Below are 115,343 nucleotides of genomic sequence, written 5' to 3'. Positions count from 1 at the left end.
TGTAAACATCTTACGGTGATGTTGAACCTCTACGGTTTTAATAGCTAACACCAGTTATGACTATATGGAGAAAGCGGTTAGTGTATCGGTTAGTGAAGTGTTGACTGTAATAACAAAGAAAAATGTAACGGAACCGGGAGAACACAGATTGTTTGAGTATGGGAGTTCCACAATCAAATGGGAAGCTGTAAAGCTTCTAAGGGAGCTATAGATCGGTTTGATGTTCGTGCATCTGCCGATCTTTTTTAACCCTAATAGAAATGTACTCCAAAAGTATTTTGGTATATGCTTCATTTAGACCTCTCAATTACCTCTTAGAATCTTTTATATGGTGAAATTTAGTAGGGTAATTTAAATGGAGGAGCTTTATGGAAGAAGGAAATGTAGTTCACATGACACTCAATGGTATTAAGAAAGCCGTTTTTAATTGTGGTACATTCCCTAATGATTATAAAGCGTTTTTGTTACTACATAATAGGATGGAAATGTTTGATGGTATTGAATTACTTAGCAAAGAAGGAATGATTGGTCACAATGAAGTCCAAGATTTCCCCGAGGGATACGTCCTAATTAGATATCATTTAGTATTATAAACTGGTTTCAGAATAAGAAGACTCCAAAAAGGAGTCTTCAGCTACTATTTGAGATCGTTAAGGACGATTTTTGCTGCCTCAGCGATAAGAGCATTATCATAACTAGCATCTTTCGTAAATCGGTTAGATAGGATTGCCAAAACAATAGGAGCTCTATTAGGCGGCCAAACGATAGCAATGTCGTTTCGTGTTCCGTAACTTCCGGCTCCGGATTTATCGCCGACTTCCCATCCTATAGGAGCGCCTGCCCGAATCAGTTCGTCACCAGTAGCGTTCCCCCGCATCCAATCAGTTAAGATCGTGCGCTTATCAGCCGTGAGAGTGTTATCCACAGTGAAAGCTTTAAGGTCGGTTGCTAGTGCTTTTGCGGTGCTTGTGTCACGAATATCTCCAGGAATGGCAGAGTTTAGATCTGTCTCGAATCGATTAGCTTTGGTTACATGATCCCCAATCTGTTTCAGTGACTTTTCGAAACCTTTAGGGCCGCCAAGTTGTTGCAACAATATGTTCCCAGCAGTATTATCGCTGTAACGGATAGCAGCCTCTGAAATTTCCTTCAGGCTCATGCCTGTATCTACGTGTTTTTCTGTGATTGGAGAATATGTAACTAGATCGTCTTTGCTATAGTGGATGACTTCATTAAGTTTATCAATTGGGTTTTTCTTTAGGACAGCAGCTGCGGCTAAAACTTTATAGGTTGATGCGTAAGCAAACCGTTCATTCGGCCGATAGGTGATAGTCTTGTTTGTGCCTGTGTCAATTGCATAAACGCCAAGCCTGGCATCAAATTTTTTCTCAAGCTGAACAAATTTTTTACTAGTTATACGGCTTGTCATTTTTGTGTCTCCTATGGCTTTTGCTTCAGCATGCGTTGAACCGTCAAAGGGTTTGAAACCAGTAAGGCTTAAACATAAAAGTCCAATACATAATCCAAGTTTTAATGTCGCTTTATTTTTCAAATGAATCAAGGCCCCCTAAGTTGATTTTGTATTCACCTTCTATTAATACCACAAAAATAGGAGCAAAATCGATATATTTCCAATGAATCTTAGACAAAACCGTATCATTTATCTCGTTTTCTAATGTCTAATATGTTAAGAGAACAGGGGCGATGAGGGAAAAAGGAAGGAACAAGAAAATAGATGAAAACGAATTTTAAAGGTGAACATCATGTGAAATCTTACATCACTGATAATAGGGCAGGTGTAGTAAGGGATTTTTATAATCGTTCCTATTGCCACCCATATGGCATTATTTAAAAGGATGGGCACGAATTCATCCTAATGGGCTTTATCAATTATGATTGGAGTGTTATGGATGCAAAGAAAAAACGTTTATCTTTATGTATTTCATACAATGTCAGACTGGGAATATGGATATTTAATTGCAGAACTTCATTCAGGGAGATACTTTAGAAAAGGTGTAGCACCATTAAAAGTAGTTACAGTAGGAGTTAATAAAGAAATGATTACGACGATGGGAGGGCTAAGCATAAAACCAGATATTTCTCTTGATGAGTGTACTCTTGAGAATAAAGATCTTTTGATTTTACCCGGAGGGAATACTTGGGGAGAAGAGATTCATCAACCGATCTTGAAAAAGGTAGGCGAAGCTTTAGAGCTTGGCACGATTGTAGCTGCAATTTGTGGTGCAACCGAGGGTCTCGCGAATTATGGCTATTTAGATTCGAGAAAGCATACAAGCAATGATTTAGAGTATATGAAAATGGTCTGTCCTATTTATAAAGGAGAAACATTTTACGAGATGAGACCGGCAGTATCTGATGAAAATTTGGTAACTGCATCGGGAATAGCTCCCTTGGAATTTGCGATGGAAGTACTGAAAAAACTAGATGTATTTGCACCAGATACATTGCATTTATGGTATAAGCTGAATAAGACCCATAAACCTGAATACTTCTTCGAGTTAATGAATACAATAAATTGATAGAATCATTACCATTTGCCCCTGAAATGAAGGGGCATTTTTTTGTTAAAGTCTAAATAATCTTGAATGACGGAATATGTCTATTTATTGGAAAGAAAGCGCGTAACCGAAGGGGAGTAGGGTGAAACAAAAATTTGAAACAATAACAGCATGTAGCACGTATCGATAATAAAGTTTAAATATAAGTTGCATAATTTGCTTTTTTGTTTAGGCTGATATAACTGATGGAAAGGGGTATCCACATGCAACTTCATCATACACAAAGCGGAAAACAAAACAATCATCTTAAATGGTCGGTAACTATTTTGCTCAGTTGGGGAACGTTCGTTTTTGCTTTGTTTTTTGCTACTTTAATTGGTACAATGGCCCGCCAATCAGGGGCTTCCAAGCTTTTGCAGCAAGGTATCCAAGCAGGTTTAGTAACATTAATTACTGTCCCGTTGCTCTACATTCTTCTTAAACGGTTTTCTAGTAGTTCATTCTACTCTATCGGACTTTCTGGATGGCGGGAAGCCATACCAAAAGCCATTATGGGAGCAATGTATGTAATTGTCCTATCCGGATCTGGATTTGCTATCGCCCATTTATTGGGCTGGATCAAAATTACACAATTTCACTTCTCTGGCCAATTAGTTACAGTATTGCTCTTAAACATGATGATCGCTTTCTTTTATGAAGCTTTTCCTGAGGAATTAACTTTTCGTGGGGCGGTGTACTATGCTCTAAACAGGCGATTTAATTGTTTCATAGCCTTGCTCCTACAGCCGATCTTATTTGTGCTTGCACCATTAACAGTAAGTGGTTTGCAATATATAGCAGGAATTGAATCACCTGCTATCACATTAGATTATATTGTTTTATTGTTGTTTTTTGGATTCATCCTTCAACTCCTGCGTATTGTAACAAAAAGCTTATGGACGTCTATAGCCTTTCATCTAGCCTTTCTCGGAAATTCACGGTTCTTCGTCCTGCAGGGGGATCAACGTTTTATTACCTATGAAGAAATTATTCCAGGAATAGGAGCGCTGTTTGTGATCTTTTTTATGTTGCTTATTGTCGGTACTCTACTGCTAATACCTGCAATAGTAGCTCGCTGGCAGCGTAGAAATAAGAGAAATGGCCAAGATGATTAATATCTGAATGAAACGGAAGTTTTATACACAAAAGTATAGAATTGTTTACTGTGAAAATGGTAACCTTTATGAATGAGAATATATTATGTGAAAAAGTTTTTTTCATTTGATACTGTTTACAGGACTTTCAAACATTATAAAATCGAATTATCATGCGACCATAATGGATACTGGGATTATTTTGTAATGGGTTGAATGGAAAGAGAATGCTGATTCAAGAGTAAGGGCTGAAGGGTTTATACGGGGTGTTATTCCGGAAAATATATGTAAAAATGGTTAAAGTAGATGAACGAAAAAATTTTTGAAAAGGGGTGACAGGTCATTAAAAAACTAGTTTTGCTTTCCAGCTTTATGGGAATCCTGTTATCAATCGTTGGACAATTATTTGGGATCTTATCTGATTTCTTTATTCCGGGAAATGCTCGGTTTATAGGTGTTATAGCGGGAGTTCTTATGTTACTTAGTTTGAAGGCAAGAAGTGTAGCAGTGCAATCATTTATCGTAGGATCAAGTACGGTGATAGGAATTATGGGTGCAGGAATTTTATATTTTCCAGCTGCAGTTATCAATATCCTTATTGGTTTCGAACTTAACAAAAAGATGAGAGAAGGAAACACTAAAGAGTATGTCTGAATAGATTGCTTTTTGTTTAAGAATGTAGAGAAGAATTGTGGCATAAAAGTAAAGTAATAATCGTTTTATTCAGAGTGAGGTTTATATGGAATTAAAATTTTACAGGCCACTTAGAACAAATGAAGTCGAGTTTTTTCAGGTAATACAAATAGAAACTTCAGATATTTATGGTTATATCTTAATTGTTGATTCAAAAAGAAAAGAAAAGCTGTGTGATAATCCAGTTTTAATTGGTATAGAGGATGAAAATGAATACGAGGGTTCCTCCAACTTTCTTCAGGTCATTGCATTCACTGAAGAAAGATATCTTGATGACTTTACAGCTGATACCTTTTCTTTTATAGATGGCCTGTTAAACATGAAACCAGATTGTCACTTCTTTATTAAAGAACACGTATATAAAACCAATTCTGAGTTGCTGGACTTTGATTTTCCTTTTGATATGACACCTATTATGGACTTCATTAAACCATATGCACTAGAGATAAACAAAGACATCAAGCTTAACAATATTAGCAACAGTGATTTCAATTACCTTTCACAAAAATAATTGAAAAAAATGAAGGTGAAAGATGATAATTGATTTTTACTAATTCAGAATTGCTTGGCTTTACTTTGAAGGGAGTCGAGTAAGATGGATAAGAAAAAGGATGAAATACAAAGAAAATATAGGGAACAAATGAGAGAGAAGACTGAACAAGAAAAAGAAGATAGCAGTTCACATACTTTTGAGATTGTTATTGTACTAGCCATCATTATCTTAATGTTTTTCTTTAATTCAGTATTTAAGGCTTTTTAGATAAAAAAATCCTCTTTGGTCAGCTGGAAAAATTCAAGGTGGAAAAAATTGATCATACATAAGCAATTATTATTTGAATTTTGCCGAAATATAAGCACTATACAATTGTATTACAAAAGCACCTCGGAAGTAGCTTGCTCATCAACCTAAACGCCAGCCATTAAAGCTAATGTCTCACATGCAGACATTAGCTTTTTCATTGTTTAATAGACTGCCGTCAGGATCCTAGAAGACGCATTCTTAAGCCGTCTCCTGTCATACGAGGCCAACATCGACAAGGAAAAAGTTAGCTTTAAAAATTCACACTTTCTGTCGTGAAAATCTAAATGTATTCATAAAAATGCCGCAGCATATCAGCAGTGCGCCGATGATGATGTTTACGGTGATTTGTTCGTGCAATTGCAACCATCCAAAGAATAGAGCCAAAACGGGAACGAACATTAATGCCATGGATGCTTTTGACGCTTCGATTTGATTGAGCACCCAAAACCATACGACAAATGTAAAGCCTGTAGAAAGCAAACCATTAAACAGCAATGACCAAACCGCCTGATATGACCACTTGGCTGAATGGACCGGCTCCAATATAAAGGAAAACACCAACAACATGACGGCTCCCATCAGAAGGTGCCAGGCATTCATATGAATGATATCGATATGCTTGAATTGAAGCTTGCTAAACACATTCGCAATTCCCCAGCTAAGCGCTGCCGCAAGGACGCACAGTTCTCCAAATAAAGCGCTTTGATCGACATTCAGCATTTCTTTTCCAAATATGAATAAAAGTCCGAAGAAGCCGCTTATCAGCCCGATCGTTTTATATACATTCATTTTCTCGTTTAATGTAAAATGGCTGATCACCGTAACAAATATAGGCATCGTATATACCAAAACAGAGGTTTTCCCTGAATCGACAAACTGCATTCCATACGTTAAGATCCCCATATAGCCCAGGCCCATCAGCAGGCTCATGATGATATAGCTTTTGACATATTGTTTTCCAATTGAAAGTTTTTTTCTTTGAATGAAGAGAATGAGAAATAAAGGAATCGCCCCGATGAACAGACGCAATGCAGAAAACAAAAGCGGAGGAATGTCATGAATTCCCACTTTCATCGCAACCCAAGTATAGCCCCAAATAAGTGTGACAGATATGATTCCCAGCATGACTTTTACCATTAATAAGCCGCCTTTCTTGTTTAAATATCGTGCTGGTTTCTATCATATGTTACATTTATATATAACTGAAATACATTTTTATTATCGGGGGTATAACCAAATGGTTATGAATATGAACCATCTTCACATATTTATAAAAGTCGGGGAGAAATTGAACATTACAGAAGCGGCAAAAGAATTGTTCATCTCTCAGCCGGCAGTAAGCAAAGCGATAAAAAACCTCGAAAACTCGCTCCAGCTCAAATTATTGATCAGGGATAAACATCATGGTTTAGTGCTGACTGACGTCGGAAAGGAAATTTTGCTGCTGGCGAGGCAAATGAAGGGGATTGAAAGCAAAATATATCAAGTAGCCAACAGGGAAAACAAGCTGTTAAGCGGGAAGGTGAAAATCGGTTCATTTCCTGCTGTTTCAACAAATATCATGCCGCAGGCGATTGCGGCATTCAGATCAAACTACCCGCTGATCCGCATAGAATTGGTCGAGGGGACCTCTGATCAAATCAAAGGATGGGTCGAGGATCGGACGGTTGATATTGGGATCGCGGCATCTCCATTTGAACCGTTTGACTATAAACTATTATGTAACGACTATATGGTGGCCGTCATCCCTCCGCAAGATGAGGAATTAAAACAGGAAAAGCATGTCGACCTCAATACATATCAAGATGACCTTATTTTTTGCAAAGGCGGTCATGAAATTGCAATGTCAAACACGTTTCAGCAGCACCATATTGAATTAAAGGAAAGCTTGACTGTGCAAAATGCCGAAACCTTGATCAATATGGTCAAAAATAACTTGGGCATAGGCATTATTTCAAACTTTACACTTTCATCTGTTCCGCATCAATTGATCAAAAAAGACATCATTCCCAGGATTACCCGTGATATTGGCGTCATCGCGCACTCATTTGATGAAATAACGCCGGCGGCGCATGAGTTTATCAAGGTATTGAAAGCTGTCGTCATCTGAATCCGTAGTCGTAATAAGGTGGCTCTAGTCAAGAAGAGGAGCGTAAAAACTCCTAGTTTAAGACGTTTTATAAAAAGAGTTCGAAGACTTTATTAATGTTCTTAGAGGATGGCCAAAGACGGTGAGCAAACCCTAGAGGAAAATGAATACTCATCGGTAGAGTTACAAAAAAGAAAAAAGCAACAATTCGAACGTTGCTTTTTCATTTTATTTGGTACTTTATACGCTAGGAGAACTTCAACCTAAAAAAGGTTCATCAATCTCTGTCTTTGTGGGATTCTGTTCCTTAACTTGTTTTAACGTCGCTACTATAAGAAAGCTGACAATTACTAATAAGAGCCATGAACTCACCTTTCCTAGATGAACAAGACTCCATGCCTCGGTTTGATTTGGGTATTTCCAAGCCCCAAAAAATGTTGCGATATTTTCTGCTATCCATATAAAAAATCCGATAAGCACAAAAGAAAGTGCGAGTGGCATACGGTAACGGGTTCCATTTACCTCGTATATGACCCATGTTTGCCAAAAGACAATGATGACAAGTCCAGATAACCACCAGCGAACGTCAATTGAATAATGATGGGTGAAAAAATTTAAATAAATTGCAGCAGCAAGCAGAACAACTGCAAAAAACGGCGGCCACTTAACCAATTCAACCTTAAGTCTCCTCCACGCCTGGCATAGATAACTGGCTACACTTGCGTACATGAAGCCGCTATACAAAGGGACCCCGGAAATTTTGGAATATCCTTCTTCTGGATAAGACCAGGAGCCCATGTGTACTTTGAAAAGTTCAAGAGCAAGTCCAATAAGGTGGAACAATGTAATCACCTTTAATTCATCCCGTGTTTCTAGACCGGAACGCACCATCCACCACTGCATGAGAACACAGATGATGAGCAGCCAGTCATACCGTGGCAAAAAAGGAAGAGGGATGAGTTGTGTAATAGCCAAAGAGGCAAAAATAACGACAGGAAACAAACATGAAAGTGCCTGTTCCCAACCAAAACGAACGAGTTGTTTTAAGGCTCTCATGATGTGCGATTCCTCCAAAGGGTTTTTCTGAATATATGTAAGGAACGCTTCGTATAGCAGCTAAATGGAGATAGGGTTACGTCCATAGAATCACCACCAAATCACTTTGTTTTTTTATGTGTCTTCTTCACTTTGGTATTCCAAAATATCTCCGGGCTGACATTCTAGAGCCTTACAAATTGCTTCTAAGGTTGATAATCGAATGGCCTTTGCTTTTCCGTTTTTTAGTATGGAAAGATTAGCCATTGTGATGCCGACTCTCTCCGAAAGTTCTGTTACGCTCATTTTCCTTTTAGCAAGCATTACATCAATATTGATAATAATTGCCATGTTCATCACCTCAGACTGTTAAGTCATTTTCTGATTTTATATCAATTGCTTCTTTTAAGAGTTTTTGAAGAACAGCAGCAAAGACCGCAATCACCATTGAAGCAAAAATAATGACCAATCCGATGACTATGATACCCGGGGCGTCGTCTATCTCGGCCATCAGATAAAAGACCGGCAGGCCTGCTGCAAATAAGATACTGATTGTGACCGCACAGTGTTTTATATTCCTTAAAGCTTTTACGGAAATTTTAGAGAAAGCTTTGTTCTTGTCAATATAGCTTAAAAGTTTGAAAGCTTGATAAAGAGCAAAGTAAAAGGGTATCGCCGTCATATACAAATAGATGAAAATAAGATATTTCATATAAACGATAGTAGGAAATAATTCTGCTGCATAATTGGCTATCTTAGGCACCACAAAAATGCACAAAGCCAGAATCGGAATTCCAATAAGAATAACGGAAATCTTTAAAAATAGTGTTGAGACTCGATTCATAAAAAGCACCTCACTGATTTGTTGTCATTCTGAATGTAACACGATATTTATCGTTTTACAATAAAAAAGTATTGAAATGAATTATATTATTGTTGTTATAAGGGATCTTTTTCATTTTAGGATAAGACAAAAAAAGCATTTCTCATTCCAGGGAGATGCTCTATCATGTTTAAACCTGTGCAAACGAATTGAACCATGTGCTTCAGTCAGCTCGGGGAATTGGTGTGAACTTGATCTTGAAGGGTTTTTTTATTGCTCAAAAATAAGTGAATCTACATATTCAAACAAACGATGGAAAGAAATACATCAAAGGATAAGCTGCTGTTCATACTAATGGTCGGGAGGTAAACCGACTTATGATACAAATTTGGATCACTGGTCTTTTATTATTGGCTCAACCGAGCGGGCCGCCTGACAGCTTAACGGTCACACAGCAAGGAAGGACGATTGCTACTGTTAACCGTGAAAATTTCACAATGCCTCTTCCCGGTACCCCGATGATTGACCATGAAAAGTACCGTAAATTCATCGAACAGCTGGATCGGCAAATTTACCGGGAGCCGAAAAATGCTGTGCTTAACGAACAGGGAAGCATCGTCCCGGGCAGGGTTGGTTACAAACTGTATCAACAGGCATTTATGGCAAAGTTTTATGCTTATTTCTATGGCCAAGGCCCCTCCAAGGTAGAAGTGCCGGAATTGAACATTTATCCGAAAGTGGACAGCGAAATGCTTGCTCACATCAGTACCCAGCGGCTCGGTCAGTACGTAACATATTTTAATTCGAATAATAAAAGCCGTTCACATAATATTTCTCTTTCTGCCAAAGCGATTGACAATCATGTTGTGTTCCCTAATGAGACATTTTCATTTAACCAGGTTGTCGGAATGAGAACTCGGGACAAAGGATACAAGAGTGCGCCCATTATCGTAAAAGGTGAGTTGTCTGAAGGTGTAGGCGGAGGAATTTGCCAGGTATCATCTACACTATTTAATGCAGTCGATCGCGCAGGGCTGCGAATCGTTCAGCGCTATTCTCATACAAGAAGCGTGCCGTATGTTCCGCCTGGACGTGATGCTACAGTAAGCTGGGGAGGTCCTGACTTTCGCTTTGAAAATCAATATAACCAGCCAATTCTAATCCGGGCAAAGCAGCATGGGGGAAGTATGGTTGTTACACTATACTCTTCTGATGTGGTCAATAACCAACTGAGAAAAGTTCCTAAAGCCCCATCTCAAATACCGAAAGAAATAAATGCCGAGCGGCAATAGGATACCATTATTGGACAAGTGAATGAAAAAGAAAGGAGGGATAAATGAAGTGAAGAAGGTATTATTTTTCTTATATGTAATATTATTTGCGTTTACTTTTGTTCAATCAAAAGCGCACGCCCTTACTTTTACGGTGTTGCCCATTACACAGAAAACAGAACAGTGGTCAGTAGAAGTAAGTGAAGCAAAAAATGCAAAGGAATTTGCGGCACCTAAGAAAGGGAAATATAATGTTTATTCCTTGGAAGTCAGAAATATTGGGAAAGAAGCAGCTACGGTGGATGTGCAATTGTATAGAAATGATCCTGATTCAATCACAAGGTTTTCACTTTTTGGATGCCCCGATGAAAATTGTGTAAAACATAAAGAGGATGCTAAAACGTTAGCTGAAAGTTTAAACGATGGCTCGCCGTTGAGGTTCAAGCATTTTATGCTGGCAGATAAAGCCTCTGAATTAGAAGTTGTTATTATATGGACGCAAAAGGGGCAAGAAGGACGCCATTTAAAACAGACATTTAAATTCACTGAAGATGGCGTTAATTAGGCGTTATAAATTTGCCAGTCCTAGAAATAAAATATTCATATTTCTTATATAGATGAGATGAATCACCATTAAGCATACTGCAAAGAAAGGGAAGAGGGAGAGTAAAACTGATAAGATGGGATGGTTTTGATGATTAGATCCATTACTTTGCCAGAGGAAAAAACGAAAATAACAGTTGGAAAACCAATCAAAGATGAGTCAAACGTCAAAGTTACTGCAATTTTTGACTATAGAGAAGAACCAGAAGAAGCTTTTTGGATACACTTATCTGATGGAAGTGAAATGTTTGTCGACGATCACAAAGTCTTTATTGAATACGAATAGAGAAGTATTGAATTGAACAAGCAGTTGAATCACTTCCTGCGCATTTTAGCCTGACATTGTAAAGATAAAGACTGTTACACCTTTGAAAAAGCAAAAAAAGCACCCCAGTTATTCATTAAAGCCGTTAATTTCAAAATTCTCTATGTCGAGATTTAGGTTTTTCAATTGTTTCAACAGAACTTCAAATTTTAAACAACCCCCATTTTTTAATTCTTCTAGTATATTTTCAGGATGAGCAATTTTCATCCCGGACTCAATCCATTGTTTGCGATACAATTGAAATACCGCCTCAATTAAATGATCCGGAGTGAAAATAACCTATTCTTACATCACGATCCCCATTGTAGCCAAACTCAAAATCGCAACTTCTGAAGCAATCTTGCTCATCTAAACCTCTCTGTCTCCAAATTCATCTCACAAAGATATTATCACAGTCATAGGGTATTTTTGTTAAAGAATGTAATCATTTTGAAGGTAATTGACTCAATGAAACAAAACATGCATTAAAGAGCATGTTATAAGTTTTAATCTTGTCCCTGTAACGCTTTAATTTAAGTTCTCTATCAGTAACATTTTGACCCCATTTTCCTACTAAGTATGAGGGAAGTGAGGAAAATCATGAGAAAAAAGAACAACATTAAATGGAAGTTGATAATTGCTGTATTGTTAATCATCTGCATCGTAGCAATCATTGTAATGATCTCAGGAAACAAAGTGAAATATGAGGGCAGCGGAAGAAGCGGACTGTGGGTTTCTAACCTTGAAAAATCAGACAAGACGTCAATTGGACCTAATTACTTTCTAAATTTGTATTGGCAGGGGAGTAAGAAAGACGAGAAAAGGACTGTTGTTGAAAGAATTACTCTGTATGTAGATGGCAAAAAATATCAAGATGACAACATAAATGAGTACGACTTATCAGAATACACTGGTGAAGAAATGCCAGGTGGAGGACACATGGAGGACCACATCGCTACCTCTGATTATATGCCTGAAGATGAAGTGATAGGACATGATGTATTAGTGAAAGTAGAGTGGAAGACAGGTCAGAAAAAACAGACAGAAGAAATCATATTACATAAGAAGCCATGGTATAAAAGATAGCTTATTTGCTGAATTCTAGGCACAACCATATAAGATCATGCATAGGCTGGAATAAAGTCTTGTTCATTTCTAAAGAGGTGCTTGCTATTGGAAAAACAACCAATCAATCATGAAGACAGAAACGTGCCGCAGCCTATTCGAAGTGATGGAGCTGGAGCTATTGATGCGGGTCCGCGAAATATGATGCGGGATATTCAAAATCCAAATATACTTGTTCCGCCTGTTACAGACGAAGGTATGATTCCTAATTTGAGATTTTCATTCTCAGATGCTCCCATGAAATTAGATCACGGCGGCTGGTCACGAGAAATCACCGTCAGGCAGCTTCCGATTTCAACTGCAATTGCAGGAGTAAATATGAGCTTAACTGCGGGAGGAGTACGCGAACTTCATTGGCATAAACAAGCGGAATGGGCTTATATGCTTTTGGGACGGGCTCGTATCACCGCTGTTGACCAAGAGGGGCGAAATTTCATTGCTGATGTTGGCCCTGGCGATCTATGGTACTTTCCCGCAGGAATTCCGCATTCTATTCAAGGGTTGGAACACTGCGAATTTCTCCTCGTTTTTGATGATGGAAACTTTTCTGAGTTTTCAACGTTAACCATTTCAGATTGGTTTGCACACACGCCGCTCTCTTCCTTCAGAACAAGTCTATATCTATCAAGGGAATGTGCCAGGACCAATAGACAGTGAAGACATTCAGTCACCCCACGGGAAAGTCCCCTTGCCCTTCAAATATGAGTTGTTGAATCAAACCCCCATTCAAACGCCGGGTGGGAGCGTACGAATTGTAGACTCTTCTAACTTCCCGATTTCTAAAAACATAGCGGCAGCACTTGTTCAGATTGAGCCTGGCGCGATGAGAGAGCTTCATTGGCACCCCAATAGCGATGAGTGGCAGTATTATCTGACAGGACAGGGACGCATGACAGTATTTATCGGGAATGGGACTGCCCGCACATTTGATTATAGAGCAGGCGACGTTGGATACGTGCCTTCTAATGCTGGACATTATATACAAAACACTGGTACAGAAACGTTATGGTTTTTAGAAATGTTCAAAAGTGACCGCTATGCAGATGTGTCACTTAACCAGTGGATGGCATTGACGCCTAAAGAATTAGTGCAAAGTAACTTGAATGCAGGATCAGTATTGCTCGATTCTCTGCGTAAGAAGAAGGTCCCTGTTGTCAAATATCCCGGCACGTAAAGAAGGTAACCGATCAAACAACAGCTTTCATATTATTAAGATAAAAACTGTAATAAGGAAGAATTTGGTCATGCGTATTTCATGAATACAATAAACAGTAATTTAATCCCTATGTATACGTTATGTAGGGTTTTTCTGCTTGCGTAGTATAGTGATGAGCTTTAAAATGTTTGTGTGGAAATGATAACCATTCTAGTTGGTCATTTATAGCAATTTTCAAAATTCGATTTTGCTATAACAAAAAATCTCATAGCCTATCTTTATCTATTCAATCAGTTGATTACGTAAAATGAGATTGGCTTTAATACGGGGGGCGGGAATGAAAGCACTCACTTTCATATCCAGTTTTACTGCTATTGGAACCTCAATATTGGGGCAATGGCTAGGAGTGCTGGATGATTCTTATGCTGTTGGTAATGCTTGGTTTATAGGTGTTTTAGCTGGATTGATTACACTTCTCATTTTGATTGACAGTCAAGTTATGACAAAAAGTTTCATAGTAAGCTTAAGCACAATTTCAGGCATTATGGGAGTAGGATTTTTATATCTCCCAGCTGCAATCATCAACATTTTTATAGGTATTAAACTTGAAAAGAAAAAGAAAGAAGAAGACCTTAATTGAAGGCAAAATCATAATGTATTTCTTAGGCGGTGAAGTGTATGAATTTACCCACATGGACTTATATCATATCTACAATCATAGGTGCTGCAGGCTTCATAAGTTTAATGTGTTTCAGCTCTTTTTACGATAAAACTGAAAAGTAAAGCGATTTTCATTCTAGATGTTACAAAACACTTTGCTTTTTCTGCAAAGGATTAAGATGTAATAAGAAATGTAAACCCTATCATCTGAAGGAGTTTACATTTCTTATATATAGTTTACATAATATTATTATTTTAAATCCGCCGCATAAAACGACCTAATTGATCTATGTACTAAATATTCATTATAACTAGAGTGGATTTGCACTAAGAAACAAAGCTTTTTACATAATCTTATTATAGTAGCTTCATCACTACACACGATTCTGTACATCAAGAAGCGCAGGTGAATTATTCTTAGGTGAGTTCACTAAAGGTGAAACCTGATATGCTTCCATGTCATCAGCATCATAAGGCAGCAGTAAGCTTTGCAGATCATCAGAATCTGTATTTAGAGGATTCAGCCACTCTTTTTCTTGATCATGAGTCAATATAACCGGCATTCGGTCGTGTATATCTTTCATGAGTTCATTAGGCGTAGTTGTGATGATTGTACAGGTGTAAAGAGGGTCCCCTTGATGTGTTTTCCACTTTTCATATAAGCCGGCAAACGCAAAAAGAGCGGATGATTTCAGTTTGATCCGCATCGGAATTTTGGTTTTGGGATCAAGCCGTTTCCATTCATAAAAACTGTCGGCTGGAATGATGCAGCGTTTGCTGACAAGCGGTTTCCGAAAGGCCTGTTTCTCGGTTATTGTTTCAGCTCGAGCGTTGATCATTTTATAGCCGATCTTTTCATCTTTGGCCCAGGGAGGAATAAGACCCCATCTAAGTTTGCCGAGGCGATTATTTGCTCCATCATTGATGATTGCCAGGATGTTTTGTGATGGTGCGACATTATAACTTGGATGGTATTCGTCCTTAGGCAAAAATTGATCGATGTCAAACTGGTCAATAATATCTTCAAATGTAGAGAATAAAGTAAACCTGCCGCACATGTTCATCATCCTTTTTTTGGGTTATTTGAATATTGTACAGGCTGGATACATGAAAATCAAAAATGCGAAATGGTCGATGGGAAAGAAGGAATGCGGGACGAACGTTTATTCAATAGAGTGTCAGAACAATTGTACAAATTATGTTTATTGATTTTAAGATTCTGTAAACTTGATTGAATGGATATTCCATTATTTGTATAATAACTTTATAGCATAGATTTTACAACACTAATGCGATAAGGAGGAAAGTGAAATGAAGAAAATTGGGTTTGCTGTTTTGATATCATTTTTCGTTTTTATCAGCTTAGTTCCAACAGTTGATGCTGCTGTCATTGATCATGACAAAGTAGTAGGGTTCAATGAAGTTACCCCAACCACTATTTCTCAAAAAGCCGCGAAACGGTTCCAGCCGTATTTGAAGGTTTATAGCGGCTGTGTACCCTTTCCGGCAGTAGATGCACAAGGCAATACGAGTGGCGGGTTAGAGCCGACTGGAGCGCCTGAAGGGCATTGCAGCAAACATACTGGACAAGTTTATTCACGTTCAACCTGGTACAACGATGTGTGGGCAATGATGTATGCTTGGTATTTTCCGAAGGATGAGGCTTCCCCAAGATTGGGGCATAGACATGACTGGGAAGGAATCGTAGTTTGGATCGACAATCCGGCTAATCAAAATCCTAAAGTTTTGTCAATTGCATACTCTGGACACGGAAAGTTTACAAATGTTCAACCAAATGAAAGGAATATGAAGGATACACATCCTTTAATTGCCTACGATAACACATGGCCATTAAATCATGCATTACATATTAGTGATCAAGTAGGGGGCACTCAGCCATTAATTGGGTGGGAAGACTTAACTCCGGCAGCGAGGAATGCTTTAAATACAACGGATTTCGATAAAGCGAATGTCCCTTTTAATGATCCTAATTTCATGAATCATTTAGAAAAGGCATGGTTTAGATAATTCATGAAGTATGGTGCTGGATCAGTCATTAGATTGGTTCAGCGTTATCATGACAGGATGCAGGAACTGACCCCAAAGACTTATTTATTAAAGTTTATATTGATCAAAGTTCCCAATTCCAATATATTGAAATAAAAAGGCTGGAGGAAACAAAATGAAAAAGTTTTTAATGTTAATCTTAGCTTTGTTTTTGATGACAATCCATGCAGGGAATGCTTCAGCAGCTATTGTGAAAAATGAGGAAAAAGTAAGTTTTACGATGACAGAAAATCAAAAAGAGTTCATGATGTCCGATGAGTCAAATCCAAATAGGTTTCCGTCTCAGTTCGGATATCGATTCACAATTTTTGATGCAGAAGGATGCACGCTTCATGCTAGAATATTTCGCCTGTCTCTATCAGGAAATGAAATCACGCTAAGTGAGAAAGATTTCACAGGCAACCATTTCGATTTCAGTGCAACTGATCAAGCAGAAGCGATGCCGTACAAAAATCATTATTTAGAGTTAACGAAAGGTCAGAACTGTGGAGAAGTTAAAGTTAAAGGTTTATACGGTTATCAGTTTGATAATGTATACGAATATTGATAAAAGTTTGAATGTGAAGGCCGATCAAAAACGGGGCCTTTTTTTACTGTCTAAAGATAAGAATGAAAAGGGCATTGATCAATTGTTTTTTATGCGTAGAAAACTCTGATATGGGTATCTATGGCGGGGGCAAAAAAATTTAGAGCCAAGCTTTCTTTTCTTTTGTCTCTGCAGTTTAAATGATGTAGAGAAAAGATGATTTGTTAAAATAAATATATAGTCACGATAACTCATTGCGAGAGGGGAATGTTTATGTCCAAGACAGCGATAGTTACGGGTTCTGCAGGAGGATTAGGAAGGGGCATCGCAGAGAGATTATGTAAAGATGGTTTTCGTGTAGTGCTGCATGATATCAATGAAGCAATGCTGCAGGAAACTGTTTCAGATTTCAAAAAGAAACACGTTCATGTGATTGGAGTGAAAGGTGATGTATCGAAACGTGATGACCAATTCAATTTGGTGAAAGAAGCAGTAGAGCAATTTGGTCATTTGGATGTTTTTGTAAACAATGCGGGTATTGAAGCTGTTTCACCATTTTTGGAGATAACCGAAGAACAGTTGAATAGATTATTTCAGGTTAACGTGAATGGAGTTGTCTTTGGCACTCAAGCAGCCGCTGACCAGTTTATGAAACAAAAAACTAACGGCAAAATCATTAACGCATGCAGTATAGCTGGTCACGAATCATTTGAAATGCTTGGCACATATTCAGCGACGAAGCATGCGGTAAAGTCTTTTACACATTCAGCTGCTAAAGAGCTGGCGAAGTATAAAATAACAGTGAATGCATATTGTCCCGGAGTCGCAAAAACGAAAATGTGGGACAGAATTGATGAAGAAATGGTAAAACACAGTGATGATTTACAGCCAGGGGAAGCTTTTGAAAAATTTTCTTCCGAAATAGCCCTTAAAAGATATCAAACACCTGACGATGTTGCTAATTTGGTATCATTTTTAGCTTCAGATGCCTCAGATTACATTACCGGTCAAGCGATATTAACTGATGGCGGTCTAGTTTATAGATGATAAAAACAAATGACATTCAAAAAGAAGAATCTATTTTGTTGAATGTCATATGGATTCATTTTAGTTGCGAAAAACTGGTATAATAAGAAAACAGGTTGAAAAGTTATTGTGAAAAAGAAAATACGCTTTTGGTAAGAATGATTTGACTGGCCCTTGACTTGATGGAGTATAATAAGGTCGCTTAAAAATAGCCTATAAGTATAAAAAGAGGCTCGGCGTTTTTTACGCAGGCCTCTTTTGTGTCAGTAGCCAAATACAAGAGTTGTACTTTGTGATCCGGCATATTTTGTGACAAATTCTTTTGTATACTCCGGCGTTTGGACACGGTAGCTGTAATTAGATCCGGGATTCCAGGAAGTCAGCGGAGAGGTTTGCTTGTTGAGAGACGGGTAACTGCCTATATCTTTAAAATAACCAGTGCCCTTGTCATCGAGGATTCCGCCTTTTTCACTGCCTTTCCCAAAGTAATTATATTCGGAATATATTTTTGCTTTTGTAGCAATCGTAATCGCCTGATTAAAATTGTTGCTGTAATTGTTTTTAACATGAAAGTATCCGTATCTCATGAGACCCGGGCCTCTTACATACAAGTTCTCAAAATAATTGTTGGCGATTGTCATGTGGGGATAGCCGTCATATTGATGCTGCGAATCATCTGGGTATCCTAAAATCAAACCGTATTTATGATTTGCGAATTTTGAGTTGCTGATGGTAATATAATCTGCTGCTTTTCCGATATACAGGAGTTTGTCCAAATCACTACCGCTTGCACTATAGCTGTGGCCTGAGAATGTGACGTGGTCAATCCAATAGTTGATGCCGGAATCTAAATAAAGCTGGATATCATTATTTCCATTAATCTGCGGACTGTGTTCAAATGTCAGATTTTGAAAAATGACGTTTCCAGAGGCAGATGAAGTGGTTAAATAAATATTTTTCAGCGTTTTTTTCGCGTAAGAGCCTACGAGTGTTTTATTTGAGCCAATGGTAACTGTTGTTTTCGAAGATGCGGAAAGATCATTTTGAAGCACTAAAATTTTCGGAGTGGATCCTCCTAGATGGGTTTTTAAATCATTTACGCTTTGAATGTAAACAATCTGACCGTTTTTCCCCCCAGTTGTGCTCGCTTTAGAAATGCTTTTTTCATTTTTAGCATTTCCAGCGAATCCTAAAAGGCCATTCGTTGAGGTATTTGGAAAATCGACAGCTCCAAACGCTTTACCAGGCAAGAGAACCAATAACAAACTGAACACAGCGAACCATAAACAAAATCGTTTCATTGCATGCTTCCTTTCAAATGTAATAGTTTCCTCGTAAGGATTATTATTACAGTAAATAAAAAGGAATGATAGGTTCAATCTTCCTAATTAATGCTGGATTATTTAAAATACAGATTGCGCTAAAAGACACACTAACAATCAGAAAGGGTTGATGCACCGTTGACTGCAGCAGCTTATCGAAACACCTTGCTTTCACTTCTATGTTTAACAGCTGGAATCGTGGATGTAATCGGGTATTTAAGCCTGGGACATGTGTTCACAGCGAATATGACTGGAAATATTGTATTATTTGGGTTAGCGATCGGCAAATCTCTTCAAGTCACAGTTTTTAATTCTTTGACTGCGCTAATCGGATTTATATGCGGCGTAATGATTTCAACACTGATGGTCGGAAAGGCAGAAAATACCCTTTGGCCTTCTGCTGTGACAAAAGCGCTGGCACTTGAAGCATTCATTTTGTTCGTCTTTGCTTGTCTTTCTTTTTATTCAGTTTTTGTTCCTGTATACATCCTTATTATTCTCTTGAGCATTTCCATGGGGATTCAAACAATAGCAGCCAAAAAGCTCGGGGTCGCAGGTATTTCTTCAACTGTGTTGACAGGAACATTGGCTTCTCTTTTAGAGGATTTGTCCGGCCGTTTGTTTTTTAAGAAGCAGACGAAGACATTCTTAAGAGATGCTGTGTTAAGGGCGCTGGCTATTATCTTATATTGTGTGGGGGCCATTATTGTAGCTTTAGCTGAGCCTGATTTTTATGACATCATCATTTGGGTTCCGATTGTGCTGATATTTGGCATCATGATGACAGCTAAGTTGAAACTGAGCGGGAAAAAATAAATGTCTCCTGCTTAGCTGTTACGAGGTTTATTGCGATGTGAAAAAATAGCTCAGCATAAACAAGTAATTCGGCTGATGTGCATACTCATTCATTTGTATTGGCTTTTTCATAAAAACCCTTCCTTTGATATATGAATAATAGTGAATCTGTCTTAAAATCATCTATGAATCTATTTCCTCTTTCAAACCAGATGGATTGAGTCTTACAATGATAATGATTCTCATTTGAAGTCTGGGTGAAGGAGGACATGTATGAAAAAAAATATCAGTGCAATTGTTGGTGTGGTTTTGTTGATGATCCTTTGTTTTTCCCCGCAAGCTTCGGCAGCATATGACGACCTGCATGAAGGCTATGCAACGTATACAGGGTCAGGTTATTCAGGGGGAGCTTTTCTGCTGGATCCCATACCTTCCGACATGGAGATTACGGCAATAAATCCCGCAGATCTCAATTACGGGGGAGTGAAAGCGGCACTTGCAGGCTCTTACTTGGAAGTCGAAGGGCCAAAAGGAAAAACAATTGTCTACGTTACCGATCTGTATCCTGAAGGCGCTCGGGGAGCTCTTGATCTGTCACCTAATGCCTTTCGTAAAATCGGTAATATGAAAGACGGAAAAATTAATATTAAATGGCGTGTTGTCAAAGCACCTATCGCCGGAAATTTCACGTACCGGATCAAAGAAGGCAGCAGCAGGTGGTGGGCTGCAATCCAAATCAGAAATCACAAGTATCCTGTTATGAAAATGGAATATGAAAAGGATGGTAAGTGGATTAACATGGAGAAAATGGACTATAACCATTTTGTCAGCACTAATGTAGGGACAAGCTCTCTGAAAGTCAGAATGACTGACATCCGCGGTAAAGTTGTGAAAGACACCATTCCGAAGCTTCCTGAAAGCGGAACGTCCAATGCATATACAGTGCCGGGCCATGTACAGTTTCCCGAATGAAAAATACGAAACAGCGGACCTTTTCCCGCTGTTTTTTCATTTCGTTATATGAATAGATTAGATATCAATCATTACTATCTGCATGTAAAAACGCTTTAATCATGTTCACTTGCTGCTGCTTTGGATAACTGGTGTACAGCCTGCTGGAAATCCGAATAGGATCTCCGAAAAAGTATCTTTCGTAGTGAGTTTGCCTTGTGCCGAATGAACTCATTGTTAAATCCCACGCCAAACGGAAAATTTTCACACGCTCTTCAGCGTTTGTATTAGTTGCTTGGAGGTATTGGTCAAGATCTTCCCGTATCTCTGAGTCAAACGCATTTTCTGTCGGCAGCGTCACCATTCCGCTAGCGCCAATTAATTGTATGATTTCAGTAAATCGCGGATATAGAGTAGGAATGATCGTACTGATGACTTGAAGAGGAATCAAACTGGGACGCATATAGCCGAATTCATCTAACTGAGCGTCATTTTCTGATTTGTCAATGAGTGCTTTGATTGTTTCCAATCCAACAATAATTTCAGAGAGCTTTTCTTGTATGTGCTGGTATTCAGAAACATTAATGGTGTCGACCAAAAGTTGTGCAACACCTAATAGAAATTCAATTTTAATCATTTGCCTAATGACGACCTGATGAAAGGTAAAGGCATGAAAAGAGCTTTTTGTCATGAAATCTTTTGCTGCTTCAACATTATCGTAAAAAAACACCCGATCCCATGGCACTAACACTTGATCGAAAACAACAATTGAATCCATTTCTTCATACCTTGAGCTTAAGGGATGATTAAAGGCCGACTCGCTTAATACAAATGATTCTCTAGTGATAAATTTGATGCCTTTTGTATTAGAGGGAATCGAAAAAGCAAAGGCTTCATCCGTTTCAAAGAAAAATTTAGGTGCTGAAAAAACTAAGATTTCATCCGTTAATCCGCCTTGGGTAGCTAGCAGACGCGCGCCATGTACAATTAATCCTTTTTCGGTCCTATCAATGACTTTAGCAGATATCGGTTTTTCACTGAAGCCAAAATAGGATTGTGACCGGTTCACTTGGGGGGTAATGAATGTATGGGTAAAGGAAAGATCACGCTTAGAAGCTTGCTTATACACGTCTAGTATATGTTCCGGAAAACATTTATCTCGATCTCTAAAAAGCTCTGCTGACGATGCAAAGCTCATCATCACCGTATTCATGTAATCCGGACTTCTTCCCATCATTCCATGGGTATGTTTAGCCCAATGTTCAATCATGTTCCTTCTTTTTTTCAAATCGCTCTTGGTTTTAGGTTGGAGATAGGACAGACCGATTCGATCATGATCTCCAGGAAGGCGATAAGTCAATTCATTCATTAACTCATCCTTCGTTTGCAAATCATAAAGCGAGCTTTTCGTTTTGAGTATTCCTTTAAATGCAGGATGGTCAGAAATATGACCCTGTATTTTCTCGCCATCATACCATATTTCGTTTTCTAGTTTATTCAATCGCTCAATGAATTCTTTTCCATTGATGATCCCCATTTGACATTTCGCTCCTTCGAATCATGCTGCGTATTGTTATTATATTTTCGAAAGAACAGCCTGTTCAGCCAATTTGAGATAGGAAAAGCCTTTTTTAGTATCCCATATAGAAAAAACGAAAAGGAGAATTTAAAATACAGAAGTGGAATCATCACAGGAACAGCTTAATTTAATAGAGGAAATCTCAAGAATCTCTATTCCAGTTGGCGGAAGAACTTCAAACCGCCATTCATCGTTTCAGATATTAATTAGGTTACATCACGTTAAAACCCCATCTTATTCGGTGGGGTTTTTACAACATCGTTACAGTGGTTGTTTCTAAAAATCGGAACTAACTTCTTTCAAGTTAGCTCCGTTTGAATGACTAGTCCAAATTTTGATCAATAGTCCCTTCAAAATAATCATCGCTCACCTGTTCATGAGTTTCAGCCAATCCTTTTTCCAATTGCGTGGATCCTTTATAATCTGAGGGGTCGAAATATTTTCCAGCCACATCTGTGGTGTCATTTATGTTTTCTTTATTATGATTTTGAGTTTCAGCGTTTGCATTTTCTGTCTTACCACTTTCATTTACAGTCTGCTGAAAATCATATTCCTTGTCAATTGAAGAAAATCTTTTGTAGTCATCCGGTCTGTCTGCTCCATTTTTTTGAGTCACTTTACTCACTCCAGATTATTGAAATTTAATTGTGTCATATCAAATTAAGGTAAAAAAGTTTATTTGTTTCTTTTAGGATCAGAACCATGTTTTTTAGGGTCATCTACTTTAAAAGCTGTTTCAGTCTCATGGTCATTTCTTATTTGCTCCATACTTGAATTTTGAATTCCTTTTTTACTCATTGGTGTCACCCCTTTACGAAAAGTGTTGAATATCAACTCTTCTTATTCTGTCTGTTAGGCAGGTATTCATTCGCTTTTTTTCACTGGTTCTTTCCATTAGGCAAGAGAGTAAGTTTCATGTCAGTCATATTATTTAATATGGGTAAAGGTCATTTTTGAAACCTTTTGTTAGCACACTGCGTATATCAAGAGGCTTTATAAAGGCTGAGAAAACACTGTACAAAACTTTTGGAAGAAAGCGCTTTATTCAATTGGTTATTGATTAAAAATTTAAAAATAGAGGTGTTGGGGATGAGTATTCACATTGCTGGTGCGCCTTGCTGCTGGGGTGTAGACGATCCGAAAAATCCATATCTTCCGCCATGGGAGAGAGTGCTGAAGGAAGCATCCCAAGCCGGTTATAAAGGGATCGAGCTGGGGCCGTACGGCTATATTCCGATTGATATCGAACGAGTTCAAGCTGAGCTTTCTAAGAGCAATTTGTCCATTGTTGCCGGTACCATTTTCGATGATTTAGTAACAGCGTCAAATTTGGAAGAATTGCTGCAGCAAGCAGACGATATATGTTCTTTTATGACAAACCTTCATTTCTCTTTTCAGGAAAAAAGGGGGCACTTTACACCGCCTTATTTGGTCCTGATTGATTGGGGACACGACAAAAGAGATTACAAGGCGGGGCACCCTGATCAAGCGCAACGGTTATCTAAAAAGGACTGGAACCGTATGATGTCTCATATTCGGACAATCGCGCAACGGGCATGGAAGCGATATGGTGTGCGGACCGTCATCCATCCTCATGCAGGGGGCTATATTGAGTTTGAGGATGAAATTCAGCGGATTATTAAAGGATATCCCATACGATATTGCGGGCCTTTGTCTTGATACAGGGCATTTGTATTATTCAAAGATGGATCCGGAACAATGGCTCAGAGACTGTGCGGACCGTATCGACTATATCCATTTTAAAGATATTGATGAAAATGTATATCAGCAGGTGATGGGGGAGCATATCCGCTTTTTTGATGCTTGCGCAAAAGGAGTCATGTGTCCGATTGGCCAAGGAATCATTAACTATGATTCAATTCATAAATTGCTGAAAGACATTCATTATGACGGCTACATTACGATCGAACAGGAACGTGATCCAGAAACTCTGATGCTAGTTTAAGAGATGTCAGTCAGAGTATTGCTTATTTAAAAAGTGTTGGTTACGAATGATGGGGGAACCCAGAATGAATAACGGTGAAAGACCGATAAGCTGGGCAATGGTTGGCGGTCGGGGAAGTCAGATTGAATACATTCATCGTTCAGCAGCAATTGCGTGATCATCACTTCCAATTAGTGCAGGCACATCTGATATCATTCCGGAACGGGGAAAAGAGTTCGGTCCTGAATTTACATGTTTCTACGGAACGCTGTTATTCAGATTTTCGGAACATGTTTGAAGAAGAAGCCAAACATGAAGACAGAATTGAGGCTTGAAGCGGGAGTGGAAGGTGTCCATTGGGTGGAATATTAATAACATGCTGAAAACGCTACGAAAGCATACGTTTATCAAGATCATAACGTTATCAATCAGCAGGAAAATAAAAAACAAATTGTGTGGAAAGGTCATTTTTAGCGTTTTGAGAAAAGAAAATTAATTGTGTTTTGATCGTTTTATCACCGCTTTATGGCCAAAAGTTTTGGTGGTGGTCAATCCATACAGCTAAACTGAGAAGAACGTGACAATGAATCTCGTTCTCCTCAGATTTGCTTTATTCACCCTGATGTTTCTCAACTAATGTGAATGTCCATTCTTTTAACAAATGTTTCTGTATATACCTTTTTCCGTTTATTTCTATGTAAGGAATGTCTTTCATGTCTCTGGCTAACTGTTTTGCCTCTGTTGTTGTTATTCCTAAAAAATGACCGATATAAAAGTAAATATCTCTTTCTTTTATAAGCAAGATATCACTCTGTTCATTACCTTTTGATTGGTTCATCTGCTTTAAGCCTTCTCCGATAAAATATCCAGCCAAAGCAACACCGATTCCTAAAAAAACGTCCATATGCATGCCTCCATTATGTCGATGTTATGTTATACGAGCTTGGCATACTCCGGGTTTCATTATTAACCAAAAAAACCGCCATAACGTGCTCTGGACGGCTTTTTCGTTCATGCTTTTTCAATCTTCACACGGCCAGAAAAAAAGGTGGCGCCGCCGCCCATATCGGACAAGCGATCTGGGGTAAGCGCGTTTACAAGCTGTTTTTTTCCTGGTTCATCCGCCCATAATCCTTGGCTGACTACGACACCGGGCAGCACTTGTTCTCCGACTGCAGCGGTCAGCTCGCATTCTCCCCGGCCGTTCCAAATTCGTACAGGATCCCCATCAACGATTCCATGTTCTTCAGCATCTTTTGTGTTGATAAAGAGCTTTGGCGTTTTCTCAAGCTTGATGTGCTTTGCATTGTTGGAAAACGTTGAGTTTAAGTAATTATGGTTTGGCCCCGGAACATACATAAACGGATGTTCGTCATCGCATGGAAGAGGCGTATGTGTCGGTAAAGCCGGGAAACCAGCTTGTTTCATTCTCTCTGAATATAATTCTATTTTTCCGCTTGGAGTTGGGAGTTCGCCTGGAAACAGCGGCTTTTCGCGTTGCGCTTTCATAAATGAATGCTTAGTAAGTGAATCGTAATCAATTTCCGCCAAATATGGGTTATCCGGATGGTCAAGTGCCTGGCGGATTAATTCTGCATCTGAATCTTTGAGCTCCTGGTCTGTGAATCCCATTGCTTCAGCAAGTAATCGGAACACCTCAGTGTTAGACTTGCTTTCTCCATATCTCTCAATCACCGGCAGCTGAAGCTGAATGTAATGGTGCCAGTAGGAGGTATAAAAATCAGTATTTTCAAAAGCGGATGTTGCAGGCAGTACAATGTCCGCATATGCAGCTGTTTCCGTTAAAAACAAATCATGAACCACAGTAAACAGGTCTTCCCGCAACAATCCCTGTCTGACTTTGTTCGCTTCTGGCGCGACAACGGCCGGATTCGTCCCGTAAATAAATAGAGAGCGAATTGGTGGATCTGTTTCCAAAAGCACTTTGCCCAGCTGATTCATATTAAACGATCTCGGTGTGCGCCCTTTCAGTAAGTCAGGCCGCTGCAAGGCACTTGTGTTATATTCTAAAATTCCGCTGTTATGCTTAATTGCACCGCCCCCTGTGTGCAGCCATTGGCCGGTGATCGCCGGAAGACAGGCAATCGTCCGTACAATCATCCCGCCGTTATCGTGGTGCTGGAGTCCGTTTCCGATTCTGATAAAAGAAGGGGAGGTTTCGCCGTACATTCTTGCCAGCTGATAAATATCTTCGGTACTGACACCAGTGATCAGTGATACCTTTTCCGGATCATACTGTTTCACGTGTTCACGGAGCTCTTCATAGCCGACCGTGTATTCAGACAGAAATGCTTTATCATGAAGGTTTTCTTTAAATAAGATGTGCATGATGCCAAGGGCAAGTGCGCTGTCAGTTCCGGGTTTTATGGGAATAAACCAATCTGCGAGACGTCCTGTCTGATTTTGATGAACATCAATGACGACAATTTTGGCACCTTGTTTTCGTGCTTTTTGGGCGATAGTAATTTGGTGCATATTTGTGCTGACTGCGTTGATTCCCCAAAAAATAAATAGTTTCGTATGAATGGTTTCCTCGGGATCGATTCCCGCACTTATACCCATCGTATATTTATAGCCCTCAGATCCCGCTTTGCTGCAAATCGTTCGTTCAAGCTGGCTTGAGCCCATGCGATAAAAGAATCGGCGGTCCATTCCTTCAGCTGTTAATTTGCCCATATTTCCGTAAAAACTGTATGGAAGTATGCTTTCAGCGCCCTCTTCATCAATTAGCTGTTTCCAGCGTGAGGTGATGGTATCGATCGCCTCTTCCCAAGAAATCGGTTCAAATATTGCCCGGCCTTTCGCCCCTGTCCGTTTGAGGGGTGTAGTCAGCCGCTTTTCATCATAAATGCGCTCCGTCATGTTTCGGACTTTGTTGCAAATGTTTCCGGCCGTGACTGGATGATCAGGATCACCTTGGACTTTCACAATTTTTCCGTCTTTTTTATGTATTAACAATCCGCACTGATCCGGGCAGTCAAGCGAGCAAACGGATTTAAAAATGCCGTTTTGTTGTGTGGCAAAAGATTTCATGGCCCAGTTCCTCTCTCTAGTTAGATATATTGTAAGAATTATAACATTTCGGATGATAACGTCAATTCTGAAAAAAGAGATTGACATCAATCTGAGACTTCTTTATGATAAACGTATTCTTCATTCCGAAAATTACATATTCAACGTTTTCTATCCAGAGAGGTGGAGGGACTGGCCCTATGAAACCTCGGCAACATTATTGTGCCAATTCCAGCAAGCGTCAGCTTGAAAGATAGGAAAGCAAGGTTTATACCGGCGTCTGTCAGTAAACAGGGCACGCTTATACATGAATCTCTTTCCATCTTCGGAAAGAGATTTTTTTATGAAAAAATATGATGAAAAGGATGTTTTGCACCATGACGGTTTTGGTTACAGCACCGTACAACGAAGAAGGAAGAAAAGAGCTTGAAGAATTGTTCGGCTCAGTTATTTATCATTCCTGGAAGGAACAAGGCCGGGCATACCGGGAAGATGAACTCATTCAACTACTAAAAGAATCACATGCGATAGGCTTGATTACTGAGCTTGATCAAGTAACAGACAACGTATTTGCATCTGTTTCAGGCCTTTCATTTGTGGGCGTGTGCAGAGGAATGCCCTCCAATGTGGATGTGGCTGCAGCGTCAAAAAGGGGCATACCCGTTTTCTATACACCTGGGCGGAATGCACAAGCCGTTGCTGAAATGTTTATCGGCAATGTGATTTCCTTTCTCCGCCATACCAGCACCTCTAATCAATGGCTGAAGGATGGAAAATGGGACAGCGATTACTTGCAGGCTTATGCCAAATTTAAAGGAAATGAATTAACGGGAAAAACGGTCGGCATGGTTGGGTTCGGCGCGGTAGGGCAAAGGATTGCAAAACTGCTGACAGCGTTCGGCTGTAAAATAAAGTATTACGATCCATACGTACAGGACGATCTTCCCCTATATGAAAAAGTATCTCTTAAAACGGTGTTTTCAGACAGTGATATCGTTTCTGTCCATCTGCCTCGTACCGAGGAAACACTAGGACTTATTGATCGGTCGTATTTTGATCTAATGAAAGAGAGTGCGATTTTCGTCAATACTTCGAGAGCAGTTGTGGTAAACCGTGAAGATCTTTTATCTGTATTAAAAGAACATAAAATCAGAGGGGCGATTTTAGACGTTTTTTATCATGAACCTCCAGAGGAATCAGATTACGAATTCATTTCATTGGCTAATGTTCTGGCAACACCGCACCTTGCTGGAGCAACCTTCGAAGTGGAGGATCATCACGTGACGATCTTGAACGGAGCTCTCAAAAAGTGGAAGGGTGAAAAAACTCTTAATATTCCGACATTGTATAACAAAGATGAACTAAAAACAGAAGTATAAGAAAGGAGGGTAACGCAATGAAAAAACAAAAAGGCTATCTCGTTTTTGATATCGGCACAGGGAATGCGAGAGTAGCGGTCGTGAGTGTTTCGGGAAATGTTCAAACAGTTGAACGGGAGGACATCGTGTATTCAACCGATACGCTTTACCCAGACAGCCGTTATTTTTCTCCTCAGTTGCTGTGGAAGCAAGTGATGAAACTGGCAAAACGTGCACTTTCTCGTTCTCGTGATATTGACATCATTGGTTTGACATCGACGAGTCAAAGACAGGGGATTGTGCTGATCGATCAAAACGGCGACTCTTTTCTCGGGCTGCCGAACATTGATAATCGCGGCCGTGAGTGGGAGGAGTGCATACCCAATCGAGAAGAGATATACAGCCGCACAGGCCGCCTTCCGACTGCACTTTTTTCTGCGCTCAAGCTTTATGGTTTAAAACAGCGTCAGCCTTCTTTATGGCAAAAGACTGCTAGCTTTACAAGCATCAGTGATTGGGTGACATACCAGCTGAGCGGAGTTTTGACATATGAACCTTCGCAGGCAACAGAAACCCTGCTGTTTGACGTAAAGCAAAACACTTGGTCAGAAGAGATGTGCGGCATATTCGGCTTTTCACCATCTATCCTTCCGCCTCTAGTAAGATCGGGAACAGCGGTTGGAACAATAACAAATGAGTATGCATCCGAATTAGGTCTTTCTAAAAATGCGAAGGTGATAGCAGGGGGCGGGGATACACAGCTGGCTGTGAAAAGCACCCGCGCTGCGCTTGAGGACATTGCCATCGTATCAGGGACAACAACGCCAATAACCAAAATTACTGCTGGCCATGGCGACACAAAACATAAAGCATGGCTGAATTGCCATACAGATCAAGGACATTGGCTTGTGGAAACGAACCCGGGAATTACCGGCCTGAATTATCAAAAATTAAAACAGATTTTTTATCCCAATGAATCGTACGAAGTAATGGAGGAAGAGATTTCTGCACTTGCTAAAGAAGACAATGCATGTGTGGCGGCTCTCGGTTCTTACTTATCGGCAGAAAAGAATGCGTTAACGAAAGGCGGTTTTCTTTTTGATGCCCCGCTTTCAGCAAATTTAAAGAGAGCACATTTTGTACGCGCGGCGCTGCAAGAAATCGCATTTTCGATCAAATGGAACTTTGACATATTAACAGAGGTGACTTCGTTTGAACGTGACTATGTTTGGGTGTGCGGAGGAGGATTCCAAAGCAAAGCGCTCACTCAATATACCGCGGACCTTCTTCAGAAGAAAATCTATGTCCAAGAGGGATATCATCAGGCCTCTGTCGTTGGGGCTGCAGTCATTTGCAATGAAACCTTTCAATTGACGGAAGAGATGGCAGCAAGTGTCCGGGTGATCAAACCGCAGGACTGTCAGGTCCAACTTGCTTTATATGAGGAATGGAAGCAAACACAGCGCTTTTTTTCAAGTTCAGACAAAGTGTTGATATAAGGGGGCATTTGCTGCTGTTTTGAGGAATTATCTAATTTTTGGCTTTAATGAGGTAATACGGTAATTGATGTTAGCATCTAAGGAGGAGACAGATATGTTGGATAAAATCGGAATACCAAAGCGGCTAGCTTGGGGGTTTTTAGGGGTTGTTTTGTTTATGATGGGAGACGGGCTTGAACAAGGGTGGCTCAGCCCTTTTCTGATCGAAAACGGGCTTACGGTTCAGCAATCCGCTTCAATTTTTAGTATATACGGGGTTGCACTTGCCATAGCTTCCTGGTTTTCGGGTGTATGTCTTGAAGCATTTGGCGCAAAACGGACGATGTTTATGGGGCTGTTGTTTTATGTGATCGGTACAGCTGCCTTTATCGTGTTTGGATTTGAACAGCTGAACCTTCCTGTGATGTATGTGACTTACTTCGTAAAAGGGTTAGGCTACCCGCTTTTTGCTTATTCTTTCTTGACATGGGTCATTTACAGAACACCGCAAAGCAAACTAAGCACTGCTGTCGGCTGGTTTTGGATTGCATATTGCCTGGGCATGTTTGTGTTCGGCGCTTGGTACTCAAGCTATGCGATCAAAGCGTTCGGTTATTTGAATACGCTTTGGAGCTCTATTTTCTGGGTATGTCTTGGTGCATTCTTCGCATTGTTTATCAATAAAGACCGTTTTGAAAAGAAGAAAAGAAAAAGATCAGAAACAGCCGAGGAGCTTTTAAAAGGGGTTACCATTCTTTTTACAAATCCGCGGGTGCTTACAGGCGGCATCATCAGAATCATCAACAGCATTGGTACATATGGTTTCCCAGTCTTTTTGCCGATGCACATGGCTCAGCATGGAATTTCAACCAATGTTTGGCTGCAGATATGGGGAACGATTTTTCTAGGGAACATTGTGTTCAACCTTATTTTTGGAATTGTCGGCGATAAGTTCGGCTGGAAAAATACTGTTATTTGGTTCGGGGGAGTCGGGTGCGGCATTTTCACGGTCCTATTATATTATGCACCTGTTTTCTCTGGTGGAAGTTTAGCAGTTGTCAGCGTGATCGGCTTTATTTGGGGAGGTTTGCTGGCAGGCTATGTGCCGATTGGTGCAATTGTGCCGACGGTAGCCGGAAAAGACAAAGGAGCGGCCATGTCTGTATTGAATTTGGCTGCAGGTTTATCAGCGTTTGTCGGTCCTGCGCTCGCTTGGCTGTTCATCGGTCTCATCGGTGCAGAAGGCGTTGTTTGGATCTTTGCGGTCCTTTATCTTGCGAGCGCGATCCTGACGAAATGCATTCATATACCTGAAGAAAAAGCAGTACAGGAGGAAACCTCTCCTCAATATGCATCTTAATTAGAAAGCGCCCTGTTTTAGGGTGCTTTTCATCTTTTGTCCAGTGATGTAAGGATTTCCATGCTTGCAACAGCATTCGCTATCTTTATGGCTTCTGTGATGGACCGAAACATCAGTTTGATGGCGAGCGGTATCAGTGTGGTCACTTGTGTATTGTCAGGCTGTTTTATTTCTTTTGCTCCACATCACCCATTATTGAATGCCCTTTGTGCGATACTGCCGCAAAAAGCATATATGACTTTCATTCATGGGGTAGAAATGGGGGATTCAATGTGGGAATACAAGACTCAGGTTGTCTATATTTTGATGTGGTCGGCTTTGTTTTGTTTCCTTGGGGTGTGTATTACAAGAAGAAGGACCAATAAAGGGATTTATGAATAGGGGGGAAAAGAACATGAGATGCATAGTGGTCTATGCATCTTTTTTTGTGCGTTATATGATCATAAGAGGTGAAAATCTTGAGGGAAGTGATCAAGAATCAAGATGTAATAGCTGGTGCAGGTTATGAATCTGACATTTTAAAGGGAAGGGGGATGTACGTGCAGAGCATACCGTTCATTCTCTTGATTTTAAAATAGAATATACATTTGTATCATAAGGAATTCCATCTTGATACATGTACTGTCGTAAGACGCCTTCTTTTTGGAATCCCATTTTTATGAGCAGTCGATTTGAGGCTTCATTTTGAGTAAAAACAACTGCACCAATACGCGTCAGTCCAAGAGCAGAAAATCCGTAGGATACAACCTCTGAAAGGGCTTCCAATGCAAATCCGTTTCGCCAATGCGCCGGAATGATTTCATAACCGATCTCTGCACGCCGATGCTTTTGAGCCAAAGCATGAAAGCCAATTGTTCCGATAAGTTCTTTGGTGTCTCTTCGTTCAATTCCCCACCGTATACCGCGTTTTTCTTGATAAAGGCCGGCAAACGTTTGAACCATTGAAATAGCCTTTTCTATAGATTCCATATTTTCAAGTCCGTAATAGCGTGTCATCGCATGGTCAGAAAAACAAGCAAAAATGGCTTCTGCATCTTGATCTTTGATTTGCCTAAGTGTAAGCCGATCCGTTTCTAATACAGGAAACATTCCACCACTCCCCAAGATTGTGTTTTGTTTATCATATCTCTTTCATTTCCTCTTTTCTATAGTGAAGTCAAACCTGAGGCAGCAAAGGAACGAATTTGTCTTTCTAGTTGCTCTTTATTTTTGTTGAACTGTTTCAACCGATGGCCGTTTGCGCCTGATGGGTGGGGAAAGCCGCGAAGGCAAAAAAAATTCCTGATGCAGTGATGGCTGATCAGTGTATCACACACTGTTTCGGCTGCTTTTCCTAACGGTATGAGAAGAGCCGGTCCTGTCAATTTATTAAGCTCAGCAGGGAAGTGCCCAAAAGCATAAATGCTTAGGATAGGTGAGCGAGTGATAGCTGGCCTGTAACCGGTATAGTTTTTTTTTTTGCTGAATGAAGACAGGATATTTGATAACGGAAGTTGTATGAAGCATATGCCGTAAGTCTCCAAAAAGCTGTGCGGCGCTTTGAATGCCTAAAGCCTGTGGCAGCCCGCAAAAATCCAGCATCGAGATCAGGTTATGCCTCATCGAACCGGAGAGACCTGCTGCTTTTTTCGTGTCTACTGCCATTTGCTCAACAGACCGGCCGCACCGCAGGCTTTCTGCGGCTGTTTCGTATGCTGTTTTCATCTGGGAAAAACCTGGCGTGATTCCGGCAATCACAATAGAGGCAGTCCGTTTGATATATTCATTATGAGGTGAATAGTAGATGGCAAGTTCGTTTTCTTGATGGAGACGAAATGGAGAAGCAAGCAAATCAGACCTTGTAAGAGAAGAAGGAAGAGAATGCAGTTTCTCTGCGAACTCATTTAAGCAGCTGCGGTTTACAATCATTCGTAAGCCTCCTCAAAAAAATAATATCCCATTGTCCATTCTGATCGTAACAATGGGATATCATACATCTTTATCTGCTATTTAAATGGCCTGCCTGCCACACCTCTTTGACTGCTTGAGGAACTTCTTTCACTTCAGCTGTTGTTTGTTGAAATACGTATTTTTTCATTTGGACATCCTGCTGAATCTTCTTTTGTTTCTGCGTCAGCAGCTGGGCTTCTGTTTTTAATCCTTCGACTTGTTTTTGCATAGCTTGGGTAACAGAGGTGAGCTCCTTTAGTGCGGGATCTATTTTTTTCTTGTTTTGAATCACATTAATCCCTAAATAAATGATAGAAATTGCCAATACTGCGAGACTGATATAAACAATAACCATATGTTCACTCCTTTTCTTATGTCATTACCCTGTTTCCGCTTTTTTAATCAGAAGAAATGATGTTTGTACAGTTCGTTTGATTTGCGTATTGGATTTATTGTACTTATAATGTGATATCGTACATATGTAAACAAAGAAAGGGTGCTTCAATTGCAAAGTTTACAAAATAAAACTGCTCTTATCACAGGCGGAGGTAGAGGGATAGGCCGCGCTACAGCTCTTGCGCTTGCGAAAGAAGGCGTGAATATTGGGTTAATCGGCCGGACTGCCGCAAATGTTGAAAAAGTGGCTGAAGAAGTCAAAGCGCTTGGTGTAAAGGCAGCATTTGCCGCTGCAGATGTAAAAGATGCCGAGCAGGTTAACCAAGCTGTAGCTCTAGTGAAGGAACAGCTCGGTGATATCGATATCCTCATTAATAACGCTGGCATCAGCAAATTTGGCGGTTTCTTAGATCTGTCAGCTGACGAGTGGGAAAATATTGTACAAGTCAACCTAATGGGTGTGTATCATGTGACTCGCGCGGTGCTTCCGGAAATGATCGAGCGCAAAGCCGGTGACATCATTAATATTTCTTCTACAGCGGGGCAAAGAGGAGCTGCTGCAACTAGTGCTTACAGCGCTTCTAAATTTGCGGTTCTCGGGTTAACAGAGTCTCTTATGCAAGAAGTGAGAAAGCATAATATCAGAGTCAGCGCGTTAACGCCGAGCACTGTTGCTAGTGATATGTCTATTGAATTGAACTTGACAGACGGTAATCCTGAGAAGGTTATGCAGCCAGAGGATCTTGCTGAATACATGGTGGCACAATTGAAATTAGATCCGCGAATTTTCATCAAAACAGCGGGACTATGGTCAACAAATCCGTAAAAATGAAAAGCCTGTCTTGGGGACTGACCCCATAAGATGAGACAAATAAAAACACCTTCAAGTTTGAAAACGGATGATTGTTATCCGAAATTAGACTTGGAGGTGTTTTTTCTATGGGGACAAGAGTGAGTTACTCTGTTGAAGTTAAACAGAAGGCTGTAGACATGAGGTTGGCAGGCGTGCCTATGAAAGAGATCATGCAGAAATTGAATATTAAGAATAAGACACAGGTTCAGACATGGGTTAGATGGCATAAGGCTGGGGATACACATCGATTCCCAGCAATCCCGCTGCTGGTCATAATGGACAGGGGGATACTGTCATAAATCGGTAAATGAAATAGCTGGTCTTTTTCGAAAGTATAATTCTTTCATGGAATTGAGGTTGGCGTAACGTTCTTCCTTAGAAGGGCGTGCAGCTTGATATATCATTCTATCATCTCCTTTCTTATAAGTTACCAAACCATGTTTTTTCAATTCAATGGACATAGATAGAATGAAGAAAAGGTAATTCGGACAATCGTTTTACATTGAAGATCATTGGAAAACCCGCTATAATAGAACTAAGTAAACTATGTACCAAATGTTCAATGTTTATTTTTTATTCCGCTACAATGATAAACAGCAAATATGAAAATTACTGCATTATCAGTCAATAATATAAAGAAGGAAAACAATAGAAGGAAATTGAATATTTAGTACATAGTGTTCTCAGTGATAGCGGAAGGAGTGCAAATAATGAAAGAAGAAAAAAGAAGTTCAACTGGCTTTTTAGTTAAACAGCGTGCATTTTTGAAACTTTATATGATAACGATGACAGAGCAAGAGAGGCTCTACGGATTAAAGCTGCTTGAAGTTCTTCGGTCTGAATTTAAAGAGATTGGATTTAAACCAAATCATACAGAAGTATACCGGTCTTTGCATGAGCTTCTTGATGACGGGATATTAAAGCAAATCAAAGTAAAAAAAGAAGGGGCTAAGCTCCAGGAAGTCGTCCTCTATCAATTTAAAGATTACGAGACTGCCAAACTATATAAAAAACAGCTGAAGGTTGAACTGGACCGCTGTAAAAAACTGATTGAAAAAGCGCTCTCAGATAATTTTTAATAGAAACAAACACCCGCGCAGCAGTGTGCATCGGGTGTTTTCTGCTTTACATTATACATATTTGTCGAAAAGATACAATACAAATCAATGATGACCTTCACACTTGACATCATTTCCTCACGTGGTAACATTTTAAACGTGTGAAAATGCGAACAAATAAGCGAACAAAGGAGATGTTACCGATCTTTGATCAAAAAAAAGTAGCCTTTATAGGAGCAGGATCTATGGCGGAAGGAATGATATCAGGTATCGTTCGTGCCAACAAAATCCCGAAACAAAACATCTGCGTTACAAACCGCAGCAATACAGAGCGATTAGCTGAACTTGAACTTCAATATGGAATTAAAGGCGCCTCACCGAACCAAATGTGTATTGAAGACATGGATGTGCTCATTTTGGCAATGAAGCCAAAAGACGCCGAAAGCGCTCTGTCATCATTAAAATCACGTATTCAACCCCATCAATTAATCTTGTCGGTCCTTGCCGGCATAACCACCTCTTTTATTGAACAATCATTGCTTAATCAACAGCCGGTTGTCAGAGTGATGCCCAACACCTCCAGTATGATCGGCGCTTCTGCAACTGCCATTGCGCTTGGCAAGTATGTGTCAGAAGACCTGCAAAAGCTGGCTGAAGCATTGCTCGGATGTATGGGTGAAGTCTATACAATCCAAGAAAACCAAATGGACATATTCACCGGAATTGCCGGCAGCGGCCCCGCGTATTTTTATTATTTAATGGAATTCATTGAAAAGACAGGCGAGGAAGCGGGCCTCGATAAACAGTTATCTCGAAGCATCGGCGCACAGACGCTTTTAGGTGCCGCAAAAATGCTCATGGAAACAGGAGAACAGCCTGAGGTTTTAAGAGACAATATCACGTCACCGAACGGAACAACTGCTGCCGGGCTGCAAGCCTTGAAAAAGAGCGGCGGCGGAGAAGCGATTTCTCAAGCGATTAAGCATGCGGCAAAGCGTTCAAAGGAAATCAGCGATGATATTGAAAAAACAGCGGCCCCGCTATCAGGAGTGATAAAGTGACGCCTGATACAAACATGAAAAGAGTTGTTGTGAAAATTGGAAGCAGTTCATTAACAAGCCTTCATGGAGAAATCAGCATTCGAAAATTAGAAGCGTTAGTCGACCAGGTCGTCAAACTCAAAGACGCCGGCTATGAAGTGATTTTGGTTTCCTCAGGCGCAGTGGCGGCGGGATATCGAAAGCTTGGATTTATCCGAAGACCAGAGAAGCTTCCGGAAAAACAAGCATCAGCCTCAATCGGCCAAGGCCTGCTGATGGAAGCTTATTCAAAGCTGTTTTTGGCACACGGCTATGTTGCATCCCAAATTTTAATTACAAGAAGCGATTTTTCTGATGAATATCGATATAACAATGTCCGGAATACAATGAATGTACTCCTCGAACGCGGTATTATCCCGATTATCAACGAAAATGATACAGTTACCGTCAATCGGCTCAAGTTTGGCGACAATGATACGTTAGCGGCAAAAGTCGCAGGATTAATTGATGCAGATATGCTTGTGATTTTATCAGATATCGACGGATTATATGACGGCAATCCGCGCACAAATACAGAAGCGAAAAGGATAGAGCGGGTAAGTGAGATAACGCCTGACATCGAAGCGTGTGCAGGTGACACTGGCAGCGGCGTCGGCACTGGCGGTATGCGTTCTAAGCTTGATGCGTTTAAAATCGTAATGGCATCTGGAATTAAAGGGTTTCTTGGTCAGGCAGATGCCGATGATATTTTATATCAAGCCGTTCATGAAGTAGCGGAAGGCACCTATTTTGAAGCAGAGGGGATGCTTCCGTTGAATCAAAAGGAGCAGTGGATCGCTTTTAATTCCGGCCCGGAAGGTGAAATGATTTTATCAGATGATTATTCACGTAAAATAACAAACGGGCAAACAAGTTTATATCTGGACGGTGTACAGGAGATTAAAGGAAAATTCAAAAGCGGATCAGTTGTTCGGCTGATGGATTCACAAGGGGCAGAAATCGGCCTCGGAATCGTCAATTATTCTTCTGTACAGCTTCAAGAATCGGAAAAGAAGGAAGAGCTGATAAATAAAGCTGTGATTGATCAGGAAGCATTTGTTTGCCATGTAGATTTATCTTTGCCTGTAAATTAATTTGCAGTAAAAAACCCGAAGCTTCTTTTATAGAAGCTCGGGTTCATTTTTTATTGATACTGCTCCAGCTTAGAGAAGAATTGAATGACAAACTCATAAAAGTCATTCGCAGACGGAGCAAGCTCTCTGTTTTTCGGTTTAATGATCCCGACAGTCCGTTTTACTTGAGGAAACTCAATCGGAATTTTCACAGTAAAACGAGGTGTCGTTTCAGCAAAAGTGCTTTCAGGCAGAAGAGTAACGCCCATTCCCGCTGACACCAATCCTTTGATGGCATCCAAATCCTCACCCTCCGTAGAAACGAGAGGAGCAAATCCGGCTTGTTTGCAAGCGTCAATTGCCATTTTTCTAAGCACAAATCCTTCTGGGAACAATACAAACTGGTCGTTGCGCAAATCGATTAAATGAACCGTTTTTTGTTTGGCAAGCGGATGATTTAATGGAACAAGCGCGTAAATTTTTTCTGTGAATAAAATTTTCCCTGCTATGTCAGGAAAATTCGTTGGCACCGGCCCTAATAAGGCCAAATCAATATCGCGGTTTCTGACAGCTTCAATCAGAAACTTATAGGAGCCTTGGCGCAGCAAAAACTCGACGTGCGGATATTCTTCTTTAAATGCTGAAATGACAGTCGGCAAAAGCTGGCTGGCGAGGCTTGTAGGAAAGCCGATCTTTACAGTTCCGCGATGCGGGTCGAGATACTCGTCAATTTGTTCTTTCGCATAATCGATGGCTTTCATAGCCGTTTTCACATGAATTAAAAACTCTTTTCCGATCGGCGTGAGTTTGATATTTCTCCCTTCACGCTCAAATAATGTCACATTTAATTCTTCTTCAAGATTTGCAATTTGTCTGCTGATTGCTGATTGGGCCACATGCAAATGATCAGCGGCTTCTGAAACGTGTTCTCTTTCGGCCACCTCCATAAAATAACGCAGTTGGCGCAGCTCCATGTTTGTCTCACATCCATCTATCTCATTTTGAGATTCTTTTGATCTAAATTATATATTGTTTATATCGTTTTGAAAACCTACAATGATTATAGAGTGTTAGATTTTATGACCGGTATTATCGGAAATTGATCGGGGGAGAGGAATTATGACGTACAATCAAATGCCAAAAGCTCAAGGTCTCTACCGTCCTGAATTTGAACATGATGCATGCGGAATCGGCCTATATGCACACTTAAAAGGCAAGCAGACTCACGACATCGTCAAACAAGGGCTTAAGATGCTTTGCCAACTAGACCACAGAGGAGGCCAAGGCAGTGATCCGGATACAGGAGACGGAGCCGGCTTACTGGTTCAAATCCCTGATGCTTTCTTTAGGAAAGAGTGCAAAGACATCAATCTGCCGGAAAAAGGGCGTTACGGGGTAGGAATGGTCTTTTTCTCACAGAAGGAAGAGGAAAGAATAAAAATCGAGAAGCAAATCAATGCACTGATTGAACAAGAAGGCCAAGCTGTTCTTGGATGGAGAACTGTACCTGTAAATGTCGGAAAAATCGGAACAGTAGCGCAAAAAAGCTGTCCGTTTGTCCGTCAGGTATTTATTGGGGCAAGTTCTGATCTGAAGGACAATTTGTCTTTTGAACGAAAATTGTATGTCATTCGTAAACAGGCTGAAAACTGGGGAGTAACGGAAGGTTTTGATTTTTATTTTGCCAGTCTTTCAAGCCAGACCATCGTATATAAAGGCCTTTTAACACCTGAACAAGTTGATGCGTTTTATTCTGATTTGCAAGATGAAGCATTCGTTTCTGCTTTTGCGCTTGTCCATTCACGCTTCAGCACCAACACATTCCCTACATGGGAAAGAGCGCATCCAAACCGCTATTTGGTTCACAATGGTGAAATCAACACCCTTCGCGGAAACATCAACTGGATGAGAGCACGTGAGCAGCAATTTGTATCTGAAAGTTTTGGTGAGGACTTAAACAAAATTCTGCCTATTTTGAATGCTGATGGCAGTGACTCTTCCATTTTGGATAATGCATTTGAGTTTTTTGTGATGGCTGGACGCCAACCGGCACATACAGCAATGATGCTCATTCCTGAGCCGTGGACGGAAAATACGCATATGTCTAAGGAAAAAAGAGCGTTCTACGAGTACCATAGTTCCCTGATGGAGCCCTGGGACGGACCGACAGCCATTTCATTTACTGACGGGAAACAAATCGGTGCGATCCTTGACCGGAATGGTCTCCGTCCGGCCCGTTATTATGTAACAAAAGATGATTATATTATTTTCTCATCTGAAGTAGGCGTTATTGAAGTTGAACAGGAGAACGTTTTATATAAAAACCGTCTCGAACCTGGAAAAATGCTTTTAATCGACCTGGAAGAAGGCCGCATTATCTCGGATGAAGAAGTCAAAACACAAATTGCAACTGAGTTCCCGTACCAGAAGTGGCTTGAAGAAGAGCTTGTGCAAGTAAATCCTGATCCGGAATCAAGAGAGGAAGAACAGTTTAAAGATCTTCTTACTCGCCAGAAGGCATTTGGATACACATATGAAGATATCCAAAAATATTTAATTCCTGTCATTAAAGAAGGCAAAGATCCTCTCGGTTCAATGGGAAATGACGCGCCGCTTGCTGTTCTGTCAGACCGCGCGCAATCACTGTTTAACTACTTTAAGCAGCTGTTTGCACAAGTAACGAACCCGCCAATCGACGCGATTCGTGAGCAGCTTGTGACATCTACGATGACCTGGCTAGGTGCAGAAGGCGATCTTCTTCACCCGAGTGAGCGAAACGTTCGCCGGATTAAACTGTATACACCTGTTTTATCAAATGAACAGTTTTACGCATTAAAAACGATTGTTCATCCTGATTTAAAAAGCCAAAAAATCGATGTGCTGTTTTCAGAGGATCTTGAACGCGGATTAAAGGATATGTTCACGCAGGCAGAGAAAGCCATCAGCCAAGGCGTAAGCCTGTTAATTTTATCAGATAAAAAGATGAATGAACGCTTGACACCAATACCGCCGCTTCTGGCAGTCAGCGCGCTGCATCAGCATTTAATCCGCAAAGGGCTGCGTACGAAAGTCAGCATCATTGTGGAATCAGGAGAAGCGCGTGAAGTACACCACTTTGCAGCATTAATCGGTTACGGCGCAGATGCAATTAATCCTTATCTCGCTTATGCGACCTACAAGCAGGAAATTGATGAAGGCCGTTTGGATATCAGCTATGAAGAAGCAGTCAGCAAATATGGAAAAAGCATTACTGAAGGTGTCGTAAAAGTCATGTCCAAGATGGGGATTTCAACTGTACAAAGCTACAGAGGCGCACAAATCTTTGAAGCGGTAGGAATCAGCCGTGATGTAATTGATCGCTATTTCACAGGGACTGCATCACAGCTCGGCGGCATCGACATAAAAACAATTGCAGAAGAGGCGCAGCGCCGCCACCGGGAAGCGTATCAGGATGATTACAGCAAAACGCTTGAACCAGGAAGTGACTTCCAATGGAGAAACGGCGGAGAGCATCACGCGTTTAACCCAAAAACGATTCATACCTTACAATGGGCGTGCCGCAGAAATGATTACAATCTGTTTAAACAATATACAAAAGCAGCAGATGAAGAACGTATCGGATTTTTACGGAACTTGTTCGGATTTGAAGAAAACCGCAAGCCTCTGAAATTGGAGGAGGTCGAATCCGCTGAATCGATTGTCAAACGCTTTAAAACGGGTGCGATGTCATTTGGATCCTTGAGTAAGGAAGCACACGAAGCCTTAGCAATCGCGATGAACCGTCTTGGCGGAAAAAGCAACAGCGGTGAGGGCGGAGAAGATCCAAAACGCTTTGTTCCAGATGAAAACGGCGATGACAGAAGAAGTGCAATCAAACAAATTGCATCCGGACGTTTCGGTGTCAAAAGCCATTACCTCGTCAATGCAGATGAGCTGCAGATAAAAATGGCGCAAGGCGCTAAGCCGGGTGAAGGCGGACAGCTGCCTGGCAATAAGGTATATCCTTGGGTTGCCGATGTCCGCGGATCAACTCCTGGTGTCGGATTAATCTCACCACCGCCGCACCATGATATTTATTCGATTGAGGATTTAGCCCAGCTGATCCACGATTTGAAAAATGCCAATCGTGACGCCAGAATCAGCGTGAAGCTGGTGTCAAAAGCAGGCGTAGGTACAATCGCTGCAGGTGTTGCGAAAGCGACTGCAGATGTCATTGTGATCAGCGGTTACGACGGAGGTACAGGCGCCTCTCCAAAAACCAGTATTAAACATACAGGTCTTCCGTGGGAGCTTGGTCTCGCAGAAGCACATCAAACGTTAATGCTGAACGGACTCCGCGACCGTGTTGTATTAGAAACAGACGGAAAGCTCATGACGGGCCGGGACGTTGTGATGGCTGCCTTGCTAGGAGCTGAAGAATTCGGTTTCGCAACGGCTCCGTTAGTTGTACTCGGTTGTGTCATGATGCGTGCCTGTCATTTGGATACATGTCCTGTCGGGGTAGCAACACAAAATCCTGAGCTTCGCAAAAAGTTCATGGGCGATCCTGATCATATTGTGAACTATATGCTGTTCATTGCTGAAGAAGTTCGTGAGTACATGGCTGCGTTAGGCTTCAAGACATTTGATGAAATGATCGGCCGCACTGACGTACTTAATGTGAGTGAGCGGGCGAAGGCGCATTGGAAGGCAAGCCAGCTCGATTTGTCTACACTTCTATATCAGCCCGAAGGCGTACGAACGTTCCAATCGCCGCAAAATCATAAAATTGATCAATCGCTTGATATCACAGCGATCCTCCCGGCCGTACAAGAAGCCATTGAGTCTGGAAAAGAAGCGGATGTTTCTATCCAAATCAACAATACAAACCGTGTAGCCGGAACGATAACAGGCAGTGAAATTTCAAAACGCTACGGAGAAGAAGGGCTTCCGGAAGATACGATCAAGCTGCAGTTTACCGGATCAGCCGGACAAAGCTTTGGAGCCTTCGTTCCTAAAGGGATGACACTTTATTTGGACGGAGACTCAAATGACTATGTCGGAAAAGGGCTTTCTGGAGGAAAAATCATCGTCAAGTCACCGGAAGGATTTAATTCTGCATCAGATGACAACGTCATAATCGGCAACGTAGCGTTCTACGGGGCGACAAGCGGAGAAGCATACATTAACGGACGTGCGGGTGAACGCTTTGCCGTTCGAAACAGCGGTGTGAACGTGGTTGTAGAAGGTATCGGCGACCACGGCTGTGAATACATGACTGGCGGCAGTGTTGTCGTACTCGGTGATGTAGGCAAAAACTTCGCTGCAGGTATGTCAGGCGGAATCGCTTATGTTCTCGCTGAAGATATAAAAGCGTTTAAACGCAAATGCAACCTTGAAATGATTTTATTTGAATCATTAGAGGATGAGAAAGAAATCGAACAAATCAAAACAATGCTTGAAAAGCATGCTGGGTATACAAACAGCCAAAAAGCTGCAGACCTGCTTAATCAGTGGGAAGACAGCGTGAAAAAATTCGTCAAAGTCATTCCGAAAAACTATAAACAAATGCTTGCAAGCATCGAAGAGCAAAAAGCTGCAGGCTTATCAGATGAAGAAGCGGTCATGTTCGCATTTGAAGCCAACACGAAGCCAAAGCAGAATACAGCAACATCGGGACAAAAACAAGCGGTAGTACAGTAAGGAAGGGGAGAGGAACATGGGGAAACCAACTGGATTTATGGAGATCAAACGAGAAAAACCTGCTGAGCGGGACCCTCTCACTCGCTTAAAGGATTGGAAAGAATATTCTGCTCCTTTTTCAGAAGAAGCATCGAAACGGCAGGGGGCACGGTGTATGGATTGCGGTACACCGTTTTGCCAGATCGGTGCAGACATTAACGGATTTACCTCTGGTTGTCCGATTTACAACTTAATTCCTGAATGGAATGATCTTGTCTACCGGGGCAGATGGAAAGAAGCATTGGAACGACTGTTGAAAACAAACAACTTTCCTGAATTCACAGGGCGGGTATGTCCCGCTCCTTGTGAAGGATCATGTACATTAGCGATTTCAGACCCGGCCGTATCAATTAAAAACATCGAGCGGACTATTATCGACAAAGGATTTGAGAACGGCTGGATTCAGCCTAGAATTCCTAAAAAACGAACTGGCAAAAAAGTGGCCATTGTCGGATCAGGCCCAGCCGGACTGGCGAGTGCAGACCAGCTGAATCAAGCAGGGCATTCCGTCACTGTTTTTGAGCGCTCAGACAGAGCGGGCGGCCTTTTAACATACGGCATTCCGAACATGAAGCTTGAGAAGGGCATTGTAGAACGCCGGGTTAAATTGCTGACGCAAGAAGGGATTGATTTTGTCACGAACACAGAGATCGGCGTTGACATTACAGCTGATGAGCTGAAGGAGCAATTTGACGCTGTAATTCTGTGCACAGGCGCTCAAAAACAGCGGGATCTACTAATCGAAGGGCGCGACTCAAAAGGAGTCCATTACGCGATGGACTACCTGACACTCGCAACAAAAAGCTATTTAGATTCTAACTTTAAAGACAAACAATTCATTGATGCCAAAGGGAAAGATGTCATCGTAATCGGAGGCGGAGATACAGGAGCTGACTGTGTCGCTACTGCTCTGCGGCAAAAAGCCAAAAGCGTACACCAATTTGGTAAACACCCGAAACTTCCGCCAGCCCGCACGAATGACAATATGTGGCCTGAACAGCCGCACGTCTTTACGCTTGAATATGCGTATGAAGAAGCAGAAGCAAAATTCGGAAGAGATCCGAGGGAATACTCTATTCAAACGAAAAAATTGGTTGCTGATAAAAATGGCAAACTGAAAGAGCTTCATACTATCCAAATGGAGAAAGTGAAAAATGAGCACGGAAAATACGAGTTCCGCGAGCTGCCTGGAACGGAAAAAGTATGGCCTGCTCAGCTTGTCTTCATCGCTATCGGCTTTGAAGGCACAGAACAGCCGCTGTTGAAACAGTTCGGTGTTGATTCTGAAAATAACAAAATCAGCGCAGCATATGGGGATTATCAAACAAATATCGATGGCGTATTCGCCGCAGGGGATGCAAGAAGAGGCCAAAGCTTAATCGTATGGGCGATTAATGAAGGCCGTGAAGTGGCGCGTGAAGTAGATCGATACTTGATGGGGAGTTCAGTTCTTCCGTAAATAAAGGGGAATATGATATAAAGGAAACCGGTCTGATTGCCAGCCGGTTTCTTTTTTACTCCATTACGATTCCGATGTTACCAAACTGTCTGCCTTCCTGCATTCTCGTATATGCTTTACATGCTTTTTCTAAAGGATATGTGCGGTCAATTACAGGTCGCAGCTTATGTTTTTCAATAAAAGCGAGCATATCATGAAATTCTTCACAGCTTCCCATTGAGGTTCCCAATACATTGATCTGAGGAAAGAATATAGAACGCACCGGAAAACAGAGATCGTCACCTGAGCTTGCCCCAAAGCTGACAATACGGCCGTTCGGTTTTACATGGCGGAAGTATTCCGAAAAAAGGGCAGGGCCTATGCTGTCAAGAATAACATCAGCCTTTTTTCCCTGCATCTGTTCATCCCAATTGCTGTAGCTGTCAATTGCGTAATCAGCACCTAATTGCAGCGCCTTTTTTCTTTTCTCCTCACTGCGGGAGGTCACACTTACCGTTGCTCCAATCGCTTTAGCCATAAACAAAGCGTAGGTTGCAACACCACTGCCGATGCCGGGTATCAATAGGTGCTCCTCTTTTTTCAATTGGGCTTTTGTAAACAAGGCCCGATATGCAGTTAAAGCGGATAAAGGTAAAACGCCTGCTTCTTCCCAGGATAAATAAGAAGGTTTTTTGATTGCATTTTGTGAAGGGATGATCACGTATTCAGCAAGCGTTCCGTCAGAAGGCCCTCCCAGAATCTCAGGTACAGCCGGTACGTTCTCTGTCAAATCCCAGTTCAATGTCGGGAAAATGATTACTTCTGTTTGAATAGCAACGTTTTTCACGCCTTCACCAACCTCTTCAATAATACCAGCGCCGTCAGACCCCAGTATCACATGAGGATCTCGTTCAGACTTGTTTTTCATAAGAAACAGGTCACGATGATTTAGGCCTGCAGATTTTAATTTGACTTTTACCTCTCCGTATCCGGGCTTTTTTGATGGAATGTCTTGAAATGATAATCCCTGCAGTCCGGTTTTTCCATTGTGAATTACAGCTTTCATACTGTCTGCCTCCTAATAGAATTGTATTTTCATATCTTTACATATTTTACATAGCGGTTTTCTTCAAGTAAAATGAACAAAAATGATAGCCGATATCACTTTTAATCATAGCAAGAAGGTGAGAGCCCATGGAAAGCGGAGATTTAAGGATTTTTCGTGCTGTTGCCCGCGAAGGAAGCACAACGAAAGCAGCCCAAATGCTGAATTATGTCCAGTCGAATGTGACAGCCAGAATACATAACCTTGAGGAAGATTTGAATATCAGGCTTTTTCATCGAACGAATCGGGGGATGAAGCTGACCGCTGCTGGAGAAAATCTTTTGCAATATGCTGATCAAGTATTATCGCTGTTAGAAGAAGCTGAAAAATCGGCACAGGTGAGCCAGCATCCGAAAGGGCCTTTGCGGATCGGATCGTTGGAAACAACGGCGGTAACGCATCTGCCCGAACATGCAGCCTCCTTTCTCAGACGTTTTCCTGAAGTAGATTTATCAGTGAACACAGCTGATACGCACAATTTGATTCAACAGGTTCTTGATCATAAAGTTGATGGCGCGTTTGTTTACGGGCCGGTTGAGCACACTGATGTCAGACAAATCCATGTTTCCCGTGATGAATTGGTTTTGATTTCATTTTGTGAAGGGACGGCAGAAGATATGCTTCGGCAACCGATGCTCTTTTTCGGAGCTGGCTGTTCTCATCGTTCCAGAATCAAAAGATTACTTGAGGAAGCAGGCATTCAAAATCAAAAAATCATAGAGTTTGGCACATTTGAAGCCATTATAAGAGGAGTATCCGCCGGGTTGGGTACGGCGCTCCTCCCGAAGTCCGCTGTCGACTGCTCCATTTATCGTAGGAATGTATGGGTTCATCAGCTTCCAGCAGCATATCAAGACTTAGAGATCGTATTTATATACAGGAAAGACTTCTTTATTACAAGTGCGTTTCAGAGGTTTATTGATGAGATAAGCGAAATAAAATGATGTATAAAAGAGCGTAGCCGATTGTCAAGACAGCCGGTATACAACAGAGTATCACCTAAACGCAAGTGAATATCAAAGTATGCATACAAAAAAACTGTACTCATTTGAAGCGAGTACAGTTTTTTCCTTTTTATTTCCGTTTTAAATTGATGCCGATCGCCGCGCCGTTTCTGCTTGAATCAGCTACGCCTTTAAAGGTGCCGTTTTCATGGTCGATAGAAATACTTTGTACGTTTCCGATTTCCACCGGGCTTTTGCCGAATTTATGGCCCATGCCGTTTAGTTTACTTAGGACGTCTTCAGGAACTCCGTCTTCGTATCGGTAGGAGCTCATGCTGTTTGTGTAAATTCTCGGCTCTTCAACAGCAGCTTTTAATTCCATGCCGTATTCGATGTGATAGAGAATGGTTTGCAAAACCGATGAAATAATGGTGGCCCCGCCAGGAGATCCGACGGTGAGGACAGGCTTGTCATCCTTAAATAAAATGGTCGGGGTCATACTGCTTAAAGGCCGTTTGTTTGGCTGTACTTCATTAGCTCCACCAGGAACCGCATCAAAATCTGTTAATTCATTGTTTAAAATGACGCCGTAATCAGGAACCATAATACCAGTTCCGAAAAGCTGTTCGATTGTCGTTGTATAGGAAACAACATTTCCCCAGCGGTCGGCAACTGTAAAGTGGGTTGTTTGGCCTTCTACTTTGTCTTTCGGCTGTTCGACTTGCTTATAGTTTGCCGATCCTTCTTGGTATTTCCAAGGATCACCGGCTTTCGGTTTTTTATTGACTTGATCTAAATTGATTAATTGCTGGCGTTCTTTAATATAATCGGGGTGAAGCAAACCTTTGAGAGGAACGTTTACAAATTCGGGATCACCTGCGTAAGACGCACGGTCGGCATAAGACAAATGCATCGTTTCAGCAAGCAGTTGATATTTTTCCCATGAGCGGACATCGTATTGTGAAAGGTTAAAATCATCAAGTATTTTCAGCATTTGCAATAAGAAAATACCGCCAGAGCTTGGAGGAGGAGTAGTTGCGATTTGATAGCCTTGATAGTCTCCCCAAATCGGTTCATCGATTGTAATATCATAATTTTCTAAATCTTTCTTCGTCATTGACCCGCCGAAATCCTGTACTGTGTCAGAAAGCGCTTTGGCAAATTTTCCTTCATAAAAAGCGTCAGTGCCTTTTGAGCGAATGAGCTTAAACGTTTTTGCCAAATCCTTTTGAATCAATGTATCGCCTTCTTTAAGCGGCTCGCCATTTGGCAAAAATACATCTTTTGCGGCAGTCCGTGACAGCTTTTCCTGATAATTCGAAATGGCATCTGCCAACACCGAATCAATCGGAAATCCTTTTTCAGCAAGTTTAATAGAAGGGGTGATTAATTGTTTCATCGAGCGGGTTCCCCATTTATCCAGAGCTTCCTCCAGTCCTTTCAGCGTACCTGGAACACCGACAGCAGTTCCTTTTGTCACACGCTCAGAGAAAGGAATGGCTTTGCCGTTTTCATCGAGAAACATATCGGGAGTTGCGCCTGCTGGAGCACGTTCACGACTGTCAATGATCGTTGTATCCTTTGTTTTTCCGTCATACACCATCATAAAACCGCCGCCGCCAATGCCTGACATCATCGGCTCTGTTACATTGAGTGCAAATTGAATGGCAACCGCCGCGTCAATGGCATTTCCTCCTTTTTTCAGCACATCAGCACCGATTTCCGAAGCGAGAGGATGTGCGGTGGCAACCATGCCGTCTTTCCCTACATCTACTTGTTTGTACTCATCGTAGCTTTTGGGCGGCTTTTTAGCTTCCGCGTGAAAAGGGACACTTCCAGCGACTAACAGAACACTAAGCAGAGCTGTTAAACAGACGTTCCACGTTCTTTTCATGTTCTCCCTCCTATATGAAGCTGTTATGTTACAATCTTAGCGTAAAAAACTTACAGCGTTTTCACAAGTGACAAATGGTATATTATATAGAACATTAACCCGTTTTTCTGTGCAAAATTGATTATATTGATATGAGCCATGTGCTATATTAGAATCAGAGCTACGGATTAAGAAAGGACTGCTATATGTATTTAACGATTAAAGAAACAGCAGAATATGCAAATCTTTCAGAGGATTATATTAAAAGCTTGGTGATCGAAGGAAAAATCAGGGCCGTTCATGATGGTGAGCAATTTTTAATTTATAAGGGGCAGTTCAAAACACATCTCGAACAGCTGGAAAATTACAAAGCGCTTGTGCAGGAAATATTAAATGAACCAATCCCGGAAGATATTGATGTAAAGGATGAAGATTAGGACACAATTTCAAATTGTGTCTTTTTTTGTATATCCTTTTAAAAACAACAGAAAAACCGAATCGTCAGATTTTGTTTTAAGAGGTTTTTTGATGTTTTATAGAGCAATGAGTATCAAATAGGTTAAAAGCTTTATATGAGGCTATAAAACGCATTTGCGAGGGAGGGGTTTTCGAAAGCCTCTGTTATTCGCTTATGTAACACTATGTATATTATGTTACATAAATGCCGCCGCACTTTGACATTCAACGTTTTTCAGCTATAATAGTAACATAGATCTCAAAACGTTACATAATGGTTTTTAAGGAGTTTTTTGATGCATATTGTACAGCCGATTCGCAGTTTAGAGAAAATCCAAGATGTAAAACAGTATTTGCTAAACAAAAATAAGCGGGATTATTTTTTGTTTATCTTCGGCATCAACAGTGCGCTCCGCATTTCTGATATTCTGCCGCTGCAAGTGAAGGACGTTAAAAATAAGGATCATTTATGGGCGACTGAAAGCAAAACGAAAAAGAAAAGGAAGATTTTGATTTTAGAATCGCTGAAACACGAAATATACGAGTATACGAAAGACATGAAAGAAAACGAATATCTTTTTAAATCTGTACGGACCAGGAAGCCGATTTCCCGCATTCAGGCCTACAGGATTTTAAGAGAAGCCGCCGCGGCGTGCGGACTTGAGGAGATAGGGACACATACGCTCCGGAAAACGTTCGGCTATCACTTTTACCAGCGGACAAAAGACATTGCAGAGCTGCAGAGAATACTGAATCATTCATCACCCTCGATTACAATGCGGTATATCGGTATTGATGAAGATACAACTAGGGCCGCGTATAAGGTTTTTGGAGGGCTTTAATACAAACCGCTTGAAAATATTGATCATCAGAGCTACTATATAAATACAAAAGCTCTAGTAGCACAGCGGATAGTGCAGCAGTTTCCTAAACTGCAGGTCGGGAGTTCGAATCTCTCCTAGAGCGTTATATTTACAAAAAGACAACAGGCTATTCGTCTGTTGTCTTTCTTTATGTCAAATAAAAAACGCCCGCTTATACCGGGCGTTTTTCTTATATAACTGCGTCAAATTGATTGACTTTCCATTTTTTATTCTCTTTTACAAATGTCACTTTCCGTTTCGCTGAAGGTGATCCGTCTAAAGTAGGAACAGTAAATTCGTATGTGACTGTGCTGCCTTTTTTAGATATCAGTATAGCGCTTGATTTTTTCCAATTTAAAAGGTTGTCTCCGTCACCGATTGGCACGGCAAGTTTACCTTTTGAAACAGTAAAATGATAGTCTTTAAAGCCTTTTTCGATTGCTGTTTTTGTGAAAATAGGAGTTAAGTAATTCACTGCTTTTGCTTTAGTGCCTAGATCACTGCACATATACACATATTGAAGATTTTGATACTCAAATGTGCCTGATGGGCAAACTGCTTTTTTCTCTTTTGGATTGTGGCCGCTCATTGTGTTCCAAAAGTGTTCTCTTGCTGATAATGCCAGCTGCAGAGCTTGTTTTTGTGATAAATCACCTGAAGTATTTTTAGCAAATGCATTTGTGCTTAATGACAGAATAAGTGCAATAGTTGTTAGAAATAGAAGACATTTTTTCATTATGGTTCACTCCTTCAAAATCTCTTTCTCTTATGTTACAAATGTTACAATAATTACGTATAGATTACAATACTTTTGCATAAATTATTTTTTATTCTTTTACTCACAAAGAAATAGGCTGTTACTTGCTAGTTTATTCTTCTTAAGCTAAAAAGATGTGTAAAATGAGAAGAATCGGGAAGGGTTTCATATGTAAAGTGATGAATAATAACATGTTGCATATCCTGTTTTTGTCAAAAGAATGGGAACATGTTTACAAACGAATTCAAACAAAGGAGCTTTCAATATGGAAACATCACAAGAACAACTTGTAACTCAGAAAAGCAATCCATCTGTCTGGCGGTCTATGTCACTCTTTTTAGTGCCGCTTCTGCTAAGCAATGTGCTGCAATCAGTCGGCCAGCTAGTCGGGATGATGGCTGTAGGCAGATGGCTTGGTGTTGATGCGGTTGCAGCTGTATCATCCTTTTTCCCGTTATTTTTTCTTTTAATCTCATTTACCATTGGAATCGGTTCAGGAAGTTCGATCCTGATCGGACAAGCCTACGGGGCGAAGAATGAGGAGCGGTTAAAGGCTGTTGTCGGAACGACGCTCACGTTTACATTTTTATTAGGGGTTGTGTTAGCCGTCATCGGCAGTATATTCACCTTGGATATCCTTCGTTTAATGGGCACGCCTGAAAATGTAATTCATGTCAGCGCCAGCTATGCACGCATTTTATTTTACGCTATGCCGTTTATGTTTTTATATTTTGCTTATACAACATTTTTGCGCGGAACAGGGGATTCGAAGACACCGTTTTATACGCTTATTGTGAGCACGGTCATTAACATAGCGCTTCTGCCTGTCTTAATCCTTGGCATGTTCGGTTTTCCGAAACTAGGCATATACGGCTCCGCATATGCAACCGTCATTTCCACAATTGCGACATTTCTCGTATTAATGGTGTACTTGCGAAAACGAAACCATCCACTGCAATTTGATAAAACGGTGCGGCGTTATTTGAAAATGGATAAGGAACTGCTGGCTCTCCTGCTGCGCCTCGGGATTCCATCAAGCATCAATATGATTCTCGTCTCATTATCAGAGATAGCGGTTATTTCATTCGTCAACCATTACGGTTCTAATGCGACAGCTGCATACGGCGTGGTCAACCAGGTAGCCAGCTATGTGCAGATGCCGGCCGTCAGCCTTGGCATTGCAGTATCTATTTTCGCTGCGCAATCGATCGGAGCGAACGAGTTTGACCGCTTAAAGCAGGTCATTCGTGTCGGGATTTGGCTGAATTATATCATTGGCGGCGTGCTGATCATTCTAATCTATGTTTTTTCACATCAGATTTTAGCGTTATTTTTAACCGAGAAAGACACACTTTACATCGCGCATCGTCTCTTGATGATTACATTGTGGAGCTATTTGCTCTTTGGAAATGCCCAAATTATTTCTGCGACGATGCGGGCAAGCGGAACGGTTTTATGGCCAACTGTTATCAGTATTTTCGCTATCTGGGGAGTAGAGGTGCCTGTCGCGTTCGTACTTTCCCACTACACAAAACTTGAGATACTCGGCGTCTGGGTTGGCTATCCGGCTGCGTTTGCTGTCAGCTTGCTGCTGATTTATGGATATTATCAATTTGTGTGGAAAAAGAAACAGATTACACGCCTCATTCAATAGCCTCCCGAATTACACCGTTCATCATTTGAACGGTGTTTTTTTATTTGATAGGGAAAACATAAAATGGAGGAAATATAGCACAGGACATTGAATTCTTATACAAGCAATGAATCAAGGAGAGGTTGAAGACACATGACTAACTATGTTGAGAAGATTACACATTTAGGAACACCTGCCATCAAAGCAGGCAACGAACATATAGAAATGATTGTCGTTCCCGAGTGGGGGAGCAACGTCATTTCTCTCGTGGACAAATCAACGAATATCCAGCTTTTGCGTGAACCGGAAACAGCAGAAAGCTTCCATGACACACCAACATTGTATGGCATTCCGATCTTGTTCCCGCCTAACCGGATAAGTGACGGTACATTCAGTTTCCGGGGCAGAACATATCATTTTGATATCAACGAAAAGGATAAACACAACCATCTTCATGGGTTTCTTTATCAGGAAAAATGGAACGCAGTGACCATGAAGCAAACTGACGAAGAAGTGATCGTCGAAACGGAAATTGATCTTTCAGAGATTCCTCATGTGTATAAACAATTCCCGCATCATGCAGTCGTTCGGATGACTTACACACTAAAGGAGAATACTCTATTTAAATATGCGACGGTCATGAACAAAGGAAAGGAAGCGTTTCCTTGGGGGATCGGTTATCATACTACATTTGTGTTTCCAGAAGAAAGCTCGTTATTCTCCCTCGCAGCAGATCAGCAATGGGAGTTGGATGAACGCCTGCTTCCGACCGGAAAGCTGACGGATGTACCATATAAAGAAGCCTTGCATGAAGGGATGGATTTACGCCACAAGCAGCTGGATGATGTCTTTTTATCTGCTTATCAGAAAAGAGGCGGAGAAAATCAAGCAGTCATTTATCATCAGCATGCACATATAAGCATTATTTATAAAGCAGATGAGCAATTTAAACATTGGGTTGTATACAATGCGGACGGAAAACAGGGGTATTTATGCCCTGAACCTTACACATGGGTAACAAACGCTGTGAATCTAGACTTGCCTTCATCACTCACTGGTTTACAAGTGCTTGAGCCGGGAGAAGAAACGACAGCCAAAAGCAGTATCACCATTGAACTGAATCATCAATAGCCAATGATGAGGCGCAGAGAGGCGGGGATAAAAAAATGAAAAAAAGCATAAAGCTTTATGTTGCTGTTTTGCTGCTTTTTGTCGTTGCATCGGTACCTTATATGCATCAGGCTGCGCAAGCGGCTGAAAAACAAGATGCACTTGCCGGGCAGATCGATAAGGTTTTAGCTGATCATCCTGCACTCGAAGGCGCAATGGCCGGCATCACTGTTCGCTCTGCGGATACAGGTGCTGTTCTATACGAACATTCAGGAGAAGTCCGGATGAGGCCCGCCTCTTCTCTGAAGCTTTTGACAGCTGCCGCGGCACTTTCTGTCCTTGGCGAGGACTATTCCTTTACAACCGAGGTCCGGACAGACGGCACACTTAAAGGGAAAAAGCTGAATGGAAACCTTTATTTGAGAGGAAAAGGAGATCCGACGCTTTTACCATCTGATTTTGAAGAAATGGCTGAGAAATTGAAACAGTCCGGCGTGAACGTGGTGAAAGGCAATCTAATCGGTGATGATACATGGTATGACGGCATCCGATTATCACCTGATATGCCATGGAGTGATGAATACACGTATTACGGTGCGCAAGTCTCCGCTTTAACAGCATCTCCGAATGAAGACTATGATGCAGGCACCGTGATTGTAGAGGTCACCCCGGGTAAAAAAGAAGGGGAAAAGCCTGCTGTATCTATATCTCCGAAGACGGATTATGTAACGATTAAGAACAATGCTGAAACAACTGCGGCCGGTCAAAAGAAAGACCTTACGATCGAAAGAGAGCATGGGAAAAACACGATTACAATTGAAGGGAGTGTACCAGCTGACGCAAGCAGGACAAAGGAATGGATTGCTGTCTGGGAACCGGCTGGATACGCCTTGGATTTATTTAAGCAGGCACTAAAAAAGCAAGGAATTACTGTAAAAGGGAATGTCAAGACGGGCGCTGCGCCCCGTTCGTCAGACATGTTAATCTCTCATCGCTCAATGCCTTTGTCAAAACTATTTGTGCCGTTTATGAAATTAAGCAATAACGGACATGCCGAGGTGCTCGTAAAAGAAATGGGGAAAGTGAAAAAAGAAGAGGGGAGCTGGGAAAAGGGACTCGAGGTATTAAACAGTACACTTCCGGAATTTGGTGTTGATCCCAAATCACTTGTCTTAAGGGATGGATCAGGAGTCTCTCATATTAATGCTGTATCCTCAGATCAACTCTCACAGCTGTTATATGACATTCAAGAAGAGAGTTGGTTTTCAACTTATCTTCATTCCTTACCTGTTGCGGGCAATAGTGACAGAATGATAGGCGGAACGCTGAGGAACCGTATGAAAGACACTCCTGCAAAAGGCAAAGTAAGGGCAAAAACCGGATCGCTTAGCACGGTCAGCTCTCTATCCGGGTACGCTGAAACCAAGAGCGGAAAAACCCTTGTTTTCTCTATTCTTCTAAACGGATTGATTGATGATGAGGATGGAAAAGATATTGAGGATCAAATCGCTGTCATCTTGGCAAATCAATACTAGCGTCAGACCTGTTTTCCAAGCGAAAACAGGTTGTTTTATGTCTTCAATAATATTCCGGTCGCATCTGCCAACAAATAGAAAGATTACGCGCAACAGCAAATTAGCACAATTGAAAAATTAGTGTGTAAGACCTGAATTAAAATGATACTTTTATCACTTTATGTTCAAATATTTGATGAAGATAGAAACCAAAACTAAAGAAATAATACTATATTCAAAAAAATGTTATAAAAATTTAATATTTTTTATTGTACTTTAAAAAATATCCGTTAATATAGTGCATATATGGATTATATAGTCATATAATTTCTTTTATTGTCATTTTTCTACTTTTTTCTTATCCTCTTATTATGAGAACTGGAGGGAATCCGTTGAGCCAACATACTTATTCTTTAACCCATGCCCAAAGGAGAGTGTGGTTTACCGAACTGCTGGAGCCAGGTACCAGCATTTGCAATCTTACGGCCTGTGTGAAATTCAGAGGCAATATTGATCTTGATGTTCTAGAGGGCGCGCTAAATCATTCCATCTCCCGCAACGACGCCATCAGGTTTCAGCTGCTAGAAGGAGAAGAGCTTGAGCCGCGATTGTGCCTTACTGAATATAAATATACTTCACTGGGAATAATAGATTTTTCAAACGTTGAAATGATAGAAATAGAGCAATGGATACAAAAACAAGCGAGAATCCCATTTAAACTATTCAACTCGCCTCTTTATCAATTTTATCTCCTTAGAATCCACAATCATGAGGTTTGGCTGTTTGCTAAATTCCATCATATTATAATGGACGGCATCTCCTTAAACGTGATGGGAAATCAAATTATAGATCTTTATCAAAAAATGAAAAAGCAAGATCCTTTACCCGATCAGCCTGAACCTTCTTACTTGAGCTACATCGAAAAAGAGAGTCAATATTTACAGTCTTCACGTTTTGCAAAAGACCGTTTATTTTGGACTCAAACCTTTCAGAATCCGCCGGAATACCACTCATTAGCCGGCCAGACGTCTTTACAAAAACAGAGCACATCCGCATCCAGAGATACCATCACCCTTTCACCTCATCTAGGGCAAACGATTCGGATCTTTTGTGAAGAACAAAAGATCAATATCATTTCCTTATTCATGGCTTCATTTTACATATGCATCAGCCGGATCACTTCTAAAAAAGACCTTGCCATCGGCACCTACTATGGCAACAGAGGGTCAAAGGCTGAAAAAGAGATGCTCGGCATGTTCGTCAGTTCTCTTCCCATCAGAATAACGGTTGATCCTGACGCGGACTTTCTATCCTTTGTCCGCAGAGTAGGCAGGGAACAGCTTTCCGTTATGCGTCACCAACGGTTTCCTTATAATTTGCTGGTAAATGAATTAAGAATAGAACAGAAGGATTTACACAACCTTATTGGTATATCTATGCAGTATCAACCGCTCCAATGGTACAATGCAGACGGTTTTGACTATGAAACGGCGCTTTATTTCAGCGGATACACCGCGAACGAGCTTTCTGTTCAAATACAGGAACGGACAGACACCGGAACTATTCAATTAAATTTCGACTATCAAAATACCTTGTTTTCTCTTGAGGATATTAAGCGAATACAAAACCATCTGCTTACGTTACTGGAAAACGCCCTTCAACATCCGCACAGTTTTATAAAAGAATTAGATATGACTAATATAAGAGAGAAACAAAAATTGTTGTATGAGTTTAATAAGACGGAAGCTGTTTCGCCTGAAGCCCCGACCCTGCACGGACTGTTTGAACGACAGGCGGCTGTCACACCGGAACGGCCGGCCATCCGCTTTTCCGGCGGTTCGCTGACATACGCTGAGCTTGACATGTACGCCAGCCGGCTGGCTGCGCACCTTGCGGCACGCGGCGTCACAAACGAAAGTATCGTCGGGATCCTGTCTGAACGCTCACCTGAAATGCTGATCGCTGTCCTTGCTGTATTGAAGGCAGGCGGGGCGTATTTGCCGCTTGATCCTGCATATCCAAAGGAACGGCTGAGCTACATGTTGAAAGACAGCGGGGTCGCGCTCTTGCTGACGCAGCCGGGATGTTCCGCACCGAACTTTTCCGGGGAGACGCTTGAAGTGGACACGGCATCTCTTGCGAGCGAAAAAGCAGAAAGTCATGTATTTGCTCCTGCTGACAGCGGCTCTCTCGCCTATATCATCTATACATCGGGCTCCACCGGGCAGCCAAAAGGGGTAGCCGTTGAGCACCGCCAGGCTGTTTCCTTTCTGGCTGGCATGCAGTGTCAGTTTCCGCTTCAGGAAGATGACATTGTCATGGTGAAAACCTCTTTTTCCTTTGATGCGTCTGTGTGGCAGCTGTTTTGGTGGGCTCTTTCCGGTGCTTCGGCGTATCTGCTTCCGCCCGGCTGGGAAAAAGACCCCGCATTGATCATACAAGCCATTCATCAGGAAAAAGTGACAACGGCTCATTTTATTCCGGCTATGCTGAACAGCTTTCTCGATCAAGCGGAAATGTTAGCGCTCGGTGACGGGACAAGCCTGAAGCGTGTATTCGCCGGAGGTGAACCGCTTGCGCCGCGTACGGCAGCCCGTTTTGCTTCTGTATTGCCGCAGGTATCATTAATCCATGGTTACGGGCCGACAGAAGCCACGGTAGACGCGGCATTTTACGTGTTGGATCCAGAACGGGACAGGGACCGTTTGCGGATTCCGATTGGAAAGCCCGTACCCGCTGCGCGTTTGTATGTTTTAGATACGCATTTAGCCGTACAGCCTTGCGGTGTCGCCGGCGAACTGTACATTGCCGGAGCAGGTGTTGCCAGAGGCTATTTAAATCGGCCGACCTTAACAGAGGAGCGTTTTCTTGAGGACCCGTTTTACCCGGGTGAACGCATGTACAAAACAGGGGATGTGGCGCGCTGGCTTCCTGACGGGAATATTGAATTCCTCGGCCGCACGGATGATCAAGTGAAAATCCGCGGCTACCGGATTGAGCCTGGAGAAATTGAAGCAGCACTTAGAAGCATTGAAGGTGTCAGAGAGGCAGCCGTTACCGTACGGACTGACAGCGGCGAGCCGGAATTATGCGCCTATACAGAAGGACTAAGAAGAAACGAAGTGCGGACGCAGCTTGAAAGACTGCTGCCGAGCTACATGATCCCAGCTCATATGATAGAGATGGAACGGTGGCCGGTTACGCCAAGCGGAAAGCTGGACCGAAACGCCCTGCCAGCTCCTGACGGAGCGGCAGATGCAAAGACCTACACGGCGCCGAGAAATGTGACAGAGATGAAGCTTGCCCAGCTGTGGGAGGACGTGCTGAAAAACGGCCCTGTTGGGATTCACGACAACTTTTTCGACCGCGGAGGACATTCCTTAAAGGCAACGGCGCTTGTCTCCCGGATCTCAAAAGAATTCGATGTACAGGTGCCGCTGAAAGATGTGTTTGCCCATCCGACGGTAGAAGGGCTGTCTTCCGTTATCCGTGAAGGAACGGACAGTCCATATGAAGCGATGAAGCCCACTGAAAAGCGCGAGGACTATCCGGTTTCCTCCGCCCAAAAACGGATCTATGTCCTTCAGCAGCTGGAGGACGGAGGGACAGGCTACAATATGCCGGCTGTGTTAGAGCTGGAAGGGAAGCTGGACCCCGACAGGCTGGACAGGGCTTTCAAAGAGCTGATCAAGCGCCACGAGTCGCTTCGGACATCCTTTGAACAGGACGAAGCCGGCGAGCCGGTGCAGCGCATCCATGACGAGGTGCCGTTTACATTACAGACAGCAGTCCTCGGCGAACAAACCGAACAGGAAGCGGCAGCCGCGTTTATTCAGCCGTTTGATCTCAGCCAAGCGCCGCTGTTCCGTGCTCAAATCGTAAAGGTATCAGATGAGCGGCACCTGTTGCTGGTTGATATGCATCACATTATGTCAGACGGTGTTTCAGTCAACATTCTGATTCGGGAATTCGGGGAGCTTTACAACAACCGGACCCTTCCGGCGCTTCACATTCAATATAAAGACTATGCCGTATGGCAAGAAGGATTTAAAAAAGGAGACGCGTACCAGACGCAGGAGGCGTACTGGCTGAAGCAGCTCGAGGGCGAGCTGCCGGTCCTGGATCTCCCGGCTGATCATACCCGCCCGCCGGTGCGGAGCTTCGCGGGTGACAAGGTCTCATTTACGCTAGATCAAGAGGCCGCATCAGGCCTTCATAAACTGGCACGGGAAAACGGAAGCACACTGTACATGGTGCTCCTAGCGGCTTACACAGCGTTCTTGTCACGCTTAAGCGGACAGGAAGATATCATCGTCGGATCGCCAATTGCCGGCCGGCCGCACAAGGATCTTGAGCCGATACTCGGCATGTTTGTGAACACGCTGGCGCTTCGGACGCTCCCGGAGGGCGGGAAGCCATTTAAGCAGTATTTGCAGGAAGTGCGCGAGGCAGCATTGGGAGCCTTTGAGCATCAGGATTATCCGTTCGAAGAGCTTGTCGATAAGCTTGAATTGACGCGGGATATGAGCAGGAATCCAGTTTTTGATGCGATGTTTATCCTTCAAAATATGGAAAAGCAGGACATGGATTTGGAAGAGATAAAAGTTCGGCCCGCCAATTTCGCACATCACATTTCTTTATTCGATATCACACTAATAGCAACGGAAACAGATGGAGCCATTTGCTGCGAATTGGAATTTAGTACAGAAGTATTCATGAAAGCTACGATTGAGCGCTGGGCAGCTCATTTTATCGAATTTCTGCATGCGGCACTTTCTAATCCTGAAACAAACCTTTCACAAATAAACATTCTTAGTGATCAAGAAAAACAAAATATAGTCTTTGAATTCAACAAAACTCAAGTTGAATTTTCTCAAAAAGATGTTCCTTTTCATCGCATATTTGAAGCGAGAGCTGAAGAAACACCAGAACATATAGCTGTTATTGATGACGAAACACAGATTAGTTATCGGCTTCTAAACGAAAGAGCCAATCGTCTGGCACGGACATTGCAAAAAAGAAAAGGGACGAAGCCAACTGTGGCTGTTTTAGCCAAGCGGTCCATTGATGCAATTGTTGGAATCCTAGCAGTGATGAAAGCTGGAGGAGTGTATATCCCAATCGATTCACATTATCCAAAGGCTAGAATTGAACACCTTCTCCGTGATAGCGGAGCAGACATTCTTCTATTGCAGCAGGAGTTGAAGCATTTGATTTCAAACTCATCTGAATGTGATATATCTCACATCTGCCTTGATGATGAGAGCTCTTATGAAGAAAACAGCTGCAACCTTGACTTATCTCCTGCTCCTGAGGATGTAGCATATATCATTTATACGTCAGGAACTACGGGCGCGCCTAAAGGCGTTATTGTCACCTATCGGAACTTTACTCATGCAGCTCTTGCTTGGCGGCAAATTTATGAACTGGATCGGAAGCCTGTCAGACTGCTTCAAATGGCGAGCTTTTCATTTGATGTCTTTACAGGAGATTTAGCGAGAACATTGACCAACGGTGGGACTCTAATCGTTTGCCCAGATGAAAAGCGGCTGGAACCCTCTGAATTATATGGCATCATGAACTCTCGGCGAATCACGATAATGGAGTCAACACCGGCTCTCATTATCCCAATTATGGAGTATGTATACCGTAACAAGCTCAAGCTTCCTGACTTAGACATATTGATTCTTGGTTCCGACATGGTGAAAGCTCAAGATTTCAAAACATTGACAGAACGCTTTGGCCAAAGCATGCGCATCATCAATAGTTATGGCGTCACAGAAGCGACAATCGATTCCAGCTGCTATGAAACAAGGATGGGAGAAGAGTATACAGGAGATAACGTCCCAATTGGCAGTCCGCTACCGAATGTACACATGTACGTACTCAGCCAGACTGATCAAATTCAGCCAATTGGCGTTGCTGGCGAGTTATGCATCAGCGGGGCAGGTGTTGCGAAAGGCTATCATAATAAACCTGACTTAACACAATTGAAATTTACAGAAAATCCATTTATCTCCGGAGAAAGGCTGTACAGAACCGGTGATCGAGCCTGCTGGCTTCCAAACGGAACGATCAAGCTTCTTGGCCGTATGGATTATCAGGTGAAGATAAATGGATACAGAATTGAAACAGAAGAAATTGAAAGTGTTCTGCTTCAAACCGGGCTGGTCAGAGAAGCTGCTGTTGCCGTTCAGCATGATAAGAATGGACATGCTGGTTTAGCAGCATATATTGTGCCTTCAGACGTCAATACGAATACTCTCCGTGCTGCTTTAACAAAGGAGCTGCCGGCATATATGATTCCTGCGCATCTGATTCCTATAGAAAAACTGCCGCTGACCCTAAACGGAAAGCTGGATAAAAACGCCTTGCCGGCTCCAAATGATGTGTTCACACGTCCATATACTGCACCAGTTAACGACATACAAGAAACGATAGCGGAAATATGGGAAGATGTCCTGTCCATTGCTCGAGTCGGCATTCACGATTCCTTTTTTGAGCTTGGCGGAGACTCAATTAAAGCATTACAAGTGGCAGCACGGCTGGCCGCTGAAGGCTGGAGCATGACAATACGTGACTTATTCCGTTATCCAACGATTCAGGAGCTAAGCGGACATATCACACCATTGGTATCTCAAGCTGATCAGGGACCTGCGGAAGGTGAAGCTGATCTCGCCCCGATTCAGCGAAGATTTTTCGGACAGGTTCATGCTTTTCACTACCATTACAACCAGTCCGTCATACTTTTTAGTGAAAAAGGATTCAATACTAATGCGCTTTGTCGTGCGCTGCGTAAAATAACCGAGCATCACGATGCGATTCGCATGGTGTTTCAACGAAATCAAAACGGCCATGTCGTTCAGTATAATCGCGGAATGAATCACAACGATCGTGAACTGTTCGGCCTTCACATCGCAGACTGGACAAAAGAATCACTGGAAAGGACTCATCTTGATGAAAAACTAGCCGCTGAGGAAATCGGCATTCAAAGCAAAATGAATGTACAAAAAGGGCCTCTGCTACAAGCAGGTTTGTTTAAAACGGCAGAAGGGGACCATTTGCTGATTGCACTTCACCATCTAGTAATAGATGGCGTTTCTTGGAGAATACTGCTTGAGGATTTAGCTGCAGCATACCAGCAGGCTTTAGAAAAACATGAGATCCAGTTACCGCCAAAAACGGATTCTTATTTGTCCTACGCCAATGGTCTTGCCCAAATTGCTGAAAGCAAACAATTGCTTGCAGAAAAATCATATTGGCAATCAATTTTGGACGCTCACACTGCTTTTCTGCCTAAGGACACGGAAAATGTGCCAGGAAGACTGCAAATGAACAGCGATACATCGGCGTTTGTACTATCCGGGGACTGGACTGAAAGATTGCTGTTTGAAACCCAGCAAGCCTATGGCACTGATGTCAACGAACTTTTGCTTACTGCTTTAGGAATTGCGCTTTCTGAATGGACAGAGCACGACCAAATCGTGATCAGCACTGAGGGGCACGGAAGAGAAGGGTATGTGCCAAACATTGATATTTCACGTACAGTTGGATGGTTTACTTCCATTTATCCTATTCTGCTGGACATGAGTATTCCCGAGCCTTTCGAAGATCAGCTCGCTTACCGAATTAAGACGACAAAAGATATGCTGAGAAGAGTACCGAACAAAGGTACTGGTTACGGATTGTTAACACAGATAGGAGAACTGCAGTATAAAGAGCCTGAGGTCAGCTTTAATTATCTCGGCCAATTCAGCGAAGAGAAGGAAGCTGAAACGTTTCAATTATCATTTTACCAGCCTCGTTACGAAATAGCGGGTGACAGAGAACGAGAGTATGAGCTGGACATCAATGCTCTAATTACAGACGGACGGCTTCAAGTAAAAGCGGTATACACCCAAGTGTTCAACCAACACTCAATTGAGTGTTTTATGGATCGTTTTCACAGGCATCTTATCGAGATGATTGAGCATTGTTCGCAGAAAAAAGTACGCGAAAAAACGCTGAGTGATTTCAGCAATAAGGAATTAACGTTGTCTGCATTATCTAGCATCGAAGATCTCGTGAAAGATCTTTAACTTTTGAAAAGGTGTGTGGAATTGATGGCACAATCGGCACAGATTCAAGATATTTATCCGTTATCGCACATGCAGGAAGGAATGCTGTTTCATTCACTGATGGATTTCAGCTCAAAAGCCTATGTCGAACAGACATCGTTTACGATCACAGGGAATCTATGCATCGACTCGTTTCAAAAGAGCTTAAACCTTCTTGTTTCCCGGTATGATATTTTCAGAACGATTTTTATTAAAGAAGTCCAAGATCTTACAGGTCCGCAGCAGGTAGTCCTGTCAAACCGGGAATTGACAGTGTATCGAGAAGATTTTTCTCACCTGGCCGATCATGAACAGCAGGCTCTGATCGATGCTTTTATGACCAAGGATCGGGAAAAAGGATTTAATTTGCAAAAAGATCCGTTAATGCGTCTTGCCCTTTTTGATAGAGGCAACAGCCAATATACATGTGTATGGACACATCACCATATCATCATGGATGGTTGGTGTCTGGGCATTATTCTTAAAGAGTTTTTCAGCATGTATGATTCGCTCAAAAATAACTCACCTGTACGGCTTGGCAGCACGGTGCCGTACAGCCGCTATATTGAATGGCTCGGAGAACAAGATCAAGAAGAGACTGCTGCTTACTGGAGCGGATATTTGAAGGAGTACGGCAATACTGCATCTATCCCCCGGATAAAGCGCCGCCCGGCGGACGGGGATTATAAAGCCGACCAGATCAGCTTTTCTTTAGCACCGGAAATGGTTGAGAAACTGACTGAGGCCGCCCAAAATTGGGGAGTGACACTAAACACGTTGTTTATGAGTATGTGGGGCGTGCTTCTCCATCGATATACTGCCGCTGATGATGCAGTTTTTGGCTCCGTTATTTCAGGACGCCCGTCAGCGATTGACGGGATTGAATCAATGGTCGGCTTGTTTATTAATACTGTTCCAGTGCGAATTCGATCTGCGGAGGGCATGACGTTTTCTTCGCTGGCCAAAGCCGTGCAGGAGGATATTTTAGCATCTGAACAGCATGGGTATTATCCGCTTTATGAGATCCAAAACCATAGTCCATTGAAGCAAGGCTTGATCGATCATATTTTTGTCTTTGAAAATTATCCTGTACAGCTTCATCAGGCATTAAGCATCGAGAGTGAAAATGACGAAAGCGCACTGAAGCTGGGTGACATTTCAATGTCCGAACAAACCAATTACGACTTTAATATCGTTATTGTTCCGGGAGAATCATTTTATATCAAATTCAGCTACAACGCAGCCGTTTATGAACGTGAGGAGATGCTGCGGATTCAAGGCCATATAAAGCAAGCGCTAGATTGCATTTTGACACATCCCGATATTGCCGTCAGTGACATCAATATCGTGCCGCCGGAGGAGCAACAGGTTATCCAATTGTTTAACGAAACAGAGCGTCCTTATGTGAACAAAACGATATCCCAATTGTTCGAGGAACAAGCTCACAAAACACCTGAAGCTGCTGCATTGAAAATGGGAGACGAATGCTGGACCTATCACCAATTAAATGGAAGAGCCAATCAGATTGCGCACGCCCTGATAGAAAAAGGCGTTGGACCTGGAGATATCGTGGCTGTGATGATGGGCCGGTCAATGGAAATGCCCGCAGCTTTACTTGGGATTTGGAAAGCAGGATGCGCTTATATGCCGCTTGATCCAAATTTTCCAGAAGAACGTCTTTCTTTCCTGCTGAAGGACAGTCAAGCAGCCCAATTGCTGATAGAAGAAGACCTTATGTCATTCATCCCGCCGCACTATGAAGGAAATATGATACCGATAGAACGTACAGAAAGCTACCAATCAGCAGCTCCAGATGTGCCGCCTGGTGATCTTGCCTACTTGATTTATACCTCGGGAACGACAGGGCGGCCTAAAGGTGTTCTCGTTGATCATCATGGCATTGCCAATACATTGCAATGGAGACGGGAAGAGTATGGCATGACCGAACAGGATATATCCCTCCATTTGTTTTCATATGTGTTTGACGGTTGTGTGACGAGCTTGTTTACCCCGCTTTTATCCGGTGCGTGCGTACTGCTGACAACAGATGACGAAGCGAAGGATGTTCTAGCCCTTAAACGAAAAATAGCCCGTTATAAAGTCAGTCACATGATCATTGTTCCTTCCCTGTACCGGGTGTTATTGGAAGTGATGACTGCTGGCGATGCAAAAAGTCTTCGTATTGTGACATTTGCGGGTGAAGCGGTCACGCCTGATCTACTTGAGATGAGTGAAAAGATTTGTCCTTCTGCAGAATTGGCAAATGAATACGGGCCCACGGAAAATAGTGTGGCAACAACAATATTGCGACAACTGAATGAAAAAGGGAGGATCACGATCGGGCACCCGATTGCAAACACGAAAGTATTTGTTTTACACGGAAATCAAATGCAGCCGATCGGCGCGGCGGGCGAACTGTGTATTTCCGGCGAGGGTCTTGCAAAAGGATACTACAAACAGCCAGAGCTTACAGACAAAGCATTCTCCGATCACCCGTTCCTTGAAGGGGAGCGTTTATACAGAACAGGTGATGCAGGCCGCTTTTTGCCGGATGGAACGATTGAATATATAGGACGTTTTGATGATCAAGTGAAAATTAGGGGTTACCGCATTGAACTGAAAGAAATTGAAACGGTTCTTCGACAGGCGCCAGGAGTGAAGGAAGCAGCGGTACTGGCCCGCGATGTTTCTGCTGAGGAAAAAGAGCTCGTCGCTTATATCGTTCCGGAAAAGGGAAACAATCTCCCGAATTTGTATCGGCATCTAGCCGGGACATTGCCGCCCTATATGATTCCCGCAAGTATTACCAATATCAGCAGGATGCCATTAACATCCAGCGGGAAGCTTGACCGGTCAGCACTTCCTGAACCAGAAAACAATGCGAGCCTCACATATATGCCGCCCCGAACTTTAATCGAGGCTGATCTCGCACATATTTGGGGAGATGTGCTAAATAAACAGCAAATCGGCATTCGTGATGATTTCTTTCAATTAGGCGGACAGTCCTTAAAAGCGGCCGCACTGGTATCAAGAATACATAAAAAGCTTAATGTCGAGCTGCCGCTCAGTGAGGTGTTTTCTTATCCGACGGTTGAAAGCATGGCAGTCAAATTGACGGGCTTAAAAGAACATGCTTTTACACAGATTGAGCCTGCGGATCAAAGAGAAGTCTATCCGCTGTCTTTCTCGCAAAAACGATTATATGCTCTTCATCAGCTGGCAGATGACAGCACAGGCTATAACATGCCCGCTGTACTTGAATTACGCGGAAATCTGGATCGCCAGCGGTTGAGAAGCGTTCTCACAGAACTTGTGAATCGGCATGAAGCATTGCGGACTGTTTTTGTGCTTGACAGAGGAGAGCCCGTGCAGATCATATATCCAGAGATGGCTTTTGATCTGAAAGAGCTTGAAATGGAATCAGAACAAATGCTTGAGTCTGCAATCGAATCTTTTATCAAACCGTTTGATCTATCGTCCGGTCCGCTTTTTAGAGCATGTGTCATTACAATGGGCAATAATCGCGGCTTTTTGCTGCTCGATATGCACCATATTATTGCCGACGGTGTCTCGATGAGCAATCTTGTCCAAGAATTTACTGACTTGTATTGCGGAAAAGAGTTGCCAGCTTTAAACCTGCATTATAAGGATTTTGCTGTTTGGCAGCAAGAGAAGTACCCGAAAGAGCTATACAAAAAACAGGAGGCTTACTGGCTCGATCAGCTTGGCGGGAGTCTTCCTGTATTAGAATTACCGCTTGATAAAACAAGACCGCGTCTCCCTGATTTCAGCGGCGGAACAATCAAAGTAAACATTGATAAAGACACGGCAGATGAGCTGCACCGTTTAATGGTTGAAACGGGAACAACGTTGTATATGATTCTTCTGGCTGTCTATTCTATTTTGCTATCCAAGCTAAGCGGGCAAGAGGATATTGTCGTCGGCTCGCCTGCTGCCGGAAGACCGCACGCCGATCTGGAGCGCGTCATCGGGATGTTCGTAAATACTTTAGCGATGCGCAGCCAGCCCGAGGGCCACAAAACGTTCAGCTCGTATTTGCAGGACATTCGCCACCTGGCTCTGACGGCTTACGAGCATCAGGATTATCCTTTTGAGGAGCTGGCAGATAAGCTCGATACACATCGAGCGGTAAATCGCAACCCGCTGTTCGATGCGATGCTCGTGCTTCAAAGCAGTGAGGATTTCCAGTTCGAAGTGCCTGGTCTATCAATTTCGTCTGTCACTCCAAAACACGATATATCTAAATTCGATTTGACATTACACGCTGAGGAGCATTCGGGCGGGATTCACTGCCGGTTTGAATACAGCACCGCTCTTTTTGAAGAAGAGACCATTGCGCGATGGGCATCCCATTTTATTGAACTGGTGAAAAGTGTAACGGCTGATACCAAGATGAGAATTTCGGAAATACAATTGCTTCCTGCAACAGAGCGTAATTTGCTCCTTGAAAAAATGGGACAGTATGCCGCTTATCCAAGAAATGAAAACATTGTAAGCTTATTTGAAAAAAAAGCCGCTGAACATCCGGAGCATCTCGCAGTGGTGTGCGGTGACTCTCAGCTTACTTATCGAGACCTGAATGAAAAAGCTGAGCGGACAGCTGCTATGCTGATCAAACAAGGGATCAGAACTGGCGATATCGTCGGTCTGATGCTCGAACGGTCGCCTGATATAATCATTGGCATTTTATCGATTTTAAAAGCTGGAGGGGCCTACTTGCCGATTGATCCTGAATATCCTCAGGAACGTATCAGCTTTATGCTCAATGACAGCGGGGCAGAAATGTTGCTGACAGAGCGCGGTCAAAACAAACCTGCAGACTACAAGGGGCCTATTTTGTATATCAATGAAGTTGCAAATGATTCAATTCCGGCTGATTTTAAAATTCAAACCCTAGCAGATCAGCCGGCATACGTGATATACACATCCGGAACGACTGGCCAGCCCAAGGGCGTCATTGTCGAGCACCGCAATGTGATCAGCCTCTTAAAGCATCAAAACCTGCCTTTTGAATTTGGCCATGCAGACGTCTGGACGTTATTTCATTCATATTGCTTTGATTTCTCTGTATGGGAAATGTTCGGTGGGTTATTAAACGGAAGTACACTAGTCGTGGTCTCTAAAGAAACAGCCCGTGACCCCCATGCATTCCGATTATTGTTAAAAAAAGAACGCGTCACTGTACTCAATCAGACCCCGACAGCTTTTTACGGCCTGATGCATGAAGATCAAAACCATACGGATCGATTAAACATCCGATACGTAATTTTTGGCGGCGAAGCTTTACAGCCCGGCATGCTGAAAAGCTGGAATGAAAAATATCCTGATACTGATCTGATCAATATGTACGGTATTACAGAAACGACGGTACATGTAACATTCAAAAAATTGTCCGCAGCAGACATTGCAAAAAATAAAAGCAATATCGGACGGCCGCTTTCAACTCTGCAGGCATATGTAATGGATGCTCATATGAATCTGCAGCCGATCGGAGTTCCAGGGGAGATGTATATAGGCGGTGAAGGTGTGGCACGGGGATATCTCAACAGAGATGAGCTGACCGCTGACCGTTTTGTGCCTAATCCTTATCTTCCGGGGGACAGATTATACCGAACAGGAGATCTTGCTAAACGCCTGTCAAATGGCGAGCTGGAATACTTAGGCCGCATTGATGATCAGGTTAAAGTCAGAGGGCACCGTATTGAGTTAGGCGAAATCCAAGCGGCTCTTCTTCAGCTTCCAATTGTTAAAGAGGCGGCTGTCATCACAAGAACAGATGAGCAAGGGCAAGCAGTTGTATATGCTTACATGGTGACAAAAGATAAACAGGCAGCGAATGCATCAGACATCCGGGCTTCTCTTAAAACCATGCTGCCTGACTTTATGCTGCCGGCCCGTTTGATACAGGTTGACAGCATCCCGCTGACTGTTAATGGAAAACTTGATCAGAAAGCCCTGCCGGAACCTGATAAACACGATTATATTGCTGATGATATCAGCCCTAGAAATGAGATTGAAAAGGTGATGGCTGAAATTTGGGAGGAGCTTCTTGATGTAGATGAGCTGGGCGTAAACGCCAATTTCTTTGAACTGGGTGGAGATTCTATTAAAGCGCTGCAAGTTTGTGCCAGACTGAAGCAGCGCGGATTTGAAACGACAGTACGTGAGATGTTTGAACATCAGACTCTTGGTGAACTGTCCGCTCGTGTCCGAAAAGCCGTACGCGTCATTGACCAAAGTCCGGTCGAAGGCGAGATCACTTGGACACCTATCCAGCAATGGTTTTTCTCGCAATCTCTGGAAATCAATCATTTTAACCAGTCCGTTATGCTCTACCGGACTGAAAGATTTGACGAGATTGCGCTTAGAAAGGTGCTGAAAAGCCTGGTGACTCATCATGACGCACTAAGAATCGTATGCCGGTATGAAGATGGCAGGCCGGTACAGATAAACAGAGGGATAGATCTTCCAGATAAGGAGTTATATGCTCTTGAACTGTTTAATGTAAAGGATAACTTAACAGAAGCACGTAATCGGATTGAGGAAGTAGCCAGCCAGATACAAGAGCATATTCGTTTGGAAACCGGTCCATTGATTCACGCTGGATTGTTTAGAGCCGAGAATGGAGACCATTTGTTTCTGACGATTCATCACTTAGTTGTTGATGCAGTTTCATGGCGCATTTTGTTCGAGGATTTTTCAACGGCCTACAAACAGGCAGTCTCAGGAGAATCTATTAAACTGCCGCAAAAAACAGATTCATATTTAACGTATTCACAAAGAATAGCTGACTACTCTAAAAGCCGCCAGATGCAGCGAGAAGAAGCATATTGGAATGAGCGAGAGAACCGTCACATTCAACCTATTCCTAAAGACAATGAAGCAGCACCAAACACATTCAAAGATACAGAAGTGATTGATTTTAATCTGTCCCGCCATCACACAGAATTATTGTTAACGGCTGCAAATAAAGCATACAGCACGGAGATGAATGATATCCTTCTGACAGCTTTAGGCCTTGCTTTGCAGCAATGGACAGGCTATGACCAGTTTAAAATCAGCATGGAGGGCCATGGAAGGGAATCATATCTTGAGGATATTGACATTAGCAGAACAGTCGGCTGGTTCACCTCGATTTATCCTGTATGGCTTGATATGAGCAATTCTGATCATAAGAACAAAGATGAGCGGCTGGGCCACCTCATTAAACAGACAAAAGATATGCTGCACCGTATACCGCATAAGGGCGCAGGCTATGGTGTGCTGAAATATACCAACAAAAAATGGGGTTCTGAGAAAGGCAGCCCGGAAATCAGCTTTAATTATTTAGGTCAGTTTGATCAGGATATTCAATCAAAAGCCTTTGAGGTTTCTGACATCAAGCCAGGGAATGAGATCAGCCCAAACTGGGAGCGTCCTCATGCACTGGATATCAGCGGCGCCGTTTCTTCGGGGTGCCTAAACATGCACATGATTTATAACAGGCTTCAATTTGGGAATAAAACAATCCAAACTTTTGCCGGGCATTTTAAACAGACTCTGGAATACATCATTGAGCATTGTACGGGCAAAGAAAACCGAGAGTGGAGCGCATCTGATTTCACTGATGAAGATTTAACGCTTGATGAATTGAGTGAGATTATGGGAGCCGTCAACAAACTATAGGGAGAGGAGATTCACTGATGCCGCAGCAACCCGAAATACAAGATATATACCCTTTGTCATTTATGCAGGAAGGGATGCTTTTTCACTCACTGTATGATGAACAGTCAAGAGCTTATTTTGAACAGGCTTCTTTTACGATCTATGGACAGCTAGATTTGGAGCGTTTCCAGAAAAGTATGGATGCTGTTTTTGAAAGATACGAAATCTTCCGAACGGCGTTCATCTATAAAAATGTAGCCAAACCCCGTCAAGTCGTACTCAAGCATCGTCATTGCCATGTTCATTTTGAAGATATTTCTCATCTCAACGAAAGAGATAAAGAACATTGTACCGAGGCATTCAAAGAGCAGGATAAGTCCAAAGGCTTCGATCTCCAAACAGATGTACTGATGAGAATATCTATTTTAAAATGGGCGCCTGATCGTTATGTCTGTATCTGGAGCCACCATCATATTTTAATGGATGGCTGGTGTTTAGGCATCGTCATTAAGGATTTTCTCTACATTTATCAAGCGCTGGGAAAAGGTCGGCTTCCTGATTTGCCTCCCGTACAGCCGTACGGGACGTATATTAAATGGCTGATGCAGCAAGACCGAGAAGAAGCGGCTGAGTATTGGAAAAAGAGGCTTCAGCATTTCGAAAAAGCTACGCCTCTGCCAAAAAGAACAGATCAAATGCCGGATGGGACATTAGAGCAGATCACGTTCACCATTTCTGAAAAAGAAACCTCCGAATTACAGAAAATCGCAGCAGCTTCTGGTGCGACACTAAACACTGTTTTCCAAGCTTTATGGGGGATTATGCTCCAAAAGTTCAATCGCAGCAGCGATGCTGTGTTCGGATCCGTTATATCAGGCAGACCTTCTGAGCTAAAAGATGTGGAAAACATGGTCGGGCTTTTTATCAATACCATTCCTATTCGAGTCCAAAGTGATTCTCTTTCTTTTTCTGACTTAGTCAGCAGGATGCAAAAAGACATGACTGAAGCAGAAGCGTATAGTTACTTCCCTTTATATGACATTCAGGCGCAGAGTGCTCTCAAACAAGAGCTGATTGATCATATTATCGTCTTTGAAAATACACCTACCCAGCAAGAGATTGAAGAGCTGAATCAGGCTCGATCATTTGATTTCTCCGTGAAGGATTTTGAGATGGAAGAGGTGACCAATTATAGCTGCAGTGTCAAAGTGATCCCAGGCCGTACGTTGTACGTTCGGATTCATTTTCATACCGGCGCTTATCAACCAAACATGATGTCCGAGATAAAAGATTATTTACAGCACATGGTCTCTGACGTCATCTCTGATCCATCTCTTCCCGTGTCAAAGATGACATTGCTAGATGAGAACAAAACACGAAAAATCCTTTCTCAAAACAACGGGACAGTATCTGTTTCGCCTGAAGCCCCGACACTGCACGGTCTGTTTGAACGACAGGCGGCTGTCACACCGGAACGGCCGGCCATCCGCTTTTCCGGCGGTTCGCTGACATACGCTGAGCTTGACATGTACGCCAGCCGGCTGGCTGCGCACCTTGCGGCACGCGGCGTCACAAACGAAAGTATCGTCGGGATCCTGTCTGAACGCTCACCTGAAATGCTGATCGCTGTCCTTGCTGTCTTGAAGGCAGGAGGGGCCTATTTGCCGCTTGATCCTGCGTATCCAAAGGAGCGGCTGAGCTACATGCTGAAAGACAGCGGGGCATCACTCTTGCTGACGCAGCCGGGATGCTCCGCACCGAGCTTTTCCGGGGAGACGCTTGAAGTGGACACGGCATCTCTTGCGAGCGAAAAAGCAGAAAGTCATGTATTTGCTCCTGCTGACAGCGGCTCTCTCGCCTATATCATCTATACATCGGGCTCCACCGGGCAGCCAAAAGGGGTAGCCGTTGAGCACCGCCAGGCTGTTTCCTTTCTGGCTGGCATGCAGTGTCAGTTTCCGCTTCAGGAAGATGACATTGTCATGGTGAAAACCTCTTTTTCCTTTGATGCGTCTGTGTGGCAGCTGTTTTGGTGGGCTCTTTCCGGTGCTTCGGCGTATCTGCTTCCGCCCGGCTGGGAAAAAGACCCCGCATTGATCATACAAGCCATTCATCAGGAAAAAGTGACAACGGCTCATTTTATTCCGGCTATGCTGAACAGCTTTCTCGATCAAGCGGAAATGTTAGCGCTCGGTGACGGGACAAGCCTGAAGCGTGTATTCGCCGGAGGTGAACCGCTTGCGCCGCGTACGGCAGCCCGTTTTGCTTCTGTATTGCCGCAGGTATCATTAATCCATGGTTACGGGCCGACAGAAGCCACGGTAGACGCGGCATTTTACGTGTTGGATCCAGAACGGGACAGGGACCGTTTGCGGATTCCGATTGGAAAGCCCGTACCCGCTGCGCGTTTGTATGTTTTAGATACGCATTTAGCCGTACAGCCTTGCGGTGTCGCCGGCGAACTTTACATTGCCGGAGCAGGTGTTGCCAGAGGCTATTTAAATCGGCCGGCCTTAACAGAGGAGCGTTTTCTTGAGGACCCGTTTTACCCGGGTGAACGCATGTTCAAAACCGGGGATGTGGCGCGCTGGCTTCCTGACGGGAATATTGAATTCCTCGGCCGCACGGATGATCAAGTGAAAATCCGCGGCTACCGGATTGAGCCTGGAGAAATTGAAGCAGCGCTTAGAAGCATTGAAGGTGTCAGAGAGGCAGCCGTTACCGTACGGACTGACAGCGGCGAGCCGGAATTATGCGCCTATACAGAAGGACTAAGAAGAAACGAAGTGCGGACGCAGCTTGAAAGACTGCTGCCGAGCTACATGATCCCGGCTCATTTGATAGAGATGGAACACTGGCCGGTTACGCCAAGCGGAAAGCTGGACCGAAACGCCCTGCCAGCTCCTGACGGAGCGGCAGATGCAAAGACCTACACGGCGCCGAGAAATGTGACAGAGATGAAGCTTGCCCAGCTGTGGGAGGACGTGCTGAAAAACGGTCCTGTTGGGATTCACGACAACTTTTTCGACCGCGGAGGACATTCCTTAAAAGCAACGGCGCTTGTCTCGCGGATCTCAAAAGAATTCGATGTACAGGTGCCGCTGAAAGATGTGTTTGCCCATCCGACGGTAGAAGGGCTGGCTTCCGTTATCCGTGAAGGAACGGACAGTCCATATGAAGCGATGAAACCGGCTGAAAAGCGTGAGACCTATCCGGTTTCCTCCGCGCAAAAACGGATCTATGTCCTTCAGCAGCTGGAGGACGGAGGGACAGGCTACAATATGCCGGCTGTGTTAGAGCTGGAAGGGAAGCTTGACCCCGAAAGGCTGGACAGGGCTTTCAAAGAGCTGATCAAGCGCCACGAGTCGCTTCGGACATCCTTCGATCAGGACGAAGCCGGCGAGCCGGTGCAGCGCATCCATGACGAGGTGCCGTTTACATTACAGACAGCAGTCCTCGGCGAACAAACCGAACAGGAAGCCGCAGCCGCGTTTATCGAGCCGTTTGATCTCAGCCAAGCGCCGCTGTTCCGTGCCCAAATCGTAAAGGTGTCAGATGAGCGGCACCTGTTGCTGGTTGATATGCATCACATTATGTCAGACGGTGTTTCAGTCAACATTCTGATTCGGGAATTCGGGGAGCTTTACAACAACCGGACCCTTCCGGCGCTTCACATTCAATATAAAGACTATGCCGTATGGCAAGAAGGATTTAAAAAAGGAGACGCGTACCAGACGCAGGAGGCGTACTGGCTGAAGCAGCTCGAGGGCGAGCTGCCGGTCCTGGATCTCCCGGCTGATCATACCCGCCCGCCGGTGCGGAGCTTCGCGGGTGACAAGGTCTCATTTACGCTAGATCAAGAGGCCGCATCAGGCCTTCATAAACTGGCACGGGAAAACGGAAGCACACTGTACATGGTGCTCCTAGCGGCTTACACAGCGTTCTTGTCACGCTTAAGCGGACAGGAAGATATCGTCGTCGGATCGCCAATTGCCGGCCGGCCGCACAAGGATCTTGAGCCGATACTCGGCATGTTTGTGAACACGCTGGCGCTTCGGACACGCCCGGAGGGCGGGAAGCCGTTTGTGCAGCATTTGCAGGAAGTGCGCGAGACAGCATTGGAAGCCTTTGAGCACCAGGATTACCCGTTCGAAGAACTTGTTGATAAGCTTGAATTGACACGGGATATGAGCAGAAATCCTCTGTTTGACGTTATGTTTGTTCTTCAAAACATGGATCAGGAATCGTTGGAGCTGAATGAACTTTGTCTCAAATCTGCAGCAAACAATGGGCATCAAACGTCCAAATTTGATTTAACCCTATATACCCAGGAACAGCCCCGCGGTTTGCTGACGTTCCAAATGGAGTTTAGTACTGACTTATATAAGAAAAAAACGATAGAAAAGTGGCTTCAATACTTCATCAATATGTTACGCGCCATCATCCAAGACAACAAAGCCGCTCTCGGAACAATAAATATGCTAAATGAGGATGAGACCCATTACCTTATCCATGAGCTCAATCGTACAAAAATAGATTATCCAAGAAATGAAACCATCAGCAGGCTCTTTGAAATGCAGACTGAACAAACACCTAATGCCATTGCAATTGTCAGCGATACACAAGAGTTAACTTACGCGGATCTGAACAGCCGGGCAAATCAAATTGCTTCAGTTCTACAGAGAAAAGGAGTAGGGCCTGATCGTGTTGTAGCCTTGTTGACAGGACGAACGCCAGAACTCATAGCGGGAATGCTGGGTATTCTGAAAGCCGGGGGAGCCTACCTGCCTATCGCACCTGATCTGCCTGTTGAACGAATAGCTTATATGCTGTCAGACAGCGGTGCGGCATTACTCCTTCGATCTGAAAAAGCAGGAAAACGGCAATTAGACATTGCATGTGAACAATTCATAATCGAAGACATTCAAAAGCAAGGAGAAACAAAGAACATTGACTCGTCAGCAGGGCCGCATTCACTTGCATATATCATTTATACCTCTGGATCAACCGGTAAACCAAAGGGTGTCATGATTGAGCAGCGAAGTGTAATTCGTCTTGTTAAAAACAGCAATTATATTACATTTACACCTGCAGACCGTTTTCTCATGACATCATCAATCGGTTTTGATGTTGTGACATTTGAAATATTTGGACCGCTGCTAAATGGGGCAGCTTTGCATCTGTCCGATAAACAAGTATTTCTCGATTCCTATCAGCTTCAGAGATACATAGAACATCAAGGAATCACAACGATTTGGCTGACATCTTCTCTATTCAATCATTTGACAGAGCAAAATGAACAAACATTTTCACAGCTGAAACATTTGATTATAGGCGGAGAAGCTTTGTCGCCGAGCCATGTCAATAGAATCAGAAATGTCTGCCCTGAAGTATCTATATGGAATGGATATGGCCCTACCGAAAATACAACTTTTTCGACATGCCTTCACATTCAAAAAACATATGAACTTTCCATTCCGATCGGGCGGCCGGTTGGTAATTCCACCGCTTATATCTTAAATAAATGGGGAATGCTGCAGCCGATCGGAGCTGTTGGCGAACTTTGTGTCGGCGGAGATGGCGTCGCCAGAGGATATTTGGGCCGTCCTGATTTAACGAAAGAGAAATTTGTCCCAAATCCATTTGCGCCTGGCGATCGACTGTACCGCACAGGTGATCTGGCGCGCTGGCTTCCCGATGGCACAATTGAGTACGTTGGCCGTATTGATGATCAAGTAAAAGTCAGAGGCTATCGGGTAGAGCTTGGTGAGATCGAATCAGCACTTCGCCAAATAGACGGGGTCAAAGAAGCCGCTGTGTTGGCACGTACAGGCCAGACGGGGAGCAAAGAGCTGTTTGGCTACATCAGCGTAAATGCAGGCACGAATGCTGAACAAGTGCGTTCTCTTCTCGCGCGTTCACTGCCAAATTATATGATCCCGGCGTACATCATTGAAATGGAGACTCTTCCGCTCACATCAAACGGCAAATTGAACCGGAAAGCACTTCCTGAACCAGATTTCGCATCTAAACAAACGTACGTCCCGCCACGCGATGACCTTGAAGAACAGCTGGCATTGATCTGGCAGGAGGTTCTCGGCATCCAGAGGATCGGAATAGAGGATTCGTTTTTTGAATTGGGCGGAGATTCAATCAAAGCGCTTCAAGTTTCTGCACGCCTTGGGCGCCATGGGCTAAGCTTGCAGGTAAGTGATTTATTCCGGCATCCAAAGATAAAAGACTTATCACCATTTATCCGTAAGACAGAGAGAATCATAGAACAAGGCCCCATTCAGGGAGATGTTCCTTGGACGCCTGTTCAGCAATGGTTTCTTTCACAAGATATTGAAGAACGACACCATTTTAATCAGTCTGTCATGCTTTTCCATTCTGACCGTTTGTCTGAAGACGCCCTTAGAGCAGCCTTAAAAAAACTGGCGGAGCATCATGATGCGCTTCGGATGGTTTATCGTAACGATGACGGGCGATGGATTCAAATCAACCAAGGCATTCAGGAGTCACAGCTGTACAGTTTAAGAATATCTGATCTTTCACAGTCCGAAAGCGGTTGGGAAACGCAAATCAAACAAGAAGTTGCAGATCTTCAGCAACGCATCAATTTGCAAAAAGGACCATTGTTACATGCCGCGTGGTTTAAAACACTGACAGGAGATTACTTGTTCCTTGCGATCCATCATCTTGTCGTTGACGGTGTGGCATGGCGGATTTTGCTGGAGGATTTGTCAGCAGGGTACCAACAAGCATCTTCAGGCCAGGCGATTCAGCTTCCGCCTAAAACTGATTCCTACCAGGAATACGCAAGACGGATTCAGGAATATGCCCAAAGCAGCAGGCTGATTCGTGAAGAGGCGTATTGGCGAAGTGTGGAAGAACAGCAAGCTGCAGAACTGCCATATGAAATGCCGCTTTATGAGAACACAGACTGCAGCAGAAGGGATTCGATACGCTTTTCACTCTCTGAAGCAGACACTACCGTTTTGCTGCAAAACGTCAATCACGCCTATGGTACAGATACACAAGATATTCTGTTAACCGCAGCATCCTTGGCGATTTGTGAATGGACAGGCGGAAGCAAGCTCCGTATCGCTATGGAAGGACACGGGAGAGAACACATTCTGCCAGAGTTAGATATCAGCCGGACGGTCGGCTGGTTTACATCCATGTACCCGGCCCTCATAAGCTTTGAAAATCATAGGGATGAGCTCGGAACCGCAGTAAAAACCGTTAAAGATACACTGGGTCGGATACCAAACAAAGGGGTAGGTTACGGTATGCTGAAATACCTTACACACCCTGAAAACAAAAGCATTACGTTTTCAAAAACACCTGACATCAGCTTTAACTATTTGGGCCAGTTCAACGACATCGAAAGACAGGACAGCTTCCGTCCATCAAGTCTTGGGAGCGGAAAGGATATCACTCATACATGGAAGCGTGAGCAAATCATCGAGATGAGTGCAATGGCAGCAGATAACAAGCTCCATTTCAATCTTAGTTATCCGCCAGCCCGCTTTCATAGAAATACAATGGAGCAGCTTATCAACAGGATTGAACACTTTTTGCGGGACATTATGAAACATTGCGCCGGTAAACAGAAAGCAGAAAAGACGCTGAGCGATTTCAGCAGTCAATCATTAACGGCAGAGGATTTGGACAGTATATCCAGCTTGGTGGAAGAATTGTAGAAAATCGGACAGGGAGACATGAACATGACAAAAGCGAATTCAATTCAGGATATTTATCCGCTGTCTTACATGCAGGAAGGGATGCTTTTCCATTCCCTCCTGCAAAAAGATTCACAGGCATATGTTGAGCAAGCTTCTTTTACAATAGAAGGAAAAGTCAACTCGCAGTTTTTTCAAAACAGCATCAACGCTCTTGTAGCAAGACACGATATTTTCAGAACGATTTTTATCAGCCAAAATGTTTCCTCTCCCCAGCAGGTTGTCCTGAGAGAACGGAACATCATCGTACAGGAAAAAGACATTGCTCATTTAAACGAAGAGAAGCAAGCACAGTTTATCGAACAATTGAAAGAAAAAGACCGCGCCCAAGGGTTTCACTTGCAAAAGGATATGCTCATGCGCATCGCTCTGATTCAAACAGGAGAGAGCCAGTACACTTGTATTTGGACCTTTCATCACATCATGATGGACGGATGGTGCCTCAGCATTGTGCTAAAGGAGTTTCTCCATATTTACGCATCTTATGTAAATGCCACCCCTATATCATTGGAGCCGGTCCAGCCATACGGAAGCTATATCAAATGGCTGATGGAGCAAGACAAAGAGCAGGCAGTTTCATATTGGGAACATTATCTTTCCGGCCATGAACAGCAAACCATGCTCCCGAAGCAGAAAAAAACAAAGGGGAGAAGCAGGCAGGAACACGTTACGTTTTCATTCTCTAAGGAAGAAAGCAGCAGGCTTTCGGAGCTTGCGGCAAGAGAAGAAGTAACTCTCAGTACGATTTTCCATACCGTTTGGGGCATACTGCTTCAAAAGTATAATAATAACGATGACGCCGTATTCGGCTCTGTCATTTCAGGAAGACCCGCAGAAATCGAAGGCATTGAACATATGGTAGGTCTTTTCATTAACACGATTCCAGTTCGGGTGCAGGGGGCAAAAACACCATTTCTACAGCTCATAAAAGATATGCAAAAAGACCGTCTTGCTGCTGAAGCATACAGCTACCACCCTTTATATGAGATTCAGGCCCGTTCAGCTGTTAAACAAGGGCTGATTGATCATATTCTCGTATTTGAAAACTATCCGGTTCAGCAAGAGATTCAAATGCTGAACAAGCAGGAATATGCTTCTGATCTTTTTCAGATTCATAACTTCACTGTGGCGGATGAAACCAACTACAGCTTTTATCTTATGGTGGCGCCAGGAGAAGAAATCCATATTAAAATGAGCTATGATGCGGAGCAGCATGATCGATCTTTTGTGCTTTCTGTCAAGGAGCATCTTCTGAATGCTGTATCGCAAATCTTAAATAATCCGAATCTTCCGCCTGAAGAAATCGAGATCACGACAGATACTGAAAAGCGGCAGCTGATTGGGGAAATCGCGGATCGAACTCCAGTTTCCGAAACCATCCATGCTATGTTTGAAAAACAAGCGGAAAAGACACCGGACGCTTATGCTGTAATTGATCAAGCCTGCTCGTTAACATACAAAGAACTGAATAAATCGGCTAACAGATTGGCGCGGCATTTACGAATGAAGGGTGTTGTGAGACAGGAGCCCGTTGCCATTATGATGGAACGCTCTGCGGCGTTTATCACAGCTGTTCTTGGTATCTTGAAGGCGGGCGGCGCCATTGTTCCAGTTGATCCGCATTACCCGGCTGACAGAATCCGTTATATTCTGCATGACTGCGGCTGTTCGCATGTTGTTTCTCAAGCGCATCTATCCTCATCGTTAGAAAACAATTACATTATCACTCATGCAGAAGATATCGAAACCAAAGAAGATGGCAGTAACATGAAGTCAGTCAACAATGCTGACGATCTGCTGTATATCATTTATACGTCAGGTACAACAGGTAAACCAAAGGGGGTTCAATTTGAGCATCGAAACATGGCTAACTTGCTGAAGTTCGAATATACTCGCTCTGGAATTGACTTCGAAGCAGATGTTCTGCAATTTGCGACACCTGCCTTTGACGTCTGCTATCAAGAAATATTTTCTGCGCTTCTGAAAGGCGGCACCCTGCACATCGTGCCAGAAGCCATAAAAAGAGATGTGCCTCAGCTGTTTGCATTTATAAACAAGCATCAGACGAATATTGTGTTTCTCCCAACAGCTTTTATCAAAATGATGTTCAGCGAGCGGCAACTTGCGAACTCGTTTCCTTATGGCATCAAACACTTGATTGCAGCCGGGGAACAATTAATGATTTCAGACCTTTTCCAAGACGTGTTACGTGAACGCGGCATATACCTGCACAATCATTATGGGCCTTCAGAAACTCATGTGGTATCTACGTACACCATTCATCCGGGAGACCCTATTCCTGAGTTTCCGCCAATCGGTAAACCGATAGGCTGTACTGATCTATATATACTGAATCACCACAAACAGCTACAGCCATGCGGCGTACCAGGAGAACTCTATATTTCCGGCGCAAGTGTTGCCAGAGGATATGTCAATCACGATAAACTGACACGCGACAAATTTTTATCCGACCCATTCAGGCCTGGTGTGATCATGTATCGTACAGGTGATTTGGCCAGACGGCTTGAAGACGGCAACATCGAATATATAGGACGGGCAGACAATCAAGTGAAAATCAGAGGTTATCGAATCGAGCCGCAAGAAATCGAAGCTACGTTAATGAATCATCTGGACATTAAAGAGGCTGCCATTCTCATCAGACAAGATCAAAACGGTGAACATGAATTATGCGCTTACTATTGCAGTGTACAAAAGCTGAATGCAATAGATTTACGCAGCTATATGGCTAGTGAGCTACCAGAATACATGATTCCGGCGAAATGGATTTGGGTTGACAGCATACCTCTTACCCCAAACGGAAAAATAGATCAGGCAGCGCTTCCAGCCCCAGATGCTTCAATCAGCGGAAATCCATATGCTGCCCCTCGTAATCTGATAGAGGCAAAGCTTTCACAACTATTTGAAGACGTGCTGAAGAATGGCCCTATAGGCATCCAAGACAACTTTTTTGACCATGGAGGCCACTCTCTAAAAGCAACAGTTCTCATGTCACGGATCGCAAAGGAATTTCATGTGCAAGTTCCGCTTAAGGACATTTTTGCCCATCCGACTGTAGAAGGATTGGCTTTAATCATTCAAAATGCAGAGGAAAATCCGTATGCAGCAATTGAACCTGCAGAAGAAAGGGAGACATATCCTGTATCTTCAGCCCAAAAACGGATATATGTGCTTCAGCAGCTTGATGAGGGTGTCGCCTACAATATGCCTGCGGTCTTAGAACTGGAAGGGACACTGGATGTCGCTAAACTGTCTGCTGTATGTAAAGAACTGATCAGCCGGCATGAGCCTCTTCGCACTTCCTTTGTATCCGGGGCAGATGGCGAGCCTGTTCAGCGTATTCACACCGAAGTGCCGTTTACATTAAGTACAGAGACCGCTATCGAGGAATTTATACGCCCCTTTGATCTCAGCCAGGCGCCATTATTTAGAGCGGGCCTTATAAAAGTGACGAACGAGAAGCATGTATTGCTGGTGGATATGCACCATATCATTTCAGATGGCGTATCCGTTCAGCTTCTAATCCGAGAATTCACCGATCTTTATGCAAACCGGCAGCTTAAACCATTACGGATCCAGTATAAAGATTACGCCGTCTGGCAGCAGCAATTTAAAAAGGGAGACTCGTACCAAAAGCAAGAGACTTACTGGCAGAAGCAGTTTAGCGGGGATCTTCCTATACTGGAGCTTCCGACAGATAAACGCCGTCCGGCAGAACGGCAATTCACAGGCGGAAAAGTAACCTTTCAATTGGATAAAGAGATCACGGACCGCATAAAGCGGCTTGCCAATAAAAATAGAAGCACACTTTACATGACGCTTCTCGCTTTGTATTCAGCCTTTTTGTCGCGGTTAAGCGGTCAGGATGATATCGTGATTGGTTCACCTATAGCCGGACGGCCCCATGCCGACCTTGAAGCTGTTCTTGGGATGTTTGTCAATACATTGGCTCTCCGCACACGCCCAGCGGGTAATAAGACATTTGAGGAATTTCTGACAGAAGTCAGAAAGACTGCACTAGAAGCGTATGAGCATCAGGATTATCCGTTTGAAGAGCTTGTGGATAAACTCGGTGTGCAGCGGGAAATGAGCCGGAATCCATTGTTTGACACAACACTAGTCCTTCAGAATATGGAACAGCAAAAGCTGAAAATGAAAGATGTACAGCTTCGATGGAACGACTTGCAGCATCCAATATCGAAATTTGATATTTCGCTGTATGTAACAGAACACGATGCTGAGCTTTTCTGTCAGTTTGAATACAGTAAAGCTTTGTTTGAAAAAGAAACCGTCCAAAGATGGGCCGGCCTTTTCACCACGCTTGTGGAACATACAGCTCTCAGCCCTGAAACAGAATTGGACAATATTCCAATCTTAACAAAAGAAGAAGAGAGAGATTTCATTGAATCATGCCATCCGTTTCAGGAGACGGGCTATTCGATGAACCAAACTCTCCACTATGCACTCGAACAGCAGGCAGCAAAAACGCCTGATCAGACGGCCGTTATCCTTGAAGATGGAGCGATGACCTATAAAGAATTGAACGAACAGGCTAACCGTATCGCCTGGGAGCTGATCGGACGAGGAGTAAAATCTGAAACGACCGTAGCCATTATAGGAAAGCGTTCGCCTGAAATGCTGATTGGCATTTATGGCATTCTTAAAGCTGGCGGCGCTTATCTTCCTATTGACCCGGATTACCCGGAAGAACGAATCAGCTTTCTGCTGGAGGACAGCGGTACAGACATTCTCCTGCTTCAGTCTTCCGGCCTGCGTGTTCCGGCATTTGCAGGAGAGATTGTCTACCTCAATCAGGCAAATAGCGGACTGAAACATCGTTTGTCCAATCCGAATGTGGACGTACTCCCTAAATCTTTAGCCTATGTCATCTATACATCCGGCTCTACCGGGGTGCCTAAAGGTGTTGAAATTGAACATCGATCAGCGGTGAATTTTTTGAATTCCCTACAGTCCCGTTATCAGCTTAAGCATTCAGATGTGATCATGCACAAAACATCGTATTCATTCGATGCTTCAATATGGGAGCTGTTTTGGTGGCCTTATGCCGGTGCTTCTGTTTATCTGCTTCCTCAGGGAGGCGAAAAAGAGCCTGAAGTGATCGCGAAGGCCATAGAAGAACAAAAGATCACAGCTATGCATTTTGTACCTTCAATGCTCCATGCATTTTTAGAACATATAAAATATCGCTCTGTACCGGTTAAGACAAACGGACTCAAGCGAGTGTTTTCCGGGGGAGAACAGCTGGGGACCCATCTCGTCTCCCGATTTTGCGAGTTGCTTCCGAATGTTGGATTAACCAATTCCTATGGACCAACGGAGGCAACTGTAGAAGCTTCATTCTTTGATTGTCCGCTGCATGAAAAGCTTGAACGCGTTCCAATTGGAAAATCTGTTCATCATGTCAGATTGTATATCCTAAATCAGAGGCAGCGGATGCTGCCTGCCGGATGTATCGGCGAACTGTACATTGCCGGAGCAGGTGTTGCCAGAGGCTATTTAAATCGGCCGGCCTTAACAGAGGAGCGTTTTCTTGAGGACCCGTTTTACCCGGGTGAACGCATGTACAAAACCGGGGATGTGGCGCGCTGGCTCCCTGACGGGAATATTGAATTTCTCGGCCGCACGGACGATCAAGTGAAAATCCGCGGCTACCGGATTGAGCCCAGAGAAATTGAAGCAGCGCTTAGAAGCATTGAAGGTGTCAGAGAGGCAGCCGTTACCGTACGGACAGACAGCGGCGAGCCGGAATTATGCGCCTATACAGAAGGACTGAGAAGAAACGAAGTGCGGACGCAGCTTGAAAGACTGCTGCCGAGCTACATGATCCCGGCTCATTTGATAGAGATGGAACACTGGCCGGTTACGCCAAGCGGAAAGCTGGACCGAAACGCCCTGCCAGCTCCTGACGGAGCGGCAGATGCAAAGACCTACACGGCGCCGAGAAATGTGACAGAGATGAAGCTTGCCCAGCTGTGGGAGGACGTGCTGAAAAATGGCCCTGTCGGGATTCACGACAACTTTTTCGACCGCGGAGGACATTCCTTAAAGGCAACGGCGCTTGTCTCGCGGATCTCAAAAGAATTCGATGTACAGGTGCCGCTGAAAGATGTGTTTGCCCATCCGACGGTAGAAGGGCTGGCTTCCGTTATCCGTGAAGGAACGGACAGTCCATATGAAGCGATGAAACCGGCGGAACAGCGTGAGGCCTATCCGGTTTCCTCCGCCCAAAAACGGATCTATGTCCTTCAGCAGCTGGAGGACGGAGGGACAGGCTACAATATGCCGGCTGTGTTAGAGCTGGAAGGGAAGCTTGACCCCGAAAGGCTGGACAGGGCTTTCAAAGAGCTGATCAAGCGCCACGAGTCGCTTCGGACATCCTTCGATCAGGACGAAGCCGGCGAGCCGGTGCAGCGCATCCATGACGAGGTGCCGTTTACATTACAGAAAGCAGTCCTCGCCGAACAAACCGAACAGGAAGCTGCAGCCGCGTTTATCGAACCCTTTGATCTCAGCCAAGCGCCGCTGTTCCGCGCCCAAATTGTAAAGGTATCAGATGAGCGGCACCTGTTGCTGGTTGATATGCATCACATTATGTCAGACGGTGTTTCCGTCAACATTCTGATTCGGGAATTCGGGGAGCTTTACAACAACCGGACCCTTCCGGCGCTTCACATTCAATATAAAGACTATGCCGTATGGCAAGAAGGATTTAAAAAAGGAGACGCGTACCAGACGCAGGAGGCGTACTGGCTGAAGCAGCTCGAGGGCGAGCTGCCGGTCCTGGATTTCCCGGCTGATCATACCCGCCCGCCGGTGCGGAGCTTCGCGGGTGACAAGTTCTCATTTACGCTAGATCAAGAGGCCGCATCAGGCCTTCATAAACTGGCACGGGAAAACGGAAGCACACTGTACATGGTGCTCCTAGCGGCTTACACAGCGTTCTTGTCACTCTTAAGCGGACAGGAAGATATCGTCGTCGGATCGCCAATTGCCGGCCGGCCGCACAAGGATCTTGAGCCGATACTCGGCATGTTTGTGAACACGCTGGCGCTTCGGACACGCCCGGAGGGCGGGAAGCCGTTTGTGCAGCATTTGCAGGAAGTGCGCGAGACAGCATTGGAAGCGTATGAGCATCAGGATTATCCGTTCGAAGAGCTCGTCGATAAGCTCGGGGTGACGAGGGATATGAGCAGAAACCCGCTGTTTGATGCCATGTTAGTCGTTCAAAATAATGATCACCAGCCATTGCATCTGCATGATTTGCAAATGAAGCCGTCACAAGTTTCTCATCTCGTTTCTAAATTCGATTTGACATTACAAGCATCTGAGGGTGACGGGAACATTCATTTCCATTTTGAATATTCAACCGCACTGTTTGAAAAAACAACTATAGAACGCTGGGCATCGCATTTGACTAATGTACTTAACATTATCGTTAAAAACCCTGAGGTAACACTCAACCATATCGACATTTTGACTCAAGAAGAGCGGAATCAGCTGCTCAATGAGTTTAACACCGGGCAAGCGAATCAATACGAAGAACAAACAATTGACCGTTTGTTTGAGCAGCAAGCTGCACGAACACCAAAAGCTTCTGCACTTGTCAGCGGAGACAAAACACTGACATATCAAGAGTTGGACGAGTGGTCCAATGGAATCGCTCGTATATTGCGCAGCCGAGGTATTGAACCGGACACACCAGTAGGCATCATGATGCCTCGTTCGTTCAGCATGATAGCGGCCGTACTTGGTGTTTGGAAAGCAGGAGGCTGTTACGTTCCCATTGATCCGGAATACCCGGCGGAACGGAAACGCTATATCCTCAGCGACAGCGGAACGAAACTGCTGATGACAATAAATGAAACGGATTGGGGAGAGCTTGCTGATTTTGAAGGAGAGATCTTGACGATAGAGAGCGCGGAGGCATACGACAAATCGCCGCTGCCGAAAGTGTCGTATGCCCATCATATGGCTTATATCATTTATACGTCAGGAACGACGGGCCGTCCAAAAGGGGTGATGGTCGAGCATAAAAGCATTGCCAACACTCTTCAGTGGCGGCGTAACGCTTATGCTTTCAACGAGACAGACGCCATCCTGCAGCTCTTTTCTTTCTCATTTGACGGCTTTTTAACAAGTATGTTCACACCGCTTTTATCAGGTGCAAAAGCAGTTCTGCTTAAGGAAGAGGAAGCGAAGGACATTCTGGCCATCAAGCATCAGCTGTCTCCTCAACGGATTACACATATGATTATTGTGCCTGTTTTATATCGAGCGCTTTTGGATGTATTGCGGCCGGAAGATGTAAAGACGCTTAGAATCGTCACTCTGGCGGGAGAAGCAGCTGACCGCGAATTGATAAACCGTAGCCTGGCCATATGTCCGCACACCGAACTCGCCAACGAATATGGACCGACAGAAAACAGTGTGGCCACTACCGTCATGAGACATATGGAAAAGCAGAAATACGTAAGCATCGGCCAGCCGATTGACGGGACCCAAGTGCTTATTTTAAATGGCAATCATCAGCTTCAGCCAATTGGTGTTGCGGGAGAGCTTTGTATAGCAGGAACGGGGCTTGCAAGAGGGTATATCAACCTTCCGGAGCTGACAGAGAGAGCATTCATCCAGAACCCATACAAACCTGAAATGCGAATGTACCGAACAGGAGACGCCGCCAGATGGATGGCCGACGGAACACTCGAGTATCTGGGTAGAATTGATGAACAAGTCAAAATCAGAGGCTATCGTGTAGAAACAAAAGAAATTGAATCGGTCATCCGTTGTATAAACGGTGTAAAAGACGCCACCGTACTCGCTCATGTAACAGCATCAGGACAAACTGAATTAAGTGCTTATGTTGTGACCAAACCAGAATTGAGCACAGATACGATACGCTTAGAATTACAAAACAAGCTGCCGGTGTTCATGATTCCTGCGTTTATTGAAAAACTGGGCTCACTTCCATTGTCACCAAACGGTAAACTGGATCGCAGAGCACTTCCAAAACCTGTATTCAAGGGTGAAACTGAACGTCCATTCCGCACACCTGCCAGCAAGATGGAACAAATACTGGCTGATATATGGAAGGAAGTACTGGGGGCAGAAAAAATCGGAACAGCTGATTCATTCTTTGAGCTTGGAGGAGATTCGATCAAAGCGTTACAGGTTTCCGCACGGCTTCACCGGATAGGAAAACAAATGGCAGTGAAAGATTTGTTTAGCCATCCGACTATTCAAGAATTGGCAGCTTATATCCGTGATTCAGATACAAGTTCCAGCCAAGATCCGGTTGAGGGAGACGTACAATGGTCACCTGTTCAGAAATGGTTTCTTTCTCAAGATATAAAAGAAAGACACCATTTTAATCAGTCCGTTATGCTGCATCGAAGCACCTCTGTACATGAAGACGCACTTCGCAAAACTTTAAAAGCAATAACGTGTCATCATGATGCGCTGCGGATGGTGTTTACACAGAATGAACATGGAAAGTGGATTCAATATAATCGGCCGCTCAGTCCTTCGGACGATGCGCTATATGGCCTTCACATTGTTGATTTACAAAATCCAGACTGCACTGACGAGAATAAATCGTATGAGCCTCTTATCAAACGCCATGTACGTGATATTCAGCAGAAAATGGACCTGAAGAATGGCCCGCTGCTGCAAGCCGGTCTTTTCCGCACAACTGACGGTGATTTCTTATTTTTATCTGCTCATCACTTCGTCGTTGACGGCATCTCGTGGCGAGTTCTGCTTGAGGATTTGGCTTTAGGCTATCGCCAAGCTGCAGGCGGGGAAGATATCCAGCTTCCGCCTAAAACAAGCTCATTCAAAATGTACGCGAAAAAGCTCTCTGACTACGCCGGGAGCCAGCAGCTTATGAAACAGTTCAAGTATTGGCGTGAAACCGAGGAATTTGAAACAGAAGCACTGCCTTTTGATCAAATCGACGGAACCATAGCAAACGATAGTAAACGTTCCACGATTTCGTTTACCTTAAACGATAAAGAAACAGCTGCGCTCTTAAAAGATGCCAACAGCGCATATAAAACAGATACTCAGGATATGCTGCTTGCTTCTGTTATTCTTGCGCTGCGCCACTGGACCAATCAATCCGCCTTCAAACTATCATTAGAGAGCCACGGGCGAGAGGATGTATTAGACGGAATAGATGTGAGCCGTACGGTTGGATGGTTTACCGCCATTTATCCATTATTGGTTAAACTGAACTCAGACCTTCCTGATCCGGAAGAATACATGGTTCATGTACTAAAAACAACAAAAGATACACTGAGACGCGTACCGGACAAAGGATTCGGCTACGGTGTCATCAAATATTTGACTCCGCCTGGCAAAAAAGACATCGATTTCACAGGTTCGCCAGAAATCAGCTTCAATTATCTGGGTCAGTTTGAAAGCGGCAGCACAGCTGAAGTACCTGAGGAGGACGCCTTCTCTTTCTCTCCGCTGGGTGCCGGGGATGATATCAGCGCAACATGGAATCGTGAACAGTCGCTGGATATCAGCGCAATCGCCGCAGAAGGGAAAATGGCTGTCAACATGACTTATGACAATACCCGCTTTCAGCGCAAAACGATGGAACAGCTTAGCGAGTTTTGCCGTCAATTTTTATTACAGCTGATCGAACACTGCCAGAACAAAAGAGAAACTGAAAAGACGATTAGCGATTTTGATGATCAAGAACTGACCGAGGACGCGCTGCAAGAGATTGCTGATATGCTCAGTTTTCACTAATGAATCCGTGAAGAAAGGTGCAGACACTATGGATAACATCAAAAAAATCAAGAACATTTATCCTCTGAGTCATATGCAGGAGGGAATGCTGTTTCATTCCTTCCTTCGTAAAGAGGAGGGGGCGTATGTTGAGCAGTCGCTCTTCACCATCAAAGGAAGCCTAAGCTATGACTGGTTTCAGCGCAGTATTCAAGCCATCATCGACCGCCATGATATTTTCAGAACCGTATTTTTGCCGCACGTCCCGCATTTGTCGGGACCTCGGCAAGTCGTAATGACAGAACGCGAATTCCATTTGTACAGCGAAGACATTTCCCATCTGCAAATAAACGACCAGAATGAGTTTATTGATTGCTTTAAGGAGAAGGACAAGCAGAAAGGCTTTGATTTACAAAAAGACATGCTGATGCGGATTTCTCTATTCAAAACAGCTGAAGATGAGCATGTCTGTATCTGGAGTCATCATCACATTTTAATGGACGGCTGGTGCCTCGGCATCGTTCTGCAGGAATTTATGCAAATTTATCAATCTATCCATGCAGGAAAACCACTTTCTTTGGACCCTGTCCGTCCTTACAGCACCTATATTTCCTGGCTGACAAACCGAGACAAAGAAACAGCTGCGGAGTACTGGGGTTCGTATTTAAAAAACTACAGCACTCCATCACCTCTGCCTCGTGTGTCTGATGAAGAAAAAAAAGAAGGTTATCACCGTGAAGATTTGATATTTTCATTAAATAAACCACTGACAGACAAGCTGAAAGAGACTGCCAAACAACACGGCGTCACGCTTGCCACCCTTATTCAGGCAGTCTGGGGCGTGATGCTGCAGCAATATAACCGCACAGACGACGTTGTATTTGGCGCAGTTGTATCAGGCAGACCATCAGAAATTCCGGGCGTGGAGCAAATGATAGGGTTGTTTATCAATACCATTCCGGTTCGGATTAAAACACATCAAGACGAAACGTTTCAAGAGCTGCTCAAACGCTGCCAGAAAGAAATGCTGGAAGCTGAGCCGTTCACCTGCCAGCCTTTATTTGATATCCAGGCAAACACCGCTTTAAAACAGGAACTGATTGATCACATTATTGTATTTGAAAACTATCCGTTACAGCAGAAAATCGCCGATTCAGCTGATCGCGCAGATTCACCATTGCAAATCGATCAAGTTACGGTATCCGAGCAATCAGGATATAACTTTAACCTTGTCGTTGCTCCCGGGGAAGAACTTGTTATCAAGTTCAGCTATAATGCGTTCGTTTACGATGCTGCATGGATCAGCTGTATCAAAAGGCAATTTACGCAAGCACTAAGCACAGCGGCACATCTCCCTGATATTCCCATTGCTGATTTTTCTGTTCTTGATGAAACAGAAAAAGAGCAGATTGTCACCCAGTTCAACAATACAAAAACAGAGTATCCAAAGAATCATACAATTATAGATTTATTTCGTGAACAAACAGAAAAGACGCCAGACTATACCGCAATTGTGTATGATAATATGTCTTTTTCGTATGAAGAGCTTGATAAACGCTCTAATTCACTCGCCAGAGAGTTATATCAAAATGGGTTTCGGAAAAACGAGACAGCAGGAATATTGGCTGCTCATTCTCCTGAATTTATTATCAGTGTGCTTGCTGTTTTAAAAGCAGGGGGAGCATACCTCCCGCTTGATGCTGAGCTTCCGCCTGAACGGGTCAGCTTTATGCTCGAGGAAACGCAGGCAAAAATGCTGATTGTTCAAAAGGGGCTGGAGCAAAACGCTGCGTTCTCAGGAACATGTATTACTTCAGATTCACAGACATTGATGGAAGAAAGCCATATCCCTATCAACATCGTCTCCAGCCCGGATGATCTTGCATACATCATGTATACCTCAGGATCAACAGGCCGGCCGAAAGGCGTCATGATCACGAATCGCAATGTCGTGTCCCTTGTCAGCAATAGCAATTACACGTCTGCGTCCATTAATGATCGGTTTATTCTGACTGGATCTATCAGCTTTGACGCCGTCACCTTTGAAATGTTCGGGGCGCTTTTAAATGGGGCAAGCCTTCATATCATTGATAAATCGACAATGCTGTCACCTGATCGGTTTGGGACGTATTTGCTTGAAAATGACATCACAGTACTATTTTTAACAACGGCTCTTTTTAATCAGCTGGCTCAGGCTCAAGCAGACATGTTCCGCGGGCTCCATACGTTATATGTCGGCGGAGAAGCACTCTCGCCTGCCCTTATGAATGCTGTCAGACACGCCTGTCCAGATCTGGCACTTCATAATATTTACGGGCCTACGGAAAACACGACATTTTCAACCTTTTTTGAGATTAAAAGAGACTATGCGGGACCGATTCCGATCGGAAAACCAATCAGCAATAGCACCGCTTTCATCTTAGATGCAAAAGGGCGTCTTTTGCCAATAGGCGTTCCCGGCGAACTTTATGTCGGCGGCGATGGGGTCGCAAAAGGCTATTTGAACAGAGATGACTTGACAAATGCTGTTTTTTCTCCCCATCCTTTCTTGTCTGAAGAAAGAATATATCGTACTGGTGATTTGGCGCGCTGGCTGCCTGATGGAAACTTAGAATACATCAGCAGGATTGACAGGCAGATTAAAATCCGTGGAAAACGAATTGAGCCCGCCGAAATTGAAGCGCGCCTTTTAGAAATGGAAGGCGTTCAGGAAGCGGCAGTGACATTGAGAGAAAAAGATGGAGAGGCGCAGCTGTACACTCATTACGTTGGCGATGACCAAAGAAATGAAAAGGATATCCGCGCCGATTTGGCGCGTGTGCTCCCAGACTATATGATCCCGCAGCACTGGATGCGTGTGGACCGGATGCCCCTTACCGGAAACGGAAAAATAGACCGCAGCGCGCTGCCTTTTCCAGAAAATAAGAATGACAAACGACAGGACATCATATTGCCAAGAAACTTGGTTGAAGAAGAATTGGCAAACATTTGGAAGAATGTCCTCGGTGTCAGCACAATCAGTATTGATGATGACTTCTTTGCTCTTGGCGGACATTCACTAAAAGCGCTGCAGGTCATACACACACTGAAGCACCAGCAGCAAATTGACATACCGATTGATTTCTTGTTCGAACATCCGACAATCGCTCAGCTTGCCGAAAAACTTTATTCCAAACAGCTGACAGCGGCAGATGAACAGCATGTGATCAAACTGAACCAGCACGGCGCGCAAAACCTTTTCTGCTTCCCGCCGATATCAGGATTTGGCATTTATTTCAAAGACCTAGCTTTATTGCTGAATGATAAGGCAGCCGTCTATGGATTTCACTTTATTGAACATGACAACCGCATTGAACAATATGTTAATTGCATCACGGACATACAGCCTGAAGGCCCATACGTTTTATTAGGCTACTCTGCAGGCGGAAACCTAGCTTTTGAAGTGGCACAGTTTATGGAGCGCAAAGGATTGGAAGTCAGTGACTTCATTATCGTGGACGCTTATCTAAAAGTACAGCCTCTGCCTATTGATACCGAGAATGACGAATCTGCAGCATACCTGCCTGAAGCGGTCAGAGAAAAGGTGATGAAGAAAAAAAGAAACTATCAGGAATATTGGGCACAATTGCTGAATGAAGGGCACATCAAAGCAAACATTCATTTCATTGAAGCGGGAATTCAAACCGAAACCAATGGACATACCAGCCTAACGAAATGGGAAGGTGCCTGCGAAAACTACAGAAAGTACACGGGTTTTGGCGCTCATAAAGACATGCTGGAAGGCGCATATGCTGAAAAAAACGCTGACATCATTCTCGACATTTTAGACAAAATCACTTTAAATAACGAAATACTGCAAAAACGATAAGCGAGTTAGCGGACAGAGGCCATTCTCTGTCCGTCTTTCTTTTTGTATTAAGAATGGATAGAAGACACTTGGGAATGATAACATCATCCTTTTTCTTGGAGGCTTGTCATGGATCGTCTTTCTTTGCTTACTTTTATCATGTTGATTCTAGCCAGTTACAGGCTGACACATTTGATTGTATTCGACAAAATCACGGAATTTATCCGAAAACCTTTTATGAAAAAGAAAAGGATCGTTGATCAAAACGGGCATGTAGATGAAAAAAGTGTGCCGGCTTCTAACTTTGGATACATGCTCAATTGCTACTGGTGTGCCGGCGTTTGGTGCGCCATCTTGATTGGACTGGGATATCTCTTTTTGCCTCGTATTGCAATTCCAGTAATCTTTATTTTAGCCATCGCAGGAGCACAGGCGATTCTTGAAACAGCTGTCGGTGTCGGCGTAAAACTCATTGATGTGTTAAAGAGCCTGCAAACCATGATAGATGATAAAGAGTCCTAAAGCAGCGGAACAAAATGCTTCAGGACTTTTTTCATTTATCTGGTGACATAGACATAAATCCTGATTTCTTCAATCCGATTAAGCACCCTTTTACAGCCCGGGAATACCGTAATAGCGAATAGTGAAAGTGATGTAATGGGGGAGAAGAAACAGAATGAAGGTTTGTCAAAAGTCGATTGTCCGTTTCCTTGTCAGCTTGATCATCGGAACGTTTGTCATCTCCGTTCCATTTATGGCCAATGCGCAGCCGGACAGGGAACTGAGAGCCGTATGGATAGCTTCCGTATTAAACATTGATTGGCCGTCAAAAAAAGGGTTATCAGTGGCAGAGCAAAAGCAAGAGTATATCAAACTGCTGGACGATGTTCAAAAAATGGGGATGAATGCCGTTATTGTTCAGATTAAACCGACGGCAGATGCTTTTTATCCGTCAGCTTATGGACCGTGGTCTGAATACTTAACCGGTGTCCAAGGGAAAGACCCGGGCTATGATCCGCTTGCATTTATGATTGAAGAAACCCATAAACGAAATTTAGAATTTCACGCATGGTTTAATCCTTACCGCATTTCAATGAATCATACGGACCTTAATAAATTGTCTGAGGATCACCCGGCACGAAAGCATCCAAACTGGGTTGCCGCTTATGGAAACCAGCTTTATTATCATCCGGGCATTCCTGAGACGAGAGATTTTATCGTCAAAGGTATTGAAGAAGTGGTGAAACATTATGATATCGATGCCGTTCATATGGATGATTATTTCTACCCTTATAAAATAGCGGGACAGGAATTTCCTGATCAAGCACAGTATGAACAATACGGAAAAGGGGCTTTTTCCAATATTGATGACTGGCGGAGGAATAACGTGAACCAGCTTGTCAAACAAATCAACCAAACAATTAAATCTGCAAAGCCATACGTCAAATTCGGCATCAGTCCCTTTGGAGTATGGAGAAACGCGGCAGACGACCCAACCGGATCGAATACCAAAGCAGGCGTCAGGAACTATGACGACCTTTATGCAGATACGAGACATTGGATCCAAGAAGGCGACATCGATTATATTGCCCCGCAAATCTATTGGAGCATCGGCTTCAACGCAGCAGCTTACGATGTGCTGGCTGATTGGTGGAGCAATGAAGTGAAAAATAGGCCTGTTCATTTATATATTGGCCAGGCAGCCTATAAAATCAATAACAACTTTGATCCGCCATGGTCTGACCCCGAAGAGTATGTGAGACAAATCACCTTGAACCGTCAGCTTGAGCTTGTGAAAGGAAGCATGCATTTCAGCCTCAAAGACCTCAACAAAAATCCACTTGGAATCAAAGACAGGCTTGTCACCGAGCTTTACAGCAAACCAGCATTGGTTCCGCAAATGCCATGGCTTGACAGTACCGCACCAAAAAAACCGAAGCTTATGAAGGTCACCGAAGACAAAAACGGCAATCTTCTGCACATACAAGACCACCCATCAAATCAAAAAATGAAAGAAACAGCCTATTATGCGATATATAGAGCCGAAGGGAAAAAGCACAAAACATTGCTGGGAACCGCAAGAAAAACAAATGGACAGCAAACCTTCTTAGATGAAACGGCAGACCAAAACAAGAAGTATACGTATTATGTCACTTCAGCAGACCGGCTCCATAACGAAAGCAAGGCTTCCAAACGAAAGGCAAAATGAGAAATGAGAAGAGAAGGACGGCTTTCTAAGTCGTCTTTTTTCACAAGAGTTATTTTAGGAGGAAGGATACTTTTGGTGAACCGCTGAATTGTTAGAGAAAAGAACAAAGGGAGAGACTCATATGAATTTGGAAGCGGTTTTTGGACATTTCCCAGTATTGGAATCTGAGAATCTCGTACTAAGTAAAATCAAAGAGGTGCACGTACAGGATGTATTTTCAATCTACGATAATGACAAAGTATTTGAATACTGCGGCATCATTCCGAAACATAACATAAAAACAGTAGAGAAAATGATTAGCCATTTTGATAGAGATTACAACAAAAAAAGCAGAATTAAGTGGGGAATTTTTCTAAAGAGTCAAGAGAATACATTGGTTGGAATCATTGAAGCGATGGATTTTAACCAAAAAATAGACATGGTATCAATTGGATACTACTTAGCTGAAGAATACTGGGGGAAAGGTTTTGCCACTGAATCCGTCCGCATGCTTGCCTCATTTTTATTTGAGAAAGTCAATGTAAATAGAATTCAAGCTGAAGTCATGCCAGCTAACAGGGCTTCAAAAAACGTCCTCATAAAAAACAATTTTATGAAAGAAGGATTAGTCAGACAAGCTTCCTATTGGTCCGGTAAAGGAGTTGTCGATTTAGAAATATACGGCATTCTTAAGAACGAATACGTATAAGTCATTTCTTTTTCAGTAAAACCCCCTGAATAGAAAATTTAAAAAGTCAGTTATTGAACTAACTTATAGGGAGGAGCACCATGGCAAAACCAAATGTCATCTCCAAGGAAGCACTCATTCAATCTGCCAAAACATGTATCTCAGAAAACGGTTTAGAAAAACTAACGTTACAATCAGTTGCGAAACAAGCCAATGTCACTCAAGGAACGGTTTATTACCATTTCCGCACAAAAGAAAATCTCATGATGGAGGTCGTTCGCCACGTATGCGGCAGTTCTTGGGCGAACGTAAAGAACAGCCGGCTCCCGTCAAGCGAAAAGCTGAGAGAAGCATGGCTGTCAGCAAAATCACGAACAAAAGAAAATGCTGATTATCACCGGTTATGTTTATCACTTGTCGTATCAAGCTTTCAAAATGAACAAATCAAAGAGCAGCTAAGTCATCTGCTACAATCTGAAAATCAATGTCTGACAGAAGAGCTCACTCAATTGTGGGGCAAATCTCCAATTGATGGCGTTTCCTTAACAACCTGGGGAACGATGCTGAATGCTATAATTGACGGGCTTGCCATACAGTCTCTCGTTTTCGATGATTTTCCACTAGAAGGTGTTTATCAAGAGCTCGAATGGATCTTGGTGAAGCTGACTGAAAAAATGAGGTAACACGAAAGGAGATCAACCATGTTCACTCAAAAATTAGGTCTGGTCCTTACGTTTTCATTTCTCGTCTGGTTCGGTGCCACACTATTTTTTGTTCTGTTCGGAGACGCTGTGTTAACTGATCCGGCTGAAGAGCCTTTTTTGCTGAACTTTCTTCTTCTGGAAGCGGGCACTGCTCTCGTTTTATGCCTTGTGTTCTTTCTCTATCATAAACTCGATCGATCACAATACGCGGTGATCAAGCTGGGCGTATGGGGATCGGCGGTCGGTTTATTGATTGATACAGCTTCCCTTTGGAATCATCCCATCATCTTCCCGGCGCTATCAAAGGGGCAGGTCATTGCGTTTGCCATATGGATGGTATGCGCCTATAGCATGTATTTGCTCCTCCCATTGATGTTTTCACATAAAAACTGATCCAGTTTTAATTTTCTGACTTCTTTTGTCAGGGAATGATTACAGAACTCGCCTAATAGGATGTTACAAAGATGTGAAGGAGGAAATCAAGTGAATTTTGATCTGACAAAAGAACAACAAATGGTTCGTGAAATGGTAAAGGATTTTGCGAAAAAAGAAATTGCTCCTCACGCTGAACATGTAGATCAAACGGGTGAGTTCCCGATACAAACATTTAAAAAAATGGGTGAGCTCGGGCTGATGGGTATTCCATTTCCCGAAGAATACGGCGGATCGGGCGGCGATACGATTTCATATGCCTTAGCGGTTGAAGAAATCGGCAAAGCCTGCGGCAGTACTGGATTAAGCTATGCTGCAGCAGTCTCGCTCGGCGCAAGTCCTCTTTATTACTTCGGAACAGAAGAACAAAAACGGGCGCATTTGACTCCGCTGGCTTCGGGCAAAGCCCTTGGGTCATTCGGCCTGACGGAACCAAATGCCGGCTCAGATGCAGGAGGCACTCAAACGAAAGCCATTACAAATGGTGATGAGTATGTAATCAACGGCGAAAAGTGCTGGATCACGAATGCAAGCTACGCACGAACGGTGATTGTAACCGCAGTAACAGGCAAAAACAAAGACGGAAAAAACATCATTTCCGCCTTGATCGTGCCAACTGACACACCTGGACTTACGATTACGAGTCCGTACGATAAAATGGGCGTCCGTGGTTCAAATACAGCGGAAATTTTGCTTGAGGATGTGAGAGTGCCTGCGGGCAACTTACTCGGCGATCCAACAAAAGGGTTTAAGCAGTTTCTATACACGCTGGACGGCGGACGAATCTCAATCGCTGCTCTTGCAGTCGGCATCGCCCAAGCAGCACTTGAAGCATCATTGGCATATGCGAAAGAACGGAAGCAGTTCGGACAGCCGATTTCTTCCTTTCAGGCCATCCAATTTAAGCTTGCTGACATGGCGATGGAAATTGACCTTGCACGGCAAATGGTGTTAAAAGCCGCTTGGCTGAAAGACCATAACCGCCCGTTCACAAAAGAAGCGGCGTATGCCAAGCTGTTTGCATCTGAAATGGCGACAAGAGCTTGCAACCAAGCCATTCAAATTCATGGAGGTTCAGGCTACATGAAGGAATATGGGGTAGAGAGGATGCTGCGGGACGCAAAATTATTGGAAATCGGTGAAGGCACATCTGAAATTCAGCGTATCGTGATCGCCAGACAGCTTTTGAAATGAAATGTAAACGCTTTCTGATCACTTAGAAAGGAGGAACAATTCATGGCTGAACTCATCCATTCCACAATCGGCAGACTGCTGGAACAAACCGCTGAAACCTATCCTGATCAAGAAGCGGTTGTCTATCCAGACAGAAATATACGCTATACGTACGCCCAATTTGACAGTCTGTGCCGTCAAACCGCTAAAGGACTTATGCGGATGGGGATTGAAAAAGGAGACCACGTAGCCATATGGGCTTCAAATATTCCCGAATGGCTTGCCGTTCAGTTCGCCACCGCAAAAATCGGAGCCGTGCTCGTGACCGTCAATACGAATTATCAAGCACATGAGCTCGATTACTTGTTAAAGCAATCGGATGCTGCCGCTCTAATTGTCATGGATTCATACCGGGGCACTTCTTATACAGACATCGTGAAGAGCCTCATTCCAGAGCTGCAAGAAGCAGAGCCCGGCCAGCTGAAATCAGAACGATATCCCTTTTTAAAAACGCTGCTCTATATTGGCGATAAACGTTTGCCGGGCATGTATCATTGGGACGATACAGAGATACTGGCGAAAACAGTGACGGATGCTGAGCTGGAAGCAAGAATGAACAGCCTTGAAAAAGACGATGTGATTAACATGCAATACACATCAGGAACGACAGGGTTTCCTAAAGGAGTGATGCTGACCCATTTTAATGTCATCAACAACGCTGCCAATATCGCTGAATGTATGGCATTAACCTCTCGAGACCGCATGTGCATCCCGGTTCCGTTTTTTCATTGCTTTGGATGCGTGCTTGGGGTTTTGGCGTGTGTCTCCGTTGGGGCAGCCATGATCCCTGTACAAGAATTTGATCCCGTTACCGTCCTCAAAACGGTAGAAAAAGAGAAATGCACAGCGCTTCACGGTGTGCCGACCATGTTTATCGCCGAGCTGCATCATCCGGATTTTGATGCATATGATCTATCAACGCTCCGAACAGGCATCATGGCCGGCTCTCCCTGTCCAAGTGAAGTGATGAAAGCTGTTATTGAAAAGATGGGCATGAAAGACATTACGATCGCCTATGGACAAACTGAGGCTTCACCGGTCATTACGCAAACGAGGGCACATGATTCCTTCATAAGAAGAGTCGAAACAACCGGGCGCGCCCTGCCTCATGCAGAAGTGAAAATTGTAGAACCCGGGACATGTCAAGAAGTTCAAAGAGGCGTGCAGGGAGAGCTGTGCACCCGCGGCTATCACGTCATGAAAGGCTATTATAAAAACAAGGAAGCAACCAAAAAAGCAATCAATGCCGACGGATGGCTGTTTACCGGAGATCTTGCTGTCATGGATAAAGACGGGTACTGCCGCATCACCGGAAGATTAAAAGATATGCTCATCAGAGGCGGCGAGAACATTTATCCCCGGGAAATTGAAGAATTTTTATACCGGCATCCTGATATTTTAGATGTACAGGTCGTTGGTGTGCCTGACGCAAAATTCGGCGAGGAGGCCGCAGCCTGGATTAAGCTGAAAGACGGAAAAAGCGCTTCACCTGAAGAGCTTAAAGCCTATTGCAAAGGGAAAATCGCCCGCCACAAAATTCCGCGTTATGTTATTTTTACAGACGAGTACCCGATGACGGCTTCAGGCAAGATTCAAAAATATAAACTGCGTGAAAAAACGATTGAAATGTTCAACTTATCATCAAGTCAATGAGGTGAAGTCATGTTTACAAAAGTACTGATCGCCAATCGCGGAGAAATTGCAATGAGAATTATCCGAACGTGCAGCCGTCTCGGCATCAAAACGGTCGCGGTTTATTCAGAAGCAGACAGAGAAGCTCCCCATACAAAGGCGGCCACAGAGGCTTATTTGATCGGGGAATCAAGAGTCAGTGAAAGTTATTTAAATATAGAAAGAATCATAGAGACGGCGAAAAAAGCAAACGCTGACGCCATCCACCCGGGATACGGGTTATTATCAGAAAACAGCCGATTCGCTGAACGCTGCAAGCAAGAAAACATCGTGTTTATCGGTCCTGCACCCGATATCATTGCAAAGATGGGCAGCAAAATTGAAGCTCGTAAAGCAATGGAAGCGGCAGGTGTCCCTGTAGTTCCCGGTGTTTCTGAATCCCTCGGAGACATTCAGGCTGCCTGCCGCACTGCAAGTCAAATCGGCTATCCTGTCATGCTGAAAGCTTCAGCGGGCGGAGGAGGCATCGGCATGCAGCTTATTCAAAACGAGGAAACATTAAGAAAGGCGTACGAGGGAAACAAAAAGCGCGCAGCAGATTTTTTCGGTGATGGGTCAATGTATATGGAGAAGGTCATTGAACATGCCCGCCACATCGAAGTTCAACTTTTAGCCGATCAGCATGGCCATACAGTACACCTGTTTGAACGCGATTGCTCTGTTCAAAGGCGGCATCAAAAGGTTATTGAAGAAGCGCCGTCACCATTTTTAAACGATGAACAAAGAATGAAGATCGGGCAAACGGCCGTAAAAGCAGCGAAAGCGATCGGCTATACGAACGCAGGAACGATTGAATTTATAGTTGACCCGAATCAAAACTTTTATTTCCTCGAAATGAATACGAGATTGCAAGTTGAACACCCCGTGACTGAAGAAATAACAGGCCTGGACTTAGTAGAGCAGCAGCTGCGGATTGCTGCGGGCCATACACTCACATTCTCCCAGCAAGACATCAAACGAAACGGGCATGCGATAGAAGTTCGAATATACGCGGAAGATCCCAAGACCTTCTACCCGTCACCTGGTACGATCACCGCGTTTTCACTCCCTGGCCAAAAAGGAGTCAGACACGAATGTGCAGTAGCAAAAGACAGCACCGTCACTCCTTTTTATGACCCGATGATTGCCAAAATGATTGTCAAAGGCCAAAACAGAGCGGAGGCCATTGAAAAACTGGAGACAGCGCTCCGCGACTATCAAATAGAGGGAATCAAAACAAATCTTCCGCTTCTCATACAGGCTGCAGCTTCAAAAGCATTTAAAGAAGGAGATGTCACAACTGACTTTTTGAAACAACACCTATAAAGGAGGCAGATATCATGACGGTTATCATACAAATGGCGGGAAACCTGTGGAAAGTGCACGTCAAAGCCGGCGATCAAATTGAAAAGGGCCAGGAAGTTGCCATTTTGGAATCAATGAAAATGGAAATCCCGATCGTTGCAGACAGAAGCGGAACAGTTAAAGAAGTCAAAAAAAATGAAGGCGATTTTGTGAATGAAGGAGACGTGTTGCTTGAACTGAGCGATCACACTCAATAATTTGGAGGAAGACCATGTCATATCCTAAAAAAGTGACAATCAAAGAAGTCGGCCCGCGTGACGGCTTACAAAACGAGTCCGTATGGATACAAACAGAGGATAAAATCGCTTGGATCAACCAGCTTTCCCGGACAGGACTTTCGTATATTGAAATTACATCCTTTGTTCATCCGAAATGGATTCCGGCACTTCGAGATGCTATAGACGTGGCAAAAGGCATCGACCGTGTAAAAGGGGTAACGTACGCGGCACTTGTCCCGAATCAAAAGGGACTGGAGAATGCGCTTGAAGGAGGCATTGACGAGGCTTGCGTTTTTATGTCTGCCAGCGAGACGCACAATAGAAAAAACATCAACAAATCCACTACTGAAACTCTTCATATCCTCAAACAAGTAAACGATGACGCAAAAAAAGCAAACCTCTCAACAAGAGCTTACCTCTCTACCGTTTTCGGCTGTCCGTATGAGAAAGATGTCCCCATTGAACAGGTCATTCGCCTTTCTGACGCTCTATTTGAATTCGGGATTTCTGAACTGTCGCTTGGAGATACAATCGGAGCGGCAAATCCCGCCCAAGTAGAAACCGTGCTAGAAGCTCTTTTGGCACGATTCCCGGCCAATCAAATTGCCCTGCATTTTCATGATACGAGAGGAACAGCGCTGGCCAATATGGTCACAGCTCTCCAGATGGGCATCACTGTGTTTGATGGCTCGGCAGGCGGGCTTGGGGGCTGCCCATATGCCCCGGGTTCGTCCGGAAACGCCGCGACTGAGGATATCGTATACATGCTTGAACAGATGGACATCAAAACAAATGTAAGTCTCGATAAACTGCTATCAGCAGCCAAATGGATAGAAGAAAAAATGGGCAAACAGCTGCCAAGCCGAAATTTACAGGTATTTAAATCATCTTCATAAAAGAGAGGACAAATACCATGAGAGAATCAATTCTTTTTACTGTCCAAAATGAACATATTGCGTTGATCACCTTAAACAGGCCTCAGGCGGCAAATGCTCTTTCAGCGGAAATGCTTCGAAACCTGCAATTGATTCTTCAGGAAATTGAATTCAACTCTAACATCCGCTGCGTCATCCTCACAGGCGCCGGTGAAAAAGCGTTTTGCGCGGGGGCAGACCTGAAAGAACGGATAAAACTGAAAGAAGATCAGGTTCTGGAAAGTGTAACCCTCATTCAAAGAACGGCGGCTTTACTTGAAGCCTTGCCGCAGCCGGTCATAGCTGTGATAAACGGAAGCGCATTAGGCGGCGGGCTTGAATTGGCATTGGCATGCGACCTTCGAATCGCAGCTGACTCTGCCGTTCTGGGCCTTCCGGAAACAGGGTTAGCCATTATCCCAGGAGCCGGAGGAACCCAAAGGCTGCCGCGTCTGATTGGCAGAGGAAAAGCAAAAGAATTAATTTATACAGGCAGGAGAGTAACTGCACACGAAGCAAAAGTGATAGGCCTTGTAGAGCATGTCACGGCTCCCTGTGATCTCATGCCAAAAGCAGAAGAACTAGCCGCAGCCATTTCTGTCAATGGGCCAATCGCTGTCCGCCAAGCTAAATTCGCAATCAATAAAGGGTTGGAGACAGATCTCGCTACAGGTCTGGCGATTGAACAAAAAGCATATGAACATACCATTCCGACAAAAGACAGGAGAGAAGGGCTTCAGGCGTTTCAAGAAAAAAGACGGGCCGTATACAAGGGACTATAAAAGGGAGGTTATGCTCATGGATTATGAAAAGGAACGAACAGAACGGGCCGAACGGATCCGAAAAGGCGGGGCGGAAAAGTATCATCAGAGCAACCAAGAAAAAGGCAAGCTCTTTGTCAGAGAGCGGCTTGCTCGTTTGTTTGACGATGACATCGAGCTGGAAGACGCTTTCTTTGCGGAATGTATGTCAGACGGGCTTCCCGCTGATGGAGTGGTGACTGCTATCGGCAAAATCGGCGGCAAAACCGTTTGCGTCATGGCCAATGATTCAACAGTGAAAGCAGGGTCGTGGGGTGCAAAAACCGTTGAAAAAATCATCAGAATACAGGAAACAGCCGAAAAATTAAACTGCCCGCTCCTTTATTTAGTTGATTCCGCTGGCGCCAGAATCACCGACCAAATCAATGTGTTTCCAGGGAGGCGTGGTGCGGGAAGAATTTTTTACAATCAAGTCAAATTATCGGGGCGCATTCCGCAAATCTGTCTGCTTTTCGGACCGTCTGCGGCAGGGGGCGCTTATATCCCGGCCTTCTGTGACATTGTCGTCATGGTGGACGGTAACGCCTCTATGTATTTAGGCTCGCCGCGGATGGCGGAAATGGTCATTGGCGAAAAAGTGTCTCTCGAAGAAATGGGAGGGGCCCGTATGCATTGCTCAATCTCCGGCTGCGGAGATATTCTTGCAGAAACTGAAGAAGAAGCCATACGTCTGGCACGGACTTATTTATCGTACTTTCCGGCTAATTATCAAGAAAAAGCGCCTATGCAAGAGAAACGCCCGCCAAAACAATTCGACATCCCGCTTGCCGACGTCATTCCGCAAAACCAAAATGCGCCTTTTGATATGCAAGAGCTGATTGAGCGGGTCATTGATGAAGGCTCATTTTTAGAGATTAAAGCCTTATTTGCACCGGAAATATTGACGGGAATCGCACGAATTCACGGACAGCCTGTCGGCATTATCGCTAATCAGCCAAAGGTAAAAGGAGGCGTCTTATTCCACGATTCAGCAGACAAAGCGGCTAAATTTATTACCTTATGTGACGCGTTTCATATCCCATTGCTGTTCCTAGCAGATATCCCCGGCTTTATGATCGGCACAAAGGTAGAACAAGCGGGGATTATCAGGCACGGTGCAAAAATGATTTCAGCAATGTCGGAAGCAACTGTTCCAAAGCTCTCTGTCATTGTCCGAAAAGCATACGGAGCAGGGTTGTACGCAATGGCAGGGCCGGCATTTGAACCGGATTGCTGCTTAGCGCTCCCAACCGCCCAAATCGCCGTCATGGGCCCTGAAGCAGCTGTAAACGCTGTCTATGCTAAAAAAATCGCCGAGCTGCCGAAAGAAGAGAGGGCGCAATTTATCAACAGCAAACGGGAAGAATACAAGGAGGACATCAATATATACCGTCTGGCTTCAGAAATGATCATTGATGCCGTTATCCCGGCCAATTCGCTGCGTGATGAGCTGGCCAAACGGCTCAAAGCATACATGTCAAAGGAAATGACATTTACCAATCGAAAGCATCCGGTTTATCCTGTATAAAAAAGCCAAGGGCTTAGGGAGCGCAAAAAGCGCTCTTTTTATATATTTACAATAATAACATTATGTAAACTAATCAACTTTGCATAAAACGCTATGTTTTTTAGAATAGTAAATAAAGGCTGCCGCACCTCTAGCGGCAATTGTCAGTTCATCATAAAAAGGGGCCTACATTATGTATCATTTATATTCACATAACGACTTGGACGGAGTAGGATGCGGAATCGTAGCAAAATTGGCATTCGGGAAAGATGTTGAGGTCCGGTATAACTCTGTCAACGGCTTAAACGCTCAAGTACAGTACTTTTTAGAAAAAGCGAAGGAGAGCAACAGACAAGACGCGTTATTCATCACCGATCTCGCCGTTAACGAAGCAAACGAAGAGAGATTGAATGAGTATGTTCATGCGGGAGGAAAAGTAAAGCTGATTGACCATCATAAAACAGCCCTTCATTTGAATGAGCATGAATGGGGATTTGTCCAAGTGGAATACGACGATGGAAGGCTCTCATCTGCGACATCGCTTTTATATGGCTATCTCGTTGAAAATGGCTTCATGAAACCGACAAACGCATTAGATCAATTCACAGAGCTCGTCCGTCAATATGATACATGGGAATGGGAACAGTATGATCAAAAACAGGCGAAGCGGCTTAATGATCTTTTCTTTCTGCTGTCAATCGATGAATTTGAAGAAAAAATGATTCAGCGTCTTTCTGCGCATGATGAATTTTTCTTTGATGATTTTGAAGAGAAACTGCTTGATTTAGAAGACGCAAAAATCGAGCGCTATCTCCGCAGAAAGAAAAGGGAAATGGTGCAAACCTTTGTTCACGAACATTGTGTAGGCATTGTACACGCAGAATCGTACCATTCAGAGCTGGGAAACAGGCTCGGTAAAGAAAATCCGCACCTCGATTATATTGCGATTTTAAGCATGGGATCAAAACGAGTCAGCCTGCGCACCATTCATGATTACATCGATGTGTCAGAAGTCGCCGGTCGATACGGAGGCGGAGGGCATGCAAAGGCATCCGGCTGTTCAATAACCGACGAAGTATATGAATTGTTTGTTGCTGAAGCATTTCGGATTGATCCTGTCCGGCCAGATGCTTTCCGTAATATCTATAACCTAAAGGGATCGGCGAACGGATCATTATATGAAAATCGCGCACAAATGAGATTTTTCCTATTCCCTTTAGACAACGAGTGGAATATCCAAATTAACGGGGAAACACAGGATGAAACATTCGCAGCATTTGAAGAAGCAGAATGGTTTATTAAAAGAAATTATGCCGCATCGCTCGTGCGGGATGAAGTGTTTGTCGCATTTTTAGCGGAGCATTTGAAGCTCGCGAATCAGCATCGCAAATAAAAAATATGCATAGGGGAATGAACCATCCCTATGCATATCTGCTAACTACCGTTTAAATAGGGCTGTACGTTTTTTAATCACAAAATAAAGGGCAATAACGACAATAGCCAGTATCATAATCGGTGTTGTATAAGTACCTGCAATGTTCTCAACGTCATCCCACTGACTTCCGAGCTGAATGCCTAAATAAACAAACAGGATCGACCACGGAATGATAGCAAGTACAGTCAGTACCACAAATTTGAGAAACGGCATTTTGGCAATGCCCGCGGGAATTGATATCGCATGTCTGACAACCGGTATAAAACGGGCCGAGAAGACGACCCCAGCGCCGTACTTTTGAAACCAGTTTTCCGACATGTCAATATGATGCTTTTTAATCAATAAGTACTTCCCGTATTTGTCCAAAAACGGCCTGCCGCCATACCGACCGATCCAATAAATAAAGATCTGGGCAATGGTGCCCCCGATAACACCCGCAATAATTGCGCCAATAAATCCAATCGTGCCTTCCGAAACCATATAGCCGCCATAGGCCAATACAATTTCACTCGGAATGATCTCAATCATCAAGCCAATCGCAATGCCCGCATATCCCATATTCGTCAGCCATGTTAAAATTTCGCTTATCAAACTGCCCACATTCTTCACAACCTGTCCTAATCTTTTTCACTATTATATGACTGATTGACGAGCAAGATGGTTACAATTTTTTTACCGCAGCATTTCTTTCGTTTCCCGTTTGATCACACCTTCTAAATAAGCCAAAAGCTGAGATCTCATTTCGGGGCGCATTAAGCCGATTTCTGTGCTCGCTTTAAAACAGCCCAGCTTATCGCCAATGTCATATCGATTTCCTTCCAGCAGCCGTGCATGGATCGGCTGCTCACGGCAAACCTCACGAAGCGCATCTGTGAGCTGAATTTCGTTGCCCGCGCCTCTGCCAATGGACTTTAAAACGGGGAAGATCGATGAATTCAGCACATAACGTCCCATCACGGCGATTTCTGAAGGCGCTTCTTCAGGAGAAGGCTTTTCCACTAAATCTTTCACTTCAAATACATGCCCATGAGAGCCTGATGTATTGATAATACCATATTTGCTGACATCCTCAGAAGGAACTGACTGTACACCGACAACCTCTGTGCCATAAGCGTCGTATACGTCCATTAATTGCCGAAGAGCCGGTGTTTCAGACACCATAATATCGTCGCCTAAAAGGACGGCGAACGGTTCATCGCCAATAAAGTGCTCCGCGCACATCACCGCATGACCTAATCCGAGCGGTTCTTTCTGGCGGATGTAATGAATGTTGGCCAGATCGGCAATCTGCTGCATTTCCTTAAGCGTCTCCGTCTTGCCTTTTTCCCGCAGATTGAATTCCAATTCCGCCGACCGGTCAAAATGATCTTCAATCGAGCGTTTGTTTCTCCCTGTAATAATAAGTATATCTTCAATTCCTGACTCTGCGGCCTCTTCTACAATGTATTGGATTGCTGGTTTGTCGACGATCGAGAGCATTTCTTTCGGCTGGGCCTTTGTCGCCGGCAGAAACCTCGTTCCTAAACCCGCTGCGGGAATGACCGCTTTTCTCACTTTTTTTCTCATTCATCTTCACTCCTAACCCTGTATGTTTTCAGCGAATCTCCAAATACCCAGATTCGGTTTCCGATAAAATTCATCATCATTCCGCCAATAGTGGCGGCGAGCTTACTCATCAAAAGCGAACAGCCGCCTTTTTGAAACAAATAAAGCAGTAAAAAGGTAATCCCCGACGCGGCAATATTAATCATCAGAAAGCGCACGATCTCTTTCCCGTCAGCCTTACGTTTTACACGAAACGTCCAGTTTCGGTTCCACACATAGCTGTTGATGATGCCTGCCGAATAGGAGCATATCTGCGCCGGCAGATAAGGGACATGACAAGCGGTGAGAAGAAAGAAGACACCAAAATCTAACAGCGTATTGCCTACGCCCACAGTGCAAAAACGGCCTAATATTTTTATTTTTTCTTTCAGCATAACGGCACCCGGTTTTGACCTCCCTTCATAAAAGATGTGGGTGGCTGTCATATTTGTTGATATGAATTACTTTAGCGGACAGTGTTGAATAAACAATTACTAAAATATGAACAAAACATGAAACTTTTTTAAAAACAGATGTATTGAACGGCAGTTTTTTTAGAGCCTGAAAACTCACTTTATATAAGGCTGAGAAAATATGAAGAGAGGGGGAGGGCGGAATGATAACGAAATGTCTTACAAAGAAGAGAACAATGTAAACAAATCAGCAGAAAAAGCAGCCGGAATTCAATAGATTGAGATTCCCTATCAGCAGAGATATCTTGTCAATAGCTCTAAAACAACGAGAATCGAGGGAACGGAGTCGATAACAGTCGTCTATGTTAGCCCCAACTTATCAATGAATAAATGTAGCCAGTTCCTTTGTAGAATCGAACGAATTCCTCCAAAAGTATCTATACGCAATTTTTTAAATGATGTAGGATGTTAGATAGAGGGATATTTTGTATAAATATTCATATACTTCCAATGACATTAGAGAGGGCTCATGAACAATCCTGCCATTTTATTTTCTGGACAATGGTCGCTAGGAATGGGGGGGAGATTTTCTTGATTGATCTTGAAGAAGTAAGTGGTGCGATCTTTATGACCCGTTGTTAGCAAATTTCAAAATGCTCCCTTTTAAGGAAAAAAGGAGGATGAGAAGTGATGAGTAAAAAATGTAGCGTATGTTTATGGGTCCTAGCTTTGTTATTGTGTTGCTTCACTGGGAAGTCTGCGTATGCTGCCAGTACTACAATTGCAAAACATGCAGGGAATTCAAACCCGCTTATAGACCATCATTTGGGAGCAGATCCGTTTTCGCTGACCTATAACGGAAGAGTCTACATCTATATGTCAAGTGATGACTATGAATATAATAGCAACGGAACGATTAAGGATAATACATTTGCAAATTTGAATAAAATATTCGTCATATCTTCAGCGGATATGGTGAACTGGACAGACCACGGAGCCATTCCGGTAGCAGGTGCCAGTGGGGCTAATGGCGGCCGCGGGATTGCGAAATGGGCAGGTGCGTCCTGGGCACCTGCAATCGCAGTTAAAAAAATCAATGGCAAGGATAAATTCTTCCTTTTTTTCGCAAACGGCGGCGGAGGTATCGGGGTTCTCACCGCAGACAGTCCGACCGGGCCATGGACAGATCCGATCGGAAAAGCGCTGGTGACGCCAAATACACCAGGAATGTCCGGTGTTGTATGGCTTTTTGATCCCGCAGTATTTGTAGATGATGACGGTACCGGTTACCTGTATGCCGGCGGAGGCATCCCTGGCGGTTCAAATCCGACGCAGGAGCAATGGGCAAACCCTAAAACAGCAAGAGTCATGAAATTAGGGCCTGATATGACTAGTGTTATAGGAAGTGCATCTACGATTGATGCGCCTTTCATGTTTGAAGATTCAGGAATGCATAAGTATAACGGTAAATATTATTATTCTTACTGCATTAATTTCAGCGGCACGCACCCGGCTGATAAACCCCCAGGTGAGATCGGCTACATGACCAGCCCAAGTCCCATGGGTCCCTTTACGTATAGAGGGCACTTCTTGAAAAATCCGGGTGCGTTTTTCGGAGGCGGCGGAAACAACCACCATGCTGTTTTCAATTTTAAAAACGAGTGGTATGTGGTGTACCATGCTCAAACTGTCAGTTCCGCTCTGTTCGGGGCAGGCAAAGGATACCGTTCTCCCCATATTAATAAGCTGGTGCATAATGCAGATGGATCCATTCAAGAGGTTGCGGCAAATTATGCAGGCGTAACACAGCTTTCGAATTTGAATCCTTATAACCGGGTAGAAGCTGAAACGTTTGCTTGGAATGGACGGATTTTGACTGAGAAATCTTCAGCACCCAGCGGTCCGGTAAATAATCAACATGTAACAAGCATTCATAACGGAGATTGGATTGCTGTGGGAAACGCAGACTTCGGGGCGGGCGGCGCCAAGACGTTTAAAGCAAATATAGCATCCACTATAGGTGGGAAAATAGAAGTGCGTCTCGATAGTGCAAACGGTAAGCTTGCAGGAACCCTGAATGTACCTTCCACAGGTGGAGTGCAAACCTGGAGAGAAATAGAAACTGCGGTAAGCGGTGTAACCGGCGTGCACAAAGTATTCTTTGTATTTACCGGAACAGGTACAGGAAACTTGTTTAATTTTGATTACTGGCAGTTTACGCAAAGATAGCACCTCGCTTAATTAAGAAACGAGAAGGGTGCAGAACTGACCAACGCCAGAGCAGCCCTCCATTGATCGGGTAAGTTAACTCTAATGCCCGTGCGACTTGGGCGAAAAAAAATGGTTCAGGTAATTATAACGGGTTTAGCAATGACAAGTTTGATATACCGCGTGAAAGCAAAGGGCTGTTTCAATAGAGGAGAAAATCATTCTGTTTGCAATATAAAAGGAGACAGATTAGATCTCCCTAATACTGTAAAATACATATAAAGGAGAGGAAAAAATGATGTCATGCTTAAAAAAACCAATTTGTGTAGTATTGGTATGTTTCACTATGCTGTCAGTCATGTTAGGGCCAGGCGCTACTGAAGTTTTGGCAGCCAGTGATGTAACAGTTAATGTATCTGCAGAGAAACAAGTGATTCGCGGTTTTGGAGGGATGAACCATCCAGCTTGGGCTGGGGATCTTACAGCAGCTCAAAGAGAAACCGCTTTTGGCAATGGACAGAATCAGTTAGGCTTTTCAATCTTAAGAATTCATGTAGATGAAAACCGAAATAATTGGTATAAAGAGGTGGAGACTGCCAAGAGTGCGGTCAAACATGGGGCAATCGTTTTTGCATCTCCCTGGAATCCTCCAAGTGATATGGTTGAGACCTTCAATCGGAATGGTGACACATCAGCTAAACGGCTGAAATACGATAAGTACGCCGCATACGCGCAGCATCTTAACGATTTTGTTACCTTCATGAAAAATAATGGTGTGAATCTTTATGCGATTTCGGTCCAAAACGAGCCTGATTACGCTCACGAGTGGACGTGGTGGACGCCGCAAGAAATACTTCGCTTTATGAGAGAAAACGCCGGCTCGATCAATGCCCGCGTCATTGCGCCTGAGTCATTTCAATACTTGAAGAATTTGTCGGACCCGATTTTGAATGATCCGCAGGCTCTTGGCAATATGGATATTCTCGGAACCCACCTGTACGGCACTCAGGTCAGCCAATTCCCTTATCCTCTTTTCAAACAAAAAGGAGGAGGGAAAGAGCTATGGATGACGGAAGTATACTATCCCAACAGTGACAACAATTCAGCGGATCGCTGGCCCGAGGCATTAGGCGTTTCAGAGCATATTCACCATTCAATGGTGGAGGGAGATTTTCAAGCTTATGTTTGGTGGTACATCCGCAGATCTTACGGTCCTATGAAAGAAGACGGTACGATCAGCAAACGCGGTTACAATATGGCTCATTTCTCGAAGTTTGTGCGTCCCGGCTATGTAAGGGTTGATGCAACGAAAAATCCTAATGCGAACGTTTACGTGTCAGCCTATAAAGGTGACAACAAGGTCGTTATTGTTGCCATCAATAAAAGCAACACAGGAGTCAACCAAAACTTTGTTTTGCAGAATGGATCTGCTTCAAACGTATCTAGATGGATCACGAGCAGCAGCAGTAATCTACAACCTGGAACGAATCTCACTGTATCAGGCAATCATTTTTGGGCCCATCTTCCAGCTCAAAGCGTGACAACATTTGTTGTAAATCGTTAAGAGCACAAAGACACACATAAATAATAGAGTGTCTGAATTGGCGATTTTCCGATTGGGAAATCGCTTTTTTATTTTGTTGCTGAATTACAGGAAGAAGAAAGGATGTACATAAAAACAGCAAAGCTTTAATCTTCATCTTTTCTAGTTTACATAATATATATTCTAGGAAGTAAACAAAATAAATGATTTTCTGTCTCAATATCAAAGTATACTTAAGTTAGTGAGACAGAAAATGAAATTTAACTGTTGAATTGTCCAAATCAAAAAAATGGCGTTGTCAATCCATAATAAACTGCTTCTAAATCGTCCAGCGTCATATCGCCATATGCACATTTGATAACCGAGTCAGCAAATACATCGTAGTCATAATCCGTTGAAAAACCTTGCTGCAGCTGTTTTTCGTAAGCTTCGATCTGTTCTTTTTGCTGTTGGATGTCTTTTTCCTTACCTGGATAGTCCGGACCATTTATCGCATGATTCATTTCTTTGAACAGCATCATATACTGCTTCAGTGTTTCATCCACAACGTAAACCTCCTTGTTTTGCTGTATAAGATGATGAAAACGGACATCATTGCTGATGCCCGCCAAAAACTAAACTATTTGGGTTCTGTTCCCCAAATCAGTTTACCGTGATTATATATTGTGATTTTTTTCGTTGTTTTAAACGTATTAGATTGGAAAAAGGAATAATCCCCGCTTTGTGCATAATTGCTCCAGTCGTCATTGTGAAGACGAAGCTGAATATCCCCTGTGCTTGCTCCTGGTGACAGCGTTCCGTTTTTAAACCCTAGTTCAAGATAGGTATCTGCACCCTGCTTAGGTTTATGTAACGTCACAAACTTGTTGGTCACATTGCCGCATCCGATCTGCGCGTAGTCACAGTCAAAGTTTTGATGTTTGTTTTTCGCCTTATACCAGTAACGGACAGTGACATCTTTTAAACCTACCGTGGTGTTGCCGTTATTTTTTATGTGAAGCTGCGGGCGAATTTGGTTTCCGTTCACACTTCCATCACCTGCTCTATATTGCACAGTGATGCTGTTTTTCTGTGCGGGTTGATCTTGTGTTGGCGTTTCAGGATTTTGCTTCGTCGAATCTTTGGTGCCGAGAATGTTTTCTCTTACGAATGTACCTGAAGCGGATAAATCTGATAACGGCCAGCCGCCTGTTTTAGATGCCCCTGGCTTTAAAGCTGAAGAAGATTCCTGCTTATCAGAAAGATTCCAGTTCACCCAGCTAATGTTCTTGCTGTTGAGATAATTCAGCCATTCCCGCGACTGGTTAAGATATACTCCTCCATTCCCGGAAGCATCGCTTGTCCCCCACTCCGTCACAAAAATAGGCGCTCCTTTACTGAGTGCATAGTTTGCTTTATCCCGTAAAAACTGGCCATGTGTGCCGGCATAAAAATGAAGCGCGTACATGACATTTGCATCCTTTAGCTGATCATCGGCAGCGTCATTCACATCCTGGCTCCATGTACCGGTACCGACAATGATGATGTTGTTGGGATCGTTTTCGCGGATAACTGAAATCACTTCTTTCGCATACGGTTTAATATCACGCTTCCAGTTCACATCGCCGTTTGGTTCGTTCGCAATTTCATAAATGACATTTGGCGTGCTTCCGTAAAGGGTTGACATTTCCCTGAAGAATTCTTTTGCCCGCTCTTTATTTTGATTTGGATTGCCGTCATTTAAGATATGCCAGTCTATGATGACATATATCCCAAGCTCTTTTGCCGCTTCAACCGCTTCTTTCACTTTGTTTTTCACAGACGGATTATCAACATAACCGCCGTCTGCCGTATACATTGCCGCTCGGAATACCGTAATGCCCCAATCGTCTCTCAGCCATTTTAAGCTGTCTTTATTGACAAAATCACCATACCATTGTAACCCATGTGAACTGATCCCCTTCAGCTGCACCGCCTTGCCGTCTTGATTGACTAGCTGTGTACCTTTTATGCTAAGCTGCCCATTTATGGATACCGGCGTTTTTGCCCCTGCTGCAGATGCTTTTGAAGCAGGCATGCAGCCGATTGCTAGTAATGCAATGAATAACCATACGATTAAGATAGAGACTGACCGTTTCATATTCTTTCCTCCTTCAAATCATTATGTGAAAAATGTGCCTAGTACCTCACCGCTCTCCTCCCTTTCGCTTTTTTAGCACGGACTCATTGTAAAAATCTTTCACATGGTTGTCTATCAACCTAATTTCTTGTTTTTAGGCGGCTTGAAAGCCTGTCTATTTGCTCTTTTTGTCTTGTTTCAGATACTGCTGACACATGTGGACTAAGCGCATAGGTGTTTAACCAGGACTTTACACGTTATTTTTTATCTAATCGAAACATTCTGCTTCTTTCCAGTAAATAAAAAGCTGCATTCAATGAATTGAATGCAGCCGTGTTCTTATGCTTCTTGTCTTTCATCTTCCCAAGTTTCAGTGTTTTTCAGACCTGGGATGTTTTTCGCTTTGAATACAGGATCAAGCCCTTGTTTACGTTGTTTCGCGTAATCCTTATACACTTTGTAAGCAACGTTTGACAGCAGCGTAATAACAATTAAGTTAATCAGCGCCATGATACCCATAAAGAGGTCCGCCATGTCCCAAACAATCTGGAATCCTGCTACACATCCAAAGATAACCATAGCAATAACCGCGATACGGTAAATGTTTAGCCATGTTTTGCTTGTTTTAATAAATTCAATGTTTGTTTCACCATAATAGTAGTTTCCGACAACTGAACTAAAGGCAAACAAGAACATTGCAATTGCTATAAAACCTGGCGCCCAGCCTCCAATATGGTGGCTCAGAGCAGTCTGTGTAA

77 protein-coding genes, 1 tRNA gene, 5 pseudogenes and 1 riboswitch (2 of these 84 running past the window's edge) are annotated in these 115,343 nt (G+C 43.4%); of the genes and pseudogenes, 57 read left to right on the top strand and 26 right to left on the bottom strand.

Annotated features, from left to right (window positions below; genetic code table 11):
* Together M0696_RS10205 and M0696_RS10200 are read left to right on the top strand one after the other, a co-directional pair.
* Positions 1-19, top strand: the end of a protein-coding gene (locus M0696_RS10205) for a lytic polysaccharide monooxygenase auxiliary activity family 9 protein (protein WP_166852254.1). It extends 602 nt beyond the left edge of the window; the window shows 19 of its 621 coding nt (coding positions 603-621); its start codon lies beyond the left edge, outside the window; its stop codon occupies positions 17-19.
* Between the two features lie 373 nt (positions 20-392).
* A pseudogene (locus tag M0696_RS10200) lies at positions 393-581 on the top strand (hypothetical protein); the annotation flags it as partial.
* A 56-nt stretch (positions 582-637) separates the two neighbouring features.
* Here the strand turns inward: M0696_RS10200 and bla are convergent.
* The gene (gene bla, locus M0696_RS10195; protein ID WP_222143406.1) at positions 638-1,558 is read right to left on the bottom strand and encodes a class A beta-lactamase; all 921 of its coding nucleotides are present in this window, start codon (positions 1,556-1,558) and stop codon (positions 638-640) included.
* Between the two features lie 352 nt (positions 1,559-1,910).
* On the opposite strand from bla, the gene M0696_RS10190 reads away from it, so the two are divergent.
* The 4 genes from M0696_RS10190 to M0696_RS10175 all read left to right on the top strand — a co-directional run bounded on the left by M0696_RS10190 (position 1,911) and on the right by M0696_RS10175 (position 5,105).
* Positions 1,911-2,540 (top strand): type 1 glutamine amidotransferase family protein, encoded by a 630-nt coding sequence (locus M0696_RS10190; RefSeq protein WP_222142977.1) that lies wholly within the window; start codon positions 1,911-1,913, stop codon positions 2,538-2,540.
* A 242-nt stretch (positions 2,541-2,782) separates the two neighbouring features.
* A complete protein-coding gene (locus M0696_RS10185) occupies positions 2,783-3,673 on the top strand; it encodes a CPBP family intramembrane glutamic endopeptidase (protein ID WP_222142976.1) in 891 nt (296 codons plus the stop codon).
* A 718-nt stretch (positions 3,674-4,391) separates the two neighbouring features.
* Entirely contained in the window at positions 4,392-4,856 is a 465-nt protein-coding gene (locus M0696_RS10180) for a hypothetical protein (RefSeq protein ID WP_248601941.1), read from the top strand.
* A gap of 84 nt (positions 4,857-4,940) precedes the next feature.
* On the top strand, positions 4,941-5,105 hold the full coding sequence (locus tag M0696_RS10175) for a hypothetical protein (RefSeq protein WP_148961642.1): 165 nt from the start codon (positions 4,941-4,943) through the stop codon (positions 5,103-5,105).
* A gap of 300 nt (positions 5,106-5,405) precedes the next feature.
* Here M0696_RS10175 and M0696_RS10170 read toward each other — a convergent pair whose 3' ends face one another.
* Positions 5,406-6,284: a DMT family transporter gene (locus tag M0696_RS10170; protein WP_222142974.1), complete on the bottom strand. Its 879-nt coding sequence runs from the start codon at positions 6,282-6,284 to the stop codon at positions 5,406-5,408.
* Positions 6,285-6,384: 100 nt separating this feature from the next.
* Here M0696_RS10170 and M0696_RS10165 point away from each other — a divergent pair, with 100 nt between their 5' ends.
* Positions 6,385-7,257: a LysR family transcriptional regulator gene (locus tag M0696_RS10165; protein ID WP_222142973.1), complete on the top strand. Its 873-nt coding sequence runs from the start codon at positions 6,385-6,387 to the stop codon at positions 7,255-7,257.
* Between the two features lie 237 nt (positions 7,258-7,494).
* Here the strand turns inward: M0696_RS10165 and M0696_RS10160 are convergent, their stop codons facing one another.
* The 3 genes from M0696_RS10160 to M0696_RS10150 form a co-directional block, all read right to left on the bottom strand.
* Positions 7,495-8,292 (bottom strand): DUF817 domain-containing protein, encoded by a 798-nt coding sequence (locus tag M0696_RS10160; protein WP_166852269.1) that lies wholly within the window; start codon positions 8,290-8,292, stop codon positions 7,495-7,497.
* Positions 8,293-8,406: 114 nt separating this feature from the next.
* Positions 8,407-8,622, bottom strand: a complete 216-nt coding sequence (locus tag M0696_RS10155; protein ID WP_166852272.1) for a helix-turn-helix domain-containing protein — start codon at positions 8,620-8,622, stop codon at positions 8,407-8,409.
* Between the two features lie 10 nt (positions 8,623-8,632).
* Entirely contained in the window at positions 8,633-9,115 is a 483-nt protein-coding gene (locus M0696_RS10150) for a DUF2975 domain-containing protein (RefSeq protein ID WP_222142972.1), read from the bottom strand.
* Positions 9,116-9,471: 356 nt separating this feature from the next.
* Here M0696_RS10150 and M0696_RS10145 point away from each other — a divergent pair, with 356 nt between their 5' ends.
* From M0696_RS10145 to M0696_RS10135, 3 genes are all read left to right on the top strand, one after another.
* A complete protein-coding gene (locus M0696_RS10145) occupies positions 9,472-10,386 on the top strand; it encodes a VanW family protein (protein WP_166852278.1) in 915 nt (304 codons plus the stop codon).
* A gap of 49 nt (positions 10,387-10,435) precedes the next feature.
* Entirely contained in the window at positions 10,436-10,930 is a 495-nt protein-coding gene (locus M0696_RS10140) for a hypothetical protein (RefSeq protein ID WP_166852281.1), read from the top strand.
* Positions 10,931-11,059: 129 nt separating this feature from the next.
* Positions 11,060-11,254, top strand: a complete 195-nt coding sequence (locus M0696_RS10135) for a hypothetical protein (RefSeq protein WP_140393587.1) — start codon at positions 11,060-11,062, stop codon at positions 11,252-11,254.
* A gap of 108 nt (positions 11,255-11,362) precedes the next feature.
* On the opposite strand, the pseudogene M0696_RS10130 reads toward M0696_RS10135, so the two are convergent.
* A pseudogene (locus M0696_RS10130) lies at positions 11,363-11,618 on the bottom strand (hypothetical protein); the annotation flags it as partial.
* Between the two features lie 254 nt (positions 11,619-11,872).
* Between M0696_RS10130 and M0696_RS10125 the strand changes: the two are divergent.
* The 3 genes and pseudogenes from M0696_RS10125 to M0696_RS10115 all read left to right on the top strand — a co-directional run bounded on the left by M0696_RS10125 (position 11,873) and on the right by M0696_RS10115 (position 14,193).
* On the top strand, positions 11,873-12,358 hold the full coding sequence (locus tag M0696_RS10125) for a DUF4944 domain-containing protein (RefSeq protein ID WP_166852284.1): 486 nt from the start codon (positions 11,873-11,875) through the stop codon (positions 12,356-12,358).
* Positions 12,359-12,439: 81 nt separating this feature from the next.
* A pseudogene (locus M0696_RS10120) lies at positions 12,440-13,571 on the top strand (oxalate decarboxylase family bicupin).
* A 319-nt stretch (positions 13,572-13,890) separates the two neighbouring features.
* Positions 13,891-14,193, top strand: coding sequence for a hypothetical protein (locus M0696_RS10115; protein WP_166852287.1), 303 nt, complete (start codon positions 13,891-13,893; stop codon positions 14,191-14,193).
* A gap of 394 nt (positions 14,194-14,587) precedes the next feature.
* Here M0696_RS10115 and M0696_RS10110 read toward each other — a convergent pair whose 3' ends face one another.
* Positions 14,588-15,271: an SOS response-associated peptidase gene (locus M0696_RS10110; protein ID WP_222142970.1), complete on the bottom strand. Its 684-nt coding sequence runs from the start codon at positions 15,269-15,271 to the stop codon at positions 14,588-14,590.
* Positions 15,272-15,524: 253 nt separating this feature from the next.
* On the opposite strand from M0696_RS10110, the gene M0696_RS10105 reads away from it, so the two are divergent.
* The 3 genes from M0696_RS10105 to M0696_RS10095 all read left to right on the top strand — a co-directional run bounded on the left by M0696_RS10105 (position 15,525) and on the right by M0696_RS10095 (position 17,853).
* A complete protein-coding gene (locus tag M0696_RS10105; RefSeq protein WP_222142969.1) occupies positions 15,525-16,241 on the top strand; it encodes an NPP1 family protein in 717 nt (238 codons plus the stop codon).
* A 154-nt stretch (positions 16,242-16,395) separates the two neighbouring features.
* The gene (locus tag M0696_RS10100; protein ID WP_222142968.1) at positions 16,396-16,827 is read left to right on the top strand and encodes a hypothetical protein; all 432 of its coding nucleotides are present in this window, start codon (positions 16,396-16,398) and stop codon (positions 16,825-16,827) included.
* A gap of 252 nt (positions 16,828-17,079) precedes the next feature.
* Positions 17,080-17,853 carry an acetoin reductase gene (locus M0696_RS10095; protein WP_248602741.1) on the top strand — a complete coding sequence of 258 codons (774 nt, stop codon included), beginning with the start codon at positions 17,080-17,082 and terminating at the stop codon, positions 17,851-17,853.
* Positions 17,854-18,095: 242 nt separating this feature from the next.
* Here the strand turns inward: M0696_RS10095 and M0696_RS10090 are convergent, their stop codons facing one another.
* Positions 18,096-19,133 (bottom strand): polysaccharide lyase family 1 protein, encoded by a 1,038-nt coding sequence (locus tag M0696_RS10090; protein ID WP_248602740.1) that lies wholly within the window; start codon positions 19,131-19,133, stop codon positions 18,096-18,098.
* Positions 19,134-19,292: 159 nt separating this feature from the next.
* On the opposite strand from M0696_RS10090, the gene M0696_RS10085 reads away from it, so the two are divergent.
* Positions 19,293-19,970 carry a YoaK family protein gene (locus M0696_RS10085; protein WP_166852305.1) on the top strand — a complete coding sequence of 226 codons (678 nt, stop codon included), beginning with the start codon at positions 19,293-19,295 and terminating at the stop codon, positions 19,968-19,970.
* Positions 19,971-20,222: 252 nt separating this feature from the next.
* Positions 20,223-20,921, top strand: coding sequence for an expansin ExlX (exlX, locus tag M0696_RS10080; protein WP_222142965.1), 699 nt, complete (start codon positions 20,223-20,225; stop codon positions 20,919-20,921).
* A gap of 64 nt (positions 20,922-20,985) precedes the next feature.
* Here the strand turns inward: exlX and hpaB are convergent, their stop codons facing one another.
* The 3 genes from hpaB to M0696_RS10065 all read right to left on the bottom strand — a co-directional run bounded on the left by hpaB (position 20,986) and on the right by M0696_RS10065 (position 23,277).
* A complete protein-coding gene (gene hpaB / locus M0696_RS10075; protein ID WP_248602739.1) occupies positions 20,986-22,437 on the bottom strand; it encodes a 4-hydroxyphenylacetate 3-monooxygenase, oxygenase component in 1,452 nt (483 codons plus the stop codon).
* A 364-nt stretch (positions 22,438-22,801) separates the two neighbouring features.
* Positions 22,802-23,095, bottom strand: a complete 294-nt coding sequence (locus M0696_RS10070; RefSeq protein ID WP_248602738.1) for a YozQ family protein — start codon at positions 23,093-23,095, stop codon at positions 22,802-22,804.
* Positions 23,096-23,154: 59 nt separating this feature from the next.
* Positions 23,155-23,277, bottom strand: coding sequence for a biofilm-forming protein (locus M0696_RS10065; protein ID WP_166852317.1), 123 nt, complete (start codon positions 23,275-23,277; stop codon positions 23,155-23,157).
* 291 nt (positions 23,278-23,568) lie between these two features.
* Here M0696_RS10065 and M0696_RS10060 point away from each other — a divergent pair, with 291 nt between their 5' ends.
* Together M0696_RS10060 and M0696_RS10055 are read left to right on the top strand one after the other, a co-directional pair.
* Positions 23,569-24,159, top strand: a complete 591-nt coding sequence (locus M0696_RS10060) for a sugar phosphate isomerase/epimerase family protein (RefSeq protein WP_248602737.1) — start codon at positions 23,569-23,571, stop codon at positions 24,157-24,159.
* A complete protein-coding gene (locus tag M0696_RS10055; RefSeq protein WP_248602769.1) occupies positions 24,101-24,445 on the top strand; it encodes a TIM barrel protein in 345 nt (114 codons plus the stop codon). The genes M0696_RS10060 and M0696_RS10055 overlap by 59 nt, the downstream gene beginning before the upstream one ends.
* Positions 24,446-25,034: 589 nt before the next feature.
* Here M0696_RS10055 and M0696_RS10050 read toward each other — a convergent pair.
* Positions 25,035-25,328 carry a hypothetical protein gene (locus M0696_RS10050; protein WP_222142963.1) on the bottom strand — a complete coding sequence of 98 codons (294 nt, stop codon included), beginning with the start codon at positions 25,326-25,328 and terminating at the stop codon, positions 25,035-25,037.
* Positions 25,329-25,435: 107 nt separating this feature from the next.
* Positions 25,436-27,478, bottom strand: a complete 2,043-nt coding sequence (locus M0696_RS10045; RefSeq protein ID WP_166852323.1) for a molybdopterin oxidoreductase family protein — start codon at positions 27,476-27,478, stop codon at positions 25,436-25,438.
* Positions 27,479-27,625: 147 nt separating this feature from the next.
* Positions 27,626-27,717, top strand: a riboswitch (SAM riboswitch).
* Between the two features lie 93 nt (positions 27,718-27,810).
* Here M0696_RS10045 and M0696_RS10040 point away from each other — a divergent pair.
* From M0696_RS10040 to M0696_RS10030, 3 genes are all read left to right on the top strand, one after another.
* Entirely contained in the window at positions 27,811-28,836 is a 1,026-nt protein-coding gene (locus tag M0696_RS10040) for a 2-hydroxyacid dehydrogenase (protein WP_166852326.1), read from the top strand.
* Positions 28,837-28,853: 17 nt separating this feature from the next.
* A complete protein-coding gene (locus tag M0696_RS10035; protein WP_222142962.1) occupies positions 28,854-30,314 on the top strand; it encodes an FGGY-family carbohydrate kinase in 1,461 nt (486 codons plus the stop codon).
* 94 nt (positions 30,315-30,408) lie between these two features.
* Positions 30,409-31,653 carry an MFS transporter gene (locus tag M0696_RS10030; protein WP_166852332.1) on the top strand — a complete coding sequence of 415 codons (1,245 nt, stop codon included), beginning with the start codon at positions 30,409-30,411 and terminating at the stop codon, positions 31,651-31,653.
* Between the two features lie 555 nt (positions 31,654-32,208).
* Here the strand turns inward: M0696_RS10030 and M0696_RS10025 are convergent.
* From M0696_RS10025 to M0696_RS10015, 3 genes and pseudogenes are all read right to left on the bottom strand, one after another.
* Positions 32,209-32,742, bottom strand: a complete 534-nt coding sequence (locus M0696_RS10025) for a GNAT family N-acetyltransferase (protein WP_222142961.1) — start codon at positions 32,740-32,742, stop codon at positions 32,209-32,211.
* A gap of 42 nt (positions 32,743-32,784) precedes the next feature.
* Positions 32,785-33,561: pseudogene (locus M0696_RS10020) on the bottom strand (hypothetical protein).
* A gap of 70 nt (positions 33,562-33,631) precedes the next feature.
* Positions 33,632-33,937 carry a DUF948 domain-containing protein gene (locus tag M0696_RS10015; protein WP_248602736.1) on the bottom strand — a complete coding sequence of 102 codons (306 nt, stop codon included), beginning with the start codon at positions 33,935-33,937 and terminating at the stop codon, positions 33,632-33,634.
* Positions 33,938-34,087: 150 nt separating this feature from the next.
* Here M0696_RS10015 and M0696_RS10010 point away from each other — a divergent pair, with 150 nt between their 5' ends.
* The 5 genes and pseudogenes from M0696_RS10010 to proB all read left to right on the top strand — a co-directional run bounded on the left by M0696_RS10010 (position 34,088) and on the right by proB (position 38,062).
* Complete coding sequence (locus M0696_RS10010; protein ID WP_166852341.1) at positions 34,088-34,804, top strand: 3-ketoacyl-ACP reductase; 717 nt, start codon at positions 34,088-34,090, stop codon at positions 34,802-34,804.
* 113 nt (positions 34,805-34,917) lie between these two features.
* Positions 34,918-35,082: pseudogene (locus M0696_RS10005) on the top strand (IS3 family transposase); the annotation flags it as partial.
* 459 nt (positions 35,083-35,541) lie between these two features.
* Positions 35,542-35,910 carry a replication termination protein gene (gene rtp, locus M0696_RS10000; RefSeq protein WP_248602735.1) on the top strand — a complete coding sequence of 123 codons (369 nt, stop codon included), beginning with the start codon at positions 35,542-35,544 and terminating at the stop codon, positions 35,908-35,910.
* A gap of 146 nt (positions 35,911-36,056) precedes the next feature.
* Positions 36,057-36,950, top strand: coding sequence for a pyrroline-5-carboxylate reductase (proC, locus tag M0696_RS09995; protein WP_166852343.1), 894 nt, complete (start codon positions 36,057-36,059; stop codon positions 36,948-36,950).
* Positions 36,947-38,062, top strand: a complete 1,116-nt coding sequence (proB, locus tag M0696_RS09990; protein ID WP_222142960.1) for a glutamate 5-kinase — start codon at positions 36,947-36,949, stop codon at positions 38,060-38,062. Before proC ends, proB begins: the two co-directional genes overlap by 4 nt.
* A 50-nt stretch (positions 38,063-38,112) precedes the next feature.
* Here the strand turns inward: proB and gltC are convergent, their stop codons facing one another.
* Complete coding sequence (gltC, locus tag M0696_RS09985) at positions 38,113-39,015, bottom strand: glutamate biosynthesis transcriptional regulator GltC (protein ID WP_166852349.1); 903 nt, start codon at positions 39,013-39,015, stop codon at positions 38,113-38,115.
* 145 nt (positions 39,016-39,160) lie between these two features.
* Here gltC and gltB point away from each other — a divergent pair, with 145 nt between their 5' ends.
* Together gltB and gltD are read left to right on the top strand one after the other, a co-directional pair.
* Positions 39,161-43,723, top strand: a complete 4,563-nt coding sequence (gene gltB / locus M0696_RS09980) for a glutamate synthase large subunit (protein WP_222142959.1) — start codon at positions 39,161-39,163, stop codon at positions 43,721-43,723.
* A 16-nt stretch (positions 43,724-43,739) separates the two neighbouring features.
* A complete protein-coding gene (gene gltD / locus M0696_RS09975; RefSeq protein WP_166852356.1) occupies positions 43,740-45,221 on the top strand; it encodes a glutamate synthase small subunit in 1,482 nt (493 codons plus the stop codon).
* 55 nt (positions 45,222-45,276) lie between these two features.
* Here the strand turns inward: gltD and M0696_RS09970 are convergent, their stop codons facing one another.
* Positions 45,277-46,266: a zinc-binding dehydrogenase gene (locus M0696_RS09970; protein WP_222142958.1), complete on the bottom strand. Its 990-nt coding sequence runs from the start codon at positions 46,264-46,266 to the stop codon at positions 45,277-45,279.
* Between the two features lie 128 nt (positions 46,267-46,394).
* Here M0696_RS09970 and yofA point away from each other — a divergent pair, with 128 nt between their 5' ends.
* Entirely contained in the window at positions 46,395-47,249 is an 855-nt protein-coding gene (yofA, locus tag M0696_RS09965) for a LysR family transcriptional regulator YofA (RefSeq protein WP_248602734.1), read from the top strand.
* Between the two features lie 130 nt (positions 47,250-47,379).
* Here the strand turns inward: yofA and ggt are convergent, their stop codons facing one another.
* Positions 47,380-49,143: a gamma-glutamyltransferase gene (gene ggt / locus M0696_RS09960; protein ID WP_222142956.1), complete on the bottom strand. Its 1,764-nt coding sequence runs from the start codon at positions 49,141-49,143 to the stop codon at positions 47,380-47,382.
* 185 nt (positions 49,144-49,328) lie between these two features.
* Between ggt and M0696_RS09955 the strand changes: the two genes are divergently transcribed.
* The 3 genes from M0696_RS09955 to M0696_RS09945 all read left to right on the top strand — a co-directional run bounded on the left by M0696_RS09955 (position 49,329) and on the right by M0696_RS09945 (position 50,544).
* Positions 49,329-49,559 carry an excisionase family DNA-binding protein gene (locus tag M0696_RS09955; protein WP_166852368.1) on the top strand — a complete coding sequence of 77 codons (231 nt, stop codon included), beginning with the start codon at positions 49,329-49,331 and terminating at the stop codon, positions 49,557-49,559.
* 315 nt (positions 49,560-49,874) lie between these two features.
* The gene (locus M0696_RS09950; RefSeq protein ID WP_060398741.1) at positions 49,875-50,420 is read left to right on the top strand and encodes a site-specific integrase; all 546 of its coding nucleotides are present in this window, start codon (positions 49,875-49,877) and stop codon (positions 50,418-50,420) included.
* 51 nt (positions 50,421-50,471) lie between these two features.
* Positions 50,472-50,544: transfer RNA gene (locus tag M0696_RS09945), tRNA-Arg, on the top strand.
* A gap of 87 nt (positions 50,545-50,631) precedes the next feature.
* On the opposite strand, the gene iseA is transcribed toward M0696_RS09945, so the two are convergent.
* Positions 50,632-51,177, bottom strand: a complete 546-nt coding sequence (gene iseA / locus M0696_RS09940; RefSeq protein WP_222142955.1) for an IseA DL-endopeptidase inhibitor family protein — start codon at positions 51,175-51,177, stop codon at positions 50,632-50,634.
* Positions 51,178-51,463: 286 nt separating this feature from the next.
* Between iseA and M0696_RS09935 the strand changes: the two genes are divergently transcribed.
* From M0696_RS09935 to nrnB, 21 genes are all read left to right on the top strand, one after another.
* Positions 51,464-52,852 carry an MATE family efflux transporter gene (locus M0696_RS09935; RefSeq protein WP_222142954.1) on the top strand — a complete coding sequence of 463 codons (1,389 nt, stop codon included), beginning with the start codon at positions 51,464-51,466 and terminating at the stop codon, positions 52,850-52,852.
* A gap of 132 nt (positions 52,853-52,984) precedes the next feature.
* Positions 52,985-53,962 (top strand): aldose 1-epimerase, encoded by a 978-nt coding sequence (galM, locus tag M0696_RS09930; RefSeq protein ID WP_222142953.1) that lies wholly within the window; start codon positions 52,985-52,987, stop codon positions 53,960-53,962.
* Positions 53,963-53,997: 35 nt separating this feature from the next.
* Positions 53,998-55,476 carry a D-alanyl-D-alanine carboxypeptidase/D-alanyl-D-alanine endopeptidase gene (dacB, locus tag M0696_RS09925; RefSeq protein ID WP_222142952.1) on the top strand — a complete coding sequence of 493 codons (1,479 nt, stop codon included), beginning with the start codon at positions 53,998-54,000 and terminating at the stop codon, positions 55,474-55,476.
* 371 nt (positions 55,477-55,847) lie between these two features.
* Positions 55,848-63,533, top strand: a complete 7,686-nt coding sequence (locus tag M0696_RS09920; protein ID WP_248602733.1) for a non-ribosomal peptide synthetase — start codon at positions 55,848-55,850, stop codon at positions 63,531-63,533.
* Between the two features lie 24 nt (positions 63,534-63,557).
* Entirely contained in the window at positions 63,558-71,237 is a 7,680-nt protein-coding gene (locus M0696_RS09915; protein ID WP_222143893.1) for a non-ribosomal peptide synthetase, read from the top strand.
* Between the two features lie 17 nt (positions 71,238-71,254).
* Entirely contained in the window at positions 71,255-78,922 is a 7,668-nt protein-coding gene (locus M0696_RS09910; RefSeq protein WP_248602732.1) for a non-ribosomal peptide synthetase, read from the top strand.
* A gap of 24 nt (positions 78,923-78,946) precedes the next feature.
* The gene (locus M0696_RS09905; RefSeq protein WP_248602731.1) at positions 78,947-89,758 is read left to right on the top strand and encodes a non-ribosomal peptide synthetase; all 10,812 of its coding nucleotides are present in this window, start codon (positions 78,947-78,949) and stop codon (positions 89,756-89,758) included.
* 7 nt (positions 89,759-89,765) lie between these two features.
* Positions 89,766-93,605: a non-ribosomal peptide synthetase gene (locus M0696_RS09900; protein ID WP_222142951.1), complete on the top strand. Its 3,840-nt coding sequence runs from the start codon at positions 89,766-89,768 to the stop codon at positions 93,603-93,605.
* 108 nt (positions 93,606-93,713) lie between these two features.
* A complete protein-coding gene (locus tag M0696_RS09895) occupies positions 93,714-94,106 on the top strand; it encodes a DUF1360 domain-containing protein (protein WP_166852398.1) in 393 nt (130 codons plus the stop codon).
* Between the two features lie 154 nt (positions 94,107-94,260).
* Positions 94,261-95,793 carry a glycoside hydrolase family 10-like protein gene (locus tag M0696_RS09890; RefSeq protein WP_248602730.1) on the top strand — a complete coding sequence of 511 codons (1,533 nt, stop codon included), beginning with the start codon at positions 94,261-94,263 and terminating at the stop codon, positions 95,791-95,793.
* Between the two features lie 121 nt (positions 95,794-95,914).
* Complete coding sequence (locus M0696_RS09885; protein ID WP_248602729.1) at positions 95,915-96,481, top strand: GNAT family N-acetyltransferase; 567 nt, start codon at positions 95,915-95,917, stop codon at positions 96,479-96,481.
* Positions 96,482-96,561: 80 nt separating this feature from the next.
* Positions 96,562-97,143, top strand: coding sequence for a TetR/AcrR family transcriptional regulator (locus M0696_RS09880; protein WP_166852407.1), 582 nt, complete (start codon positions 96,562-96,564; stop codon positions 97,141-97,143).
* A 108-nt stretch (positions 97,144-97,251) separates the two neighbouring features.
* Positions 97,252-97,557, top strand: coding sequence for a DUF5367 family protein (locus M0696_RS09875; RefSeq protein WP_222142950.1), 306 nt, complete (start codon positions 97,252-97,254; stop codon positions 97,555-97,557).
* Positions 97,558-97,647: 90 nt separating this feature from the next.
* Complete coding sequence (locus M0696_RS09870) at positions 97,648-98,790, top strand: acyl-CoA dehydrogenase (protein ID WP_248602728.1); 1,143 nt, start codon at positions 97,648-97,650, stop codon at positions 98,788-98,790.
* Positions 98,791-98,832: 42 nt separating this feature from the next.
* Positions 98,833-100,482: an AMP-binding protein gene (locus tag M0696_RS09865; protein WP_222142921.1), complete on the top strand. Its 1,650-nt coding sequence runs from the start codon at positions 98,833-98,835 to the stop codon at positions 100,480-100,482.
* Between the two features lie 9 nt (positions 100,483-100,491).
* Positions 100,492-101,826 carry an acetyl-CoA carboxylase biotin carboxylase subunit gene (locus M0696_RS09860; protein ID WP_222142920.1) on the top strand — a complete coding sequence of 445 codons (1,335 nt, stop codon included), beginning with the start codon at positions 100,492-100,494 and terminating at the stop codon, positions 101,824-101,826.
* Positions 101,827-101,840: 14 nt separating this feature from the next.
* Complete coding sequence (locus M0696_RS09855) at positions 101,841-102,062, top strand: acetyl-CoA carboxylase biotin carboxyl carrier protein subunit (protein WP_222142919.1); 222 nt, start codon at positions 101,841-101,843, stop codon at positions 102,060-102,062.
* Between the two features lie 14 nt (positions 102,063-102,076).
* Positions 102,077-102,979, top strand: a complete 903-nt coding sequence (gene ldeG, locus M0696_RS09850; RefSeq protein WP_222142918.1) for a hydroxymethylglutaryl-CoA lyase — start codon at positions 102,077-102,079, stop codon at positions 102,977-102,979.
* Positions 102,980-102,996: 17 nt separating this feature from the next.
* Complete coding sequence (locus M0696_RS09845) at positions 102,997-103,779, top strand: enoyl-CoA hydratase (protein WP_222142917.1); 783 nt, start codon at positions 102,997-102,999, stop codon at positions 103,777-103,779.
* A 10-nt stretch (positions 103,780-103,789) separates the two neighbouring features.
* Complete coding sequence (locus M0696_RS09840; RefSeq protein WP_248602727.1) at positions 103,790-105,325, top strand: acyl-CoA carboxylase subunit beta; 1,536 nt, start codon at positions 103,790-103,792, stop codon at positions 105,323-105,325.
* Positions 105,326-105,497: 172 nt separating this feature from the next.
* Positions 105,498-106,697 carry an oligoribonuclease NrnB gene (gene nrnB / locus M0696_RS09835; protein WP_248602726.1) on the top strand — a complete coding sequence of 400 codons (1,200 nt, stop codon included), beginning with the start codon at positions 105,498-105,500 and terminating at the stop codon, positions 106,695-106,697.
* Between the two features lie 45 nt (positions 106,698-106,742).
* Here nrnB and uptA read toward each other — a convergent pair whose 3' ends face one another.
* The 3 genes from uptA to M0696_RS09820 all read right to left on the bottom strand — a co-directional run bounded on the left by uptA (position 106,743) and on the right by M0696_RS09820 (position 108,769).
* Positions 106,743-107,339, bottom strand: coding sequence for an undecaprenyl phosphate transporter UptA (gene uptA / locus M0696_RS09830; protein WP_248602725.1), 597 nt, complete (start codon positions 107,337-107,339; stop codon positions 106,743-106,745).
* Positions 107,340-107,411: 72 nt separating this feature from the next.
* On the bottom strand, positions 107,412-108,305 hold the full coding sequence (gene galU, locus M0696_RS09825; RefSeq protein ID WP_248602724.1) for a UTP--glucose-1-phosphate uridylyltransferase GalU: 894 nt from the start codon (positions 108,303-108,305) through the stop codon (positions 107,412-107,414).
* Positions 108,302-108,769, bottom strand: coding sequence for a GtrA family protein (locus M0696_RS09820; RefSeq protein ID WP_222142912.1), 468 nt, complete (start codon positions 108,767-108,769; stop codon positions 108,302-108,304). Before M0696_RS09820 ends, galU begins: the two co-directional genes overlap by 4 nt.
* 657 nt (positions 108,770-109,426) lie before the next feature.
* Between M0696_RS09820 and M0696_RS09815 the strand changes: the two genes are divergently transcribed.
* Positions 109,427-110,965, top strand: coding sequence for a glycoside hydrolase family 43 protein (locus M0696_RS09815; RefSeq protein WP_248602723.1), 1,539 nt, complete (start codon positions 109,427-109,429; stop codon positions 110,963-110,965).
* A 274-nt stretch (positions 110,966-111,239) separates the two neighbouring features.
* Positions 111,240-112,508: a glucuronoarabinoxylan endo-1,4-beta-xylanase XynC gene (gene xynC, locus M0696_RS09810; protein WP_222142910.1), complete on the top strand. Its 1,269-nt coding sequence runs from the start codon at positions 111,240-111,242 to the stop codon at positions 112,506-112,508.
* Between the two features lie 260 nt (positions 112,509-112,768).
* On the opposite strand, the gene M0696_RS09805 is transcribed toward xynC, so the two are convergent.
* From M0696_RS09805 to M0696_RS09795, 3 genes are all read right to left on the bottom strand, one after another.
* The gene (locus M0696_RS09805; RefSeq protein WP_222142909.1) at positions 112,769-113,032 is read right to left on the bottom strand and encodes a YnfE family protein; all 264 of its coding nucleotides are present in this window, start codon (positions 113,030-113,032) and stop codon (positions 112,769-112,771) included.
* A 74-nt stretch (positions 113,033-113,106) separates the two neighbouring features.
* Positions 113,107-114,606, bottom strand: coding sequence for a cellulase family glycosylhydrolase (locus M0696_RS09800; protein ID WP_248602722.1), 1,500 nt, complete (start codon positions 114,604-114,606; stop codon positions 113,107-113,109).
* A gap of 318 nt (positions 114,607-114,924) precedes the next feature.
* A protein-coding gene (locus M0696_RS09795; protein ID WP_166852453.1) for an alanine/glycine:cation symporter family protein crosses the window boundary here: on the bottom strand, positions 114,925-115,343 show its 3' end. 979 nt of this gene lie beyond the right edge of the window; only the last 419 of its 1,398 coding nucleotides appear in the window; its start codon lies beyond the right edge, outside the window; its stop codon occupies positions 114,925-114,927.

Origin of the sequence: Bacillus rugosus (genome assembly GCF_023238245.1) — a bacterium.
GTDB lineage: Bacteria > Bacillota > Bacilli > Bacillales > Bacillaceae > Bacillus > Bacillus rugosus.
Note: the sequence above shows the minus strand (reverse complement) of the source record. Positions and strands in the feature narration are given on the sequence as shown.

What these genes read in the sequence shown, in the direction of transcription:
- M0696_RS10190 (WP_222142977.1), top strand. Translation starts at nt 1,911, where the DNA reads ATGCAAAGAAAAAACGTTTATCTTTATGTATTTCATACAATGTCAGAC.
- M0696_RS10185 (WP_222142976.1), top strand. Translation starts at nt 2,783, where the DNA reads ATGCAACTTCATCATACACAAAGCGGAAAACAAAACAATCATCTTAAA.
- M0696_RS10180 (WP_248601941.1), top strand. Translation starts at nt 4,392, where the DNA reads ATGGAATTAAAATTTTACAGGCCACTTAGAACAAATGAAGTCGAGTTT.
- M0696_RS10175 (WP_148961642.1), top strand. Translation starts at nt 4,941, where the DNA reads ATGGATAAGAAAAAGGATGAAATACAAAGAAAATATAGGGAACAAATG.
- M0696_RS10170 (WP_222142974.1), bottom strand. Translation starts at nt 6,284, where the DNA reads ATGGTAAAAGTCATGCTGGGAATCATATCTGTCACACTTATTTGGGGC.
- M0696_RS10165 (WP_222142973.1), top strand. Translation starts at nt 6,385, where the DNA reads ATGGTTATGAATATGAACCATCTTCACATATTTATAAAAGTCGGGGAG.
- M0696_RS10160 (WP_166852269.1), bottom strand. Translation starts at nt 8,292, where the DNA reads ATGAGAGCCTTAAAACAACTCGTTCGTTTTGGTTGGGAACAGGCACTT.
- M0696_RS10155 (WP_166852272.1), bottom strand. Translation starts at nt 8,622, where the DNA reads ATGGCAATTATTATCAATATTGATGTAATGCTTGCTAAAAGGAAAATG.
- M0696_RS10150 (WP_222142972.1), bottom strand. Translation starts at nt 9,115, where the DNA reads ATGAATCGAGTCTCAACACTATTTTTAAAGATTTCCGTTATTCTTATT.
- M0696_RS10145 (WP_166852278.1), top strand. Translation starts at nt 9,472, where the DNA reads ATGATACAAATTTGGATCACTGGTCTTTTATTATTGGCTCAACCGAGC.
- M0696_RS10135 (WP_140393587.1), top strand. Translation starts at nt 11,060, where the DNA reads ATGATTAGATCCATTACTTTGCCAGAGGAAAAAACGAAAATAACAGTT.
- M0696_RS10125 (WP_166852284.1), top strand. Translation starts at nt 11,873, where the DNA reads ATGAGAAAAAAGAACAACATTAAATGGAAGTTGATAATTGCTGTATTG.
- M0696_RS10115 (WP_166852287.1), top strand. Translation starts at nt 13,891, where the DNA reads ATGAAAGCACTCACTTTCATATCCAGTTTTACTGCTATTGGAACCTCA.
- M0696_RS10110 (WP_222142970.1), bottom strand. Translation starts at nt 15,271, where the DNA reads ATGTGCGGCAGGTTTACTTTATTCTCTACATTTGAAGATATTATTGAC.
- M0696_RS10105 (WP_222142969.1), top strand. Translation starts at nt 15,525, where the DNA reads ATGAAGAAAATTGGGTTTGCTGTTTTGATATCATTTTTCGTTTTTATC.
- M0696_RS10100 (WP_222142968.1), top strand. Translation starts at nt 16,396, where the DNA reads ATGAAAAAGTTTTTAATGTTAATCTTAGCTTTGTTTTTGATGACAATC.
- M0696_RS10095 (WP_248602741.1), top strand. Translation starts at nt 17,080, where the DNA reads ATGTCCAAGACAGCGATAGTTACGGGTTCTGCAGGAGGATTAGGAAGG.
- M0696_RS10090 (WP_248602740.1), bottom strand. Translation starts at nt 19,133, where the DNA reads ATGAAACGATTTTGTTTATGGTTCGCTGTGTTCAGTTTGTTATTGGTT.
- exlX (WP_222142965.1), top strand. Translation starts at nt 20,223, where the DNA reads ATGAAAAAAAATATCAGTGCAATTGTTGGTGTGGTTTTGTTGATGATC.
- hpaB (WP_248602739.1), bottom strand. Translation starts at nt 22,437, where the DNA reads ATGGGGATCATCAATGGAAAAGAATTCATTGAGCGATTGAATAAACTA.
- M0696_RS10065 (WP_166852317.1), bottom strand. Translation starts at nt 23,277, where the DNA reads ATGAGTAAAAAAGGAATTCAAAATTCAAGTATGGAGCAAATAAGAAAT.
- M0696_RS10060 (WP_248602737.1), top strand. Translation starts at nt 23,569, where the DNA reads ATGAGTATTCACATTGCTGGTGCGCCTTGCTGCTGGGGTGTAGACGAT.
- M0696_RS10055 (WP_248602769.1), top strand. Translation starts at nt 24,101, where the DNA reads ATGAAATTCAGCGGATTATTAAAGGATATCCCATACGATATTGCGGGC.
- M0696_RS10050 (WP_222142963.1), bottom strand. Translation starts at nt 25,328, where the DNA reads ATGGACGTTTTTTTAGGAATCGGTGTTGCTTTGGCTGGATATTTTATC.
- M0696_RS10045 (WP_166852323.1), bottom strand. Translation starts at nt 27,478, where the DNA reads ATGAAATCTTTTGCCACACAACAAAACGGCATTTTTAAATCCGTTTGC.
- M0696_RS10040 (WP_166852326.1), top strand. Translation starts at nt 27,811, where the DNA reads ATGATGAAAAGGATGTTTTGCACCATGACGGTTTTGGTTACAGCACCG.
- M0696_RS10035 (WP_222142962.1), top strand. Translation starts at nt 28,854, where the DNA reads ATGAAAAAACAAAAAGGCTATCTCGTTTTTGATATCGGCACAGGGAAT.
- M0696_RS10030 (WP_166852332.1), top strand. Translation starts at nt 30,409, where the DNA reads ATGTTGGATAAAATCGGAATACCAAAGCGGCTAGCTTGGGGGTTTTTA.
- M0696_RS10025 (WP_222142961.1), bottom strand. Translation starts at nt 32,742, where the DNA reads ATGTTTCCTGTATTAGAAACGGATCGGCTTACACTTAGGCAAATCAAA.
- M0696_RS10015 (WP_248602736.1), bottom strand. Translation starts at nt 33,937, where the DNA reads ATGGTTATTGTTTATATCAGTCTCGCAGTATTGGCAATTTCTATCATT.
- rtp (WP_248602735.1), top strand. Translation starts at nt 35,542, where the DNA reads ATGAAAGAAGAAAAAAGAAGTTCAACTGGCTTTTTAGTTAAACAGCGT.
- proC (WP_166852343.1), top strand. Translation starts at nt 36,057, where the DNA reads ATGCGAACAAATAAGCGAACAAAGGAGATGTTACCGATCTTTGATCAA.
- gltC (WP_166852349.1), bottom strand. Translation starts at nt 39,015, where the DNA reads ATGGAGCTGCGCCAACTGCGTTATTTTATGGAGGTGGCCGAAAGAGAA.
- gltB (WP_222142959.1), top strand. Translation starts at nt 39,161, where the DNA reads ATGACGTACAATCAAATGCCAAAAGCTCAAGGTCTCTACCGTCCTGAA.
- gltD (WP_166852356.1), top strand. Translation starts at nt 43,740, where the DNA reads ATGGGGAAACCAACTGGATTTATGGAGATCAAACGAGAAAAACCTGCT.
- M0696_RS09970 (WP_222142958.1), bottom strand. Translation starts at nt 46,266, where the DNA reads ATGAAAGCTGTAATTCACAATGGAAAAACCGGACTGCAGGGATTATCA.
- yofA (WP_248602734.1), top strand. Translation starts at nt 46,395, where the DNA reads ATGGAAAGCGGAGATTTAAGGATTTTTCGTGCTGTTGCCCGCGAAGGA.
- ggt (WP_222142956.1), bottom strand. Translation starts at nt 49,143, where the DNA reads ATGAAAAGAACGTGGAACGTCTGTTTAACAGCTCTGCTTAGTGTTCTG.
- M0696_RS09955 (WP_166852368.1), top strand. Translation starts at nt 49,329, where the DNA reads ATGTATTTAACGATTAAAGAAACAGCAGAATATGCAAATCTTTCAGAG.
- M0696_RS09950 (WP_060398741.1), top strand. Translation starts at nt 49,875, where the DNA reads ATGCATATTGTACAGCCGATTCGCAGTTTAGAGAAAATCCAAGATGTA.
- iseA (WP_222142955.1), bottom strand. Translation starts at nt 51,177, where the DNA reads ATGAAAAAATGTCTTCTATTTCTAACAACTATTGCACTTATTCTGTCA.
- M0696_RS09935 (WP_222142954.1), top strand. Translation starts at nt 51,464, where the DNA reads ATGGAAACATCACAAGAACAACTTGTAACTCAGAAAAGCAATCCATCT.
- galM (WP_222142953.1), top strand. Translation starts at nt 52,985, where the DNA reads ATGACTAACTATGTTGAGAAGATTACACATTTAGGAACACCTGCCATC.
- dacB (WP_222142952.1), top strand. Translation starts at nt 53,998, where the DNA reads ATGAAAAAAAGCATAAAGCTTTATGTTGCTGTTTTGCTGCTTTTTGTC.
- M0696_RS09915 (WP_222143893.1), top strand. Translation starts at nt 63,558, where the DNA reads ATGGCACAATCGGCACAGATTCAAGATATTTATCCGTTATCGCACATG.
- M0696_RS09910 (WP_248602732.1), top strand. Translation starts at nt 71,255, where the DNA reads ATGCCGCAGCAACCCGAAATACAAGATATATACCCTTTGTCATTTATG.
- M0696_RS09905 (WP_248602731.1), top strand. Translation starts at nt 78,947, where the DNA reads ATGACAAAAGCGAATTCAATTCAGGATATTTATCCGCTGTCTTACATG.
- M0696_RS09895 (WP_166852398.1), top strand. Translation starts at nt 93,714, where the DNA reads ATGGATCGTCTTTCTTTGCTTACTTTTATCATGTTGATTCTAGCCAGT.
- M0696_RS09890 (WP_248602730.1), top strand. Translation starts at nt 94,261, where the DNA reads ATGAAGGTTTGTCAAAAGTCGATTGTCCGTTTCCTTGTCAGCTTGATC.
- M0696_RS09885 (WP_248602729.1), top strand. Translation starts at nt 95,915, where the DNA reads ATGAATTTGGAAGCGGTTTTTGGACATTTCCCAGTATTGGAATCTGAG.
- M0696_RS09880 (WP_166852407.1), top strand. Translation starts at nt 96,562, where the DNA reads ATGGCAAAACCAAATGTCATCTCCAAGGAAGCACTCATTCAATCTGCC.
- M0696_RS09865 (WP_222142921.1), top strand. Translation starts at nt 98,833, where the DNA reads ATGGCTGAACTCATCCATTCCACAATCGGCAGACTGCTGGAACAAACC.
- M0696_RS09860 (WP_222142920.1), top strand. Translation starts at nt 100,492, where the DNA reads ATGTTTACAAAAGTACTGATCGCCAATCGCGGAGAAATTGCAATGAGA.
- M0696_RS09855 (WP_222142919.1), top strand. Translation starts at nt 101,841, where the DNA reads ATGACGGTTATCATACAAATGGCGGGAAACCTGTGGAAAGTGCACGTC.
- ldeG (WP_222142918.1), top strand. Translation starts at nt 102,077, where the DNA reads ATGTCATATCCTAAAAAAGTGACAATCAAAGAAGTCGGCCCGCGTGAC.
- M0696_RS09845 (WP_222142917.1), top strand. Translation starts at nt 102,997, where the DNA reads ATGAGAGAATCAATTCTTTTTACTGTCCAAAATGAACATATTGCGTTG.
- M0696_RS09840 (WP_248602727.1), top strand. Translation starts at nt 103,790, where the DNA reads ATGCTCATGGATTATGAAAAGGAACGAACAGAACGGGCCGAACGGATC.
- nrnB (WP_248602726.1), top strand. Translation starts at nt 105,498, where the DNA reads ATGTATCATTTATATTCACATAACGACTTGGACGGAGTAGGATGCGGA.
- galU (WP_248602724.1), bottom strand. Translation starts at nt 108,305, where the DNA reads ATGAGAAAAAAAGTGAGAAAAGCGGTCATTCCCGCAGCGGGTTTAGGA.
- M0696_RS09820 (WP_222142912.1), bottom strand. Translation starts at nt 108,769, where the DNA reads ATGACAGCCACCCACATCTTTTATGAAGGGAGGTCAAAACCGGGTGCC.
- M0696_RS09815 (WP_248602723.1), top strand. Translation starts at nt 109,427, where the DNA reads ATGAGTAAAAAATGTAGCGTATGTTTATGGGTCCTAGCTTTGTTATTG.
- xynC (WP_222142910.1), top strand. Translation starts at nt 111,240, where the DNA reads ATGATGTCATGCTTAAAAAAACCAATTTGTGTAGTATTGGTATGTTTC.
- M0696_RS09800 (WP_248602722.1), bottom strand. Translation starts at nt 114,606, where the DNA reads ATGAAACGGTCAGTCTCTATCTTAATCGTATGGTTATTCATTGCATTA.